At 54.7% G+C, this 115,343-nt stretch carries 101 protein-coding genes, 4 tRNA genes and 7 pseudogenes (1 of these 112 running past the window's edge); 52 read left to right on the top strand and 60 right to left on the bottom strand.

All coding sequences use genetic code 11. From position 1 onward, the window contains the following. Nucleotides 1-278, bottom strand: the beginning of a protein-coding gene (locus tag CFI10_RS00545) for a restriction endonuclease subunit S (RefSeq protein ID WP_242530210.1). Its footprint begins 451 nt before the window's first position; only the first 278 of its 729 coding nucleotides appear in the window; its start codon is at nt 276-278; its stop codon lies beyond the left edge, outside the window. Between the two features lie 33 nt (nt 279-311). Here CFI10_RS00545 and CFI10_RS00540 point away from each other — a divergent pair, with 33 nt between their 5' ends. Further along, on the top strand, nt 312-530 hold the full coding sequence (locus CFI10_RS00540) for a hypothetical protein (RefSeq protein WP_206837884.1): 219 nt from the start codon (nt 312-314) through the stop codon (nt 528-530). A gap of 243 nt (nt 531-773) precedes the next feature. On the opposite strand, the gene CFI10_RS00535 is transcribed toward CFI10_RS00540, so the two are convergent. The 5 genes from CFI10_RS00535 to CFI10_RS00515 all read right to left on the bottom strand — a co-directional run bounded on the left by CFI10_RS00535 (nt 774) and on the right by CFI10_RS00515 (nt 5,041). After that, entirely contained in the window at nt 774-2,078 is a 1,305-nt protein-coding gene (locus CFI10_RS00535) for an IS1380 family transposase (protein ID WP_206834329.1), read from the bottom strand. Nucleotides 2,079-2,177: 99 nt separating this feature from the next. Continuing rightward, the gene (locus CFI10_RS00530) at nt 2,178-2,612 is read right to left on the bottom strand and encodes a restriction endonuclease subunit S domain-containing protein (RefSeq protein ID WP_206837880.1); all 435 of its coding nucleotides are present in this window, start codon (nt 2,610-2,612) and stop codon (nt 2,178-2,180) included. Further along, nucleotides 2,609-2,908 (bottom strand): hypothetical protein, encoded by a 300-nt coding sequence (locus CFI10_RS00525; protein ID WP_206837877.1) that lies wholly within the window; start codon nt 2,906-2,908, stop codon nt 2,609-2,611. Before CFI10_RS00525 ends, CFI10_RS00530 begins: the two co-directional genes overlap by 4 nt. Continuing rightward, entirely contained in the window at nt 2,905-3,489 is a 585-nt protein-coding gene (locus CFI10_RS00520; protein ID WP_206837874.1) for a Fic family protein, read from the bottom strand. Before CFI10_RS00520 ends, CFI10_RS00525 begins: the two co-directional genes overlap by 4 nt. 247 nt (nt 3,490-3,736) lie before the next feature. Further along, entirely contained in the window at nt 3,737-5,041 is a 1,305-nt protein-coding gene (locus CFI10_RS00515; RefSeq protein WP_206834329.1) for an IS1380 family transposase, read from the bottom strand. 88 nt (nt 5,042-5,129) lie between these two features. Between CFI10_RS00515 and CFI10_RS00510 the strand changes: the two are divergent. Further along, nucleotides 5,130-5,381: pseudogene (locus tag CFI10_RS00510) on the top strand (integrase core domain-containing protein); the annotation flags it as partial. Between the two features lie 426 nt (nt 5,382-5,807). Here CFI10_RS00510 and CFI10_RS00505 read toward each other — a convergent pair. Continuing rightward, nucleotides 5,808-6,473, bottom strand: a complete 666-nt coding sequence (locus CFI10_RS00505) for a GntR family transcriptional regulator (RefSeq protein WP_206837871.1) — start codon at nt 6,471-6,473, stop codon at nt 5,808-5,810. A 229-nt stretch (nt 6,474-6,702) separates the two neighbouring features. Between CFI10_RS00505 and CFI10_RS00500 the strand changes: the two genes are divergently transcribed. Continuing rightward, nucleotides 6,703-7,778 (top strand): IS3 family transposase gene (locus CFI10_RS00500; protein WP_206837856.1). Its coding sequence is split into 2 segments (ribosomal slippage): nt 6,703-6,955 and nt 6,955-7,778, totalling 1,077 coding nucleotides; the frame shifts between segments, so codons are not numbered across the junction. A gap of 152 nt (nt 7,779-7,930) precedes the next feature. Then, entirely contained in the window at nt 7,931-8,896 is a 966-nt protein-coding gene (locus tag CFI10_RS00495) for an AraC family transcriptional regulator (protein ID WP_206837853.1), read from the top strand. A 711-nt stretch (nt 8,897-9,607) separates the two neighbouring features. On the opposite strand, the gene CFI10_RS00490 is transcribed toward CFI10_RS00495, so the two are convergent. Next, on the bottom strand, nt 9,608-10,912 hold the full coding sequence (locus CFI10_RS00490) for an IS1380 family transposase (protein ID WP_206834329.1): 1,305 nt from the start codon (nt 10,910-10,912) through the stop codon (nt 9,608-9,610). A gap of 199 nt (nt 10,913-11,111) precedes the next feature. Between CFI10_RS00490 and tnpA (CFI10_RS00485) the strand changes: the two genes are divergently transcribed. The 3 genes from tnpA (CFI10_RS00485) to tnpC (CFI10_RS00475) all read left to right on the top strand — a co-directional run bounded on the left by tnpA (CFI10_RS00485) (nt 11,112) and on the right by tnpC (CFI10_RS00475) (nt 13,306). Next, nucleotides 11,112-11,405 (top strand): IS66 family insertion sequence element accessory protein TnpA, encoded by a 294-nt coding sequence (tnpA, locus tag CFI10_RS00485; RefSeq protein WP_206837851.1) that lies wholly within the window; start codon nt 11,112-11,114, stop codon nt 11,403-11,405. Beyond that, on the top strand, nt 11,405-11,755 hold the full coding sequence (tnpB, locus tag CFI10_RS00480) for an IS66 family insertion sequence element accessory protein TnpB (protein WP_206837848.1): 351 nt from the start codon (nt 11,405-11,407) through the stop codon (nt 11,753-11,755). The genes tnpA (CFI10_RS00485) and tnpB (CFI10_RS00480) overlap by 1 nt, the downstream gene beginning before the upstream one ends. 75 nt (nt 11,756-11,830) lie before the next feature. Continuing rightward, a complete protein-coding gene (tnpC, locus tag CFI10_RS00475) occupies nt 11,831-13,306 on the top strand; it encodes an IS66 family transposase (RefSeq protein WP_242530209.1) in 1,476 nt (491 codons plus the stop codon). Here the strand turns inward: tnpC (CFI10_RS00475) and CFI10_RS00470 are convergent. Beyond that, the gene (locus tag CFI10_RS00470; protein ID WP_206841794.1) at nt 13,268-13,555 is read right to left on the bottom strand and encodes a reverse transcriptase N-terminal domain-containing protein; all 288 of its coding nucleotides are present in this window, start codon (nt 13,553-13,555) and stop codon (nt 13,268-13,270) included. The genes tnpC (CFI10_RS00475) and CFI10_RS00470 overlap by 39 nt on opposite strands. 704 nt (nt 13,556-14,259) lie before the next feature. Next, nucleotides 14,260-14,688 (bottom strand): annotated as a pseudogene (locus CFI10_RS00465) (IS5 family transposase); the annotation flags it as partial. Nucleotides 14,689-14,848: 160 nt separating this feature from the next. Here CFI10_RS00465 and CFI10_RS00460 point away from each other — a divergent pair. Further along, nucleotides 14,849-16,534: an IS1634 family transposase gene (locus CFI10_RS00460; RefSeq protein WP_206837824.1), complete on the top strand. Its 1,686-nt coding sequence runs from the start codon at nt 14,849-14,851 to the stop codon at nt 16,532-16,534. A gap of 221 nt (nt 16,535-16,755) precedes the next feature. Here CFI10_RS00460 and CFI10_RS19415 read toward each other — a convergent pair. Both CFI10_RS19415 and CFI10_RS00455 read right to left on the bottom strand, forming a co-directional pair. Next, nucleotides 16,756-17,004 (bottom strand): annotated as a pseudogene (locus CFI10_RS19415) (IS110 family transposase); the annotation flags it as partial. Nucleotides 17,005-17,245: 241 nt separating this feature from the next. Further along, nucleotides 17,246-17,437: a 2-hydroxymuconate tautomerase gene (locus CFI10_RS00455; RefSeq protein WP_206837845.1), complete on the bottom strand. Its 192-nt coding sequence runs from the start codon at nt 17,435-17,437 to the stop codon at nt 17,246-17,248. A 770-nt stretch (nt 17,438-18,207) separates the two neighbouring features. Here CFI10_RS00455 and tnpC (CFI10_RS00450) point away from each other — a divergent pair. Next, nucleotides 18,208-19,650: an IS66 family transposase gene (tnpC, locus tag CFI10_RS00450; protein WP_206834310.1), complete on the top strand. Its 1,443-nt coding sequence runs from the start codon at nt 18,208-18,210 to the stop codon at nt 19,648-19,650. A gap of 1 nt (nt 19,651) precedes the next feature. On the opposite strand, the gene dmpH is transcribed toward tnpC (CFI10_RS00450), so the two are convergent. From dmpH to CFI10_RS00420, 6 genes are all read right to left on the bottom strand, one after another. After that, nucleotides 19,652-20,476: a 2-oxo-3-hexenedioate decarboxylase gene (gene dmpH / locus CFI10_RS00445; RefSeq protein ID WP_206837841.1), complete on the bottom strand. Its 825-nt coding sequence runs from the start codon at nt 20,474-20,476 to the stop codon at nt 19,652-19,654. Then, nucleotides 20,476-21,504 (bottom strand): 4-hydroxy-2-oxovalerate aldolase, encoded by a 1,029-nt coding sequence (dmpG, locus tag CFI10_RS00440; protein WP_206837838.1) that lies wholly within the window; start codon nt 21,502-21,504, stop codon nt 20,476-20,478. Before dmpG ends, dmpH begins: the two co-directional genes overlap by 1 nt. A 16-nt stretch (nt 21,505-21,520) precedes the next feature. After that, nucleotides 21,521-22,432 carry an acetaldehyde dehydrogenase (acetylating) gene (locus CFI10_RS00435; RefSeq protein WP_206837835.1) on the bottom strand — a complete coding sequence of 304 codons (912 nt, stop codon included), beginning with the start codon at nt 22,430-22,432 and terminating at the stop codon, nt 21,521-21,523. 46 nt (nt 22,433-22,478) lie between these two features. After that, on the bottom strand, nt 22,479-23,264 hold the full coding sequence (gene dmpE, locus CFI10_RS00430; RefSeq protein WP_206837831.1) for a 2-oxopent-4-enoate hydratase: 786 nt from the start codon (nt 23,262-23,264) through the stop codon (nt 22,479-22,481). 81 nt (nt 23,265-23,345) lie between these two features. Next, entirely contained in the window at nt 23,346-23,909 is a 564-nt protein-coding gene (locus tag CFI10_RS00425) for an aldehyde dehydrogenase family protein (RefSeq protein WP_242530208.1), read from the bottom strand. Further along, complete coding sequence (locus CFI10_RS00420; RefSeq protein ID WP_206837828.1) at nt 23,882-24,172, bottom strand: hypothetical protein; 291 nt, start codon at nt 24,170-24,172, stop codon at nt 23,882-23,884. Before CFI10_RS00420 ends, CFI10_RS00425 begins: the two co-directional genes overlap by 28 nt. A 235-nt stretch (nt 24,173-24,407) precedes the next feature. Between CFI10_RS00420 and CFI10_RS19305 the strand changes: the two genes are divergently transcribed. From CFI10_RS19305 to CFI10_RS19410, 3 genes and pseudogenes are all read left to right on the top strand, one after another. Beyond that, nucleotides 24,408-24,851, top strand: a complete 444-nt coding sequence (locus CFI10_RS19305) for a transposase (protein ID WP_277987735.1) — start codon at nt 24,408-24,410, stop codon at nt 24,849-24,851. Further along, nucleotides 24,838-25,718, top strand: a pseudogene (locus tag CFI10_RS00415) (IS1380 family transposase). The gene CFI10_RS19305 and the pseudogene CFI10_RS00415 overlap by 14 nt, the downstream one beginning before the upstream one ends. A 392-nt stretch (nt 25,719-26,110) precedes the next feature. Then, entirely contained in the window at nt 26,111-26,380 is a 270-nt protein-coding gene (locus tag CFI10_RS19410; RefSeq protein WP_425270421.1) for a DDE-type integrase/transposase/recombinase, read from the top strand. A 689-nt stretch (nt 26,381-27,069) separates the two neighbouring features. On the opposite strand, the gene CFI10_RS00405 is transcribed toward CFI10_RS19410, so the two are convergent. Together CFI10_RS00405 and CFI10_RS00400 are read right to left on the bottom strand one after the other, a co-directional pair. Beyond that, a complete protein-coding gene (locus CFI10_RS00405) occupies nt 27,070-28,755 on the bottom strand; it encodes an IS1634 family transposase (RefSeq protein WP_206837824.1) in 1,686 nt (561 codons plus the stop codon). Between the two features lie 462 nt (nt 28,756-29,217). Beyond that, a complete protein-coding gene (locus CFI10_RS00400) occupies nt 29,218-30,219 on the bottom strand; it encodes an AraC family transcriptional regulator (RefSeq protein WP_206837820.1) in 1,002 nt (333 codons plus the stop codon). A 291-nt stretch (nt 30,220-30,510) separates the two neighbouring features. Between CFI10_RS00400 and CFI10_RS00395 the strand changes: the two genes are divergently transcribed. The 5 genes from CFI10_RS00395 to CFI10_RS00375 all read left to right on the top strand — a co-directional run bounded on the left by CFI10_RS00395 (nt 30,511) and on the right by CFI10_RS00375 (nt 36,457). After that, entirely contained in the window at nt 30,511-31,815 is a 1,305-nt protein-coding gene (locus CFI10_RS00395; RefSeq protein ID WP_206834329.1) for an IS1380 family transposase, read from the top strand. A 196-nt stretch (nt 31,816-32,011) separates the two neighbouring features. Next, the gene (locus CFI10_RS00390; RefSeq protein WP_206837816.1) at nt 32,012-33,178 is read left to right on the top strand and encodes a hypothetical protein; all 1,167 of its coding nucleotides are present in this window, start codon (nt 32,012-32,014) and stop codon (nt 33,176-33,178) included. Further along, nucleotides 33,178-34,017: a hypothetical protein gene (locus CFI10_RS00385; protein ID WP_206837813.1), complete on the top strand. Its 840-nt coding sequence runs from the start codon at nt 33,178-33,180 to the stop codon at nt 34,015-34,017. Before CFI10_RS00390 ends, CFI10_RS00385 begins: the two co-directional genes overlap by 1 nt. 430 nt (nt 34,018-34,447) lie before the next feature. Further along, a complete protein-coding gene (ltrA, locus tag CFI10_RS00380; RefSeq protein WP_242530065.1) occupies nt 34,448-35,854 on the top strand; it encodes a group II intron reverse transcriptase/maturase in 1,407 nt (468 codons plus the stop codon). Nucleotides 35,855-36,175: 321 nt separating this feature from the next. Next, nucleotides 36,176-36,457 carry a hypothetical protein gene (locus CFI10_RS00375; protein ID WP_206837810.1) on the top strand — a complete coding sequence of 94 codons (282 nt, stop codon included), beginning with the start codon at nt 36,176-36,178 and terminating at the stop codon, nt 36,455-36,457. 285 nt (nt 36,458-36,742) lie between these two features. On the opposite strand, the gene CFI10_RS00370 is transcribed toward CFI10_RS00375, so the two are convergent. The 4 genes from CFI10_RS00370 to CFI10_RS00355 all read right to left on the bottom strand — a co-directional run bounded on the left by CFI10_RS00370 (nt 36,743) and on the right by CFI10_RS00355 (nt 40,043). Then, complete coding sequence (locus tag CFI10_RS00370) at nt 36,743-37,432, bottom strand: NYN domain-containing protein (protein ID WP_206837807.1); 690 nt, start codon at nt 37,430-37,432, stop codon at nt 36,743-36,745. A gap of 64 nt (nt 37,433-37,496) precedes the next feature. Continuing rightward, nucleotides 37,497-38,648 carry an IS4 family transposase gene (locus CFI10_RS00365; protein ID WP_206837804.1) on the bottom strand — a complete coding sequence of 384 codons (1,152 nt, stop codon included), beginning with the start codon at nt 38,646-38,648 and terminating at the stop codon, nt 37,497-37,499. A 228-nt stretch (nt 38,649-38,876) separates the two neighbouring features. After that, a complete protein-coding gene (locus CFI10_RS00360) occupies nt 38,877-39,314 on the bottom strand; it encodes an HNH endonuclease family protein (RefSeq protein WP_206837801.1) in 438 nt (145 codons plus the stop codon). 354 nt (nt 39,315-39,668) lie between these two features. Then, on the bottom strand, nt 39,669-40,043 hold the full coding sequence (locus CFI10_RS00355) for a hypothetical protein (RefSeq protein WP_206837796.1): 375 nt from the start codon (nt 40,041-40,043) through the stop codon (nt 39,669-39,671). Between the two features lie 197 nt (nt 40,044-40,240). On the opposite strand from CFI10_RS00355, the gene tnpA (CFI10_RS00350) reads away from it, so the two are divergent. The 5 genes and pseudogenes from tnpA (CFI10_RS00350) to tnpC (CFI10_RS00330) form a co-directional block, all read left to right on the top strand. Further along, nucleotides 40,241-40,558: an IS66 family insertion sequence element accessory protein TnpA gene (gene tnpA / locus CFI10_RS00350; RefSeq protein ID WP_206834810.1), complete on the top strand. Its 318-nt coding sequence runs from the start codon at nt 40,241-40,243 to the stop codon at nt 40,556-40,558. A 32-nt stretch (nt 40,559-40,590) separates the two neighbouring features. Beyond that, nucleotides 40,591-40,926, top strand: coding sequence for an IS66 family insertion sequence element accessory protein TnpB (tnpB, locus tag CFI10_RS00345; RefSeq protein WP_206834807.1), 336 nt, complete (start codon nt 40,591-40,593; stop codon nt 40,924-40,926). A gap of 46 nt (nt 40,927-40,972) precedes the next feature. Further along, nucleotides 40,973-41,941, top strand: a pseudogene (gene tnpC / locus CFI10_RS00340) (IS66 family transposase); the annotation flags it as partial. Between the two features lie 37 nt (nt 41,942-41,978). Then, nucleotides 41,979-43,013 (top strand): IS630 family transposase, encoded by a 1,035-nt coding sequence (locus CFI10_RS00335; protein ID WP_206837791.1) that lies wholly within the window; start codon nt 41,979-41,981, stop codon nt 43,011-43,013. A gap of 25 nt (nt 43,014-43,038) precedes the next feature. Further along, a pseudogene (tnpC, locus tag CFI10_RS00330) lies at nt 43,039-43,695 on the top strand (IS66 family transposase); the annotation flags it as partial. Nucleotides 43,696-43,711: 16 nt separating this feature from the next. Here tnpC (CFI10_RS00330) and CFI10_RS00325 read toward each other — a convergent pair. The 10 genes and pseudogenes from CFI10_RS00325 to CFI10_RS00280 form a co-directional block, all read right to left on the bottom strand. After that, entirely contained in the window at nt 43,712-43,891 is a 180-nt protein-coding gene (locus CFI10_RS00325) for a hypothetical protein (RefSeq protein ID WP_206837787.1), read from the bottom strand. A gap of 20 nt (nt 43,892-43,911) precedes the next feature. After that, nucleotides 43,912-44,271, bottom strand: a complete 360-nt coding sequence (locus tag CFI10_RS00320) for a P-loop NTPase family protein (protein WP_206837785.1) — start codon at nt 44,269-44,271, stop codon at nt 43,912-43,914. 44 nt (nt 44,272-44,315) lie between these two features. Continuing rightward, entirely contained in the window at nt 44,316-44,561 is a 246-nt protein-coding gene (locus CFI10_RS00315; RefSeq protein WP_206837780.1) for a nucleotide-binding protein, read from the bottom strand. Then, complete coding sequence (locus CFI10_RS00310; RefSeq protein ID WP_206837777.1) at nt 44,473-45,726, bottom strand: ATP-binding protein; 1,254 nt, start codon at nt 45,724-45,726, stop codon at nt 44,473-44,475. The genes CFI10_RS00315 and CFI10_RS00310 overlap by 89 nt, the downstream gene beginning before the upstream one ends. Before the next feature lie 158 nt (nt 45,727-45,884). After that, the gene (locus CFI10_RS00305; RefSeq protein WP_425270456.1) at nt 45,885-46,271 is read right to left on the bottom strand and encodes a type II toxin-antitoxin system HipA family toxin; all 387 of its coding nucleotides are present in this window, start codon (nt 46,269-46,271) and stop codon (nt 45,885-45,887) included. Nucleotides 46,272-46,324: 53 nt separating this feature from the next. Further along, a pseudogene (locus CFI10_RS00300) lies at nt 46,325-49,294 on the bottom strand (Tn3 family transposase). Between the two features lie 2 nt (nt 49,295-49,296). Next, nucleotides 49,297-49,641 carry a recombinase family protein gene (locus tag CFI10_RS00295; RefSeq protein WP_425270455.1) on the bottom strand — a complete coding sequence of 115 codons (345 nt, stop codon included), beginning with the start codon at nt 49,639-49,641 and terminating at the stop codon, nt 49,297-49,299. 235 nt (nt 49,642-49,876) lie between these two features. Continuing rightward, nucleotides 49,877-51,232, bottom strand: a complete 1,356-nt coding sequence (locus CFI10_RS00290) for an IS1182 family transposase (protein ID WP_206835339.1) — start codon at nt 51,230-51,232, stop codon at nt 49,877-49,879. A 326-nt stretch (nt 51,233-51,558) separates the two neighbouring features. Further along, nucleotides 51,559-52,863 carry an IS1380 family transposase gene (locus CFI10_RS00285; RefSeq protein WP_206837226.1) on the bottom strand — a complete coding sequence of 435 codons (1,305 nt, stop codon included), beginning with the start codon at nt 52,861-52,863 and terminating at the stop codon, nt 51,559-51,561. A gap of 64 nt (nt 52,864-52,927) precedes the next feature. After that, on the bottom strand, nt 52,928-53,179 hold the full coding sequence (locus tag CFI10_RS00280) for a hypothetical protein (protein WP_206837774.1): 252 nt from the start codon (nt 53,177-53,179) through the stop codon (nt 52,928-52,930). A 350-nt stretch (nt 53,180-53,529) separates the two neighbouring features. On the opposite strand from CFI10_RS00280, the gene radC reads away from it, so the two are divergent. After that, nucleotides 53,530-54,069 carry a RadC family protein gene (radC, locus tag CFI10_RS00275; protein WP_206837771.1) on the top strand — a complete coding sequence of 180 codons (540 nt, stop codon included), beginning with the start codon at nt 53,530-53,532 and terminating at the stop codon, nt 54,067-54,069. A 688-nt stretch (nt 54,070-54,757) separates the two neighbouring features. Here radC and CFI10_RS00270 read toward each other — a convergent pair. Next, nucleotides 54,758-55,069 carry a terminase small subunit gene (locus CFI10_RS00270; RefSeq protein ID WP_206837768.1) on the bottom strand — a complete coding sequence of 104 codons (312 nt, stop codon included), beginning with the start codon at nt 55,067-55,069 and terminating at the stop codon, nt 54,758-54,760. 169 nt (nt 55,070-55,238) lie between these two features. Then, nucleotides 55,239-55,315: transfer RNA gene (locus CFI10_RS00265), tRNA-Arg, on the bottom strand. Between the two features lie 288 nt (nt 55,316-55,603). Here CFI10_RS00265 and CFI10_RS00260 point away from each other — a divergent pair. From CFI10_RS00260 to CFI10_RS00240, 5 genes are all read left to right on the top strand, one after another. After that, entirely contained in the window at nt 55,604-56,041 is a 438-nt protein-coding gene (locus CFI10_RS00260) for a c-type cytochrome (RefSeq protein ID WP_242530064.1), read from the top strand. Between the two features lie 101 nt (nt 56,042-56,142). Beyond that, nucleotides 56,143-56,994: a DNA ligase gene (locus CFI10_RS00255; protein WP_206837765.1), complete on the top strand. Its 852-nt coding sequence runs from the start codon at nt 56,143-56,145 to the stop codon at nt 56,992-56,994. 95 nt (nt 56,995-57,089) lie between these two features. After that, complete coding sequence (locus CFI10_RS00250) at nt 57,090-57,986, top strand: phosphate/phosphite/phosphonate ABC transporter substrate-binding protein (RefSeq protein WP_091827484.1); 897 nt, start codon at nt 57,090-57,092, stop codon at nt 57,984-57,986. Continuing rightward, entirely contained in the window at nt 57,983-60,115 is a 2,133-nt protein-coding gene (locus tag CFI10_RS00245) for a putative bifunctional diguanylate cyclase/phosphodiesterase (protein ID WP_206837762.1), read from the top strand. The genes CFI10_RS00250 and CFI10_RS00245 overlap by 4 nt, the downstream gene beginning before the upstream one ends. Further along, the gene (locus tag CFI10_RS00240; protein WP_206837759.1) at nt 60,094-61,005 is read left to right on the top strand and encodes a hypothetical protein; all 912 of its coding nucleotides are present in this window, start codon (nt 60,094-60,096) and stop codon (nt 61,003-61,005) included. Before CFI10_RS00245 ends, CFI10_RS00240 begins: the two co-directional genes overlap by 22 nt. Before the next feature lie 17 nt (nt 61,006-61,022). Here CFI10_RS00240 and hisF read toward each other — a convergent pair whose 3' ends face one another. The 4 genes from hisF to hisB are packed head-to-tail and all read right to left on the bottom strand — an operon-like array spanning nt 61,023 to nt 63,845. Further along, nucleotides 61,023-61,796: an imidazole glycerol phosphate synthase subunit HisF gene (hisF, locus tag CFI10_RS00235; protein ID WP_206837756.1), complete on the bottom strand. Its 774-nt coding sequence runs from the start codon at nt 61,794-61,796 to the stop codon at nt 61,023-61,025. 11 nt (nt 61,797-61,807) lie between these two features. Further along, nucleotides 61,808-62,548: a 1-(5-phosphoribosyl)-5-[(5-phosphoribosylamino)methylideneamino]imidazole-4-carboxamide isomerase gene (gene hisA, locus CFI10_RS00230; protein ID WP_206837753.1), complete on the bottom strand. Its 741-nt coding sequence runs from the start codon at nt 62,546-62,548 to the stop codon at nt 61,808-61,810. A 52-nt stretch (nt 62,549-62,600) separates the two neighbouring features. After that, nucleotides 62,601-63,248, bottom strand: coding sequence for an imidazole glycerol phosphate synthase subunit HisH (gene hisH / locus CFI10_RS00225; protein ID WP_206837750.1), 648 nt, complete (start codon nt 63,246-63,248; stop codon nt 62,601-62,603). Nucleotides 63,249-63,251: 3 nt separating this feature from the next. Next, nucleotides 63,252-63,845: an imidazoleglycerol-phosphate dehydratase HisB gene (gene hisB, locus CFI10_RS00220; protein ID WP_091827547.1), complete on the bottom strand. Its 594-nt coding sequence runs from the start codon at nt 63,843-63,845 to the stop codon at nt 63,252-63,254. 150 nt (nt 63,846-63,995) lie between these two features. Between hisB and CFI10_RS00215 the strand changes: the two genes are divergently transcribed. The 4 genes from CFI10_RS00215 (at nt 63,996) to CFI10_RS00200 (ending at nt 67,626) form a co-directional block, all read left to right on the top strand. Further along, nucleotides 63,996-66,167: an AsmA family protein gene (locus tag CFI10_RS00215; RefSeq protein WP_206837747.1), complete on the top strand. Its 2,172-nt coding sequence runs from the start codon at nt 63,996-63,998 to the stop codon at nt 66,165-66,167. After that, nucleotides 66,164-67,207: an A/G-specific adenine glycosylase gene (gene mutY / locus CFI10_RS00210; protein WP_206837744.1), complete on the top strand. Its 1,044-nt coding sequence runs from the start codon at nt 66,164-66,166 to the stop codon at nt 67,205-67,207. The genes CFI10_RS00215 and mutY overlap by 4 nt, the downstream gene beginning before the upstream one ends. A 15-nt stretch (nt 67,208-67,222) precedes the next feature. After that, entirely contained in the window at nt 67,223-67,495 is a 273-nt protein-coding gene (locus CFI10_RS00205; RefSeq protein WP_206837742.1) for an oxidative damage protection protein, read from the top strand. A 55-nt stretch (nt 67,496-67,550) separates the two neighbouring features. Then, nucleotides 67,551-67,626: transfer RNA gene (locus tag CFI10_RS00200), tRNA-Phe, on the top strand. Between the two features lie 58 nt (nt 67,627-67,684). Here CFI10_RS00200 and CFI10_RS00195 read toward each other — a convergent pair. Beyond that, nucleotides 67,685-70,042: an EAL domain-containing protein gene (locus CFI10_RS00195; protein ID WP_206837739.1), complete on the bottom strand. Its 2,358-nt coding sequence runs from the start codon at nt 70,040-70,042 to the stop codon at nt 67,685-67,687. 202 nt (nt 70,043-70,244) lie between these two features. On the opposite strand from CFI10_RS00195, the gene CFI10_RS00190 reads away from it, so the two are divergent. The 7 genes from CFI10_RS00190 (at nt 70,245) to CFI10_RS19300 (ending at nt 76,942) form a co-directional block, all read left to right on the top strand. Continuing rightward, a complete protein-coding gene (locus CFI10_RS00190; RefSeq protein WP_206837736.1) occupies nt 70,245-70,868 on the top strand; it encodes a cation efflux transmembrane domain-containing protein in 624 nt (207 codons plus the stop codon). 460 nt (nt 70,869-71,328) lie between these two features. After that, the gene (locus CFI10_RS00185) at nt 71,329-72,777 is read left to right on the top strand and encodes a COG3014 family protein (RefSeq protein WP_206837733.1); all 1,449 of its coding nucleotides are present in this window, start codon (nt 71,329-71,331) and stop codon (nt 72,775-72,777) included. 18 nt (nt 72,778-72,795) lie between these two features. Continuing rightward, nucleotides 72,796-73,212, top strand: coding sequence for a DUF1425 domain-containing protein (locus CFI10_RS00180; protein WP_206837731.1), 417 nt, complete (start codon nt 72,796-72,798; stop codon nt 73,210-73,212). Next, nucleotides 73,209-73,832: a penicillin-binding protein activator LpoB gene (lpoB, locus tag CFI10_RS00175; RefSeq protein WP_206837729.1), complete on the top strand. Its 624-nt coding sequence runs from the start codon at nt 73,209-73,211 to the stop codon at nt 73,830-73,832. The genes CFI10_RS00180 and lpoB overlap by 4 nt, the downstream gene beginning before the upstream one ends. Before the next feature lie 21 nt (nt 73,833-73,853). Further along, complete coding sequence (locus tag CFI10_RS00170; protein WP_206837727.1) at nt 73,854-75,287, top strand: DUF6844 domain-containing protein; 1,434 nt, start codon at nt 73,854-73,856, stop codon at nt 75,285-75,287. Between the two features lie 11 nt (nt 75,288-75,298). Then, the gene (locus CFI10_RS00165; RefSeq protein ID WP_206837724.1) at nt 75,299-76,492 is read left to right on the top strand and encodes a hypothetical protein; all 1,194 of its coding nucleotides are present in this window, start codon (nt 75,299-75,301) and stop codon (nt 76,490-76,492) included. A gap of 318 nt (nt 76,493-76,810) precedes the next feature. Then, on the top strand, nt 76,811-76,942 hold the full coding sequence (locus tag CFI10_RS19300; RefSeq protein ID WP_277987734.1) for a hypothetical protein: 132 nt from the start codon (nt 76,811-76,813) through the stop codon (nt 76,940-76,942). Between the two features lie 106 nt (nt 76,943-77,048). Here the strand turns inward: CFI10_RS19300 and CFI10_RS00160 are convergent. The 3 genes from CFI10_RS00160 to znuA all read right to left on the bottom strand — a co-directional run bounded on the left by CFI10_RS00160 (nt 77,049) and on the right by znuA (nt 78,342). After that, a tRNA-Leu gene (locus CFI10_RS00160) sits at nt 77,049-77,135 on the bottom strand. A 76-nt stretch (nt 77,136-77,211) separates the two neighbouring features. Next, a tRNA-Leu gene (locus CFI10_RS00155) sits at nt 77,212-77,298 on the bottom strand. Nucleotides 77,299-77,358: 60 nt separating this feature from the next. Further along, nucleotides 77,359-78,342 (bottom strand): zinc ABC transporter substrate-binding protein ZnuA, encoded by a 984-nt coding sequence (gene znuA / locus CFI10_RS00150; protein ID WP_206837722.1) that lies wholly within the window; start codon nt 78,340-78,342, stop codon nt 77,359-77,361. 68 nt (nt 78,343-78,410) lie between these two features. Here znuA and CFI10_RS00145 point away from each other — a divergent pair, with 68 nt between their 5' ends. The 5 genes from CFI10_RS00145 to CFI10_RS00125 are packed head-to-tail and all read left to right on the top strand — an operon-like array spanning nt 78,411 to nt 82,980. Further along, a complete protein-coding gene (locus CFI10_RS00145) occupies nt 78,411-78,908 on the top strand; it encodes a Fur family transcriptional regulator (protein WP_206837718.1) in 498 nt (165 codons plus the stop codon). After that, entirely contained in the window at nt 78,901-79,689 is a 789-nt protein-coding gene (znuC, locus tag CFI10_RS00140) for a zinc ABC transporter ATP-binding protein ZnuC (RefSeq protein ID WP_206837714.1), read from the top strand. The genes CFI10_RS00145 and znuC overlap by 8 nt, the downstream gene beginning before the upstream one ends. After that, the gene (gene znuB, locus CFI10_RS00135; protein ID WP_206837711.1) at nt 79,682-80,479 is read left to right on the top strand and encodes a zinc ABC transporter permease subunit ZnuB; all 798 of its coding nucleotides are present in this window, start codon (nt 79,682-79,684) and stop codon (nt 80,477-80,479) included. The genes znuC and znuB overlap by 8 nt, the downstream gene beginning before the upstream one ends. Continuing rightward, a complete protein-coding gene (locus CFI10_RS00130) occupies nt 80,476-81,813 on the top strand; it encodes an MATE family efflux transporter (RefSeq protein WP_206837708.1) in 1,338 nt (445 codons plus the stop codon). The genes znuB and CFI10_RS00130 overlap by 4 nt, the downstream gene beginning before the upstream one ends. Before the next feature lie 60 nt (nt 81,814-81,873). Next, the gene (locus CFI10_RS00125) at nt 81,874-82,980 is read left to right on the top strand and encodes a PQQ-dependent sugar dehydrogenase (protein WP_206837704.1); all 1,107 of its coding nucleotides are present in this window, start codon (nt 81,874-81,876) and stop codon (nt 82,978-82,980) included. A gap of 15 nt (nt 82,981-82,995) precedes the next feature. Here the strand turns inward: CFI10_RS00125 and CFI10_RS00120 are convergent, their stop codons facing one another. From CFI10_RS00120 to prlC, 3 genes are read right to left on the bottom strand one after another with little or no spacing between them, the layout of a single operon-like run. After that, a complete protein-coding gene (locus CFI10_RS00120) occupies nt 82,996-83,634 on the bottom strand; it encodes a DNA-3-methyladenine glycosylase I (protein ID WP_242530063.1) in 639 nt (212 codons plus the stop codon). Continuing rightward, on the bottom strand, nt 83,606-83,881 hold the full coding sequence (locus tag CFI10_RS00115) for a YheV family putative zinc ribbon protein (protein ID WP_206837701.1): 276 nt from the start codon (nt 83,879-83,881) through the stop codon (nt 83,606-83,608). The genes CFI10_RS00120 and CFI10_RS00115 overlap by 29 nt, the downstream gene beginning before the upstream one ends. A gap of 11 nt (nt 83,882-83,892) precedes the next feature. Continuing rightward, complete coding sequence (gene prlC / locus CFI10_RS00110; protein ID WP_206837698.1) at nt 83,893-85,923, bottom strand: oligopeptidase A; 2,031 nt, start codon at nt 85,921-85,923, stop codon at nt 83,893-83,895. 116 nt (nt 85,924-86,039) lie between these two features. Here prlC and CFI10_RS00105 point away from each other — a divergent pair, with 116 nt between their 5' ends. Further along, complete coding sequence (locus CFI10_RS00105) at nt 86,040-86,579, top strand: gamma carbonic anhydrase family protein (RefSeq protein WP_206837696.1); 540 nt, start codon at nt 86,040-86,042, stop codon at nt 86,577-86,579. 6 nt (nt 86,580-86,585) lie between these two features. Here CFI10_RS00105 and CFI10_RS00100 read toward each other — a convergent pair whose 3' ends face one another. The 7 genes from CFI10_RS00100 to CFI10_RS00070 form a co-directional block, all read right to left on the bottom strand. Beyond that, entirely contained in the window at nt 86,586-88,958 is a 2,373-nt protein-coding gene (locus CFI10_RS00100; protein WP_206837693.1) for a Lon protease family protein, read from the bottom strand. Between the two features lie 89 nt (nt 88,959-89,047). Continuing rightward, nucleotides 89,048-89,878, bottom strand: a complete 831-nt coding sequence (gene aroE / locus CFI10_RS00095) for a shikimate dehydrogenase (RefSeq protein WP_206837691.1) — start codon at nt 89,876-89,878, stop codon at nt 89,048-89,050. Between the two features lies 1 nt (nt 89,879). Beyond that, nucleotides 89,880-90,794, bottom strand: coding sequence for an oxygen-dependent coproporphyrinogen oxidase (gene hemF / locus CFI10_RS00090; protein WP_206837688.1), 915 nt, complete (start codon nt 90,792-90,794; stop codon nt 89,880-89,882). Between the two features lie 188 nt (nt 90,795-90,982). Next, the gene (gene purK / locus CFI10_RS00085) at nt 90,983-92,047 is read right to left on the bottom strand and encodes a 5-(carboxyamino)imidazole ribonucleotide synthase (protein ID WP_206837686.1); all 1,065 of its coding nucleotides are present in this window, start codon (nt 92,045-92,047) and stop codon (nt 90,983-90,985) included. A gap of 3 nt (nt 92,048-92,050) precedes the next feature. Continuing rightward, a complete protein-coding gene (gene purE / locus CFI10_RS00080; protein WP_206837683.1) occupies nt 92,051-92,539 on the bottom strand; it encodes a 5-(carboxyamino)imidazole ribonucleotide mutase in 489 nt (162 codons plus the stop codon). A gap of 138 nt (nt 92,540-92,677) precedes the next feature. Beyond that, nucleotides 92,678-93,790: a DNA-processing protein DprA gene (gene dprA, locus CFI10_RS00075; RefSeq protein ID WP_206837682.1), complete on the bottom strand. Its 1,113-nt coding sequence runs from the start codon at nt 93,788-93,790 to the stop codon at nt 92,678-92,680. Between the two features lie 12 nt (nt 93,791-93,802). Continuing rightward, a complete protein-coding gene (locus CFI10_RS00070; RefSeq protein WP_091827510.1) occupies nt 93,803-94,843 on the bottom strand; it encodes a LysM peptidoglycan-binding domain-containing protein in 1,041 nt (346 codons plus the stop codon). Nucleotides 94,844-95,005: 162 nt separating this feature from the next. On the opposite strand from CFI10_RS00070, the gene def reads away from it, so the two are divergent. The 5 genes from def (at nt 95,006) to CFI10_RS00045 (ending at nt 100,692) form a co-directional block, all read left to right on the top strand. Then, entirely contained in the window at nt 95,006-95,521 is a 516-nt protein-coding gene (gene def / locus CFI10_RS00065) for a peptide deformylase (RefSeq protein WP_091827511.1), read from the top strand. Nucleotides 95,522-95,583: 62 nt separating this feature from the next. Further along, entirely contained in the window at nt 95,584-96,537 is a 954-nt protein-coding gene (gene fmt / locus CFI10_RS00060) for a methionyl-tRNA formyltransferase (protein WP_206837680.1), read from the top strand. After that, on the top strand, nt 96,530-97,858 hold the full coding sequence (gene rsmB / locus CFI10_RS00055; RefSeq protein WP_206837678.1) for a 16S rRNA (cytosine(967)-C(5))-methyltransferase RsmB: 1,329 nt from the start codon (nt 96,530-96,532) through the stop codon (nt 97,856-97,858). The genes fmt and rsmB overlap by 8 nt, the downstream gene beginning before the upstream one ends. Beyond that, nucleotides 97,855-99,234, top strand: coding sequence for a Trk system potassium transporter TrkA (trkA, locus tag CFI10_RS00050; RefSeq protein WP_206837675.1), 1,380 nt, complete (start codon nt 97,855-97,857; stop codon nt 99,232-99,234). The genes rsmB and trkA overlap by 4 nt, the downstream gene beginning before the upstream one ends. Before the next feature lie 9 nt (nt 99,235-99,243). Beyond that, the gene (locus CFI10_RS00045) at nt 99,244-100,692 is read left to right on the top strand and encodes a TrkH family potassium uptake protein (protein ID WP_206837673.1); all 1,449 of its coding nucleotides are present in this window, start codon (nt 99,244-99,246) and stop codon (nt 100,690-100,692) included. On the opposite strand, the gene CFI10_RS00040 is transcribed toward CFI10_RS00045, so the two are convergent. Then, the gene (locus CFI10_RS00040; RefSeq protein WP_242530062.1) at nt 100,693-101,610 is read right to left on the bottom strand and encodes a lysophospholipid acyltransferase family protein; all 918 of its coding nucleotides are present in this window, start codon (nt 101,608-101,610) and stop codon (nt 100,693-100,695) included. It lies immediately after the preceding gene. A gap of 155 nt (nt 101,611-101,765) precedes the next feature. Between CFI10_RS00040 and glyQ the strand changes: the two genes are divergently transcribed. Both glyQ and glyS read left to right on the top strand, forming a co-directional pair. Beyond that, complete coding sequence (gene glyQ / locus CFI10_RS00035) at nt 101,766-102,731, top strand: glycine--tRNA ligase subunit alpha (protein ID WP_091827515.1); 966 nt, start codon at nt 101,766-101,768, stop codon at nt 102,729-102,731. Further along, nucleotides 102,731-104,779 (top strand): glycine--tRNA ligase subunit beta, encoded by a 2,049-nt coding sequence (glyS, locus tag CFI10_RS00030; protein WP_206837671.1) that lies wholly within the window; start codon nt 102,731-102,733, stop codon nt 104,777-104,779. The genes glyQ and glyS overlap by 1 nt, the downstream gene beginning before the upstream one ends. 1,796 nt (nt 104,780-106,575) lie before the next feature. Here glyS and ltrA (CFI10_RS00025) read toward each other — a convergent pair. From ltrA (CFI10_RS00025) to dnaA, 5 genes are all read right to left on the bottom strand, one after another. Next, entirely contained in the window at nt 106,576-107,856 is a 1,281-nt protein-coding gene (gene ltrA, locus CFI10_RS00025; protein WP_206837668.1) for a group II intron reverse transcriptase/maturase, read from the bottom strand. 790 nt (nt 107,857-108,646) lie between these two features. Continuing rightward, complete coding sequence (gyrB, locus tag CFI10_RS00020) at nt 108,647-111,067, bottom strand: DNA topoisomerase (ATP-hydrolyzing) subunit B (protein ID WP_206837667.1); 2,421 nt, start codon at nt 111,065-111,067, stop codon at nt 108,647-108,649. Further along, nucleotides 111,064-112,173: a DNA replication/repair protein RecF gene (recF, locus tag CFI10_RS00015; RefSeq protein ID WP_206837665.1), complete on the bottom strand. Its 1,110-nt coding sequence runs from the start codon at nt 112,171-112,173 to the stop codon at nt 111,064-111,066. The genes gyrB and recF overlap by 4 nt, the downstream gene beginning before the upstream one ends. A gap of 41 nt (nt 112,174-112,214) precedes the next feature. Next, nucleotides 112,215-113,318, bottom strand: a complete 1,104-nt coding sequence (dnaN, locus tag CFI10_RS00010; protein WP_091827520.1) for a DNA polymerase III subunit beta — start codon at nt 113,316-113,318, stop codon at nt 112,215-112,217. A gap of 29 nt (nt 113,319-113,347) precedes the next feature. Beyond that, entirely contained in the window at nt 113,348-114,952 is a 1,605-nt protein-coding gene (dnaA, locus tag CFI10_RS00005; RefSeq protein WP_206837663.1) for a chromosomal replication initiator protein DnaA, read from the bottom strand. Nucleotides 114,953-115,343: the final 391 nt, after the last annotated feature.

Genomic DNA, 115,343 nt, shown 5'->3' with positions numbered 1-115,343 from the left:
TCACGGGTAAAGACAACTGCTTGAGCAGGCAATAGACGGGCCGATGAGTTAGCTATACCAAGCTCATTAACCTTGTAAGCAGTGTCATCGATGTAGTCCACCACTTTCAGCGTCTTAGAGTCATTCAGTGAAACCCAGGGAATGTCACAATCAGTCCAGTACTCAGCCTTTTTCTTGTCTGGAGTATGTCCACTTTCGATCTTCGCGTAGTTCTTGATTCTGGATACTTTCCAATGCTCCGGCACCTGCCCCAGCCACTCTACGCCGGAGTCTTTCATCGGCACATTGGGATCAAGGCCCTTGGTGACGGCATGGGAGATCACCGCCTGCCGTTTTTCTCTCAGCAACTCGATCAATCGCTGCTGCTTTTCGATCAGCCGGTCGATACGGGCGGTTTCGTGGTCGAGGAAGGCGGCGATATTCTTTCGCTCCTCAATCGGTGGAAAGATGGCCGGGAACTCCTTGAGCTGTCCTTCGTTAACAGAGGGGACAGGACCAGGGTTGCTAATCTGACCGAAGTCCAGTTCTGATAACCACCTGAATCAGTGACTTCACCCGCTGTTGCAGCACCCAGCACTGAAGACGACCTCGCTCTTTAACACAGCTCGATCTTATCTAACGTGTACCGGGTTAATCTACGCCACTGCAGCATCGATCATGCTTCTCACCGCAGTATTTCGTCTCGATTCTGTCTGCAGGCCAAGGCATACCCTGCCATGCATGGCGCTCGGGCGTGTGGCTATTTTGAATGGCTGTAAATCCGACAGTCCGGATCAGGCCAGCCCGTAGACGCGACTGAATGCCCCGAAACCGGGACAATGTCGTCCGAAGCGCAGGTGGAGACGACGACCGCTGCTGACTAAGCGACAGGCCATATACATCAGTTCCTGAATCACGGTTTTCAGCCGCCGACGCTTGGCCGGATGACGCACCGGTGCATCCGGCCCCAATAGCGCGTTCTGTCCCATCCAACGCAGTATGTTGTAGCCCAGTACGGCAAAGGCTATGACCAGGTCGTTGGTATCGAACTTCCCTGACGGCAAACGTTCGAGATCCAGATCAGTCTTGAACTCACTGTGGAACTGTTCGCTGGTGGCGTGATCCTGGTAGAGCGCAATGACCTTGGCGTTATCTGCTGCGTCCGATGTGAGTGAAGTCGTCCAGCCCTCCAGGCTGACCTCCGGCTCCAAAAACAGCTGTCCTGAACTGTCACTCTGGCGCACCGTCACCTTGACGATCAGGCGGTCGTCCGTGCCATCCAGCGGTTCGCTTACCAGCGTTTCCATTTTGCCCGGTCGGGTATGGCACCAAAGTGCGCCGGCCGCATGAGCCTTGTCGACCCAGGCCAGTCCATCTTGTGAGCGGGGGTTCCACTTAATCAGGTAGTCTGCCCCGTGCGCACGGAAGTACCCCCGGTTCTCGGCGGCATCATGGGCGCTGTCAAGACGTACCAGTAGCGGTGCATCGGTCAGCTCTCGGACTCGAGGCAGCACCCGGTCGAGGGTGTGAATAAACTCTTTATTGGCATGTTGGTTACCCGGTCGCAGCTCACAGCCCAGACACCAGCCCTCCGTGCCCAGGTAGGCCGCGATGGGGGCATAACCGTCATGCCCCTTGTAGGTATAGGCCACGCCCTCTTTTTTACTGTTGCTGTTGTCCATGGGAAACACGTCCATATCCAGTGGCACGTGCCCGGTGGTGAGTGTGCCGATAGGCACCGAAGCGTTACACAGAAACTCGACGCTGGCCTCATCCAATAACGGGATCAGTGCGCGGGCATCTTCATCAAAGCGCTGACGCAGCCGGGCCGATGAAGGTGATTGCTTGATGCCCATGGCCGCTTTGAAGAAGGGATCATGGCGTGCGTGCTCGACCGCTTCGAAGTCGCTCTTGCCAAGGCAAATCAACCCCAGGTAGGTACGGATGAGGTCGATGTTGGCGATGCCATGGCGCTTGACGATGGAGCGCGAGGTCTTAGCCAGAGAGGTCATCCTGTTCACGCTGTGCCCAACCAGCGCCAGACCACCGTGGGGTGTGATAATCTCGGTTTTTGACTGTTCAAGCTTGAAGGTACGCATAGTCAGATATCACTGCCTGGGTGAATCGAGAATGGCGTCCATATTACCGCCGCAGGCCGCGTGGTTACAGTGTTGTAGAGGTGTGAGTGGGGTTGTAAGTCACGGAATCAGGAACCAGTAATACCAATACTCGTAGTCGCCGTCATAAGACGAATACACCATGGTGTTGTTATCGGTGATAGAAGGATGGGTAAGTATTCTACGTTTGTTGCCGAGTAGCGCAGCACCAACCTTCGGAAACATAATCCCCCCCGGTTTGCCTATTCTCGCTCCAAGCTTGATGGCAACATCCTGGCTGACATAGTTTTCGGCTTTATCCAGAAACTTTTCGTTGCCTGGCAAATTTGTGTCACTGACCTTATAGAAAGGATATGTTCCGCCTGACTGACCTTGATACTCATGCGGGAAGCCACAGCCTGCAGTGAAGTAACCAAAAGAGCCAAGTCTGCCCACTTTCCAGTGCGATGGTAATTGACCCAACCACTCCACCCCCGAATCCTTATACTCCGGATACGCCTGATATTTACCGCTCATGCCTGATCTCCTTTCAGTGCGTTCAGGGGATAAAAATTCTGACCTGATGGGTGCTTGCTTCGGCTGGAAGTGACCTGATGAGCTTTGGGCAGATGTGACAGCAGGGCTGCAGAAATGAAAAACCCGCACGATTTGAGCGTACCAACCGAGGAGGGCATAGGCTTGGCGGGTGTATTAACCGGGAAAGAGTAACCCGCCGGTTTGAGGGTGCTGCAGGCAGCATAGCCTTGGCGGGTGTTGTTGTAGAACATTGTGGCCTGCAAGGCGCGGAAAGTAAACGCTCGAGTAGCCATCATGAGTCTACCTCTGCCAGCAGTCGTCGGCCCTTATCGCTTATGAAGTAGGCCTGATGTGGATGATTTTTAACGCTTGGATAGCGTCGTTCGATCCATCCCTCGTTCAGCATTGGCATAAGATAGTGACTCATCAAATACTTTTTATTCCGGCCTCCCAGCAGTGCTGCCAATTGTTCAGCTGTATAGGCTTGATGGCCGCACAAGCAGAGTACTAACTTACGAACCTGTTCGCTGGGAGGGCGCTGACCGAGCTGCGGCAATATTTGAGCCAATTGATCAGGTAAGCCGGCAAAGAGGTTGTCAGGTTGAGCCTCGAGGTTGTCAGGTTCGCAGGTTGGTGTTGTATGACATGTCGGAAATACCGGTCCTGGAAGGTAATAAGTGGCCGAACCTTTCCCACCTTGAGCCAGCAAGCCAAGCTGTCGGAGTTTGGCCAGTTGCTGGCTGGCTGCAAGTGGGTCGATCACGTTGATATCCCGGAAAGCGGCGTTATCAATGGCGCCTTGCTCACGTACGAACAACAGTGCCATTTTTTGCCCATCCGTCAGTTCAAGTGTCTTGAACTGTTCCAGCCATTGCAAATCACCATCTCCTGAATCAGTGACTTCACCCGCTGTTGCAGCACCCAGCACTGAAGACGACCTCGCTCTTTAACACAGCTCGATCTTATCTAACGTGTACCGGGTTAATCTACGCCACTGCAGCATCGATCATGCTTCTCACCGCAGTATTTCGTCTCGATTCTGTCTGCAGGCCAAGGCATACCCTGCCATGCATGGCGCTCGGGCGTGTGGCTATTTTGAATGGCTGTAAATCCGACAGTCCGGATCAGGCCAGCCCGTAGACGCGACTGAATGCCCCGAAACCGGGACAATGTCGTCCGAAGCGCAGGTGGAGACGACGACCGCTGCTGACTAAGCGACAGGCCATATACATCAGTTCCTGAATCACGGTTTTCAGCCGCCGACGCTTGGCCGGATGACGCACCGGTGCATCCGGCCCCAATAGCGCGTTCTGTCCCATCCAACGCAGTATGTTGTAGCCCAGTACGGCAAAGGCTATGACCAGGTCGTTGGTATCGAACTTCCCTGACGGCAAACGTTCGAGATCCAGATCAGTCTTGAACTCACTGTGGAACTGTTCGCTGGTGGCGTGATCCTGGTAGAGCGCAATGACCTTGGCGTTATCTGCTGCGTCCGATGTGAGTGAAGTCGTCCAGCCCTCCAGGCTGACCTCCGGCTCCAAAAACAGCTGTCCTGAACTGTCACTCTGGCGCACCGTCACCTTGACGATCAGGCGGTCGTCCGTGCCATCCAGCGGTTCGCTTACCAGCGTTTCCATTTTGCCCGGTCGGGTATGGCACCAAAGTGCGCCGGCCGCATGAGCCTTGTCGACCCAGGCCAGTCCATCTTGTGAGCGGGGGTTCCACTTAATCAGGTAGTCTGCCCCGTGCGCACGGAAGTACCCCCGGTTCTCGGCGGCATCATGGGCGCTGTCAAGACGTACCAGTAGCGGTGCATCGGTCAGCTCTCGGACTCGAGGCAGCACCCGGTCGAGGGTGTGAATAAACTCTTTATTGGCATGTTGGTTACCCGGTCGCAGCTCACAGCCCAGACACCAGCCCTCCGTGCCCAGGTAGGCCGCGATGGGGGCATAACCGTCATGCCCCTTGTAGGTATAGGCCACGCCCTCTTTTTTACTGTTGCTGTTGTCCATGGGAAACACGTCCATATCCAGTGGCACGTGCCCGGTGGTGAGTGTGCCGATAGGCACCGAAGCGTTACACAGAAACTCGACGCTGGCCTCATCCAATAACGGGATCAGTGCGCGGGCATCTTCATCAAAGCGCTGACGCAGCCGGGCCGATGAAGGTGATTGCTTGATGCCCATGGCCGCTTTGAAGAAGGGATCATGGCGTGCGTGCTCGACCGCTTCGAAGTCGCTCTTGCCAAGGCAAATCAACCCCAGGTAGGTACGGATGAGGTCGATGTTGGCGATGCCATGGCGCTTGACGATGGAGCGCGAGGTCTTAGCCAGAGAGGTCATCCTGTTCACGCTGTGCCCAACCAGCGCCAGACCACCGTGGGGTGTGATAATCTCGGTTTTTGACTGTTCAAGCTTGAAGGTACGCATAGTCAGATATCACTGCCTGGGTGAATCGAGAATGGCGTCCATATTACCGCCGCAGGCCGCGTGGTTACAGTGTTGTAGAGGTGTGAGTGGGGTTGTAAGTCACGGAATCAGGAGGGTAAAACCACAGTACACCAGTAAGCCGTACCGAAAATTGCTGACGGATTACGGTATACGAGCGTCGATGGGGGATGTCGGTGCTTGCTGGGATAATGCTGTTGTAGAGCGCTTCTTCGGTAGTTTAAAGCATGACTGGATACTCAAGGTTCACCAGCCAACACGTGAGGACATGATAAAGTATACTCGGGCCTACATTAAGCATTACAACCTGGATCGGCTGCATTAATCAAACAAAGATCTGTCGCCAGCTCAGTACGAGAATTTAGCAAGTTAATGTGTCCGGTTTTGTTGACCAGAACAATTACAATCAAGTTGTGAACAACCTCTCTGAATTACACAACTAGACACCAATAACCATAACGCTTTCAGCCGTTTTTGTTTAGTTTTTCATGAAAAATGCGGGCTAGGGAATCTGTACACTAAAACTTGCTTACTAATTTCATTCAAACTGAGAAAATGGGAAAATCGCATCTCGAGTAAGTAAAATTGAGTCATACGAGGCTAAATCTGAGAAATTACGGTATTCACAGCGTAATATTCAAGGACCTCTGGAGTCAGAGTATGTTCATGTAAAATTCAGTCTAGCAGCGTATAAACTACAAAATAGCGCCAACAATCGACCAGCTTTTCGTAGACGCTCTACTGCTTGTTAAGTAGAGAAATAATTGTCTGGAAGTGAGAGTAGTAGCTCTGAGGTGCGTTGAATATGTTTAGATATAGCTGCCTCACTTGCATCTGGATCTCCTGACAATATAGCATTAATTATTTCCTTATGATCTAAGGATGATGCACTCCAAATATTATCATTATAACTTTGGAAGAAAACTGATTGAAATATTGGCAGTTGAAGTTGATCAATGGTTTTCTTAAGTAAATTATTACCTGAAATAGCCATAATCAGTTGATGAAAAGACTGATTTTCTTTGATGTGCTCTGAAAAGTTTAGTGATTTACTGTTATCATTGTTTAGCTGTGTAGAAACCTCTATCGCAGTATGGCGTAGAGGTGAAGTAGAAATATTAAGTGCAGCACGCCGGGCTGCCAAAATCTCTAAGTTTTCACGAACTTCAAAAATTTCAATTAAATCTTGTCTAGTTGGTCGTCTAACGAATGCCCCTTGATAAGGTTTTATTGTTAGTAGACCTTCTGATGCTAGTCTACTAAATGCTTCGCGTAGAGGATTTCTACTGGTGTTAAATTGCTGAGCCAGGTCTGACTCAACGAGACGTTGACCAGGAGCGAATCTCCCTGAAATTATACCATTTGCTATCTCTAAAGCCACTCTTTCCACGACGGTAATTTTCTTATCTGTCATATCGTAAATTCAATTAATATTGTCCTGTTGTTTGGATAAATATTCATTTAATGACCAACTTTAACAATATGAATTTTTCTATCGATAAAAAATAGTTGCAAGTTGACTACTAAAGCATAACATTATCTTCTTTAATGATACTACATTGTAGAACGATAGGTAATCCCCCCGAAAAATAACGGTGCTCAAAAGTAGAATTTTCTCGTAATCTATACGCAGGAGGTTCTGCATGAAAACGTCACGTTATACCGATAGCCAAATCATGGCGATTCTTAAGCAAGCTGAAGCGGGAACGCCCGTACCGGAGCTTTGCCGTGAGCATGGTATGAGCTCAGCCTCATTTTATAAATGGCGCGCGAAGTACGGCGGTATGGATGCGTCTCTGATGACCCGATTGAAAGAGCTTGAAGATGAAAATCGACGGCTGAAGAAAATGTATGCTGAAGAGCGTCTCAAGGCTGAGATTGTTCAGGAGGCTTTACAAAAAAAGTGGTAAAGCCGTCTCAGCGCAAGGAGATGGCGCAACAGATTATTGCGGCAAAGGGAGTCAGTATCAGGCTGGCATGCTTAGCGCTCGGCATCAGCGAAACGTGTTATCGCTATCAGCCTAAGTTAGCCTCTGAGAATAGTGAAATCGCAGACTGGCTCATTCAGTTGACTGAGAAAGATACTGACTGGGGGTTTGGTATGTGCTTTGACTATCTTCGCAACGTTAAAGGCTTTCGTTGGAACCATAAGCGGATTTACCGCATCTACTGTGAGCTGGCGTTGAATCTGAGGATACGGCCTCGCAGACGGCTTAAAAGACACAAACCTGAGTCGTTAAAGCAGCCGCTGCGAGCCAATCAGGTATGGTCAATCGACTTTATGCACGACCAGTTGTCTGACGGTAGGAAATACCGTTTATTTAATGTGATAGATGATTTCAGGCGTGAAGGCTTAGCGATTGACGCAGGCTTTTCACTACCCTCGATACGCGTCATACGGTCGCTTAACCAGTTGATTGAATGGCGTGGTAAGCCGTTGGTCATCCGTTACGATAATGGCCCAGAGTTTATCAGTCATGAATTTACCGATTGGGCACGGAAGAACGGAATACGCATTGAATACATTCAACCAGGCAATCCTCAACAGAATGCCTATATTGAGCGGCACAATCGCACGATAAGGTATAGCTGGGTGAGCAAGCACCTATTCGAAACACTGGATGAAGTACAAGACTATGCAACAAGCTGGTTATGGTTTTACAATCATGAACGACCACATAAAGCCAATGGTGGTAAACCACCGTTGATGGTCGCTTAACTTCTACTTTTAGCACCTGCTAAAAAGGGGAGGATTACCATTCAGAGAATTCAGAACAGAAGTAGTAAAGACTAACTTTTTTAAGCTAGACTAACAGAGAGAAGCTGAATCATAATAGCAACTATAAACCTAGGCAGAGCCACCCAATGCTTATGAAGAATAACTTTGAAACCGATAATTTCCACGACGCTCTATCAAAAATGACCTACATATGCGGCCCTCATATCTTGACCGCCAGAACCACACAAGACATTAAATTCAAGAACAACCTCCAAACACTTAAAGCCACCTCAACAACGATTGGTCACATCGAGTACGGGACCGATGTAACCATTGAAATCGATGACTTGGCTGATAGCTTCAGCATTAGCTTACCGACTGTAGGTATGCAGCATTTAGAAAGCCCTGAAAATAACGCTACTTCTGATCAAACTACTGGCATCATCATCTCCCCTACGCAACCATTAAAATTACATATAGATGGAAATTGCAATAAAATTCTTGTCCGAATATCGCGTCAAGCAATGGAAGAAACTCTAGCTCAACTTCTACACCAAAAAAACCTAGAACCACTTGTGTTTAACCACTTGATAAGCGCATCTAACGGACCAACTGGAGATTGGTGGAGAATGGTCCAGTACCTTTGCACTGAACTAAGCAATCCAAATCAAATGCTTTACAACTCCCCAGCCTTCAGTTACCACATCGAAAAGACCTTAATCAAAGGAATTCTTTTATCTCAAAATAGTAACTATTCAGATAGGCTATCCATTGCCACTGATGCAGGCTTACCATCATATTTAATCAGAGCAAAGCAATTCATCGAAAAAAATGCTGACGAGGATATTCAGATTAATGATATAGAAAACGCTGCCGGCATATCGAGAAATAGGCTTTACTCCGGATTTAAGCAGTTTCTTGGTGAACCTCCTACAACATATCTAAAGAGAATCCGACTTGAAGGCGCTCGAAGGGAGATTCTACAAGACAACGCTAACTCCAATATAACAACAGTGGCTCTTAACTGGAAATTCAATCATTTGGGGCGTTTTTCATCTGATTACAAAAAACAATTTTCCGAAACCCCTTCCGAAACATTAAGTAGAATCAGAAGCTAAGGAATATGCGATTAAGTAGCTTTTTACTCTCAACAATCCCCATATAGCTATATTCGCCTATAAAACTATAATTCAAACCATTTAATAACGCTTAGATACCCTTTTACGCACTTAGGCAGGTCTGTCCTACGTGACCACCTCTGACGATAATGGCAGCGTCAAGCGTTGTCTAGCTTAGGGTAATACTGTTGGCTACCTAGACTCCCTACATAAGGAACTCGTGTTTCCATCCGTGTAAAAAATACTTTTCTTTGCGAACTTAATAGCACTTCTGTCGGTACTAACCATCGACAAATCTAAGCTGATTTTCCATTCAGTGATCCCAGCCGGCTCTAAGCCTGGCATTGCTCCATACTGAGGAACTTATGCGCATCCCACTACAACTACTAATGCCCGTATTGTAGTGTGGATTCATAGGGTCAACGCAACACGCTATCTTTAATTAAAAGATGGAGTGTAGAAACATGGCTACAACCTGAATCAGTGACTTCACCCGCTGTTGCAGCACCCAGCACTGAAGACGACCTCGCTCTTTAACACAGCTCGATCTTATCTAACGTGTACCGGGTTAATCTACGCCACTGCAGCATCGATCATGCTTCTCACCGCAGTATTTCGTCTCGATTCTGTCTGCAGGCCAAGGCATACCCTGCCATGCATGGCGCTCGGGCGTGTGGCTATTTTGAATGGCTGTAAATCCGACAGTCCGGATCAGGCCAGCCCGTAGACGCGACTGAATGCCCCGAAACCGGGACAATGTCGTCCGAAGCGCAGGTGGAGACGACGACCGCTGCTGACTAAGCGACAGGCCATATACATCAGTTCCTGAATCACGGTTTTCAGCCGCCGACGCTTGGCCGGATGACGCACCGGTGCATCCGGCCCCAATAGCGCGTTCTGTCCCATCCAACGCAGTATGTTGTAGCCCAGTACGGCAAAGGCTATGACCAGGTCGTTGGTATCGAACTTCCCTGACGGCAAACGTTCGAGATCCAGATCAGTCTTGAACTCACTGTGGAACTGTTCGCTGGTGGCGTGATCCTGGTAGAGCGCAATGACCTTGGCGTTATCTGCTGCGTCCGATGTGAGTGAAGTCGTCCAGCCCTCCAGGCTGACCTCCGGCTCCAAAAACAGCTGTCCTGAACTGTCACTCTGGCGCACCGTCACCTTGACGATCAGGCGGTCGTCCGTGCCATCCAGCGGTTCGCTTACCAGCGTTTCCATTTTGCCCGGTCGGGTATGGCACCAAAGTGCGCCGGCCGCATGAGCCTTGTCGACCCAGGCCAGTCCATCTTGTGAGCGGGGGTTCCACTTAATCAGGTAGTCTGCCCCGTGCGCACGGAAGTACCCCCGGTTCTCGGCGGCATCATGGGCGCTGTCAAGACGTACCAGTAGCGGTGCATCGGTCAGCTCTCGGACTCGAGGCAGCACCCGGTCGAGGGTGTGAATAAACTCTTTATTGGCATGTTGGTTACCCGGTCGCAGCTCACAGCCCAGACACCAGCCCTCCGTGCCCAGGTAGGCCGCGATGGGGGCATAACCGTCATGCCCCTTGTAGGTATAGGCCACGCCCTCTTTTTTACTGTTGCTGTTGTCCATGGGAAACACGTCCATATCCAGTGGCACGTGCCCGGTGGTGAGTGTGCCGATAGGCACCGAAGCGTTACACAGAAACTCGACGCTGGCCTCATCCAATAACGGGATCAGTGCGCGGGCATCTTCATCAAAGCGCTGACGCAGCCGGGCCGATGAAGGTGATTGCTTGATGCCCATGGCCGCTTTGAAGAAGGGATCATGGCGTGCGTGCTCGACCGCTTCGAAGTCGCTCTTGCCAAGGCAAATCAACCCCAGGTAGGTACGGATGAGGTCGATGTTGGCGATGCCATGGCGCTTGACGATGGAGCGCGAGGTCTTAGCCAGAGAGGTCATCCTGTTCACGCTGTGCCCAACCAGCGCCAGACCACCGTGGGGTGTGATAATCTCGGTTTTTGACTGTTCAAGCTTGAAGGTACGCATAGTCAGATATCACTGCCTGGGTGAATCGAGAATGGCGTCCATATTACCGCCGCAGGCCGCGTGGTTACAGTGTTGTAGAGGTGTGAGTGGGGTTGTAAGTCACGGAATCAGGTACAAGGTAAGCGGTCGATAAACCCCATCTAATAATATTCCACCTTACCCGCTAACCTGCACCCTCACAATACTTGAGGGCAATTCCATGACGACTGAACAAAAACGCACCTTTTGGCAAAAGCACATCGATGGCTGGCAGCAGAGCGGACTTTCTCAGCCAGAGTACTGCAAACAGCATGATCTGAAACTCGCCAATTTCGGCTACTGGCGCACCCGCCTGAGCAAACCCAAGCCGAGCAATAAATTCATCCCGGTCGATCTGGGGCCAAACGTCCAGGCCAGGGTGTCATTACCCAACGGCGTCCGCCTGGAAGTACCTATTCATACCCTGGCTGATGTGCTGCCGTTGCTGAATCGAGTAGCACGGGAGGGCCTCTGATGCTTCGCCCCTCTGACAGCATACAGGTCTACCTGTACGCTGAGCCCGTGGATATGCGTAAATCCATCGATGGCTTATCCGTACTGGTTGAGCAGGAAATGACGCTGTCTCCCAGCATGGAAGCCCTGTTTGTGTTCTGCAATCGCGGTCGCGATAAAATTAAGCTGCTGTGCTGGGAGCGCAACGGCTTTATTGTCTGGTACAAGCGACTGGAGAAACAGCGTTTCCGCTGGCCCAAGTCTGATGACACGCTCAGCCTTACCGGTCAGGAGCTGAACTGGTTATTGGATGGCTTCGATATTTTTAACAATCGCCCCCATCAATCCCTATATTTTGACTCGGTCAGCTGACCGTTCAGTGTTAAAATCCGCGCTATGAGCGCGGCAAACAAACAGCTTCCAAACGACCCGTAGGCCCTCAAACGGATCATTGAGCAGCAGGCGAATCGTATCGCCGCGCTTGAAGAATCCCTGCGCCTGCAAAAACTCAAGAAGTTTGGTGCCAGCAGCGAAAAGTCCCCCGACCAGCACGAGATGTTTAATGAAGCTGAACTGTCTATGGTGGTTGAGGCGTACCTTGCTGAAGATGAGGCGGAGCAAGCACAAGCGGAATTGAAAACATCTAAGGCCAAGCCCGGTCGCAAGCCGCTGCCAGCGGACCTGCCTCGCGTGCGCATCGAGCATGATCTGTCCGAGCCTGAAAAACAGTGCCCCTGCGGCCATGAACGCATCGAGATCGGTGAAACCGCCAGCGAACAGCTGGACATCATTCCGGCGCAGATCCGGGTGCTGGTCAATGTTCGCAAGAAATACGCCTGTCCCGCCTGTGAAGAGGGCGTTCAAACCGCGCCCCTGCCGCCCCAGCCGATTCCCAAAAGCAACGCCAGCCCCGGATTATTGGCTCATATTGCGACCGCCAAATACCAGGATGCATTGCCATTGTATCGCCAGGAGGGGGTACTGAATCGTTCCGGTATCGAGATACCCCGCAACACCCTGGCCAGCTGGATGATCAAGGCGGGTGAACTGATCCAGCCGCTGCTTAACTTGCTGGAAGATAAAATGCTGGCCTATCCGGTACTGCACTGTGACGAAACCAGCGTGCAAGTCCTGAAAGAGCCTGATAAAGCAGCCGCCAGCAAATCCTACATGTGGGTGCGGGTCGGCGGGCCACCTACGCAACCGGTACGACTCTTTCACTATGCGGACAGCCGTAGGGGTGAGATCGCCTGTCAGTTACTGGCGGGCTATGAAGGTTACCTGCAAACCGACGATTACGCCGGCTACAACGCCGCGGGTGCGGACGAGTTTATCACGCAGCTGGGGTGCTGGGCGCACGCGCGTCGCAAGTTTATCGAAGCACAGAAAGCGACTGCCGGCAAAAATAAAAAAGTAGGCAAAGCCGACATGGCTGTCAGCTTGATTGGCAAACTGTACGCCATCGAGAAAAAGATCAAAGCCGAAAGCGCAGAAATAAGGTATCAAAGCCGGCAACAGGAGGCCGTACCGCAGCTTCAGAAGATCCGAATCTGGTTGGATAATACCTTGCACAGCACGTTACCCAAGGGATTACTCGGCAAAGCGCTGGCATATCTGGATAAAAACTGGGATAAGCTCACCGTTTACACAGAAGACGGTCGCCTGGCCATTGATAATAATCCGGCAGAAAATGCGATCCGCCCCTTCGTGGTCGGCCGTAAAAACTGGCTCTTCAGCGCCACGGTTCCGGGAGCTAAATCCAGCGCTAACCTCTACAGCCTGATCGAAACGGCGAAAGCCAATCAGCTGGAGCCTTACCAATACCTACGCCATATCTTTGAGCAACTGCCTAAAGCGAAAAACATCGATCACATCGAGGCACTGCTACCCTGGAATGTGATATTGCAAGACGCTGTTAACTGACCGCTTACGTTGATAGCCGCGATGCTTCAACGTTAGCGATCCCTTTGATTTGGCGGCGGGAGTCGACCATATCTTGCCATCGATCCCCGGTGTTCTTTTGCCTCGATTTTCTGTCACCCGTTTTACAGCAAGCATTTTGCTGTAAAACGAGCGAGTCAGTAGGCGTTGCAAAGCTTTAACTTTGCCCCATCTGCCTTCCTGTGTTGCCTTAGCGATACGTACTTGGAGTCGCCTCGCGTTCTTCTCGATATGACGCCAGTTTGCCCGGAGCTATACCCGTTCTGCGTGCGAAAGTGCACCAGCGCAAGAAACCGGCGTTTTCGCGCTGATTTCCGATACTGTCATCTGCTTTCCTCCGTTAAACGATTTTTCAAGTTATCTCGCCATGAAAGGCCTCGTAGAAGTCTGCTCGCTTTCGCGCCGGATGATGTTTCAATCCGTATTCTCTCGATTACAGAGCGACCTTCGCTTTTTCCACATTCCCTTACCCGCAGCACCAACAGCGTTCCTTACGGTTCACCTGCCGTTTATGGCAACACTACGGGCTTATCCTGTTCCACATGAATTTCAGAGCGGGGCGGGCCTCTCCATTTCGCCGGCGGCACAGTGTTCACGAAGGGTTATCGGAAAGTGCCCATACCTGACCGCACACCTTTTGGTTCAAGCCTATCAGCATCTTTGGCTTGTCTGGCATGACGACGTTTATAAGAGATTCACATCTGTTGGCCGTGGCCACTCGTCCCTAGCTCCTTCCCGCCTCGATACTGGCAGATTATGTCTTTCCTCACGGATCGACATACCGACTAAGTCGGCGGATACATTGTCCCCGAAGCTTCGCACGATGCTGTTACCGGCTTCGCACGTCCGGGTAGGGAACGGTTGGTGAAACAACCGGTTTCGTCAGGTGGACGTACCCTGCGAAACAGAAATGCATGCGACTTTCAGGTCGCACGTCCAAAGTACCACTGATTACCTATCTTAGTTTGATGCATTTCTGGATCTCGTGTGCCCAATTTATTCTTAATCGAACAGGGCGCATCGATGATTGTGGCATCAATTGCGCTACCTTCTTTGAGCAATATCCTCGCATCTTCCAGCCAGCCATTGACTGTTTCAAATATCTGACGCCCTAGCTCATAGCGTTCTAATAAATGGCGAAAGTTCATAATGGTTGTATGGTCTGGAATGGCGTGATCTAAGGAGAGCTGGGCAAAGCGACGCATTGGTGTCGTTTCATAAAGTGCCTCTTCAGCCGCTAAATCACTGAGGCTGTACCATTGTTGAAGACAATGAATACGGAGCATTGAGCTTAAAGGGTAAGGTGGGCGACCATTACCCCGCTTCGGATAATAAGGCTCGATAAGCACCTCAAGGGTTGCCCACCCGAGTTCGACAGTTATCCACTGAAAATTGTCTTTTTTACACACCGCAGCCCAGTATTCATGCGGGTTTCCGCTTTTTAGACGCCTAAAACCTTGTAGTGGCATTCCTGTGGATATCTTTTCTGTTTTAAAGGTCATAAAGAGATGATAAAGTCATGGCATGTACGTCAAAGTCACCAAGTCCGGCCCTCGCAAGTATGTGCAGCTCGTTGAAGCCTATCGAGACGAGAACGGCCGCCCAAAACAACGCACGATTGCGACCCTCGGCCGTCTCGACAAGCTCGGTGATGAGCTGGAGTCCGTGGTCGAAGGTCTGTGCCGGATTACCGGGCGATCGCTACCGGATAAGCCCGCCGTCAGCTTTGAGTCATCTCGTGCCTTGGGTGATGTCTGGGCACTGACTCAGCTCTGGAATGCGCTCGGCTTTGAACAGCTGCGCAAGGCCTTCCGCGGTACGCGTCACAGCATCCAGATCGAAGCCTTGATCCGCATTATGGTCATGAATCGCCTGACCTCGCCGGACTCCAAACTGGGCGTGCTGCGCTGGCTGGAGACTGTCTGTGTTCCCGGTGTTGGCAGTATCAAAAAAGTCGACCATCAGCACCTGCTGCGGGCAATGGATGCGCTCAATACCCAACGCGATGCCGTCAATGACAAAGTCACTGAACTGCTGCGCCCGCTGATCGATCAGGAACTGTCAGTCGTCTTCTACGACATGACCACCATCCGTGCCGAAGGCTTGACCGAGCAGGACGAAGAACTCAGGCAGTACGGGCGTTCCAAGGACGGCGGCATCCGTCGTCAAGTCATGCTGGGCATGGTTCAGACGGCCGAAGGACTGCCGCTGTATCACGAGGTGTTTGAAGGCAACACCGCAGAAGTTAAAACGCTTCAGCCCACCCTGAAAACGATCATTGAGCGCTTCCCGGTTAAGCGCATTGTCGTGGTTGCGGACCGTGGGTTACTGTCGGTCGACAACCTGGATGAGCTGAAGCAGATGACACTGCCGAACGGTCAACCGGTTGAGTTTATTCTGGCGGTTCCCGGGCGTCGTTATAGTGACTTCGAACCGATCCTGGAGCCCTTGCAGCGCACGGTTTTTGACTCCGCCGACGCGGAAGTGATCACAGAGACACACTGGCAGGAGCAGCGCCTGATCGTAGCCCACGATCCCGTACGTGCCGCCGATGAAACCGTGGCCCGTGATGCCAGAATCAACGCGATTGAAGAGGAAGCACAGCGCCTGGCCGAGAAGCTTATCCGGCAGGATGAAGGCAAGACCACACGCGGTCGCAAGCTGTCTGATGGTGGTGCAACAGCCCGTTTATACAAAGAGGTCAGCGAATCCTCGTTGGCCAAAATCGTGCGTATTGACCTGAAAAGTGAACTGTTTAGCTACGATATTGACGAAAAAGCCCTGAAGCGTGCACGCCTGATGGATGGCAAACTGCTGCTGGTCACCAACGTCCAGGACTTGTCGCCAACAGAGGTGGTCAAACACTACAAATCACTGGCAGACATCGAGCGAGGCTTCAAGGCGCTGAAATCGGATATCGAAATCGGCCCGGTATACCACCGGCTGCCTGAGCGGATCAGAGCCCATGCCATGATCTGCTTTATCGCTTTGGTTCTGCACCGCGTGATGCGGATGCGCTTAAAGGCAGCAGGCTCCGAGCATTCGCCCATGCGGGCACTGGAGCAGTTACGGCGTATCCAATATCACCAGGCAACCCTCGGTGGCAGCACCGTGACAGGCGTGTCCAGTATGAGCCGTGAGCAGCTGGATATCTTCAAGGCTCTTAGTATCGAAAAACCCAGCGTTGGCACCGATAACCTGATCGTGTAGTGGAGCATTTTGCAGTGCCGCCTATACGAATCAATAGCTTATAACGCCAAGTGTCGAACTCGGGTGCCCAGGGAACTAAGACTTCCATTCGGGCAAGGAATTTCTCTTTACGTGTTTTATGGTTGCTTTTTCTCTTCTCGAAGTCCGAAAATCCCAGCTGAAGTTCCATATCTATGCCTTATCGATAATCATGCCTCAATGCTTTCACAGCAGGGGCTTATTCGTACCTTCCCTAGGGCATCATTGGCATCAGTCTTCTTTTTTTGACGTATTGCCGAGACTAATTTTGCAGAAATAAGCTTAGCATCATGCACATACTGTTGTGCGGTCTGTTTCCAATAATTAGTGGTTGAGCATGCCTCAAAGACAACGGTCATGGATTTTGACTTGGCTAATCATTCTTTAAACTGATCGGGTGTCATCTCTTTATTTGAGAGCACAGCATTGAGTTTAACAACACAAACTTGAATGACTTTTTTGCCAAATCAATGTCATCAAAGCTAATGCTCATATCACGGACTCCAGTTGCTTGCGTGAGTACTGTCAGCGTACCTCAGGTCCTGTTCAGGGGGCGAGGGGAGCACAGTTATCTGGAGCCAACTTGCCAGTACCGTCAAATACCTAGAAGCCTTGACTATAGCCATGCAACCCATCTCCTATTATTTATTAATATAGTGATAAAACAGAATATTCTTGAATAGAATAAAAATATTATCGACCCAGCTTTTTCGCAGATGAGCCTGCAATTCCCCAATTTTGCTTAGGGACTTCGTGGATTAGCACACGAATATTCTGCTCAGGCGAATCCAGTGATCGGCTGATAGCTGCAGTAACTTCTGCCACCAGAGTCTCTTTCTGTTCGTTACTACGGCCTTCCATGATGTTGATCTGTGCGATCGGCATAACAGTTTTCTCCACAGGAAACCTGAAATAGGTCCCTTAATCTATTTAAACAACTAGTACTTCAACACCGGACTGGAAACTACAACTGTACGAATTATCTCCATTTTATAGCGAAAGAGATGTTTCTGAACAAGAGAATAAAATCAGAACTCCAGCCCGATCCCCTGTACAGCACAAGCTCTCATTCAATCATTGATTCATATTTAGGCAGTATTCCTTGCGTACCTTAGACTGTCTTCAGTCACGATAATGTCGGTGTTTTCCATAGTCTTAGGCCTGTATATATTCATGATTCTTTACGGTACCCAGCTGCAACACATTAGTATTCAGATGGCGGGAAAAGATAAAACTGTCTCAAAATAACATGTCCCAGACTTTTAACTGGTGTTAGTAATCCAGCTTGTCCCGACCGTAGATGCCAAGCGCATCCGGAACCTCTTCTCCGGAATGGGTAACCTGTTGTTCACATAAAACTGTTTAATCACACTATTTACTCAAGTGTTAGACGAATTGTAACTATTCAGCTCAAGTTCCTGCAAAAAGTTCTTGACAGGTTTTTTGTCAAAATATCTCCCAGTCCAGTGACAGTCGGTATTTCGCTTTAAAGCCTGCCTCAAGGTGCCGTACCGCCACTCTGTGGCGTCTGGCGGAGCTCTATGTCTCGGAGCGTGGGAGCAATGTAAAAGTTGCTCAGATCCGCACACAAAGCGAAAAATTTGACCTGAAAAAGTCGTGCGATAATAGGCCATCAATCGACGATACTCAGGCTCATGAAGATCAGCAATATGGATGTCGACGCCATCTTGGCGAACGTCAGACAACAGCTCCAGGACGACAAGACACTCTCGCCATCTCTGCGCGCAGCCATTGAGATGATGATGGTGCTGATCCAGATGATGACCGGCCGGCTCAACACGAACAGTACCAACAGCAGTACGCCGCCCTCCCAGGATCCGAACCGGCCCAAGAAGAGCCGCAGTAAAGGTGAGCGTAAACCGGGCGGACAGCCTGGCCGTATTGGCAAGACGCTGCAACGGGTCGAGGAGCCGGATGCGATCAAGACCGTGAAGGTCGACCGGCGCACCCTGCCTAAGGGCAGCGCATTCCGCGTGGTCGGCTATGAAAAGCGTCAGGTCTTCGATCTGGATATCAGCCGCTTCGTGACCGAGTACCAGGCCGAGATCCTGGAGAACGAACAGGGGCAACGCGTCACAGCGCCATTCCCGGCCGGTGTTGATCGTCCGGTGCAGTATGGTCCCCGCTTGAAAGCGCATGCGGTGTATCTGTCGCAGTACCAGCTGCTGCCCTACGAACGTGTCCGCGAATACTTTGAGGATCAGGTTGGTATCCCGCTCAGCGCAGGGTCGCTGTTCAACTTCAACCAAGACGCTTTCGACAAAGCTGAGGGCTTCGAGCACTGGGTTAAGGACCGTCTGGCCGAGTCGGTGCTGATTCACGCCGATGAAACCAGCATCAACATCGGTGGCCAACGCCGCTGGCTGCATTGCGCCTCGAATGATGACCTGACCTGGCTGGCGCCCCATGCTCACCGGGGTCACGAGGCGATGGAGGCCATCGGTATCCTGCCGCGCTTCCACGGCGTGCTTTGTCATGACCACTGGAAACCGTACTACCGCTATCAGTGCCGGCATGCGCTCTGTAATGCCCACCATCTGCGCGAGCTTCAGCGCGCCTGGGAGCAGGACAAACAGACCTGGGCGCAGCGCATGCAAACCCTGTTGTGCACCATGGAGGATGCCGTTAAGAGTGCGGGCGGCAGCCTGCCGCCTGAAAAGGCAGAAGGGTGGCGAAAGGCCTACCGGCAATGCCTCAAAAAAGCGGAAGACGAGTGTCCGCCACCGGATGAAAACCAACGGCAGGGCAAGCGTGGTCGGCTCAAACGCTCTCGGGCGCGCAACCTGCTGGAGCGGTTGCGCGACTATGAGGCAGATGTTTTGCGCTTTCTGGACGATCCGGCGGTCCCCTTTACGAACAACCAAGGCGAGCGTGATATCCGTATGCTCAAGGTGCAGCAGAAGATCTCTGGCTGCTTCCGCTCGATGGATGGGGCACAGATCTTCTGTCGTGTGCGCAGCTATCTGTCGACGGCGCGCAAGCAAAACCTGAGTGGTTCCGAGGCGTTGACACTGTTGTTCGAAGGACGTTTGCCGACCTTCATGGCAGCGCCAAGCGATAATCCGAAAACTTTTTAAATCAAGCCAACTGAATAGTTACGACGAATTTACCGCTGATAGAGCCCAGGTCCTGATAGCGAACACAGAAGGAATCACCTTTATTAACCTGTACCGCAGCGGTAATTGCGCCAATCATAATGAAGGAGCCTGCTGGCAGTTCTTCACCACGCTCACCCAGCATATTCGCCAGCATCGCAACCGATGCCGCAGGATGCCCAAGCACCGCAGCACCCGCGCCCACTTCAACGACTTCGCCATTGATCTCCATGACGACGCCCAAGGTTTTCAGATCCAGATCTGCCACGTCGGCCATCCGGCCACCCGTAATAAAGCGTGAGGAAGATGAGTTATCTGCAATAACGGATTTCAAATCAAATTTAAAATCTTTATAGCGAGAATCGATCACTTCAACTGCCGGCATCACAAAATCGGTTGCACGAAGTACATCACCAATATGAATGCCTGGCCCTTTCAGTGGCGCTTTAGTCACAAATGCCAGTTCAGCCTCAATCTTAGGGTGGATTAACTCATCATGCTTAACTTCACCACCTTCAGGAACTGAAAAGTAATCCGCTAGAAAACCGTAGCAAGGATGTTCAACACCCATTTGAGACATTTTCGCCCAAGAGGTCAGGCCCATCTTCATGCCAACAATTTTATTGCCACGTTCCTCTTTACGACGACGAATCTCCCACTGGATATCGAAGGCATCTCTATAGGTCATCTCCGGGAAGTCATTGGTAATCTTAGTGACTTCATAGGCTTCAAGTTCAGCCGTTTCCAGATGAATCGCCAGCTCTTCGATCTGTGACTTTGTTAACTTATTCTCTTTCGATTCAGCCATTAGATTAACCCCTTCTCTCTGGCCATTGTCAGCGCCAGGTCTTCTATCATATCTTCCTGTCCACCTACGGTTCCGCGACGGCCCAGCTCTACCAGAAGGTCTCGCGCCTGAATCCCATACTTCGCTTCTGCCCGTTTCGCAAACAGCAGGAACGACGAGTACACGCCGGCATAACCCAGTGTCAGAGCATCACGATCGACACGAATAGGTTGATCCATCATCGGCACGACTAAATCTTCCGCAACATCCATAATCTTGTACAGATCGATACCGTGGTCCGCTTCCAGCCGTACCAATGTGGCGACTAACACTTCTAATGGCGTGTTACCGGCTCCAGCACCCAGACCCGCAACCGATCCATCTATGCGAATCGCACCGGCTTCGATCGCTGCCAATGAGTTGGCTACCGCCATCCCCATATTGTGATGACCGTGGAAACCAATCTCAGTGCTAGGGTTCAGCTCTGCCCGCAGCAGACCTATCTTCTCTGTCACTTCATCCGGTAACATATAGCCCGCCGAGTCAGTACAGTAGATGCAGTTCGCCCCGTAGGACTCCATCAGCCTTGCCTGTTCTACAATCTTTTCCGGGGTAGCCATATGCGCCATCATCAGGAAGCCAACAGTATCCATCTCAAGCTTGGCTGCCAGGCCGATATGCTGTTCTGTTACATCCGCTTCGGTACAGTGGGCAGCGACACGGATAGTACTCACACCCAAGTCTTTCGCCATGCGTAGATGATCAACCGTTCCGATCCCCGGCAACAGTAATGCAGAGACCTTAGCGTTTTTCATCTTCGGAATAACTGCGCTGAGATACTCTTCATCACTGTGCGCTGGAAAACCATAGTTTACCGAGGTGCCACCTAAGCCATCACCGTGGGTGACTTCGATCAGCGGCATTCCGGCTTCATCCAAACCACGAGCAACAGCAACCATCTGCTGCGCTGAGATTTGATGACGTTTCGCATGCATGCCATCCCGCAAGCTCATATCGTGAAGTATTACTTTCTTGTCTTTAAGATTCATTGTCTTATTTCTCCACTTAGCCGCGTGCTGGCAGGGTAATGTTGCCGTTACTGGTTTCTTCAGCAAACATCTCGGCGGTGCGCAGACCCGCTGCGGTCATAATATCCAGGTTGCCAGAGTACTTAGGCAGGTAATCACCCAGACCTTCTACTTCCATAAACATGGATACTCGGTTGCCATCAAACACAGGCCCATTAACCAGGCGGTAACCCGGTACATATTTCTGTACCTCTTTCACCATGGCGTGAACCGACTCAGTAATAGCCGCTTGATCTGGCTCGCCTTCGGTAAGGCAATGAACCGTGTCACGCATCAGCAATGGTGGCTCAGCCGGGTTGATGATGATGATCGCTTTACCCTTTTTCGCACCGCCCACTTTTTCGACTGCGCTCGCAGTGGTCCGGGTGAACTCATCGATGTTCTTACGGGTACCAGGGCCGGCTGATTTAGAGGAAACCGTCGCGATAATTTCGCCATACTCTACGGGCTGAACCTGAGAGACAGCAGCCACCATCGGGATCGTCGCCTGGCCACCACAGGTCACCATATTGACGTTCATCTCTAACTCTTTTGCATGCTGCACCAGGTTTACCGGCGGCACACAGAAAGGGCCAATCGCCGCAGGCGTCAGATCGATCATGATCACACCCAGTTCGTTCAACTTGCGGCTGTTCTCCGCATGAACATAAGCAGAGGTGGCATCAAAGGCCACGCGGATGTCGTCCTCCAACACATGGGGCAGCAATCCATCAACGCCATCGGCGGTGGTTTTTATCCCCATCTCACGCGCCCGTGTCAGACCATCGGATTCCGGATCAATACCCACCATCCAAACCGGCTCAATCCACTCGGAACGTTTCATTTTCATCAGCAAATCGGTACCAATATTACCCGGTCCGATAATCACTGCTTTTAATTTCTTACTCATAAATTTCACCCTAAGCCCCTAATAAGAAGCCGATAGTTGCAAGCTGTTATACAAAGCGAACGGAAGCAGAACCGATACCACCGATACTGACGCTCATAAAGTCCCCAGCCTGAACCGGCTCAAGAGGAACTAAAGACCCGGACAAAATAACTTCACCGGCTTTAAGCGGGATACCGAATTCACCCAAGGTGTTCGCTAACCAGGCAACACAGTTAACCGGGCTACCCAATGCAGCAGCGCCTGCGCCGGTAGAAATAATAGAACCATTCTTTTCAACGACCATGCCGCAGGTCGCCAGATCCACTTTACGAGGATCTACTGCCTTATCACCCAAAATAAACAGACCGCAGGAAGCGTTATCAGCAACCGTGTCCTCAATTTTTATATTCCAGTTTTCGATACGAGAATCGACCACCTCAAAACAAGGGATCACACAATCTGTCGCAGCCAAAACATCGGCATTGGTTATTCCTGGACCCAACAAATCCTTCTTCAGAATGAAGGCTATTTCACCTTCCGCTTTAGGTTGCATCAGCTGGGTACTGATCGGCATCTCCTGGCCTTCTGAATAGGCCATAGAATCGGTAAGGAAACCAAAATCCGGTTGATGAACATTGAGCATGTTCTGAACCGCTTTTGAGGTAACACCGATCTTTTTACCGATAATTTTTTCACCTGCCGCAACACGACGTTCGATCATACGCAATGAGATGTTATAGGCATCCTCAATGTTAATGTCGTCAAAACGTTCGGTGAATGGACGTAGAGTATGGCGCTGAATCATCGCCTCATACAGCTCATCACCACAGAGGATAATCTGTTCTTTATTCATAATATTTTCTCTATTCAGTCAGAATTTCTCAGCCGCTCTCTGCAATAGAAGCCGCTGAAAAGAGCATTTAATTCGACAAGATCAAAGTTTGATGCAGACATTCTTTAGTTCGGTATAAAACTCCAGACCATGAACACCACCTTCACGACCAATACCCGATTCTTTAGCACCACCAAAGGCGGAACGCAGGTCACGTAGGAACCAGCTGTTGACCCAGGCAATACCGACTTCCATCGCTTCTGCAACGCGAGAAGCCCGGGCAGAATTTTCAGTCCAGATCGCGGCTGCCAATCCATATTTAGTATCGTTGGCCAGCTCGATCACCTCTTCTTCAGTATCGAACGGGCGAATATGACAACAAGGCCCGAATATCTCTTCTCTTATAACCCGTGCATCATCTGACAAACCGGTCCAGATAGTGGGCTCAACCCAGGCACCGGCATTCAATTCAGTCCCCATATCCGGCACACCATCACCAGTAACGATAGTTGCACCTTCTTCAACCGCCAGGCGGTAGTATGAAAGGACTTTTTCTTTGTGTTCTTGGCTTACCAGAGGCCCGAAATCCACCGTTGAATCTTCAGGGACTCCTAGCTTTAATTTTTCAACTTCTGCTTTCAGGCGTTGCACAAACGCTTCAAAAATAGGCCGTTCAACATAAACACGCTCAGTGCCCAGGCAAACCTGACCACTGCTTGCATAGTAAAAAAATCATTATTGTTAGCAATTTGGCTTTCATGGCATGCGAATATCCATGTATTTTCAAATATTAGTTCCATCTCAAGATCAAAAACATCTCGATCAGTATATGCTTCTCGTGCTATTCGATAGACCTTATCATCAGGCCTCACATCAACCCAACCTTCTACTTTTTCACGCCAGTTATTAAGCGAGTCTTTATTATTCATGTTCTTTTCTCCGCTAATGAGCAATATTGTAATAATGTATAATTCAATCCTATTTCCCTATATAACCAAAGAAAATTAATACGATCTATCCAGATTTATAGACCCTTTATCCTATTTTTAATAAAAAGATAAACACCTAGCCCGTATTTTTCATGAAAAACTAAACAAAAACGGCTGAAAGCGTTATGGTTATTGGTGTCTAGTCAATCCTTATAAACAATCAGCCGTTTACAAAGTGTTACCACATACTTTTCAGTTTTCACCCCTTTTTCGTCGTACCGTCGACGCTCAGTTCTCCGGTGGTCATATCACCAGTGATGCGGGTTTATGGATCCTGCGGGAAGTCGATCGCAAACACCAACTATCCGCTTCCCTCGCTAAACGCTTATCGGATAACCGTCAGTCAAGCAAGGTTCAGCACAGTTTAAAAGCGATGTTACAGCAGCGCCTTTTCGCTATGGCCGCTGGCTATGAAGACCTCAATGATCATCAACAACTGCGGGCTGACTTCACCGTGGAAACCGCCGTGGAGCGATTTAAACCCCTGGCCAGTACCGCAACTCTGTATCGATTCGAAGCGGCGATGGATCGGACGCTATTATCGCGTCACATCGCCTTCTCTGGGGCAGTTTATTGCGGCTCATCGCCGGGCTCCCAAGCGTATCGTGCTGGACTTTGATGCCACGGATATTCCTTTGCACGGAGATCAACCCGAGAAGTTTTTTCACGGTTACTATGATCACTATTGCTACCTGCCGCTATACGTTTTCAGTGGTCGGTTTCCGTTGCTGGCTTACCTCCGCCAGAGCAGAATCGACGGTGCTAAACATACGGGGTCCATTCTCAAATTGTTGGTCACATTTATTCGCCACCACTGGCCTGATGTGCAGATTGTTTTTCGGGGCGATAGTGGTTTCTGCCGCCAGTTAGTCCTGAATTGGTGCGAGCGTAATCGAGTTGATTACCTGGTCGGCATTGCTCGAAACAGTAATTTAGAGGCCCTGCTTGAGCCGCTCTGGAAACATGTAGAGCGGCATCATACGAAGCGTCGAAAAGAGGGCCAGACCGGGTCAACCAAAGGGTTTTGGCGTTATCGCTACCAAGCGGGTAGTTGGAAGAAAGCCCGCAGTGTGATCGACAAAGCAGAAGTGACGGATAAAGGGCGTAATCCACGCTTTGTCGTCACCTCACTGGCAGGCCATGATGCCCAGCTGTATTGCGAAGAGTACTGTGCGCGAGGTGATATGGAGAACCGGATCAAGGATCAGCACTGGACCTGTTTGCTAAACGTACCTCCAGCAAACATGGGCGGAGTAACCAATGGCGGTTAATGCTCTCTATGTTAGCGTTTGTACTGTTTGAAAAGTTGCGGGAAGTGCTGAGTTCCAAATACCGCAAACTGAGTGTGCACACCCTCCGCTTAAAGTTAATTAAGATCGCGGCAGTGGTGACGTACAACACTCGGCGAATCCGCTTTTTGATGAACGAAAACTGTCCGGATCAGAAAGAGTTTATACGGATAGCCCAGGCATTGTCACCGGGGTAGATAAAGCGAGCGCCCCCGGCTCAAACCAATGGGGGAAAGGGGGAGTTGTGTCTTGAACATGGGAAATCGAGCCCTAAAAGGCTAAATCTGAGAAATTACGGCACTCGCCGGATAATACCGAAGGGCATCCGCTGTCAGAATATGTTCATGAAAAATGCGGGCTAGGGAACCTGTGATTAAGTCCCCAGCATGAGAAAATGTTCTGCATAGTGTCAGCCAGGTACTGACAAGTTAACTTGAGCTACGAGATAATCTAGAGATGAATTCATCCCTGTCAAAGTACAAACGTCACCTTTTCCCGTCAGAAATCATCCCGCATGCGGTTTGGTTATATTATCGCTTTAACCTCAGCTATCGAGATGTAGAAGATTTGTTGGCTAAACGAGGAATCATTGTCAGCTACGAAGCGATTTCTGAAACGTCTGATTGTATCTAATCAAGGTAGACCGCGGAAGATTGCTATCGATAAGTTGGGTAGTTATCGCGTAGCTCACCGGGAGTTGATGCCTGATGTTATCCACGATACATCTCAGTATGCGAACAATAAGGCAGAGCTTTCTCATCAGCCTACCAGGGCAAGAGAGCGTGGTGTGCGGCGGTTTAAATCAATAGATCAGGCGCAGAGATTTTTAAGTGTTCATGCTGTGGTTTATAACCATTAAATCTTGGTAGGGAGATGGTTTCAGCATTGAACTATCGGAATTTCAGGGAAGGTGCGTTTAATGAATGGAGAGAAGCTACTGCTTTAAGGCTTCTCGCTTGATTCTGGTTTGGGTGATGAAGTTAACTTGTCAGTACCAGTTGGAAGCGTTGTGAGTTTCTACTGCTGCGTTAGGCATGCTAATCATCGGTAACGTGCTTTTTTTATGTTTCTCAAATAACTAGAATATGGATAGGTAAATTTCGAGGGAGCTCTCTGTAAGCACATCTACAAGAGGAGGTATTTTTTCGATCTATTTCTTTATGGGAGGATTACCTGAGTGGCTCGAGAAAAGAATTATGACAGGATAAATCGTAGGTAATGCGTACTAGATATGCGGCTGGGTTCGATCCCGTAAAATATCATGAACCACCGAGTGAGCCCTAGCTTTGTTCCCAGAGAATCACAAGCATCAGGCTTATGCTGTGACGGCGTAAATTATCCGTTGCGATGTGATACCAATGTGTGTAACCATTGGGTTGTAGTTAGCGGTAACTAATTGAATTTTAAGTTGGTTCGCAAACTGGGGGAGCCCCCGCTAGGCTCCACCAATTCCTTCCTCCCCGATAGAGGAAACCATCAGGCCACCCGAGTTCGACACTTGGCGTTATAAGCTATTGATTCGTATAGGCGGCACTGCAAAATGCTCCACTACACGATCAGGTTATCGGTGCCAACGCTGGGTTTTTCGATACTAAGAGCCTTGAAGATATCCAGCTGCTCACGGCTCATACTGGACACGCCTGTCACGGTGCTGCCACCGAGGGTTGCCTGGTGATATTGGATACGCCGTAACTGCTCCAGTGCCCGCATGGGCGAATGCTCGGAGCCTGCTGCCTTTAAGCGCATCCGCATCACGCGGTGCAGAACCAAAGCGATAAAGCAGATCATGGCATGGGCTCTGATCCGCTCAGGCAGCCGGTGGTATACCGGGCCGATTTCGATATCCGATTTCAGCGCCTTGAAGCCTCGCTCGATGTCTGCCAGTGATTTGTAGTGTTTGACCACCTCTGTTGGCGACAAGTCCTGGACGTTGGTGACCAGCAGCAGTTTGCCATCCATCAGGCGTGCACGCTTCAGGGCTTTTTCGTCAATATCGTAGCTAAACAGTTCACTTTTCAGGTCAATACGCACGATTTTGGCCAACGAGGATTCGCTGACCTCTTTGTATAAACGGGCTGTTGCACCACCATCAGACAGCTTGCGACCGCGTGTGGTCTTGCCTTCATCCTGCCGGATAAGCTTCTCGGCCAGGCGCTGTGCTTCCTCTTCAATCGCGTTGATTCTGGCATCACGGGCCACGGTTTCATCGGCGGCACGTACGGGATCGTGGGCTACGATCAGGCGCTGCTCCTGCCAGTGTGTCTCTGTGATCACTTCCGCGTCGGCGGAGTCAAAAACCGTGCGCTGCAAGGGCTCCAGGATCGGTTCGAAGTCACTATAACGACGCCCGGGAACCGCCAGAATAAACTCAACCGGTTGACCGTTCGGCAGTGTCATCTGCTTCAGCTCATCCAGGTTGTCGACCGACAGTAACCCACGGTCCGCAACCACGACAATGCGCTTAACCGGGAAGCGCTCAATGATCGTTTTCAGGGTGGGCTGAAGCGTTTTAACTTCTGCGGTGTTGCCTTCAAACACCTCGTGATACAGCGGCAGTCCTTCGGCCGTCTGAACCATGCCCAGCATGACTTGACGACGGATGCCGCCGTCCTTGGAACGCCCGTACTGCCTGAGTTCTTCGTCCTGCTCGGTCAAGCCTTCGGCACGGATGGTGGTCATGTCGTAGAAGACGACTGACAGTTCCTGATCGATCAGCGGGCGCAGCAGTTCAGTGACTTTGTCATTGACGGCATCGCGTTGGGTATTGAGCGCATCCATTGCCCGCAGCAGGTGCTGATGGTCGACTTTTTTGATACTGCCAACACCGGGAACACAGACAGTCTCCAGCCAGCGCAGCACGCCCAGTTTGGAGTCCGGCGAGGTCAGGCGATTCATGACCATAATGCGGATCAAGGCTTCGATCTGGATGCTGTGACGCGTACCGCGGAAGGCCTTGCGCAGCTGTTCAAAGCCGAGCGCATTCCAGAGCTGAGTCAGTGCCCAGACATCACCCAAGGCACGAGATGACTCAAAGCTGACGGCGGGCTTATCCGGTAGCGATCGCCCGGTAATCCGGCACAGACCTTCGACCACGGACTCCAGCTCATCACCGAGCTTGTCGAGACGGCCGAGGGTCGCAATCGTGCGTTGTTTTGGGCGGCCGTTCTCGTCTCGATAGGCTTCAACGAGCTGCACATACTTGCGAGGGCCGGACTTGGTGACTTTGACGTACATGCCATGACTTTATCATCTCTTTATGACCTTTAAAACAGAAAAGATATCCACAGGAATGCCACTACAAGGTTTTAGGCGTCTAAAAAGCGGAAACCCGCATGAATACTGGGCTGCGGTGTGTAAAAAAGACAATTTTCAGTGGATAACTGTCGAACTCGGGAGGCCAGCTCGTAGCTGGTTTTTTTGTGCCTGAAATTTATGCTTTGTATCACCTGAATCCGGGGTGGGTTAGGGGGCATTAATGGGGGCATTTTCCTGAAAATCAGCAATGCTCCTTTAAAATGCCCCCGCTATTGATGGCAGCAAGAGAGCTTCAGAAGGCTTGTGAATCTGCTTGACGAAGCTGGCGTTTTTGACCGGACTCTCTGTCAGCAAAAGTTAACTGATGATCCATCGTTGAGCTCGTGCAAGGGGACGGAAGACGTGCTTACTTTCAGATACTGATTCGCAACTATCTAAGCGTTAAGGCGTGGCTCTGTTTTGAGTGACCGAGGGGGTTTCGCCAAACAGCTTTTTATATTCGGATGAGAAACGGCCGAGGTGAGTGAATCCCCAATTCATTGCCAGGGTGGAGATGCTTTCGTGTCTGCCAAGGTTGAAAATATCGTTTCGTACCCCCTCCAGTCTTACCCGTTTAAGGTAGGCGGTTGGTGGTTCACCTAAGTAGTTTTTGAAATCCTCATAGAGCTTGTTTCTCGAAACACCAGCAACCCACTCTATATCATCAATATGGACATCGTTTTTTGCGTTGCTGCGAATATAATCGATGGTTTTGATGATGTAGGCGGGTAGTTTTCGTTTGAACGCATCCCGGATTTCATCGGAATAATTATGCGGTTGTGACGTCAGAATTCCTTTGATTAATGCCTGTTCGATATCGCGAATAAACGGTGCGCAGTTATAGAGGCTATCCGGCTTGGATAACTCCTCTTCAATCATTCGTACCGTGCGCCACCAGGCGCTGGAAGCGCCCAGGTTTGCATCCATTTTTGGCTCAAAAATCAGTGGGCGGGTGACCGGTTTTCCAAGCAGGCTTTGGAGCGTTTGTTCCATCTCCTGACGTGAAACCCGAACCAGTGTCTTGCGGCAGTTACCACTGATCGAGAGTTCACAAGGCTTGGTTGGCGAAATAATAACGCCACTGGTGATATTGGACTGGATGCTCTGTTCAGGGGTGGAAAGCTCCTGAAAACCACTCAGCGGAAGGCTGATACTGTAGCTGTTTTCAAGATCCTCGATGTTAACGGTAACATCGGTGCCATATTCTATATAGCCGATGGCGGTTGTGGTGGAAGATAAGATGTTACCCACATGTCGGAAATGCATTCTGCGGGAATTGTAAACCTGCAGATCGTGAGGTCCGCATATATTGGACATCCATGATACCGCACCCACAGTATCCTGAATATCAGCTGATAATTTCTTAGATGCATCGCCTTTAAAGAGGCTCGTATGTTCCAGCATAGTAAAAACCAAATGGTCTCAGCCCCGACTCGATTATTGTTTGAATTGTTTGTTCTGGTAATTTTTTGATGTCGAACGGTGGAGGGCTAGTTAAAACTAGCATGCGCCCCCGAGGAGGGTCAATATTTTCGGTTTGGCTGCATGAGAGCCTTCATCCTGGCTGTCAAGGATGAATATTACCTGATTCCGTGACTTACAACCCCACTCACACCTCTACAACACTGTAACCACGCGGCCTGCGGCGGTAATATGGACGCCATTCTCGATTCACCCAGGCAGTGATATCTGACTATGCGTACCTTCAAGCTTGAACAGTCAAAAACCGAGATTATCACACCCCACGGTGGTCTGGCGCTGGTTGGGCACAGCGTGAACAGGATGACCTCTCTGGCTAAGACCTCGCGCTCCATCGTCAAGCGCCATGGCATCGCCAACATCGACCTCATCCGTACCTACCTGGGGTTGATTTGCCTTGGCAAGAGCGACTTCGAAGCGGTCGAGCACGCACGCCATGATCCCTTCTTCAAAGCGGCCATGGGCATCAAGCAATCACCTTCATCGGCCCGGCTGCGTCAGCGCTTTGATGAAGATGCCCGCGCACTGATCCCGTTATTGGATGAGGCCAGCGTCGAGTTTCTGTGTAACGCTTCGGTGCCTATCGGCACACTCACCACCGGGCACGTGCCACTGGATATGGACGTGTTTCCCATGGACAACAGCAACAGTAAAAAAGAGGGCGTGGCCTATACCTACAAGGGGCATGACGGTTATGCCCCCATCGCGGCCTACCTGGGCACGGAGGGCTGGTGTCTGGGCTGTGAGCTGCGACCGGGTAACCAACATGCCAATAAAGAGTTTATTCACACCCTCGACCGGGTGCTGCCTCGAGTCCGAGAGCTGACCGATGCACCGCTACTGGTACGTCTTGACAGCGCCCATGATGCCGCCGAGAACCGGGGGTACTTCCGTGCGCACGGGGCAGACTACCTGATTAAGTGGAACCCCCGCTCACAAGATGGACTGGCCTGGGTCGACAAGGCTCATGCGGCCGGCGCACTTTGGTGCCATACCCGACCGGGCAAAATGGAAACGCTGGTAAGCGAACCGCTGGATGGCACGGACGACCGCCTGATCGTCAAGGTGACGGTGCGCCAGAGTGACAGTTCAGGACAGCTGTTTTTGGAGCCGGAGGTCAGCCTGGAGGGCTGGACGACTTCACTCACATCGGACGCAGCAGATAACGCCAAGGTCATTGCGCTCTACCAGGATCACGCCACCAGCGAACAGTTCCACAGTGAGTTCAAGACTGATCTGGATCTCGAACGTTTGCCGTCAGGGAAGTTCGATACCAACGACCTGGTCATAGCCTTTGCCGTACTGGGCTACAACATACTGCGTTGGATGGGACAGAACGCGCTATTGGGGCCGGATGCACCGGTGCGTCATCCGGCCAAGCGTCGGCGGCTGAAAACCGTGATTCAGGAACTGATGTATATGGCCTGTCGCTTAGTCAGCAGCGGTCGTCGTCTCCACCTGCGCTTCGGACGACATTGTCCCGGTTTCGGGGCATTCAGTCGCGTCTACGGGCTGGCCTGATCCGGACTGTCGGATTTACAGCCATTCAAAATAGCCACACGCCCGAGCGCCATGCATGGCAGGGTATGCCTTGGCCTGCAGACAGAATCGAGACGAAATACTGCGGTGAGAAGCATGATCGATGCTGCAGTGGCGTAGATTAACCCGGTACACGTTAGATAAGATCGAGCTGTGTTAAAGAGCGAGGTCGTCTTCAGTGCTGGGTGCTGCAACAGCGGGTGAAGTCACTGATTCAGGAAAGTATTATCAATGGCCTATCTGGGTGGTGGTCTCAGTTCCAGTGGGCGTTTTGCTGTCATATGTCGGTGCTGCACTCCTGTTACCCAGGCTCGAACTTCGAAGGGACCAGATTGGCGATAATACTTACTACCTCGGATTCCTATTCACGCTGATTAGCCTTACGGTTACCCTGATTCAATACAGTGACAACGCCGAAGATGACTTCATCGTGTCCAATTTTGGTGTCGCACTTGCTGCAACGGTGGTCGGGATCTTTCTTCGAAGTCTACTGTCTCAAATGCGCAAAGACGTTGTCGGTGTTGAGAAAGAGATGCACGCCACACTGCGAGACGCTTCGATGCGGCTACGCAGTCAAATGGCGGTTGCCAGCGAGAACTTTGGTTCTCTTCATCGTCAGATGGCGCAGGTGACAGAGGAGTCGGCCGTTTCCATCGCGCAAGCACACGATGCCCTCGCTAAGGGGTTGAATGATGTCGTAGCGGAACGAGTTAGAGCACTGGATGAGGTTGTAAAAGCGAGTTCCGCATCGGTCAATAAACGAACCGAGCACATCTGCGAAGAGCTGGAGCGAACGACGCAAGAATTGGTGAATACAGTCAAGGCTGAACAGAGTGCGCTGGTTAATGCGGCGTCTGCTGCCAAACGATCCATTTCTAAGTTTGAGAATATAACGGTGGATACTAGCGCATTATCGGGCATTGAAGACGCTATCGTGCAGTTCAGCGGATCCGTTAATCAGAAGCTCAATGAAGTGGCCAAGGCATCATCAAGTGATGTCGAATATTTGGCTAAGGCGAGCCTCAGTGTCGCCCAGACTGCCGAAACAATCGAGGAATCACTTGCTGATCGGCTCGAGCTGGCAGCCCAGCAGACAAGTGCAATGGAAGCTTTGGCTAAAAGGCTGGAAGCTTTAGAAGGTGGACTGATCCGACGGACTGAAGACATACAGATGCTCGAGGCTCAAGCTCAAACGATCGAACGTCTTACAGATCGACTTCAGCACATAGAGAATAAGCTCGACGGTAGGGTAGAGGCTGTAACCCCAGTTATTGCAGAGGGTTCAACGGAGGGTTCGTCCGATATCGCTTTCGGTATGACCGCTATTCGGGATGACAATCGTTAATGGCCGTTCAGGACTCAGATCTTAATGGTGTAATCAATACACAGTCCGAACAGTACCGGCGTGGGCAGATTCTCGGATTCACCATGGCCGAGATTATGCTCGTGCTGTTGTTTCTGTTATTGCTTTTGCTTGGATCGAAAATTAAAGCTCTGAGTGAAGAGCTCAAAGCGGCATTTGCGCCTGATACGACTGAACACCAAGCTGCGAGTAGGCTCAACGAAGAGATCCAGGATCTAAAGGACAAGGGTATCGTTGACGAGTCAAAAGACATTCTATGGCTAACAGAGCGTCTTTTGCTCTCTGCCGATGCGATTCTGTCAAGCGGTAGTAAGAATCAGAATGATCAAATCGATCATTTACTTGAAGAGAATAGAAAGCTCGAACTCCGGAATGTTGCTCTGGAAGAGAAGGTTTCCGGCCTTGAAAAAACGATTGAATACCTGACAGATGCGTCTAAACCCACTGAAATTCCAGGGTTTGATCCAAGTGACATAGGCGAGTTATTCAGCACAGTCAGAAGCAGTGGTCTGAAGCCGGGAGAGGCGAAACAGTGTCTAGCTGACTGTGGCGGTGGTCCGAAAGCGTGCTGGGGGGATAGCATCAGGAACCCGGACTATATCTACAATGTTGGTCTTTACGACAACCAACTATACGTGACGCCTAACCCAGATAATGTGGCAAGAAATCAGAACGACTGGGACTCATTACCGAATGAGCTTCGGATTACCGAGCCGGTGATGCTGACTCGAGCTCAGTTCCAGTCGAGATTCTCGAAATTGTTAGCGCACGGTCGTAGGAACGATTGTGTCTATCATGTGTGCGCCAGGCATGGCGCGTAGCGCCTTGACGGGCGCTGTTCCGATGCGCGTGGTGGCGGTCGGATGACTTGGAGGTGCAAGTCCTCTGTGGGCCCGGCAAGGGGAACCACTAGCCGAACGGCAAGGGTGTCCACCGCGAGATGGAATCTGAAGGAAGCCGAAGGCAAAGCACTGACCTGACGAATAGAAATCGCATACGAGGCGGCAGCTGTGGGTGAGGAGTCGCATATCTCCAAAGCCCGGTACTTGCACGGAGCAGCGGTCGTATATGCGGCAGGTATAAGTGTGAAGGTCACGTGTCTTACCCTGGGAGGTCTGCTGTCCTGCCTCTGGCTACGGCTGTCGTGAGGCGGCTGGATGGGACTGCAGAATTCAGCAGACGCCATAGTAGGTGGCTTACCGGTCACTGAAGGGCTGAACATGATAGACGAATCGGGAGCCCTGCCCCTTGATGACCCTGAACAACACTGAACAGATGGCTGAGACGCCATCACTTGCCGAGGAGGTGACCGGGCAGAACCCGGTTGCGGTCCCGTGCGAGGTGTTGCCGGTTACAGCGGGCGCAGGATCACTGCCGAGCGAGGCTGACATGGACCTGATGTCAGCGGTACTGGCCCGTGGCAACATGCTGCTGGCCTACGATCGGGTTCGTCGCAATAAAGGCGCGCCCGGGGTGGATGGGATGACAGTCGAGGCGCTCAAGCCTTACCTGAAAACCCATTGGCCCGAGATCAAACAGCAACTGTTGGAGGGGCGGTATACACCCCAGCCGGTGCGCAAGGTTGAAATCCCCAAACCCGGGGGAGGCACCCGTATGCTGGGTATTCCCTGTGTTCTGGATCGCCTGATCCAACAGGCATTGCATCAAGTACTCAGTCCACGCTTTGAACCCACGTTCTCTGATCACAGTTACGGCTTCCGACCGGGACGCAGTGCCGCTCAGGCGGTCCTGCAGGCCCGATCCTACATGGAAGAGGGACGACGCTGGGTGGTCGATATCGATCTGGAAGCGTTCTTTGACCGGGTCAACCACGACATCCTGATGTCGCGGTTGGCGCGCAGGATCATGGATGCACGTGTCTTGAAACTGATCCGTACCTATTTACAGGCCGGGATCATGGAAGGAGGCGTGGTAACGGCGCGGCGGGAAGGCACGCCACAAGGCGGCCCCCTCTCGCCGTTGCTGTCCAATATCCTGTTGACGGATCTGGATCGAGAACTGGAACGGCGGGGCCACCGGTTCTGCCGGTACGCGGATGACTGCAACATCTACGTGAAAAGCCGAAAGGCGGGAGAACGTGTTCTTGCCTCATTGACCGACTATCTTGAGCAGCGGCTCAAACTTCGCGTCAATCGGGACAAAAGCGCGGTCGATCGTCCCTGGAACAGGAGTTTCCTGGGCTACAGCGTGGATAAGCGCAAGCGGAACATCCGTCTTAAAGTGGCAGACAAGTCGTTGAAACGGCTTAGAACCACGATCAAGGGGGTGCTTCGCAGAGGTCGAGGACAGAGGATCTATCGGACAGTCGAGATACTGACCCCGAAACTGCGGGGCTGGATCAACTACTTCCGCTATAGCGATGTGAAAGGGAGCTTCGAGGCGCTGGACGGTTGGATCCGTCGGCATCTGCGCAAAATCCTCTGGCGTCAATGGAAGCGGCCGTCCACCCGTGCCAGGATGCTGGTGCGACTGGGGCTGTCTGAAGACAGGTCTTGGCGCAGTGCCATCAATGGGCGTGGCCCTTGGTGGAACTCGTGCGCCTCGCATTTGAATCAGGCGCTGCCGAAGAAGGTGTTTGATCGAATCGGACTGGTATCGTTGATGGATCAGTATCGTCGGCTTAAATGCGTATCATGAACCGCCGTATGCGGAACCGCACGTACGGTGGTGTGAGAGGACGGAGGTCGCAAGACCTCCTCCTACTCGATGCGTTTGATCGATGTTCAGACATCTAGTAAAGAAATCTATAAGTCACAACGGCAACTGGTAGAGAACAGTGTATATATTTCACACCGATCTAATTGGAGCTCTGAGTACGGTGCTCTGCCCAAAGTGCCGAATCGTTAGAGTGTACGATAATTTTTGGCTATTACGGTAAATGAACGCGACCGCCGCCCTGGTGGTGAACCTCCAGTCGGCAGGGCATGATGCCCAAAATATCCTTTTTGGGTGCCCAGAATGAGCCGCGAGACCAAAACCGTTAAGCTGGACCAGCTCCAGGCCCTCATTGAGGCCGGTGCCATCCTGGATGCTTTTATCATCGAGGACCAGGATGGCCGCTTTCACGTGCTCTGCCGCTCAGTCAAAGGCGTTGACCACCGGATCGAGACCAAGCGGGGTGAGCTCAGGTCTTTCAAGACCCTCGACACCGCCGCTCGGCTGCTGCGCGACCTGGGGATCTCCAAAATGCGGCTGCATATGTGTGAATTCGCGCCTGGCAATATCCCGTTACTGCGCTGACGCAAGCGTAGGCCATATGGCACTGGGTGAACCGGTGGCAGAGGTATTCTCTTTGTCAGGTATTCGGTCGCCTAAAAGCGCACTTTGTCAGGTATTTGGGCGCCTATGATGGGCTTTTTTGTCTCTATTGCGCCCGAAAGCCTGACAAAACGCCTGATGATGGGCGCGCTCACCCCTGCTTTTGCCACAGATCGAACCTCAAAAGATACGTTATGGTCGTGAGAGGCGGTCTTATGACCAAAAGCCGCCCATAAACCTGACATTGAAGATGTAGACTCGGTCTCACTACCAGTAGTCAGGCTTGATTGCCGGTTTCTTTTTGGTCGGCACGCGATCAGGGAGCTGATGAGCCTCTAACTCTGCCACTGTGACCCTGCGCCTCATCCAGTGCGCATGATTCTGCAAAGAGCCGGGTGCTACGCGCTGAATACCTTCTCGGTGAGGCAGGATTACGCCCAGCCTCAAGTCAGGAAAGTCTTCTCGAAGTGCTTGAAGTGCAGGCCCCATATCGGTGTCGGCTGATACCAATATGAGCTGTTGAATACGCTGATTTTGGGGCTGAGAGGCTTGTTTGACGGCCATGCGATACATGCTCAGGGCAATATTCACGTCCGTTTCTTTTTCTTCAAGCTTCCAAATGGCCACCTGGTCCTGTCGAGACGGCGGAGTGTTTGGGCAGACATATCGGGGGGCTTTGGCTGGATCTAACTGATGCCGGCCGGTGATAACCTCGACACCCTGAGCCTTCAGCACGCGGATGTAGGTATCCTGCGCTTGCTTAGACAATAGCCCGCGAGTTGCCAGCTTTGGTTGTACCGGAGCTGTGAAATAATGAAACGTCGCCGGTACGCACTCAGGGTTCTCAACTTGAGCAATGTGCGATAGCAGGGCAGGCAGGTCTAGCCACTTGTACTGCGTGTTGGCCAGTAGCCCGTAAAAGAGGTTATATCCGTCAATAAAAAACGCGGTGCGCACAGTACATCAGTCCCTGGATGCGAAAAAACCGGCTCGTAGGCCACTGCTGTCCCATAGTTTTTGATCATAAAGGGATCCTCATTTGAGGGTCCCTTTTTTCTGGCTTTAGTGGAGGAGGATTAAGCAGCGCCCAAAGGGGTATGCGCTCGAACAAGCTCACCTGAAGTGTTCGCATAATGCGTTGTACGCTCCAGCCTTGCCGAGCGCTGTAGCGAGCAAACGAGAGCAGTAGATAGCAGATCATGGCGATCCAAATCTGCGTCAGCACAGCATTCTTACTGTTACCTAAAAATGCCTTTATCTTCAGATTCTGCTTGAGTGCTTTGAAGAAGAGTTCCACCTGCCAACGATCCTTATAGATCGCCGCAATCGTCGTCGCGGCCAGCTTGAAGTTGTTGGTGATAAAGCGGAAGTGTTTACCGCTTTCCGGGCAGTTATACCCTACCAATCGAAGCGTGGGTGCGCCCTGTTTTTGCGCGTGCTGACTGCTCAACTCAATCACTTGATCGTACTCAACCGACGTCTCGGCACGTACTGGATTCGATTTCTGCACCTGATAAACAGCTTTGGGCCTCAGTCGCGTAACAAAGCTAACCTTTTGTTTTGTCAGCTCTCCATACCAGCGGTAATCAACATAGCCCTTATCAAAAGCCACGATACTGCCTGCCGGAAAGGTGAACTGGCGCCCCTGAATCAAATCGCCTTCCCGTCCATCACTGAGCGCAACGAACTCGGGAATTAAACTGGCGTTGTTCAGGCCAGTATGCAGCTTTACACCAGCTTTTGACTGATGGATTTTTGCCCAGGGGAAAATATTCAATGACAGATCGATGGTGCTGGCATCGAGTGAATAAAGTGGATTTTTGAAGCGAAATTTATGCGCATTTGAACGCACAGAACAGCGCTGCAAAAGCTTATAAAAGATGGCCTCATAGAGCTCGGCAGGCTGCTGCTCATTGAGGCGGGCGAGGGTTGAGCGAGCAATCGGCTTGGCTCCGAGGTGGTAGAGTTTATGCCGCTGACTGGCGAGGCTAGACTCGATGTCGCGAAGACTTTGTCGGCCAGAAATCTGGGACATCGCAATGCCAATGAACTGATCCCAGCGTGAAGCTGAACGGAGCTTTTGCCCCACATGATGCTCACGAGCCGTTCGCTCAAAATCGTGTCTGGACAAAGGCTGGAGCAACTGATGAAACGCGGTGTTATGATGAGACAAAGCCTGAATCCTTTGTGAGTAGAGTGTTTGGTCGCACTCTCATTTTACTCACTTGGATTCAGGCTTTCTCATTTTCTGCCATTTATGGGACAGCAGTGGCTCGTAGGCCGGTTTTCTCACCCTAACAGCCAGCGAACTGAATTGCTGCGTACAGGGTTAAGTAGTACTTAACATATTCGCCTCTATGCGCCCCCCTGTCAATCGTGAGGTGCAAACAGTTTTTGGTATCTACCCGCAGACCCTGCTGCGGGTTTGCGTCAGCCGGCGCTCTTCCGCTGGTGACAGCTTCAACTTGTAGGTTTTCATGACGCGAGTGAACCGCAGCACGTACTGGCATTGGTTTGCCGGCGGTAGCCACTGATCGGGGCCTTTTGCGCCCTTCTGCCGGTTCAGACTGGCCTCAACACTGAGGAGGTTTGCCGGGTCATTCGCAAAGCGTTCACGCTGCGTGGGCGACCAGCGGTTAGCACCTCGATCCCAGGCCCACTTAAGGGGTAACACATGATCGATATCGATCCTGCTGGGGTCATGGATGACGGCGCCGGTGAAGGGCGAAATCCAGCGACCTGCTACAACCCGGCACTCACGTCCTGTCTTGAAGCGCACCTGTCCGGTTGACTGAGCGATCAGTGCTTCATGCCTGGAGTTCTGGCAGTCGCCATCCACGTCGGCCCATCCTCTCCCGAACTGTTCGCGGCTGTAGCCACTGCTGGTCGTCGGTGTGTTGCTGGATGATGAACTGGAGTTGCTGCTGTAGCTCTATGGCAAACGGCCCCCGGCTCGAAGACAGGCATCCAGGGAGCTGAATGGTTTGAAGCGTTTTGTTCGTTCATAATAAGAGCTGTTCTGGTCGTGACAGATGCCGGACGAGGATTGTTTGACTGTGGTGGCGTGGCTTGTGGCAGCAAAGGCAGCTGTAACAGCCAGGAGTGCAAAGCGCTTGAGCATGAATCTTCCTTGAAGTGATATCCCTATGATCACATGAGGCAATGATCATAGTTTCATTTGTGTTTTTGAAGTTCAAATAGGGTCATCGAAGTCATCTCTGATATGAATTTTTCCAGATAAGCGACCAGGTTTGCGGTTAGTTTTGGTGCTGTACCAGCGTAAAAACCGACGCCAGTCGTGTCCGTACACCCAAGGTTCACCATCAATCAGCGGCATCGTTTGGCCGGCCATCCAGTCCCAGAGTGTTTCTCTCAGTTCTGTCGGCAGTTGGTCGATGTCCGCTGCTCGAACCAGACCAACGCTGTTGATTGTGATTTTCGACAGAGCTGTCTGGTATGAACTATTTTGATCCTCATCATTATTCAGCCAGGCACTGTCTTCAGCATCCCGCTCTAAAGGGTTCGGTGTTTTGCCCAGTAGGTCGTCGAGTGATTTTTCATCTGACATCGGGCTGGCCTCATTTGTTTATTTGATCAAATGATCATTTAATTAAATCTTCAATTCCCTGGATCACCAGGTCTCGTATTGAGCTATCGCGATCCAGTGCTGCCTGTTTAAGCGTATCCGCCCATAAATCAGCCCCTTTTTTCCAGCCACTAACCGCCGCACACTGATTCCATCGTCACCTACGCGAGGAATCCAGCATGAACTCAGCCGAGCGCACTTACCACTGGCAACAGCACATTGAACACTGGCGTGATACTGGGCTATCCGGCGCTGCCTTCTGCAAACAGCAATCGCTGTCCTATCACCAGTTTGTCTATTGGCGCCGCAAGCTCGAAGGTACAGATGATGCGACCGATACCGAGCGCTCACCAACACCCGGCTTTGCTCGCGTCACCCAGGTGGCCGCTTCACCGCTATCGGATGATCTGACCCTGAGGCTTCCGGGTGGCATGGCCATTACAGGCCTGCATGCCGGTAATGTTGACCTGCTCGGTGCAATCCTGAGGCAGCTCTGATGAAGCCACGGTATCTGCGTCCCTCTCGGTCCATGCCCGAGATCTATCTGTACCGTGAGCCCATTGATTTTCGCAAGCAAGCCAATGGCCTGGCGGTGCTGATTGAGCAGGAGTTAGGGCGTAGCCCCTTCACTGGTGCCCTGTATGCGTTCACCAACCGGCAGCGTAACAAGATCAAGTGCCTGATGTGGGAAGACAACGGTTTTATCCTCTATTACAAGGCGCTGGCCGAAGAGAAATTCAAGTGGCCCAGCCCGGCTGATGAGCTGATGCCGCTGACCGGCGAGCAGATCAACTGGTTGCTCGATGGTTATGACATCAGTCTGCTGCAAGGCCATAAAACCGTACATTATGAGGCCGTTGGATAGCGGGTTTTGGGTGCTTCAACTGGCTGTTTTTGATATAATTTTGCCCATGAAAACACAGCCCGAAACCACCTCAAAGATGCCTGAACTCAGCGGTTTATCGACCGCTGACTTGCTGTCGATGGTGGCTGGTCTACAGCAGCAACTCCAACATCAAGAGCAGCATATCCAGAAGCGCGAGCAATACATCCTGCTGCTGGAAGAGATGCTGCGCTTGCAGCGCATCCAGCGGTTCGCGGCCAGCAGTGAAAAAACGGTCCACCAGATCCACCTCTTCGATGAGTCCGAGCTGGAAGCCGAGATCGATCAGCTGCGGGATCAGCTCCCGGATGATATTGAAGTTGCTGAAGACGATACTCCTGCTGCCGCGTCTACACCCAAACGCCGTCAGCGTGGCTTCTCTGATAATCTGCTGCGTGAGCGCATCGAGCTGTGCCTCAGCGATGAGGAAAAAGCTGGGGCAGTGAAAACCTTCTTCACCAAGGTCAAGGAAGAGCTGGAATACATCCCGGCTCAGCTCAAAGTGCTGGAATACTGGCAGGAAAAAGCGGTGTTCGAGCAGGACGGTGATGAGCGTATCCTGGCCGCGGCTCGCCCGACACACCCGCTGGGCAAATGCATCGCTACTCCGGCCCTGCTGGCTTACCTGATCACCTCCAAATATGCCGATGGCTTGCCGCTCTACCGTCAGGAGCAGATGTTCAAGCGTCTGGGCCATGAGCTGAGTCGCACCAGCATGGCCCACTGGATCATCCGTCTGGATGAGGTGTTCAAACCGCTGATCAACCTGATGCGGGAAGCGCAGAACAGTGCGGCCTACCTGCAGGCCGACGAAACCCGCATCCAGGTACTCAAAGAGGATGGCAAAGCTGCCCAATCCGATAAATGGATGTGGGTGACCCGAGGCGGACCGCCGGGCCAACCGTCCGTCCTGTTCGCCTATGATCCCTCCCGAAGTGGAGCGGTGCCCGTGCGCCTGCTCGATGACTTCAAGGGTGTGCTGCAGGCGGATGGTTATTAACCCGGCGGTAGTTTATATCTGATATAATACCTGCATGAATACAGACGCACGCAAGCTCAGCCCAGAGCAACAGGAACTTCTCAGGCAGAAGGCGATTCGACTCCGCGAGAAGGGTAAAACCTTCCGGCAGATCGGGCTGCTTCTCGACGTTCATCCCGACTCTGTTGGCCGCTGGTATAAGCGCTATCAAGCGGGTGGTGCCGAGGCTATCGCTGTTCAAAAGCGCGGCCCCAAAAACAAGCCTCGACGGTTGACCGAACAGCAGGAACAACGTGTCATCGAGGCGATTCGTGACCAGATGCCCGACCAGCACAAGCTTGGCTTTGCGCTTTGGACACGGCGCGCGATTACTCAGTTGATCAAGCAGTTCTGGGGCATTGATATCCCGGTGCGCACGATGGGCGATTACCTCAAGCGCTGGGGCTTCACGCCTCAGAAGCCATTGAAGAAAGCGTGGGAGCAGAACCCGTCCCGCGTTGACGCTTGGCTGAAGGAGGAATACCCGCAGATTCAGGCCCGTGCCAAAGCAGAGAATGCCCAGATTTTCTGGGGTGACGAGACGGGTATCAAAAACAATACCCAACACGGTCGGAGCTATGCACCAAAGGGACAAACACCGGTGCAGCCTCTGCCGGCCAAGCGTGTATCGCTCAACATGATCTCGGCGATCACCAACCAGGGCACTGTACGATTCATGCTCTATGAGTCGACCATGACCGCCAAGGTCCTGAAGAAATTTCTGCGCGCGCTGATCGAATCGACGCCCGGCAAGGTCTTTCTGATCCTGGATAACTTGCGGGTACACCATGCCAAGGTCGTCAAACGCTGGTTGGAGCGCAAGACAGTCAAACGCTATCTGGAAGTATTCTTCCTGCCAGCCTACTCCCCGGAGTTGAATCCGGATGAATACCTCAACTGTGACCTGAAAGGCATGGTGCATAGTGGGCCTGCTACTCGCTCTGTCGACGATCTGAAGAAGCGCACGCGATCATGCATGCTGACGCTTCAACGCCGTCCTGAACGAGTGAAAAAATACTTTGATGCAGAGCATATCGCCTATGCTGCATAGTCGACATAAATTTCCGCCGGGTTAATACTCCGGTTATGAACCGATCTGTTCAGCCAATAAGCTGACCCGCATTGGCTGCTGGGATCACGCCCGCCGCAAGTTCATCGAAGCGACCAAAGCGGCCAAGCCGGCGGGTAAAGGCAAACAGGCCAAGCTGTCCAAAGCGGATGTGGCACTCAGTCACATCAACAAACTGTATGCCATCGAACGTCAGATCAAGGACCTGAGCATTGCCGAACGCTATCAGATCCGTCAGGCATCGAGCCTGCCTCGACTGGAAGCGTTCAAGGCCTGGCTGGACGCCAACGTGGGTCGCGTGATGAAAGGCGGGTTAACTCGCAAAGCTATGGAATACACCCTGAACCAGTGGCCCACCCTGATCGGCTACTGTGAGCGGGGTGACCTGCACATCAGCAACGTGCTGGCCGAGAATGCCATCCGTCCGTTCGCCGTGGGTCGCAAGGCCTGGTTGTTCGCGGATACCCCGCAGGGCGCTCACGCCAGCGCCACCTGCTACTCCCTGATCGAAACGGCCAAAGCCAACGACCTGGAACCCTCGGCGTACATCCGGCATGTGCTGGAGCGTATCGCCAACGCCGACACACTGGAAAAGCTGGAGCGACTGCTGCCCTGGAATGTTGAACTGGAGCGGACTTCAAAAAAAGTGGCGCAGTACAGTTAAGGGCAAGTGGGTCGTTTTAACGGCGTGTACGTTTAAGCTTTTTGTGCAGTTCCTCGGGGATGTTTACGTTGAGGCGCTTCTGCTTAATCTCTGTGGTTGTTGCTACATCAGCTGCATCGATGTGGCTTTTGGCTTGTTCGGCAGCTTTGGCTTTCTTTGCTAAGCGTTCTGCTGATACTGATGTTAAATTGCTCATTGCTTCATTACCTCAAATGATCAATTGATCATTCTTCGTAGTTCTACCAAGGCTTCTCGGATGGCTTCGATTTCGACTATCGCTTTCTCATCGCTTGCCTCAAATACGGATAGCCCAGCTTCTTCTGCGTCGTCGTAAACGTTACGAGAAAAGATCACGGGGTCCAGTGCAGGTAGCCCAAACTGGTCGGCGACTGCTTTTGAGTCCAAGATCCGCTGCACCTGGCTAGGTAGGCTGGGAGCCTGAGAGACGACTACCCGTGCGATCAGGTCAGGATTAACCAGCCGGCTTTTTTCCACCAAATCCGAAACGTAATCGAGGGTTTTAAGGTCTCGGCGTTTCGGGCGTGTTGGGACCAATGCAATGTCTGCGATGACCAAGGCGCTTCGCAGCTCCTTAGTATCACGACCGCCACAGTCGATGATTAGAGTCCTGCCGGTGGATGCCAGAGCGAGTGCTGTTTTGAAATGTCGCCAGTCATGGCTTGGCAGTCGATCGGTTCAACCTTGCCGTTCTCATGCCGTTGCTCAGCCCAGTCAGCGGATGTCTGCTGCGGGTCGGCATCAATCAGCATTACCTGCTCACCGGCGCGTTGCAGGGCTACTGCGAGGTTTTGTGCCAGGCAGCTTTTGCCGGAGCCGCCTTTCTGTCCACCAATCGTGATAATCATGCTTCATTCCTTCCTTGTTTGCTTTGTGTATCCCAGATGCTTTATCTGTGCTTTGCACGAACTTTTCGAATGCAGGATCGGCAAACTGCCACACGCCATGTTCCGCACTGTAAATGGCATTCACGGTATTACTTTTGAGACGATTGAGTGCATTCTGGATCATCGAATTCTTGGTAGGATCGAACTCCGGGTACAGCTGAAGTAGCTGCGCCTTACATTGCTCACTGTAAAAGCCTTTGTGTTTGCCACGTGAAATCATGATGAGTAACGCCCTGTCCATGGGGTGAAGCGTCTGCCAGACCTCACTAAACAACTGGTTTTCTTCTTCGATTAGGCTATCCGCGAAGCGTGACACGCCTTCATCGATATCATGCACTTCCTCCAAAGCCATTCGTCTGAGTAGATCGGTAAAACGCCCCGGCGCCCGGGCCATTGATTCGAACACATCATTGGCCCTGACTGCATTGAGTTGGACACCTCCAGTGACACGCTGGAATACCGCCAACTCGAACCTGACGAAGTGCTCATCCAGATCGGGAAAGTCCAGCGTTGAGCTGGCGTTATAAAACGGGGCTTTGGTTCGCTTAAATAGTTGGGCCAGGCCCTCCTGGCTGGAGCCTGTGAAGATACCTTTGATCTTTTCATCGGAACGCGCCGTCATAAAGCTGCGCAAAGCCGCGGTAAAGTCGCCGAAAGCCGGATCGGTCGCCAGATGCTGAACCTCATCAAGCAACAGTAAAATCGGTTTACGTGTTGCCTCCAGCTCTTCGAAGGCAGCTTCTGCAATTTTTTTTTCGGCCTGTTTCTTCTGTGGTGAAAGCTCCATCGACAGATCGTTACCGAACAGATTCAAGCTGGCTTTCAGAGTAGATTGACTGAGCAGATTGGTAAACCAGCTTTCCTGTTCGCGGCGTGCCGCCATGACAGCCGTTGCAAACGCCATCGCGGGTGATGCCTTGTCGCGCCAGAAATCGACATATACGACCAGGATGCCCTGTTCTTTCGCAAGCGGTGCAACATCACGTTGAACAAACTCGGTTTTCCCACGCTTACGCGGCGCAAAGATAGTGAAGCGCTCGGCCAGCCCTACCTGGAAGCCTTTCAGGATTTTGTTGGCCAGTTCGGTACGAGGGTAGTGCCAATTGGCATGAATAGGATCGGCCATTAAAAATCTCAGCGGGTGCCATTAGTATAACTTAGTATCTTATTTAACAATTATTATATCTGATACTAAGTAAGAATAAAGGGCATAATGCTGATCCGCCGTCCACCGACCCGAACAGGCTGATGCCTTCGAGGCCGTATGAATACTCCGACGACTCATTAACCGATTGGTATTGTGCGCAGGTGCCGCTCGATGGCCGCGATCATGGATTGCGTCAGCGGCAAGTGTGCTTTTTCTTTCGCCCATACCTCATGGAAGCCTGCAACGGTTTCCTTGGCGGTATCCAACACCCACTTTTCCGGCAGCATCGCTTTAGCAGCCAAGTGGGACAGCTCATCCAGCGTGAAGTCACTGAACTTTTTACTGCGGCTGACCTTTAGCGCCGCACTATCGTCAGGGAGATAGGGAATGGTCGAAACAAAGTCATACGCAGGGGCAATCGAGACTGTGCGGGTGTCTTTGTAGATCACGGACCAATTTTTCAAATGCATATCCGCATTGCCTATCAGCGTATTGAAGACCAACCGGCGGGTAAATTCGGCAATGTCCTCGTCTTGACCTTCTAGGGGTCAGCTCACGAAACGGAAAAAATCGTACGCTAAGACCTCTGCAGTGTTCGTAACGATCGGTACTTTCCTTGTTCGACCTGTTTGTCCTGCTGCCAGATATAGTCGCCGGTCAGGTTGATGTGCTCCCAGCCCAAGGGAGAAAGATGCCGCAGAAGCGTCTCGTCGATATCCCGGCCGTCTTCGCGCAGTGCTTGAACCGCCCGCTCCATATAAACCGTATTCCAAAGGATAATAGCGCTGACGACGAGATTGAGTCCGCTTGCACGGTAGCGTTGATTCTCGTAACTGCGATCGCGGAGTTCACCGAGCCGGTTCAGGAAGACGGCACGAGCCAGCGTGTTCTTAGCCTCGCCCTTATTCAAACCAACCTGCACGCGGCGACGCAGTTCGACGTTTTGCATCCAGTCGAGTGCGAATAATGTTCGCTCAATGCGGCCCAGCTCGCGCAATGCGATCGCGAGGCCATTCTGACGCGGATAGCTCCCGAGCTTGCGCAGCATCAGTGATGCGGTGACAGTGCCCTGCTTAATCGATGCCGCCAAACGAAGGATTTCGTCCCAATGCGTCCGAATGTGTTTTACGTTGATGCGACCGCCGATTAGGCCTGCGAGTGTCGGATACTGTTTTGTGTCACCATTTATGTACAGACGACGGTCGGCTAAATCACGAATACGCGGGGCGAAGCGGTACCCAAGCAAGTGCATCAAGGCGAACACATGATCGGTAAAGCCAGCCGTGTCCGTATAGTGCTCCTATATCCGAAGGTCGGACTCGTGGTACAGCAAACCATCCAGAACATGAGTGGCATCGCGAACAGTGGCGTTAATGACCTTGGAATGAAACGGCGCGTACTGGTCCGAGATATGCGTGTAGAACTGTACGCCCGGCTCCTGACCGTATTTCAAATTTACATGGCCAGCAAATTGACCGCGACCGCCGGCTTTGAAGTTCTGGCCATCCGATGATGACGTGGTGCCATCACCCCAGTATGCGGCGAACGATTGGCGAGAATGAGCGTTGACCAGGCTCCCCAATCCCGCTGAATACGTTTCATCGCGTATGTGCCACGCCTGGAGCCACGTCAGCTTAGCGTAGGTGGTGCCAGGGCAGGACTCAGCCATCTTGGATAGCCCCAGGTTGATCGCATCAGCCAGGATCGTCGTGAGTAGTAGCTGTCGATCCCCAGCGGTTGCGCCGCTTTTGAGGTGAGTGAAGTGTTGCGTGAAGCCCGTCCAGTTATCGACTTCCAACAACAGTTCGGTGATCTTCAAGTGCGGCAACCGACTATAGGCCTGTTGCATCAGCGCTTCCGCCGCATCAGGCACGGCGTTGTCCAATGGCGTGATTCTTAGGCGGCCCGAGGGTGAGATACCTGCATCGGGTAACTGGTCGGCGAAGGCCAGGCGTTCTACGGTGATCAACTCCTGGTCCAGCGTTGCCAATCGCGATTCCAAGTAGTTATCGCAATTCGTTTCAACCGCCAATCCGAGCTTTCGATCTTCACGCTGACCCTCGAACCGTGTCGGCGGCAACAGGTAATCCTCGAAATCCTTAAACTGCCGCGAATCCTGGACCCAGATGTCCCCGGAACGTAGCGCATTTTTGAGCTCGGATAGCACGCACAGTTCATAGAAGCGTCGGTCAATTCCGTCCGGTGTGTACACCAGACTTTCCCAGCGCTTGCGGATAAAGCCAGTCGGGGCGTCATCCGGCACTTTACGAGACTGGTGCTGATTCATGTTCTTTAGCAGCTCGATCCCGGCGTGTAACTCGCGCGCCGCCGGTGCGGCCTTCATATCCAGTGCATCCAGAAGCGTCGGCGTGTAACGCCGCAGCGAGTTGAAGCCACTACCAATTAAAGCGAGGTAATCGAAGTCTTCTGACTGGGCCAGCTTTTCCGCTTCGGTGATGCTTGCACTGAATACCTCCCATGGCATGATCGCCTCAATGGCGGCATACGGATCGCTTCCGGTCTGTTTGGCATCGAGCAGTGCGCGCCCAACACGCGAGTACAGACGTACCTTATTATTAATTTCCTTGCCGGAGCGCTGGAAGCGCTCAGCATGTGTACGCTTGGCCTTGCTGAACAGCGAGCCCATAAAGCGATCATGTAGGTCAATGATCTCGTCAATCAGCGTGGCTCGTGTATCGAGTATGATTGCCACTAGTGTGGCGTAGCGACGGCTCGATTCAAGGTCCCGCAAGTGCTGGGCGGTCATTTGCCCGCCTTCACGGGCGAGCTTCAGCAGACGGTTCTGGTGGATGGTATGTTCAAGCCCAACCGGGAGGTTGAGCTCGCGCACGGTCTGTAATCGTTGGAGGTGGAACAGAATATGTTTGGGCCTCGGTGGTCCGGGAGACTGGCGCAGCCAGACGAGTGCACTACTCGACATATCCTTGCGAATCGCCAGCAACTGCTCGAAGGCGCGGCGATGCTGATTGGTCAATAGCGCGGTTAACGTTTCATACACGAGTCGGGTGCCTCGCGTGAGCGCTTCGCTGCACATGCGTTCGATGACATCCAGCGGCGGCAAAATGATGCGTTGTTGTCTAAGCAACTTGACCAGCGCTTCAGCCAGAACGATGCCGCGATCCGTTTGTTGGGCCAGGTCGACAATGGAGTCAATAAACCGCCGGTAGTCATCGCCGCTGAGCGAAGACAGGTTCAACCAGGCCTGCAATTCGACCAGATGCTCCCGTCGCGTTTCAGGCCTCTTGGCGTAGCGCGGCCAAATCTCAGGCCCAATGCTCAACTGCTGGCCGATGAGCGTTAATAAGGAGGCTGGTGGCTCGGCATTGGTGGGTAGCGCGATACCGGGATAGCGCAGATAACATAACTGGACCGCGAAACCGAATCGGTTGTGCGGGCCACGCCGCTGCCGAATCGCCGACAAGTCCGATTCGGAGAAAGTGTAGTGTTGGATGAGCGTGTCGTCCGTCTCTGGAAACGAGAGCAAGCTATCCCGCTCAGCGGCGGTCAATAGGCGACGGCGGGGCATAGTCAGTCAACCGTTTTCAGGTATTGGTACAGCGTCTCGCGGCTGATGCCGAATTCACGGGCCAGCGCCGCCTTTTGTTCACTGTTTGCAACGCGCTGCCGGAGTTCGACGATCTTTTCGGGAGAGAGGGCTTTCTTGCGACCGCGATACGCTCCACGCTTTCGAGCCAGTGCGATGCCTTCGCGCTGCCGCTCGCGTATCAATGCACGCTCGAACTCGGCAAATGCGCCCATGACGGAAAGCATGAGGTTGGCCATCGGCGACGCTTCGCCGGTGAAAGTCAGGCTTTCTTTGATGAATTCGATGCGGACACCCCGTTGGGTCAACGTGTGGACCAGGCGACGCAGGTCGTCAATAATGTGGGTTCGCCTCGGTGTTTGCGGGCCGCTACATCTATTCGCATTTCAGGAATTTTGTCTATGGGGGCCTAGCAGTCTGTCGGATTAACGGGGCTCGTCGGCGTGCCAGAGCTCTTTATCGCTTTCAATGATCGCCAGACAGCCATCACATGACGTGTGCAGCCGCTTTACTGTTGCTTAACCCCATGCGGCCGTCAGAGGCACGTATTTCAAGCATTGGCTGTCAGCTCACCACTAAGCGATGCATACGTTTGATATTCCATGCCAGGGTGGCCAAACGCCACTCACCACTAACCTTGTCCAACCCTCGGAGTGAGAACTGCCTGAACCCCATGACGTGCTTGATGATGCCGAACACGGGTTCCACCGTATGCTTGCGCAGCGCATAACGGGCCCGTCCCGCCTGTGTTTTCAGGCGATAGGCCATCTGCTCAACAGGGTCATCACTGTCGGGGGCTACCGGCTCGGCTGCAAAGCGCTCGAAGAGCGGCAAGTGGTGAACGTCTCGTTTCATGGCAATAAGAGGCTCAATACCCTGCTGGCCGCACACCTTAACATTCTCCGCACTGAAGTAACCGGTATCCGCCAGCAGATGGGCCACCTTGCCCAATGAGGCGGGTAAGGCGGTCAATGCGTTCAGCAGTGGCATGACTTGTTGTTTGTCATTCGTCGCTTGCGTAACGTGGACAGAGGTTACCAGCATGCTCTCAGTATCCACCGCTGCCTGGGCGTTATAGCACTGATCAAAGCCCTTACCCGTGACCGGCATGATGCGGGACTGTGGATCCGTGAGATTCACCTGATCCTGATCGCGTGGGCCACCCATCGGGGGTTTGGGATCACGCCCACGTGGCTTTTTGCCTGCCTTTCGCTGTGCATCGCGTTTGGCTGCTTTATCCTGGTAAGTGGTTTGTTCTGCGGCATCCCGTTCTTGCGCACGGGCTTCGATTTTGACCTTCGCCTCTGCAATGGCCGCCAGGCGGGCTTCACGCCGAGCAATCTCGGCCGGAATGTCCATGCCATCACTCGTGACATCGTTGTCTGCCGCCTCGGCCCGTTGGATCAGGGCGTTTACCTCCGTCTTGAGCTGAGCCTCCAGCTTCTTGGCATGTCCATAGGACAGCGCCTTGTGCTTGCTGGCATTGGCTTTAACCTTGGTTCCATCAAGGGCGATAGTGCCGAACTTGAGCAGCTTCATCTCGCGCGCCAGCAACAGTACCTGAACAAACAGTTGCTCCAGCTCAGATAGAAAGCGACGGCGGAACGTGGCCAGCGTATCGTGGTCGGGATGGGTGTTCGCGGCCAGGTAGCGGAAGGCAATCGAGTCGTAGGTGGCGCGTTCGATCTTGCGGCTGGAGATCACGCCAGTGGCGTAGCCGTAGACCAGCAGGCTCAGCAATACCGCAGGATGATGCGCCTTATGGCCTCGACCAGCGTACTGTTGTGTCAGCGCAGACAAGTCCAGCTGTTCGACCACATCGACGACAAAGCGCGCCAGGTGCTCGTCAGGCAACCACTCATCAACTGAAGGTGGCAGCAGATAGTCGGTCTGGCGGTCTACTGGAATAAAGCGGCTCATGATGATGTTCCGGTCGTAGCTCAATGACAGGTGGATTATCTCACAGGGCTATCGAAAACCCGACAGACTGCTAGGGAGCTACTATACTACCTGAATCAGTGACTTCACCCGCTGTTGCAGCACCCAGCACTGAAGACGACCTCGCTCTTTAACACAGCTCGATCTTATCTAACGTGTACCGGGTTAATCTACGCCACTGCAGCATCGATCATGCTTCTCACCGCAGTATTTCGTCTCGATTCTGTCTGCAGGCCAAGGCATACCCTGCCATGCATGGCGCTCGGGCGTGTGGCTATTTTGAATGGCTGTAAATCCGACAGTCCGGATCAGGCCAGCCCGTAGACGCGACTGAATGCCCCGAAACCGGGACAATGTCGTCCGAAGCGCAGGTGGAGACGACGACCGCTGCTGACTAAGCGACAGGCCATATACATCAGTTCCTGAATCACGGTTTTCAGCCGCCGACGCTTGGCCGGATGACGCACCGGTGCATCCGGCCCCAATAGCGCGTTCTGTCCCATCCAACGCAGTATGTTGTAGCCCAGTACGGCAAAGGCTATGACCAGGTCGTTGGTATCGAACTTCCCTGACGGCAAACGTTCGAGATCCAGATCAGTCTTGAACTCACTGTGGAACTGTTCGCTGGTGGCGTGATCCTGGTAGAGCGCAATGACCTTGGCGTTATCTGCTGCGTCCGATGTGAGTGAAGTCGTCCAGCCCTCCAGGCTGACCTCCGGCTCCAAAAACAGCTGTCTTGAACTGTCACTCTGGCGCACCGTCACCTTGACGATCAGGCGGTCGTCCGTGCCATCCAGCGGTTCGCTTACCAGCGTTTCCATTTTGCCCGGTCGGGTATGGCACCAAAGTGCGCCGGCCGCATGAGCCTTGTCGACCCAGGCCAGTCCATCTTGTGAGCGGGGGTTCCACTTAATCAGGTAGTCTGCCCCGTGCGCACGGAAGTACCCCCGGTTCTCGGCGGCATCATGGGCGCTGTCAAGACGTACCAGTAGCGGTGCATCGGTCAGCTCTCGGACTCGAGGCAGCACCCGGTCGAGGGTGTGAATAAACTCTTTATTGGCATGTTGGTTACCCGGTCGCAGCTCACAGCCCAGACACCAGCCCTCCGTGCCCAGGTAGGCCGCGATGGGGGCATAACCGTCATGCCCCTTGTAGGTATAGGCCACGCCCTCTTTTTTACTGTTGCTGTTGTCCATGGGAAACACGTCCATATCCAGTGGCACGTGCCCGGTGGTGAGTGTGCCGATAGGCACCGAAGCGTTACACAGAAACTCGACGCTGGCCTCATCCAATAACGGGATCAGTGCGCGGGCATCTTCATCAAAGCGCTGACGCAGCCGGGCCGATGAAGGTGATTGCTTGATGCCCATGGCCGCTTTGAAGAAGGGATCATGGCGTGCGTGCTCGACCGCTTCGAAGTCGCTCTTGCCAAGGCAAATCAACCCCAGGTAGGTACGGATGAGGTCGATGTTGGCGATGCCATGGCGCTTGACGATGGAGCGCGAGGTCTTAGCCAGAGAGGTCATCCTGTTCACGCTGTGCCCAACCAGCGCCAGACCACCGTGGGGTGTGATAATCTCGGTTTTTGACTGTTCAAGCTTGAAGGTACGCATAGTCAGATATCACTGCCTGGGTGAATCGAGAATGGCGTCCATATTACCGCCGCAGGCCGCGTGGTTACAGTGTTGTAGAGGTGTGAGTGGGGTTGTAAGTCACGGAATCAGGTTCTTCAATTACCCCAACAGCATTAATCCAATATGATGTAGTCATTCTACCGCCGTTATACCCTATGCAAAACTCCATGGGCTTATTGTAATTCTCATATATCTTATGATCTAAATCACTACAAAATGGCCCATCATCTGCTGCATAGATAAAACCAGAAAGAAATAAGTTAACTATTATTAAATTGATAATCTTATCAAGCATGAAAAACCTATTTTTTTAGATGCGATGCATATTTATAAAATGTTTTTTAAAACAACAACTTTGGAAATTCCCCAAAATTGAAAAATACAGGGATCTAATATTTTTTATCAAGTGCTGTATCAGGTTCCCTAAAATCCCACCCTCCCTCTTCGGATCACTTTCCGAAAAGTAAAACTGAAAACCACGCTCTGGAACCTTGTTGGGTACCCCCACCCCCTTATTCATCCATGGCGCATTGCGCGCTAAACGAAAACCTTGCGACATCCTCGCTGCAAGGAAATTGAAACAGGCGCTGGAATGGCTGCAACCACGCCAGCACCCTGACCCTAACCGTCTAATAGGAGACGATCATGGCTAACACCGATACTAGCACCACCACTGGTTTTGCCAACCCCCTGAACGGCTTTATTCGTGAACATGACGGTACATTCAGGACCAACAACACACTGACGGCTGATCAGATTATCCAAGCCGGGCGTCAGCTTGTTATCGAGCAGTTCAGGGACAAAGAACATAGCGCCCTCACATCTCCAAATGCTGTTCGTGAATACCTCGGCGCACGGCTTGAAGGCATGGAGCAAGAGGTGTTCATGGTGCTGTTCCTAGACAACCGTCACAGGATCATCACTGATGAAGTCCTGTTCTACGGAACCATTAACGCCGCATCAGTTTACCCTCGAGAGGTCGTCAAACGGGCGCTGGTCCACAACGCCGCTGCACTGATCGTGGCTCACAACCACCCGTCCGGAGATTCAAGCCCGAGTCGAGCCGATATTCAGATCACCCAACGGCTGAAAGATGCCCTGGCTTTGGTCGATGTCAGGCTACTCGATCACATCATCATCGGCTGCGGTAGCAGCCACTCGCTAGCAGAAAGCGGCGATTTATGAGCTCCTCCCCGAAACGTCACTCCACACAACCTACCACCACTCGAGGTAAACCCCATGGCTAAGGTCATTCAGGGCTGGCAGCTTATTGGCCAGCGAAATGGAAAACCGCTCTATCGCTACATTAAAGGTGACCACTGGTATTCAGGCCCAGCGCGTTCGCTGAAAAGCACAGTCCCCCCCCATAACACAGAGACATGAATACAACGCCCTACCAACGCTAACCATGGAACAGGCAATGAATCTAAAGCCTGGTGACGCCTGCCCCAAATGCAGAGGCAGCGGCATCTACCGCTGGCACGATTCAAGTCGACGCCGGGTCGGAAGTTCAACGTGCTACTGGTGCAATGACGCGCGCACTGGTGGCAACAGACGGGGGAAAGGCTGGATTGACCAGCGAGACCTGGTCTACATTTTCGGCGCAGCTGCCGAAGGACGCTTGAACCTGACGATCAGCGCCTAACGCTGCCAAAACACTTCATTAGCCCCTGACCGAATCAAGGCGTCTTGGGGGTAGTCTGTTTTAGCGTCTTCCGGCGGCGCGTCTGCCGCCGCAAAAACAGGCGTCAGCGGTGCGGCGCGGCGCGTCATGTCACATGGCTTATAACATGGGTGATCAGGCAGGGTAGAATGAGCATCAGCGGGACACGGGACCCTAAAGTCCCGTGTGAGCCACTGACATCCTTACTGGCTAGAGCAGGCCGAACAGCTTGCACAGTAGCTCAGTTGCACGCAGCTTCACACTGGCAGTGCTATCAGGGCTATGGATAATTCCCTTAAGCTCTACGAAGAGCTCATCCCTTACAGCCCATTGCTCCTGCCGAAAGCGCTCCTGCTGGCGCCGGATGCCTTCCTCAATCGCCGGATGCTGTAGATAACGGCAAGCCGTGACCTTGGCTCCAGGCCCATCAGAACCGCCTGCTCGCACATAGGCAGCCGCTGCACTGCGGGGATCAGCAGAGTATGTATCAATGAAACGCTCTTGAAGTGCGGTAAGTGCCATGTCAAAGCATAATATTAGATATTTTTAATATTATAGCCTATTTAATTCATCATGAATAAAACTTATGGCAACCACAACGAGAAAGGTACCAGAGCAGGTACCATATACCGCTTGCGCGCAGCAGGATTATGGCACAAACGAAATAACGCATTGAAATATTGGTAAAAAATGGCGCGCCTGGAGGGATTCGAACCCCCGACCAACAGGATCGGAACCTGCTACTCTATCCAGCTGAGCTACAGGCGCGTAATAGAAGTGTTTGCGGGCCATATAGTACGGATCAGAACCGTGTTTGCCAAGTGAATTCTAACGCCTCTGCAGCCCGCCGGGTGATCCTTGCGACTAAAAGGCAGGTATAAAGTGGCGCGGGAATGCTTCAACTCAATTTCCGTATGGGCTTTTTTGCCGGTATAATCCCGGGTCAGATTTTTGTGTGCGCAGTCATGTCTGCATCAGGTCCTGCCGCTACGGCATCTTCGACCATCAGCCAGGCATCGCTGCCCCGCCAACTTACCAAGTGATGAGGTCGTGACTGTGAATAAATTTGCTGCAAAAGCTGCATCTGCACTCTGCGCGTTTGGTCTGGGCATGGCCCTGACTGTATCGGTTCAGGCTGCTACTCCTGCTGAAGAACAAATCATCGAGCGCATCAAGCCTGTCGGTTCAGTTTGCGTTGAAGGCGACGAGAACTGTGGCGGTGCTGCAGCTGTTGCCGCCGCGGGCAGTTCTGCCGGTGGCCGTTCTGGTGAGGATGTATACAAGGCCAGCTGTGCAGCCTGTCACGGCACCGGTGTACTGGGTGCGCCCAAGTTTGGCACCAATGAGCTGCAGCTGCGCCTTGACGAGAAGGGCATGGAAACCCTGCTGACGCATGCTCTTAATGGCTTCAATGCCATGCCACCGCGCGGCACCTGCTCTAGCTGTTCCGACGAAGAGATTCAGGCCAGCATCGACTACATGCTGGAAAACTGATACCTCTCGAGTACTTGTTTTGCACAGGGGCTGCTTCGGCGGCCCTTGTTGTTTCTGGTCGGCACGGATAGCCGACCCAATCTGACTCAAGGATGACACTCATGTTCAAACCCGCCTCTGCCTTGTTGCTGCTTGGGCTTCCTTTCGCTCTGCAGGCAGCCCAGGCTTCTTCGCACACTCCCATGCTTGCCACCTCAATTGGTCCTGACGTAGTGCAACCTGAAAGCTTGCATGACTGGCTGGTCAGTGAAAAATATGATGGTGTGCGTGCCTACTGGGATGGTCGTCAGCTCTACAGCCGCAGTGGCTATCCGATCAACCCGCCCGCCACAATTACGCAGAACTGGCCCAACACGCCACTGGAAGGCGAGTTATGGATTGGCTATGGCCGTTACAGCGAGGTCGCGGCCCTGATCAATCGCCACCAGACAACCGCTGATGACTGGGAGAATGTGCGCTTCATGCTGTTTGATCTTCCGCACTGGCCCGGCAATTTCCGCCAGCGCTTAACCCGGCTTGAGGCCCTGATTTCGACAACTGAAGCCGACAACCTCGTGACAATTCGCCAGCACAGCGGGTTGGATCAGCCGGCTCTGGAACGATTGCTGGATGTGACAGTCAGCCGCGGTGGTGAAGGGCTGATGCTGCACCGGGCCAGTGCCTTGTATCAATTCAGCCGCAGCACTGATCTGCGCAAGCTGAAACGGCACCAGGATGCCGAAGCCGTTGTAGTGGCTCACCTGCCGGGCAAGGGCAAATACACAGGCATGCTGGGTGCCTTGCTGGTCGAGCTGGAGGATGGCCGTCGTTTTCGCCTCGGTACCGGCTTCAGTGATACCGAACGGGCCGAGCCGCCTCCCATTGGCAGTCAGGTCACCTTTCGTTATGACGGGTTGACCACGCATGGGCTGCCACGGTTTGCTCGTTTTCTGCGAATACGTCGATCGGAATGACATCGCTCAAGCTCAGGGTATGCCTGGATATGGTTTTCATTCACGGGGTAACGTAGGATCAGTGTCTGTAAGCCCGACCTCTGAATGCGATAGCCATGACTCTTTCCAACCTGACCACCTTCCCCTTACGGCTGGGCAGCACTCTGCTTTTGCTGTTGCTCAGTCTGCCGCTGACTGCACAAACACTGGTGCTGGCCCAGATCAGCGATCGGCCCAAGAAGGATTTTCGCCAGCTGCGACCGATGGTGCAGTTCATGGCAAAAGCACTTGAGGCAGAGGGCTTCAGCCGTGGTGAAGTGCGCCTGTTTCCCGACTATGAACAGTTGAGTGCCGCCATCAGAGCCGGCGAGGTTCACTGGGTGACTGAAACACCGCTGACCGCTGCCCGCCTGGTGCAGGCAGATCTGGCGACGCCACTGCTGCGTAAATGGAAACGGGGCCAGCGTTCCTACCAGAGCCTGATCTATGTGCGTGCTGACAGTGATATCAACACACTGCAACAACTGAAAGGCAAAACAATCGCATTGGAGCACCGGGACTCTTTCAGCAGCTACCTGCTGCCCCTGATGGCGTTACAGGCGGAAGGACTCAAGCCCGTCGAGCTGGACAAGCCCGGCCAGCCCACTCCTGCCGATCAGGTCGGTTACCTGTTCAGCCGCAATGAGAAGAACAACATTCTTTGGGTAGATAAGGGGGTCACGACAGCAGGCAGCGTGAACGATGGTGACTGGACAACAGCCGGCCGCCTGCCTGCCGGTTTGACCGAAAAGATGCGAATTATCCACCGCTCGGAACATTATCCACGCGCATATGAACTGGTAACGTCTGCGCTGGCCCCTGCTGCTGCCGAAGCATTGGCACAACAGCTGCTGACACTTGATGACGCGCACCGCTCACTACTGCAGCGCTATGAGCAGACCCGTCGCTTTGAACCTGCCAGCCAACAGGACCTGGATCTGCTGCAACAGCTCTCTACCGGAATAGCACCATGAAGCCACTGCGTTCACTGGCTGATCGACTGACGCTCAGTTTTGCACTCGTTGCCTGTGTGCTCGTTACGATTTTGATGCTGACCCTGCTGTCGGCATTCGGGCGTTTTAATCAGTTCACAACAGAAAGCGGCCAGCGTCATCTGTCCGAGGTGCTTAAAACTCAGCTGGAACAGGATGCTGCTCTTCTGACCGATACGCTCAGCGCTCAGCTGGATATCCCGTTGTATCATCTGGACCTGACCGAAATCGGCAAACAGCTGCGGCAGGTACAGGCCCAGCCGGGGCTTGATTACGTACTGCTGTTCGACCATGAGCTGAAACTGGTACACGACGGCTCCGAAGCAGTGGCCGATTACGGTCGTCCACTGGAAAGCATCGACCAGGTGCCGGGCGATGCTGAACAAGCCTGGGTGGACAGCACCCTGCACCTGTTCAAGCCGATACAGGTCTCCAACCAGACCATCGGCCAGCTGGCACTGGCGGTGGACTTTACCCGCGCGCTTGAGAATCTGACCGCTCACAGCAATGCAATCTCGTCAGAGGCTGCGCAGAAGCAGCGGCAGCTGGCTGGCCAGCTGGTGATGGGGTCTGTAATCCTGTTGCTGCTTGCGCTGCTGTTTACCTGGCTGTTCTGTCGCCGTCTGTTCCGCCCACTGCGTCAGTTGGCGGATAAAAGCCTGCGCTACGGCGAAGGTGATAAAAGCATCAGCTTCAGGCTGGAACAAACAGATGAACTGGGGCAGTTGGGCAATGCATTGGAGCAGATGCGGCGCAGCCTGGAACAAAGCCATCATCAAACTACCCAGCTGGCCTATCTGGACAACCTGACACAACTGCCCAACCGCCACTGGTTCCAGCAATCACTGGAACGGCTGCTGCAGTATTCGGAGCGCAACGGGCAACGGCTGGGTGTTGTCTTTATCGATCTGGATCACTTCAAGGAAGTGAACGATACCGCCGGTCACGACATGGGCGACCTGCTGCTGTTCGAAGCCGCAGCGCGGTTACGCAACTTGTTGCTGGAGCTGGATGTCTGCGATCCGGAAACCGGTGAAGTACTACTGGCACGCCTTGGTGGCGACGAATTCGTAACGCTTTATCCCGCACCCGAGCGCAGCGACCAGGTTGCCGAGCTGGCTGGCAAGGTCGCCGCGACCCTGGACCAGCCATTCCTGATCGATGGACGCTACTTCAACATCTCGAGCAGTATCGGCATTACTCTGTATCCCGATGACGGCGCCAGCAGCAGTGAAATTCTGAAAAATGCCGATATCGCCATGTACGCGGCCAAGCAGAGCGGACGCAACCAGTACGCCTTCTTCTCGCCACAGATGAACCAGGAACTGTACGAGCGGCTGGAAATACTGCAGGGCGTTCGCACGGCACTGGCAGAGTCCCAGTTTCATCTTGAGTACCAGCCGGTGATTGATCTGCGCAACGGCCGTATCCGGGCCGCTGAAGCCCTGCTGCGCTGGAATCACCCCGAACAGGGGCTGATTTCACCGGCACGTTTTATCCCGTTGATTGAAGACTCGGATCTGATGGAGCCGGTTACCCGTTGGGTCGCTCACCAAGCCATCCATGATCTGCTTGTGCTGCAGGCGCTTTACCCGGGCTTTGCCATCTCGATCAACATCTCCGGTGCCGCACTGCATCAGGCCAGTACCCGAACATTCCTGACTGAGCTGATCCAGGCGCGGGGCGTACCGCCGCACTGCCTGAGCATTGAGCTGACCGAAACCAGCATGATCCGTCATCTGGATGACTGCCGCGATACTCTCACGCAGTGGAAAGATGCCGGCATCAACATCTGGATCGATGATTTCGGTACCGGCTACTCCTCTTTGAGCTACCTGCATCAACTGCCGATTGATGGCCTCAAGATTGATCGCAGCTTTATACGTGAGCTGAGGCCCGAATCTGATCACTCGCTGGTGGAGTCGATCGTGACTCTGGCGCGCAGCATGAAGCTGAAGACCGTTGCCGAGGGGATCGAAACAGACTCCCAACTGGCGTGCATCACTGCATTGGGCAGCCACTATGGTCAGGGCTTTGGCCTCTATCGCCCCATGCGCTACTCATCTCTGAAACCACTGCTGGAACAACAATGCACCGAAACCTCCTCCTGAGCGGCCTGCTACTTGGCGGCCCGGCACTGGCCATGGACATTGAGCTGAAAACCGATCTGGAATACAGCCGCAGCCCCGAAACCCGTGATATCCAGTACAAGAAAAGCGGTGCCTTTGATGAACTGGACGTAAAGCGCAAAACCCGCTGGGAAAGCAAAACCCTGCTCACACTGGGATTTTGGCAAGGTGAGCGCTGGACGTGGCAGGGTCGAATGGGGATGAACTACCGCCGCACACAGGACATAAGCCTGGAGTTTCGTGAAGATGGTTCACTCAAAAACGACAAGAGCCGAACCGAGTGGCGTACCACTCCCGTTATCGGCGCCGGTTTTCGTTACGACATCGGCCGTGCCTTGGGTGGTTATCACTGGACGCTGGATGGCTATCACGACCGCTTTATCGATGTGGCCTATAAAGCCACCAGCGTCGCACCGGATGCCACACCGCGCAGTGGTCGCGGTACAGGGTATGAGTCGAAGTTACGTTTGAACGCTGAGTATATGACACCGGTCAGCAGCCTGTTTCTGCAGCCCCGGCTGGAGGTAAAGCATCAGTATTTCAGCCAGTGGCATGACAGTGCCCGTGAGCGTGACGAAGCAGCAGAACAGGAGCTGCAGTACGAAGCCAGCCTCTGGCTGAACTGGATCCCGCCGCTGGATGGCTGGGAACTGACTCTGGGCCCTACCTGGCAGCTGGAAGACAAGGCGGAACGAGATCGGGACAGCCAGCAATGGAGCTGGGAAGACGAAGAGCGCTGGCTGGGACAGATCCGACTGGAATACGAATCCCCCATGCCCGGTTTTGAATTCGAGTTCAAGATCGAGCGCCACCTGAACGGGCCTGATCGACGCGAAATGAAATATCAGGCCGAGCTCAGCTACGAGTTCTGAGCCCGGCTGCAGCCGGTTTACAGCCGCACTTCGATCCCGTGTTGGCGCATGTATTCCTTCGCCTGCGGGATGGTGTACTCGTTGAAGTGGAAGATCGAGGCCGCCAGCACCGCATCGGCCTTGCCCAGCGTGCAGCCTTCCACCAGATGGTCCAGGTTGCCCACACCACCCGACGCGATCACCGGCACATGCACGGCCTCGCTGATTGCACGGGTCACGCCCAGATCATAGCCGCTTTTGACGCCGTCCTGATCCATGGAGGTGAGCAGGATTTCGCCGGCCCCGTAGTCGACCATTTTCTTCGCCCATTCCACGGCATCAATACCGGTCGGCTTGCGACCGCCGTGGGTGAAGATCTCCCAACGGTCGGGTTCACCCGGCTGACTCACTTTTTTGGCATCAATCGCCACAACGATACATTGGCTGCCGAATCTTTCCGCGGCTTCGCGCACGAAGTCGGGATTGGTCACCGCCGCGCTGTTGATCGACACCTTGTCGGCACCGGCATTGAGCATGGTGCGGATATCCTCGCAGGTGCGAATGCCGCCGCCTACGGTCAGCGGAATGAACACCTGAGACGCCATCTTCTCCACGGTATGTACCATGGTGTCGCGGCCCTCATGGGTGGCGGTGATATCGAGAAAAGTGATCTCATCCGCGCCCTGCTCATCGTAACGTTTGGCCACTTCCACCGGGTCACCGGCATCACGAATATCGAGGAACTTGACCCCTTTTACCACGCGGCCATTTTCCACGTCGAGGCAGGGGATGATGCGTTTTGCCAGAGCCATCTTGTGTCCTCTTACTTGGCAGTCAGCTGATCGCTCAGCGTCTGAGCCTCAGCCACGTCCAGCGTGCCTTCATAGATGGCACGGCCGGTAATAGCGCCCAGAATACCCTGATCAGCCACTGCTGCCAGTGCCTTGATATCGTCGATGTTGGTCACACCACCGGAGGCGATCACCGGAATACCGGCTTCACGCGCCAGCTCCACGGTGGCGTCCACGTTCACGCCCTGCATCATGCCATCACGGCTGATATCGGTGTAGACAATGGCACTGACACCGTCGTTCTTGAAGCGCTTGGCCAGATCCACCGCCTTCACGTCGGTGACTTCAGCCCAGCCGTCGATCGCCACATAGCCGTCCTGTGCATCCAGACCAACGATGATGTGACCCGGGAAACGCTTGCACATCTCGGTGACGAACTCCGGCTCTTTTACCGCCTTGGTACCGATGATGACATACTGCACACCGGCATCCAGATAGGCCTGAATGATCTCGGCGGAACGAATTCCGCCACCGATCTGGATCGGCAGGTCCGGGTAGGCCTCTGCGATCTTCTTCACGATCTCGCCATTGACCGGCTCACCGGCGAAGGCGCCGTTCAGGTCAACCAGGTGCAGACGACGGCAGCCGGCTTCGACCCATTTGGCCGCCATTTCGACCGGGTTGTCGGAAAATACGGTGGAGTCGTCCATGCGCCCCTGACGCAAACGAACGCAGGCACCATCTTTAAGGTCAATCGCGGGAATAATCAGCATATCGGCTCAGATCCAGAATAATCAGTCAAAAGTTGTCAGGCGAATGTATGGCTCAGGGGCGGCCGTCCCAGTTGAGAAAGTTCTGCAGCAGCTGCAGCCCCACCTTCTGGCTTTTCTCGGGATGGAACTGCACCGCAAACACGTTGTCGCGAGCGATCGCCACATCAAAGTCGACGCCGTAGTTACAGGTAGCGGCAACCAGCTCGCGCTGTCTCGCCTTTACGTAGTAGCTGTGTACAAAGTAGAAACGGCTGCCATCTTCTATGCTGGCCCAGAGTGGATGGTCCTGAGTCTGGTAGACCTGGTTCCAGCCCATGTGCGGTACTTTCAGGCGCTCGCCATCGGCGTCCCTGAGGTCATTGCCGAAGAAGTTGACGCGGCCCTCGAACTCGCCGAGGCAGTCGACACCGTTGTTCTCTTCGGAAAACTCCATCAGCGCCTGATAGCCGACACAGATACCCAAAAACGGCTTGCCCGACGCGATCGCTTCACGCACCTCGGCATCCACACCCAGGCGACGGATCTCAGCCATACAGTCACGAATGGCGCCCACTCCGGGCAACAGAACACGATCGGCACTGCGTACCTGTTCCGGGTCGGCGGTCACCCGCACCTCAACGCCCGGCTGAACATGCTCCAGCGCCTTGGCCACAGAGTGCAGGTTGCCCATGCCATAGTCGATTACTGCGATACTGCTCATGACTTACAGGCACCCCTTAGTGGAGGGCATGATCCCTTCGCCGCGCGGGTCAAACTCCAGCGCCATGCGCAGGGCACGGCCAAACGCCTTGAAAACGGTTTCGGCCTGATGGTGAGTGTTCTTGCCACGCAGGTTGTCGATGTGCAGCGTTACCTGGGCATGGTTGACGAAGCCGTGGAAGAATTCACTGAACAGATCCACGTCGAACCCGCCCACACGGCCCCGGGTGAAGTCCACATGCATTTCAAGGCCGGGACGGCCGGAGAAGTCGATCACCACGCGCGACAGCGCTTCATCCAGGGGCACATAGGCATGGCCGTAACGACGGATGCCTTTCTTGTCGCCCACAGCCTGCTTGAATGCCTGGCCAAGGGTAATGCCGATATCTTCCACGGTGTGATGGTCGTCGATATGCAGGTCGCCGATTGCGCTGATTTCAAGGTCAATCAGGCCATGCCGGGCGATCTGATCCAGCATGTGATCCAGAAAAGGCACACCGGTATCCACATCCAGCTGCCCGGTGCCATCAAGGTTGATTGCAACACTGATCTGGGTCTCCAGCGTGTTGCGGGTTACCTGGGCTTTGCGCTCGGCCATCTTTCTCTCCGCCATGGGTTTTACCAAAACGATCATTATACATTCAACCGTCGCTTAACGGCAGGTTCATTGGCAACTGACAGAATCTGCCGCACAGTTCCGCTATACTCAGACACATTCTAAACCCCAGGGAAAACACAGGGCCAATTTATGAAAGCGATCAAGTTGATAGCCGCAATCATCCTGTTGATCATCGTGCTGCTGGCAGCCGCCGCGGTTGCGATAGTCACACTGGTCGATCCCAACGATTACAAACCCCAGATTCGTGATGCAGCGTTGAAGCAGGCCGGCATCGAACTGGATATTGCCGGTGATATTGGCTGGTCCTTCTATTATCCCTGGCTGGCACTTGAGCTGAACAATGTTGGCGTGGGCTATCCTGAAAAACCGTCACTGGGCCAGCTTGCCCGGGCTGAAATTTCAGTCAGTATTCCGGCACTGCTGGGTGGCCAGCTGCAGATGAATCGTATTCTGGTTGATGGCCTGCAGCTGGAGCTGGTACAGACCGCTGAAGGCAACAACTGGACAGGTGCAGTGGCTACAGAGAGCAGTGCCACCTCGCCATCACAGGAGGCGACCGAGTCTTCGGCAACCGCTGACCCCGGCAAGACCCTTGAGATCGATATCGAGGCGATTGAGCTGAGCAACGCTGCACTGACCTTTACCGATCAGACCAATGACAGCCGCATCGAGCTGAGTGACCTTAACCTGACCACTGGCCGCGTCAGTCTGGACCAGGCATTTCCGCTTGAGCTGAGCTTTGCCCTGCGCCAGTTTGCCGCCGACCAGCTGCAACTGAGTACTCAGGCCAAACTGGATGCTGACATTACGCTGGACCTGGCCCAGAACCGCTACCGTCTGGACAACCTTAACTCCACCCTGAAGCTGATCGAGGGTGCGGCTGTTCCCGCTGCACTCGAGTTTGCGCTTGCTGCCAGCATCGATGCCCATATCAACGAGCAGCAGGTGGACATCACCGGCCTCAGCCTCAAGGCGGACCCGCTGACCCTTAACGGTGACATCAAACTGCGCAACTTCAGCCAGCCCGAACTCAGCGGCTCTTTGCAGAGCAACAGCTTCAACCCGAAGCAGCTGCTGACTCAACTCGGTCAGAGTGCACCGGAAACGGCGGACAGCAACGCCCTGACCAGCGCCTCCTTCAAGGCAACCCTTGGCGGTCAGGCCGGTACAGTACAGCTCAAACCGCTGACTCTGCAGCTGGATGATACCCGCCTGGACGGTGAAGCCAGCTTTGTACTCGATTCTCAGGTGATCGCACTCAAGCTCAAGGGCAACACTCTTGATGCAGATCGCTATCTGCCACCGTCAACCGGCTCAGCCGCCAAAGGGTCGGACGGTACCAGCACCGGTGCTGGTACCGGCAGCAGCTCAACGGCTCGCAGCGCTGGCTGGCCCAAAGACGAGATCATTCCGCTGGAGCCGCTGCGCGCATTAAACCTCAGTGCTGACCTGGATCTGGACAGCCTCAAGGTCAACGACATCAACCTGAGCAAGCTAGGCTTGAGCCTGAGCGCTGACAGTGGCCTGATTCGTCTGACCCGCTTCAGCTCCGGCGTATTTGAAGGCCAGGTCAATGCGACCGCTCGCATCGATGCTCGCAAGGCACCGCTGCAACTGAGTGTCAGTAAACAAATCAGCGGGGTGCAGATCGGCTCGGTGCTGCAGACTCTGGCCAATACCGATGTGATGGCCGGCAAGTTCAATGCCAAGGCCGATCTGAGCATGAGCGGCCAGTCGATCCACGCCTGGGTCAACTCGCTCAACGGCACAGCCAACATGGGTATGGCCGAAGGTCTGATCAAGGGTATCGATGCTGCCCAGTCCATGTGTCAGGGCATCAACAACGTCTCGGCACTCTGGATCAATGCCGAGCAGGTCGACAAAACCACCCCCTTTGCCGATCTGGGTGCCAGCTTCAACATCCGCAACGGTGTGGTCAGCAATCAGGATCTCAAGGCACAGCTGGATGCGATGGCGCTGGCAGGGCGCGGCAGTATCAACCTGCCACAGCAAACACTGGACTATCGAGTTGGCCTGACCATTGAAGACAACCTGTTCAACCAGAGCTGCTCCGTCAATGATCGTCTCGAAGGCGTTGAAGTACCGGTCAACTGCAAAGGCGGTTTCTACGATGAGCCTGCCAAGCTGTGCCGTCTGGATACCAGCTTCATCTCTGACATCATCAAGGCTGAAGCGCGCCGTAAGGTGGAAGAAAAAGTTGGCACTCAGGTGGAAGACAAGCTGAAGGAAAAACTGGGCGAAGAAGGCTCCAATGTACTCAAGGGACTGTTTGGCCGATGACACCTGATCAGTTCCACACGGCCGTGCTGGAGTGGTTTGACCGGCACGGCCGTCATGACCTGCCCTGGCAGGCCGAGAAAACTGCCTACTTCACCTGGATCTCCGAGATCATGCTGCAGCAGACCCAGGTGAAGACAGTGATCCCCTATTTCCAGCGCTTTGTGGAGCGCTTCCCGACCGTGCATGATCTGGCGGATGCCGAGCAGGACGAAGTGCTTCACCTCTGGACGGGGCTTGGCTACTACGCACGTGCACGCAATTTGCACAAGACCGCCCGCATCGTCAGCCGCGAGCAGGGTGGAGCATTCCCGCGCAGCGTCGAAGAGATGGAACAACTGCCCGGCATAGGCCGCTCAACGGCGGGTGCCATTGTTTCGATCTCGACCGGACAGCGAGCCGCCATACTCGATGGCAACGTCAAGCGGGTACTGGCACGTTTTTACGCAGTGGAAGGCTGGCCCGGCACGCCCTCGGTGATGAAAGAGCTGTGGGAGTATGCCGAGCACAATACCCCTTATGAACGAGTGGGTGACTACACTCAGGCAATGATGGACCTGGGCGCAACGCTTTGCACCCGCAGCAAGCCAAGCTGCCTGCTGTGTCCGCTGCAGCAGGGCTGTGAGGCCCGGGCACTGAATCTGACCGACCGCCTGCCATCACCGCGACCGAAGAAAGTGCTGCCGGTAAAACAGACGCTGATGCTGTTGATCCGCAATGAAGAGGGCGAGATCCTGCTGCAGCAGCGGCCGCCCAGCGGCATCTGGGGTGGTCTCTGGAGCCTGCCTGAGGTGGCCGACCTGCGCGATGTGCAGGCTGCGTTGGGACTTGAGCTTGATACAGCCGCAACCGAAGTGTTCGAGCCGATGCGCCATACCTTCAGCCACTACCATCTGGACATCACCCCAGCCCGAGTTGCGCTGAAAGACCCCACAAACTCTGTCATGGAAGGCGCGCCAGCACTCTGGTATAACGTGGACCAACCTGCAAATATCGGACTGGCCGCCCCGGTCAAGCGCCTGCTTGAACGCTACGCCAGCTGAAATCGGAGACAGCACATGACACGCACGGTTTTCTGCCGCAAGTACAAACAGGAACTGGAAGGTCTGGAGCGCGCGCCCTACCCGGGTGAGCTGGGACAGCAGATCTACGACAACGTATCGAAAAAGGCCTGGCAGGAGTGGACCGATCATCAGACCATGCTGATCAACGAGAAGCACTTGAGCCTTATGGACCCGGAAAGCCGCAAGTATCTGCAGCAGGAGATGGAAAAGTTCCTCTCCGGCGAAGACTACGACAAGGCTGATGGCTACGTGCCGCCGGAAAAATAATTCCACCTGCGGGGCTTGACCACCTTCGGGCTTTCCGGTTTAATACGCCCCCGTTGCCCAGATAGCTCAGTCGGTAGAGCAGGGGATTGAAAATCCCCGTGTCGGCGGTTCGATTCCGTCTCTGGGCACCAAGATTCAACAAAAAAGCCTCGCGAAAGCGGGGCTTTTTTGTATCTGCCTGCTACACCTTCAGCGCCTGCCCGTCACCGGAGACCGCAGCTGTTGCACGGACGTACTGCGCCCGCAATAGGTCTGCTGCACCAACTCCTTGGGTACATTCACCATCAGTTCAGACGCGGGCATACCGATCAGGGCGCCCTGCGAAAAGCTGATTCCGAGCCGCAGCACTTCCATCTGAATTTCGGGCGAGTGTACAAACTCCGCCACGGTCTCGATCTTCATGCTGCGGGCAAGGCCAACGATCCCGCGGGTAACCCGACGCGCATTGGTATCACTGTCCAGATTGCGGATCAGGCTGGCATCGATCTTGATCAGGTCCACCTGCAGCTGCAGCAGATGCTCGAAGTTGGAATAGCCGGTACCGAAGTCATCGATGGCAATGCGACAGCCGCGCTGCTTGGCCTGATCGACAAACTCTTTCACCTGATCGTAATTGTCGATACTGTCCGACTCCAGAATCTCGAATATCACCCGCGGACCCACACCCGTTTCGTCCAGCTTTTCAAGAATGAAGCCAGTCAACTCGATATCCTGCAGGTCACCGTAAGCCAGGTTGATCGAGAATTGCAGCGGCGAGTCCTGAAAACGGGCAAAACAGCGCTCCACCATGATACGGGTGATATGACGGTCAAGCCGCAGCTTTCCGGCCACCCCCAGAAAGTGGCCGGGGCTGGCCGGGTTGCCCTCGGCATCCAGCATGCGCACCAGACACTCATACTTGTCGATGCGACCGGTGGTGTTGTTCAGTATCGGCTGATACCAGGCCACCAGCCGCTCGCTGTCCAGCGCCTCGCGCAACTTGCCGGCCCAGATCTGGTTGTGCTCAAACTGCTGCTCCAGCGGCTGCGAGCCGTCATAGACACGATAGTGCAGCCCCTGCTGCCGTGCCTCTCGCAGTGCTTCTTTTGCGTGAATGAACAGACTGTGTTGACGCGGTGCGTCGTACCAGGGCACGGCGGCACTCAGGGTTGCACTGAGGTTGATCTGATGGTTCTGCCAAAATACCGGAGCCTGACGCAGACAGCGCAGCAACGCTTCCAGTTCAGCTTCAATCAGCTCCGGCTTGCGCCTCGGTGCCTGAATCGCAAATTCGTCACCGCTGAGGCGGTAGAGCCGGGTTCCGTGCCACTCCATACTGCTGATATAGCCCTCAAGCCGCAGTGCAACTTCCTTGAGAATGTAGTCACCACAGGCATCTCCAAACAGGCCATTGATCTCCCGAAACCGGTCCAGATTGATCAGTATCAGTGTCACGCCACTCTCGTGCTGCAGCTCCTGCAACAGGCGGGCGCGGTTGGGCAGCCCGGTCAATTCGTCGGTGTAGGAGGCTTTCAGCTCACACAAAGGGGCGGTGACCTTGAACAGAATGGGAGTCGACAGCAGCAGAATCGCCAGACCACCCAGCAGCAGGATACGGTTACTGTTTTCCTGCAGAGGCAACAGCACCGCGTTTACTTCATCTCTTGGAACCGCCGCAGTCAGGCGCAGGCCGGCACGCGTGGTGGCGTAATACAGTTCAAGCGGCTCTCCCGCTATCCGATAGGAGTCATGCTGCATGGAGGCCCGCACCGTTTCGAACATCAGGTGCTGCTCGATCTGGTCCAGTATCGCACCCGACCGGGCCTCGTCCTGCGGCTGTGCCTGACGCCGATCCTGCCCCGAGCTGAGCCAGATTCGCGCACCCGAGCTGAAATCGGCCCTGTTGAGCAGGGCCAGCAGACTTTGCGGCTGCCAGTCAGTGCTCAAAACGCCGATGACACGAGAGCCCTCCAACAGTGGACGAATCAGGCTTATGACAGGCTCGCCGCTGAGTGGGTGAGTGTAAATCGGTGTCCACCAGAAACGGTTCGGGCTCACACTCTCTGTCAGCAGGGACTCCCAGAACTCCTGCCGCACGTCCAGCCCCGCCTGCGCTGAAACGGCCTGGACACCATCCGCTGCACGATAGACCTGAGCACCGCTGAGTGCGCGATGGTCGCCCACTCCATACCATAATCCGACCCCTTCCAGCTCAGGACGCTCCAGCAGGCGCTGCATAAGCTCGGCTTCCTGGCGGTGGCTGGAGCTGTTTTTCAGGCTTTGTCCAAGCCTCGCCAATTCCTGTGCAGCTTGTTCTATCTGCTGCAGGCGGCTGTTGACCCGGTCAAGACTGTTGGTAAAGGCCGTTTCGATCTGGCGCTGATGCAGCTCGGCCAGGGTACGCTGAGAATATTCCAGATTAAGGCGGGACATCACCCAAAGCCCGGCAATGAACAGCCCGATCAGCAACAACAGTCCCCAGATAATCGACTGCTTGAGCGGGGCTGTTGCGCGTGGCCGTCTGGCAAGAAGGCGGGCTTTGGCCCGGTTACTGCTGCCGAAAGTCATCTCGGGTCTCCCATCCCTGTGGCCAGCAGACGAACTGCCGCTGTCCCTGTGGCAAAATGCTGGTCACCATTGTGCAACATGCCAGCGTCATTGGCACCTTGCATGGATCAATGAACCCGTGGAAATATGTGTTCAAAGGGCAACGCAATGACACTGCAAGCCACTATTCTTTACCTTACAGACAACCGATGCGGATGATGCCATGAGCTGCCAATGCGAACAGAATGCCGCTTTTGATGGTGCAACCTCGGCCTATCGACGAGCACTCTGGTGGGTCGTTCTGATCAATGCCGGCATGTTTTTGATTGAAGTCAGTGGGGGCTGGCTGTCCGGTTCCAAGGCACTGCAGGCTGACGCGCTCGATTTCCTTGGCGATACCTTTACCTACCTGATCAGCCTGCTGGTAATCGGCAAGGCCCTGAGCCTGCGCAGCAAGGCCGCCCTGTTCAAGGGGCTGACGTTGGGCCTGATGGGGCTCTGGGTGCTGGGGTCGACCCTCTATCGCGCCTTCTTCATGCTGACACCGGAACCGGTATTGATGGGCAGCATTGCCATACTGGCCTTCTGCGCCAATCTGCTCTCAGTCGTGATTCTGATGAAGTACCGTGACGGCGATGCCAACGTTCGCTCGGTCTGGCTGTGCAGCCGCAATGATGCCATCGGCAACCTGTTCGTGCTGGCAGCCGCGCTCGGCGTCTGGGGCACCGCCAGTGGCTGGCCCGACCTGCTGGTCGCACTAATCATGGCGAGCCTGTTCCTGCACTCGTCATTCCTGATTATTCGTCAAGCCCTGCGTGAACTGCGAACAGGTTATACACATGACTGAAATGCATGGCCGAGCCTGTGCACAGAAGATCACTGCAGCGCTGTCTTCTGAAGGGCCTGTGGACCAACCATCTTGATTGTTATCCCCAGTATCGCTGCACAGAGCTGTGAACAACCTCGGTAAGGTTTTATGACAACCTGCCACAGCCGCCGCCATATAAGGGTTGTGAAAAACTGGTTGTTTACTGTCCAGTTTGCCGAACAACCTGTGCCATACACATTTTACCCACAGGCCGACCGATTTCAGGGCTCATGAGGATTAAGTGGACGCCTTCAGGAAAAGCTGTGTACAACTGTATTTTTGTGGATAAGCATGCTCTGGATCTATATCAATACTCTGTTACCAGACACCAACAAAAGGGTTCAATCCACCTGGTTTAACTGCTAAATTCCCCAACAAATTTGCCGGCGCAAAGTGTCCGGCCACAGGATTTCGGTTTCAGGGAACAAGGAGTACACAAATGGGAAACCACCCTCACCGGCTCAAGGGGCTGGCGCTGGCATGCGCCTTGCTCACGCTTGGCGGTTGTCAAACGCTCTCCAGCAAACAAAGCCTCGACAGTTACAACCAGCAGTTTGCCAACGGTCAGTACCGCGAAGCGGCTGACTTTGCACTCAAATCCGGCGGCATCAATGAACAGGGCGAAAGCAAGAACCTGCTCTGGTCTTTGCAGGCCGGTACCGCTCTCAGTGCCAGTGGCGAGTTTGAGTTCAGCACACGGGTGTTCGACCACGCCGAAAATCTGATGAAAGATGAGGACACCGAAAGCCTCGGTCGCAAGGGGCTGGAAAAGGTTGCCGCCAACCTGGTCAACAACAACCTCAACCGTTACAGCCCAACTGTCTATGACGGTGTCATGGTCAACACCTACAAGGCACTGAATAACATCTTTCTGCAGGACATGCAGAATGCACGCATCGAGTTCAACCGCGCTGCCGACCGACAGCGACGCGCCGAAGAAACCTTCAAATCCCGCATAGCCGAGCAGAAGGAGAAAATGGCAGAGGCCGAAGAGCAGGCAAATACCAACGATGGCCAACCTGCACCGGTAGACTTCGATAAAAGCCGCAAGGCGTCTGAAAACACCATCTACGAAAACTTCCCCGAGTTGAAGGAGTGGCAGGCATACCCCGATTTCGTCAATCCCTACACTGACTATCTGCACGGGCTCTATTTCATGCTGGCCAGCGCTGACCGCGAAGATTACGGCAAGGCACGCCAGTCACTCCGCCGCGTGGCGGGTATGAGCTCTGCCAACTCAGCCGTCAAGACCGACCTGATGGTGATCGACAACCTGCGCCGAGGCAAATGGAGCAAGGGGCGACTGAATCCTGCGGTGTGGGTCATCTTCGAGAACGGTGAAGGACCGATGATCGATGAAACCCTGATCCCTCTGCCGCTGTTCCTGCTCAACGATCAGGTTGAGTACTCTCAGATCGCCCTGCCCAGGCTACAGACACGCAGTCAGGCGTATCCCTATCTTGAAGTCTATGCCGGTGGCAAATCTCAGGGCAAAACCGAGCATCTGGCCAGCATGGATCGCGTCATCCAGACCGAATTCAAACGTGAATTCCCGCTCAAGGTGACCGAGGCGATCGCCAGTACGCTGACCAAAGCCTTCATTCAGTACCAGGCACGCAAGGAAGGCGGGCTGGCCGGCAGCCTGCTGGCCGGAGTCTATCAGGCCGCAACAACCCGAGCCGACACGCGCAGCTGGACCAGTCTTCCCAAGGAAGTTCAGGTTGTCCGCCTGCGCAAACCAGCTGACGGCAAGCTGCAGCTGAAGGCACCGGGACTTGCAGCCCCCGTCGAAGTTGAACTGCCGGATAGTCAGTTTACGCTGATCTACGTAAGAGCCACGACGCCGGGCAGCACGCCCACCTACCAGATCGCAGGATTTGATGCCTGACAAGGCAAGGATGCACCGATGAAAAAAACACTGACCGGCCTGCTGCTTACAGCAGGCCTGCTGGCTGGCTGCCAGACCCAGCCCCAGCAACCCGTTGACTGGCCCCAACTGACCATTGGCCCCAAGGCACGCAGCTACCTTCAGATTGAAGCCGTTCCGGAAGGCATCGCCTCCGGTAACCTGCTGCGCGCCGGAGTACGGCTGTATAACCGAAGCCAATCCGAGCAAACCCTGCGCTACCGATTCAGCTGGACCGATGCCAACGGCTTCGAGCTGCCCGGCATGGCCTCGCGCTGGGAGCAACGTGTTTTGCGCCCGGGTGAACCTGTTGCCCTTGATCGAGTAGCACCCGGCCCGGCCGCAACCTCTTATCGCATCTACCTGTTTGATATCAATACTGGCACCGCCACTCATACACAAGGAATTGAACAATGAGCCATCCGAAACGCAATGCGCTGATCAAGGCACTGGGCCTGACGCTGGTACTGGGCGTCGCCGCCGGCTGTACACCGCAGACGCAGCTGCTGCCATCCGGCAGTGCCAACGAACCGATCACCATGGGACTCAGTGGCAGTGACTTTGAACAGGCCGCCTCTGACGCCGTCCAGTCCATGCTCAGTTCCGGCTCGGTTGATCGCAATGATGGCAAAAAGCACATCATGGTGGTATCCACCGTTCTCAACGACACCATGCAGCGCATCGATACCGATCAGCTGGTGAAGAAGATCCGTGTTGACCTGCTGCGCAGCGGCAAGGTGCTGACCACCACCGCCATCGGCCTCAACGGTGCCGAAGACAAGATGACCCAGGCCTATTCCGAGCTGAGCCAGTCACGCAAGATCGACCGCAGCACTCTGGTGCAGCAGCGACTGACCGCCCCCAACATGAGTCTCTCCGGCAAGATCATCCAGCGCAATAACCGCGTTGATCGTAACAAGCAGCTGGTCGAATATTACTTCCAGCTGACCCTGACCGATCTGGCCAACGGCCTGGCGGTATGGGAAGGCGAAACCCCGATCCGCAAGCTTGGCAGCGCAAAGGGCACTTCCTGGTAACCTACGTAAGGGAATACGAAGATGAAAAAGCTATTCATACAGACCGGGCTGGCACTGGCCATCACAACCGCCATGACACCGATGGTGCTCGCACAGGAAACACCGGCCACCATCACAGCTGAAACCCCTACTACTCTGAGTGATCAGGATGCCGACGCTGTTGCGGTTCAAATCGCCAACAGTGCCGCGCCTGAAGTGCTGGACCCGGGCCTGAAGCTTGAGCAGCTGATCGAGGACTTCGAATACTCCGATGCCGGTCAGGCGTTTCGCAGCCGCCCCGGCATGTTCTACACCACCGCCACTGCCTGGGTGATGGGAACACCGGAAAGCCGTGACTGGGGCAACGCCCGTGTGATGGCTTACAAGGAAGCTCTGCTGAAGGCTCAGGCCAAATACATTGAGTCACTGGGTGTCAGCATCATGGCCGAGAGCATGACCAAGCTCTACAAGGACCCGACCCAGATGCCGCAGTTCTCGCCGGAAGAGCTGCGTGCACCCAACAAGCTGCTGGAAATGCTCGACAAGGCCGTCGCCGTCACCGGCGGCAAGCTGGACAACGAGCTGCGCGAGCTGGGTATTGATCCTGAAGAATTCAGTGCCGCTCCCCGTGAGAAAAGGGCCGTTCTGTTTGAGCGTTCAGTCAGTGAACGGACTGTCACACGTGCGCGCCAGAGCCTGACCGGCGTGATTCCAGTGAAGAGCTGGGAAGCCTATGATGAAAACGGCAATCATGCCGTTGCGGTCGCCATTGTTGCCTCCGAGCGCTTCCGTCAGTTTGTATATGACGTTACCCACAGCAAGGGGGATCTGGCGCCGGACCCATCCAAGGCGCTTTCGATGCCGCTGATCGACATGCTGCGCAAGGATCGTGGCGCGCTGGTGAACGACTTCGGCATCCGTCGCATGTATGACGAGCACGGCTATCCGGTGCTGGTTTCCTTTGGCCAATCCAGTAACCCTTACCGTGGCTCGGAAGCTCAACGCCGTGCAGATGAGCGGGAACTGTCCTATGCCGCCGCGCGCTCCGATGCATACGCCAACTTTGCCTACCTGTTCAACTCCACCGGCTCATCAGAGCAAAGCACCGGGCGCAGCATGAAGCGCCAAACACTGGGGCTGGTGCGGGCGGAGGGCCGTGACGTGACCGAGTCCGAGCAGGAGACCATGGAGTTCGTACAGACCATGGACCAGGAAATCAGCGCCCGCGGCAGCGTTTCCAATCTGCCGGGAACCCGAGAGCTGTTCCGCTGGACTGCCAGCCACCCGATGCACGGTCATGAAATCAACGGCGTCGTGTATCTCTGGCACCCGCTGGCAGAGCAGAATGCGCGCCAGCTGCGTGATTTCAAACCCACACGCAACAACCAGTCAGGTCAGGCCAAGGCCGATGAGCGTCCCACCAACCAGGCCGGTACCAGCCAGAGCCGCAACCTGATGTCGGCTGACGACTTCTGAAGGAGGGGGCCATGCGTAATCTGATCAGAGCACTGATCACCTGTACCCTGTTGGGGTTCGCTACACTGGCGAGTGCGGCAGAGCAGGTGGTCGACGCTACCGGCTACGGCGCCAGCCGCAATCTGGCCATCGCCGATGCATTGGTACAGGGGCTGCGACAGGCGACCGGTGTCAGTATCGAAAGCCGCGAGGTGATGCAGTCACTGGCCGGGCGCGTCAGCACCAGTGATGCCAACGGTGATCAGTCCACCACCTCGTTTGAGGTTGCCCGTCGTGGCGACCTCAGCCTGCAGACCAAAGGGCTGGTTTCTCGTTACGACATTATGGACCTGCAGCAGGAGCCGGACGGCAGTTTCCGTGCCGATGTCAGCGTCCACATTCTGAAGTACGAGAAGCCCGGCCTGCCGGCCGACAGTCGCCGCACCCTGGCGGTGATGCCGTTCCACAGTGACAAGCGCAGCTTCTCACTGCTGGGCGACAACACACCGGTTGCACGCGTGGAGGCCGAACTGCGTAACCGGATTCTGGACCAGTTTACCCAGTCTCGCCGCATGAACGTGCTGGACCGCGAGTTCGGCGCCGAATTCCAGGAAGAGAAGGCGCTCTGGCTCAGTGACGATGCAGCGCTGGCCGAAAAAGCCAAGACCGGTAACGTGCTGGGTGCCGACTACATCGTGGTGGGCAATATCCGCAACGTGCAGAGTACCCGCCACAGCAAGACACTGCAGCTGACGGGTGAGACGATTGTCAGTTACAGCGGCAGCGCCCAGCTGGATTACAAGATCATTCTGGCAGCCACACGCCAGGTGAAGTGGTCCGATTCGATCAACCTGAAGTTCAGCGATGCGGATATCCGCGCCATGCTGAACAAGTATGGTTCTTCTCAGGCGGGCATCACGGCCCAGCTGGCTGACGAGCTGACCCAGAAAGCGCTGGAGAACATCTATCCGATGCGCATTGTTGCCGTTCAGGGCAAAACGGTCGTACTCAACCAGGGGGGCAAAACGCTGAAGAAAGGGGACAGGCTGGATGTCTATTTCCTGGGCGAAGAGATGTTTGACCCCTACACCCGGGAGTCTCTGGGCCAGCTGGAGGAAAAAATTGCAGTGGTTGAAGTCGTGCGTGTAAACCCCAAGACCACCTACACCAAGGTGATCGACGGTGATGCCGAACTGATTGAGCCGGAGTTCATCGTCCGGCGCTGATCAAACTCTCAAGCAAAAAATGAACTGACAAGGTGGCCGAGTCCACCTTTTTTATGCGAGGAACATACGCCATGGCGCCGACCCGGAGATACGCAGCAGCACGCTGAAAAACAGTCAATACTGGCATCGAGATGCCATAAATGACATACAGCCACCTGTATTGCCCTGATCAGCCAACACCCGATATGTCGCTAACATGCTGAAAGTCATGCACTATCATGGATGATGTTCGGGTTGGCACCGGGTTTGCAGTACCCATGACAGATACAGGGTGAACAATACACTCTGTGCTGAACCGATCTGAATGAGGTATCTGCCATGAGTTATGCACATGAAGAGGAAGGCGTAGAAGTAATCGGAGTGGTGCCGTCAATCGCCATGGTACTGGCGGGGTTGGTCGTGGCTATTTTGCCGGCGCTGGTGCAGTTGTATCTGCTGGTCACTGGCTGAACAGATATTGCGACGAGTCAAGTAGAGAGCCCTGATGACATCTGATGTTGTCGGGGTTTCTGCTTATCTGTGGTTTCATCCCTGATGATCAGGAACCTGATCGGGATGGTGCAGATGGGGAGACTCGAACTCCCACGCCCGTGAAGGCACTAGCACCTGAAGCTAGCGTGTCTACCAATTCCACCACATCTGCATTGGGTGTGACGTTTTAATGTGCGTTACCACTCAAATTATCGCTTTCGAAGTGCCTGACATCCTGAGATGAAAGGTGGTGCAGATGGGGAGACTCGAACTCCCACGCCCGTGAAGGCACTAGCACCTGAAGCTAGCGTGTCTACCAATTCCACCACATCTGCTTCGAAAGTGGGGCGCATTATATAGCGCCCCATTGGGCTTGTGAAGCCCGTCTGCGATTTTTAATCCGCTTTTTTTGCCAGGCAACTGCGAAAGCTGTCACTCATGCTCTGCAGATAATCCAGATAACCATCCGCGCTGACGTCAATCGAACGCGCCAGCGGGTCAAGCTCACCTTTGGAAACCGGCAAGCCGCTGATAATTGCGTCCACCACCGCGCTGGTAAACTGGGGTTCGCTGAATACACAGACCGCGCTGGCCGCTTCAAGCTGCTGCCTGATCTGGGCCAGGTGGCGTGCGCCGGGCTTGCGGGCAGGATCAACCGTGAAGTAACCCAGCTGTTTCAGTCCATAGTGTTCAACAAAGCCTGAATACGCATCGTGGAATACAAAGAACCCCGCATCACGATAGGGAGCCAGCTCTTCGGCAATGGCGCGCTCCTTTTGCTGCAGTGCACTGGCAAAGGCTTCATAGTTCTGCTGCAATTGTACCGAGTGCTGAGGCAGTGCCTGTTGCAGTGCCGGCAGTAACTGCTGTGCAATCTCCAGTCCATTCATCGGATCCAGCCAGATGTGTGGATCATTGCCGGCACCATGATCGTGGTGCTCCTCGGCATGCTCATCTGCCGCATGGCTTTCGTGTTCCTGTTCGTGCTCATCATGATGGCCGTCATGGCCGTGATCATGATCGGAGGGCTCAGCCTCCTGATGCAGGTGCGCCTCAAGATCGGGACGCAGTGTTACAATCTCTGCATCGGTGCGCGCCAGTGGTCGCACCATGAACTGCTCCAGTCCGGGGCCAACCCAGATCACGACTTTCGCATCCGTCAGTTTACGCATGTCTGAGGGCTTGAGGGCGTAATGGTGGGGTGAACCCTCTGCCGGCAGCAACACCTCCGGGCTGGTTACACCTTCGGTCAGAGCGGCGGTGATCAACTGCAGTGGCTTGATACTGGTGACAACCTCGGATGCTTGAGCCACGGGCGCCAGTGCCAGGGCAGAAAGCAGAGTCAGTGTCCGCAGGGGGCGGGCAGAATTGTGCAGCATGGTGTAAAGTCTCTTCAGGATGCTTTATAGGTTATAATATAACACATTGAATCGGATGTACCCACGTCATGACGACTGACTCGCTCGCCTTCGCGGCCGATCACAATCACCAGCACTGCATCGATCAGGCACTTACACTCGCTCGGCAGATTTGCCGCGAGCGTCGCCAGCGTCTGACTCCGATCCGTGAACTGGTATTGAAGCTGATCTGGCAGAGCCACCAGCCACTGGGGGCGTACGAGCTGCTGCCGGCACTGGCCGAGGCAGGCTTCAACTCGGCCCCGCCCACGGTATATCGGGCGCTGGAGTTTCTGCAGCAGCAGGGGCTGGTCCATCGGATTGCATCACTGAACGCCTTTGTTGGCTGCCCTCACCCGGAACATCCACATCAGGGCAGCTTCCTCATCTGTCGGCGCTGCCGCTCGACCTCCGAGCTGGACTCAGCCTCGATTCATGCTGCACTTGAACAAAGTGCAGCTGCGCTTGGGTTCCAGGTCGAGCAGGAAACCGTCGAAGTCACCGGTCTTTGTCCCAATTGCCAGCGGCAGGAGCATTCACATGGCTGAACACGGACCAGACCTGGTCAAGCTTGATCAGGTCAGCGTACAGTTCAATCGCCAACCGGCACTGCAGAATATCAGCCTGCATCTGCATGATAACTGCATCACAACACTGATCGGCCCCAACGGGGCGGGCAAGACCACGCTGGTACGAGTCATCCTGGGCCTGATCAAACCTTCAAGTGGCAATGTTTGGCAAAAACCACAGCTCAAGATCGGCTATATGCCACAGAAACTGCATATCGACCGTACCTTGCCTCTGTCGGTCGAGCGTTTCCTCAATATCCCGAGACCGGTTGATCAGGCTCTGATGCTCAAGGCGCTGGAAGATGTCGGCGCAGCCTATCTGCTTAAACATTCCATTCACAATCTTTCCGGAGGCGAGACCCAGCGAGTACTGCTGGCACGCGCGCTGCTGCGTGACCCCGAGTTGCTGGTGTTGGATGAGCCGGTACAGGGGGTGGATCTGAATGGTCAGCTGGAACTGTACAAACTGATTGCCGATATTCGCAAACAACGCAAGTGCGGTGTACTGATGATCTCCCATGATCTGCATCTGGTAATGGCATCCACTGACCATGTGGTCTGCCTCAATCATCATATCTGTTGCTCCGGCAACCCCGAGTACGTCAGCAACGACCCGTCATTTTTGGAGCTGTTTGGTCCGGCACAGGCCAGTGCGCTGGCACTCTACAACCATCACCATGGCCACAGGCATGATGCCCACGGTGATATCATCGTCGACCACCCACAACCTGATAAATGTAGCGAGCATAACTGTGGCTGATTTTCTTATCCTGGCGCTGGCTGGCGGCATCGGCATTGCGGCACTGGCGGGCCCGCTGGGTGCCTTTGTGGTATGGCGTCGCATGGCCTATTTTGGCGATACACTGGCGCACTCGGCCCTGATGGGTATCGCGCTGGGATTCCTGTTTGATATCAACCTGAATCTGGCAGTGGTCGCCTGCTGTGTGCTGCTGGCGGTACTGCTGGTATCACTGCAGCGCCAGCATCTGGTGGCCACCGATACCCTGCTGGGCATCATGGCCCACAGTGCCCTGTCACTGGGTCTGGTCGCGGTTGCCCTGCTGGATAACGTGCGCATCGATCTGATGGAGTATCTGTTCGGTGACCTGCTGGCGATCGCACCGGCTGATCTCGGCTGGATTTACGGCGGTGGTGCTGTCGTATTGCTGCTGCTGTGGCGGTTGTGGAATCCGCTTTTGGCGATCACGATCAATGAAGAACTGGCACAGGTGGAGGGCGTTCCGGTGGCACGGGTGCGCTTGGGCCTGATGCTGCTGATTGCAGTGGTGATCGCGGTTGCCATGAAACTGGTGGGCATCCTGTTGATCACTTCACTGTTGATCATTCCGGCGGCAGCGGCTCGGCGCCTGGCCAATACTCCTGAACAGATGGCGCTGTTCGCATCACTGCTGGGCATGTTGGCGGTGGTCGGAGGAATCAGTGCTTCCTGGTTCTGGGATACGCCCGCCGGGCCATCGGTGGTGGTCACGGCGCTGGTCGAGTTTCTGATTCTGTATTCACTGCCGATGCGCTCGCTGCAGGGCAGATGAGCATCGCGCAACGCTGGCCGGACCGCGCCACCCACCAGCGGGTCTGGTCACTGGCCTGGCCCATGATGCTGTCCAATATCACGGTGCCGCTGCTGGGACTGGTGGATACCGCCGTGATCGGCCATTTGCCCGAACCCCACCATCTGGGTGCAGTGGCACTTGGCGGCATCATCTTCTCCATCCTTTACTGGGCATTCGGATTTTTGCGCATGGGCACCACCGGCATGGTGGCGCAGGCCCATGGCCGCGAGGATGGCGACCGGCTGCGCACGCTGCTGGGCCAGTCGCTGGTACTGGGCGCATGCCTCGGGCTGCTGATCCTGCTGCTGCGCACACCGCTGACCACACTGGCGCTGCAGCTGATGGGGCCCGAACCGGATGTATTGACCGAAGCCACCCGCTATACCGAAATTCGGGCCTTTGGCGCACCTGCGGTGCTGTGCAACTTCGCTCTGCTGGGCTGGTTTGTGGGCATGCAGAATACCCGCATCGCCCTGATTCTGCTGACCAGCACCAACCTGCTCAATATGCTGCTGGACCTGCTGTTCGTGTTCGGGCTGGGCATGAAAGCGGACGGGGTTGCCCTCGCCACGGTGCTGGCCGAGTATTTCAGCCTGCTGCTGGGGTTATGGTTCTGTCGCCGTCTGCTGCTTAAAACCGCGGGGCAGTGGCTCTGGCCTCAGCTACGACGTCTGCGCGACTACAAGGCCCTGATTCAGGTAAACCGCTATCTGTTTGTGCGCACGGTCACCCTGCTGCTGACCTTTGCCTTCTTTACTGCCCAGGGCGCCCAGCAGGGTACGGCGGTACTCTCCGCCAATGCCGTACTGCTGAACTTTCTGCTGCTGATCTCCAATGCCCTGGACGGCTTCGCCCATGCCACAGAAGCGCTGATCGGGCGTGCCGTAGGCAGGCATGACCGAAGTGAATTCAGACAAATACTCAGCTGTACCGCCTTCTGGTCGCTGGTCAGTGCGATTATGCTGACGCTGGTATTCTGGCTCGGCGGCAACACGATCATTTACTTGCTGACCGACATCACTGAGGTACGCGAAATCGCCACCCGCTACCTGCCCTGGGTGATCATACTGCCGCTGATCGGTTGCTGGAGCTTTCTGCTGGATGGTCTTTTTATCGGTACCACTCAGGTCAAGGCGATGCAGAACACCATGCTGTTCTCGGTGTTTTGCGTATTTGCCCCCATCTGGTGGATAGCCCAGCCCATGGGCAATCACGGCCTCTGGCTGGCCTTCATCTCCCTGTTTGCGGCCCGTGGCATCAGTGGTGGCTGGGTGTTTCTGCACATGCATCAACGTAACGTTTGGTTCAGCTGAGCTGGAAAAATCGCTGCTCGGCAACCAGACTTATCCCGAACACAGGCAGGGGAGAACAGAATGCGTATTACACTGACCACCACACTGTTGGCACTGAGCCTGCCGCTGGCTGCCGCGCCACTGGAGCAACTCAAACTACCTGAAGGCTACCGGATCGAGATCGCCGCCGAGGTGCCCAACGCCCGGCAGCTGGCACTAAGCCCCGATGGCACGCTGTTTGTCAGCACACGGCGCGATGGACGGGTGTTTGCATTACAGGATCTTGACGGTGATCAGCGTTACGAAACCCGCCATACTCTGCTTGAACGCCGGCGTCTGCCCAACGGCATCAGCTTTGTAGATGGCGATCTGTATGTGGCCGAACTGACTCAGCTGATCCGGCTTGTCGATGTGGAGTCACGACTGGATCAGCCGCCCAAGCCCGAGGTGCTGCTGGACGACCTGCCCGACATTACGCATCACGGCTGGAAATACCTGAAGCAGGGGCCGGACGCTGCCTTCTATTTCACGCTGGGCGCCCCCTGCAATGTCTGCTTGGAGTCCGACCCGCGCTTTGCCAGCATCATGCGCTTTGACCCTGCTACGGGTGAGGCCGCACCCTGGGCACGGGGTGTACGCAACACGGTAGGGTTTGACTGGCACCCCGAGGATGGCAGCCTCTGGTTTACCGACAACGGACGCGACCATATGGGCGACAACCTGCCCGATGACGAGCTGAACCGAGCCGACCGCGCCGGGCTGCACTTTGGCTTCCCCTTTGTACATGCCGATGGCGTCGCTGACCCCGATTTCAGCAAGGGTGCCGATGCCATCAAAGCAGAGCCTCCGGTGGCGCTGCTTGGCCCCCATGTGGCAGCACTGGGCATGAGCTTCTACCACAACAAGGACGGGGCGTTCGACAACGCGTTCCCCGACACCCCCAATACCACCGCCTTTATTGCCCTGCACGGTTCCTGGAATCGCTCCAGCAAGATCGGCTATGAGGTGATTCGGGTGGATACCGAGGGGGAAGAGGTGACGCAGATTCAGACGTTTGTCAGTGGCTGGCTGCAGGGTGAGCAGGACTGGGGGCGTCCGGTGGATGTGCTGGTACGGCCACAGGGCGATCTGCTGATCTCCGATGACAAGGCCGGGCTGGTGTATCGGGTCTGGTATCAGGCTGACTGAGATCAGCTGACCAATTCAATCCTTAATCCGCAAGGTGCGCGCCAGCTCACGGCAGACCTGATGGCGAGGGCAGTGAAGTAAGTGATCATTCACAATACCCACTGCCTGCATGTAGGCATAGGCGATGGTAGGGCCGAAAAAACGGATGCCTTCACGCTTGAGATCTTTCGCCAGCTGCACCGACAGGGCGGTCTGAGCCGGAATCTGCTCCAGCTGCTCAAAACCGGACTGGATCGGCTGACCATCAACATAACGCCACAGAAAGCGGGCAAAGCTGCCGTGGTGCGCCTGCAGTCGCAGAAACACCCTGGCATTGCTGATCGAGGCTTCGATTTTGGCCCGGTTACGGATAATGCCAGCGTCAGCCAGCATCGCCGCCATTTCGGTCTCACCGAAACGGGCAACCCGTTCGGGATCAAAGCCACAATAGTGACGCCGGTAACCTTCACGCTTCTCCAGCACCGTGCGCCAGCTCAGACCTGCCTGAGCCGACTCCAGCACCAGAAATTCGAACAGCACCCGATCGTCCGTCTGCGGCACACCCCATTCATGGTCATGATAGGCATGTTCCAGCGGGCTCTGCATCGCCCAGCCACAGGACTGGTGCGATGCAGTATCGGGCCTGTCAGTGATCACGGCGCAGGCCGCCCGCATCAAGGATGCGGATCGGCTGAGGAGAGTCATCCGCCTTGGAGGCCGGTGCCCGATCCGAGCGTTCCCCGCTGACACGGGTTTCGATCTGTTCCGGATCCGGGCGACCGTCCAGTCGCAGGGAGTCCGAGAAGCCGCACTTCACACACTCGCGGTACTCACGCTCTTCATCACGGTACATTCTGACCGTATCCATCTCGCCACAGCGCGGACAGACCGCGCCAGCAATAAACCGCTTGCCTACACTCATTTTTCAACCTCTCAGCGAATACCGGAGTGGCGCAGCAGGGCATCCACACTGGGTTCCCGACCACGGAAGGCCACAAACAGATCCATCGGATCAACCGAACCACCCTGTTCCAGAATTTCCTGACGGAAGGCCACACCGGCTTCCGCACTGAAGATGCCTTCCTCCTCGAAACGGGAGAAGGCATCGGCCGACAGCACCTCGGCCCACTTGTAACTGTAGTAGCCTGCGGCATAGCCACCGGCAAATATGTGACTGAAACTGTGCTGGAAGCGGTTTTCCGCCGGCGGACGGATCACCGATACCTGATCCCGTACCCGGTTCAACAGCGCCTGAATATCGGTCTTGCCCGGCTGGTACTCATGGTGCAGGCGGAAATCAAACAGCGAGAACTCCAGCTGGCGCAGCATCATCATCGCAGACTGGAAGTGCTTGGCGGCCAGCATCTTGTCCAGCAGTGACTGCGGCAGCGGTTCTCCGGTTTCATGATGACCGGAGATCAGCGCCAGCGCTTCCGGCTCCCAGCACCAGTTTTCCATGAACTGACTCGGCAGCTCGACCGCATCCCAGGCGACACCGTTGATGCCGCTGATATCCGCCTCTTCCATCTGCGTCAGCATATGGTGCAGGCCATGGCCGAACTCATGGAACAGGGTCGTCACTTCATCATGGGTCAGCAGCGCCGGCTGGCCCGGCAGGGGCGGGGTGAAGTTGCATACCAGATAGGCCACCGGCAGCTGCAGCCGACTGTCACTCAGGCGGCGACGTACGCGGCAGTCATCCATCCAGGCACCGCCGCGCTTGCTGCTGCGGGCAAAGGGGTCCAGATAGCAGTAGGCAAAGGGTTCGCCGTTGCGTTTGAGTGCAAACAGGCGCACATCCTCATGCCAGCTGTCGAAACTCGACTGTTCTTCCACCTCAAGCTCAAACAGGCGACCGGCAATGGTGAACATGCCATCCAGCACTTTCGGTAGCGGGAAATAGGGACGCAGCTCCTGCTGGGAGATGTCATAGCGCGCCTGCTTCAGCTTCTCGCCATAGTAGGTCACATCCCAGGCCATCAGCTCCTCAATGCCATCACGCTCTTTGGCAAAGGCTTGCAGTTCGGCCAGTTCCCGCTCGGCAATCGGACGGGTTTCCGTCGCCAGATCTTCGAGGAAGCTCACCACCTGCTGTGGCGACTGCGCCATTTTGGTCGCCAGCGAGTAATCGGCATAGGTATCAAAGCCCAACAGTTGTGCCAGCTCGTGACGCAGATCCAGAATCTCCTGCATCACCGCCGAATTGTCCCATTCACCGGCCTTTGGCCCCTGGTCGGATGCGCGGGTGCTGTAGGCACGGTACAGCTCTTCGCGCAGACGGCGGCTGTCCGCAAAGGCCATCACGGCGTAGTAGGCGGGGAAGTCCAGCGTGATCACCCAACCCTCAAGCTCTTTCGCCTTCGCAGCCTCTTTGGCGGCGGCAACGGCGTGATCCGGCAGCCCGGCCAGCTCCGCTTCATCATCGACCTGCTTCCACCAGCCTTGGGTAGCGTCGAGCACGTTCTCGGAGAACCGGGTGGTCAGCTCGGACAGACGCTGCTGCAGCTCTGCATAACGCTTCTGCCGGGCTTCCGGCAGGGCGATGCCGGACAGGCGGAAGTCCCGCAAAGCGTTGTCGATCACCTTTCTGCGTGACTGGCTCAGCTGCGGATAGGCCTCACTCTGCGCCAGCGACTCGAATGCCTTGAACAGGCCCTGATGCTGGCCCAGCTCGGTCCAGTATTCGGACAGTTTCGGCAGGCAACCATTATAGGCTTCACGCCAGGCATCGGAATTCATCACGCCGTTCAGGTGCGATACCGGTGACCAGGCCTGTGCCAACTCATCGTTGAGTTGCTCCAGCTCAGCCACCAGCGACCAGTCATTGCGCTCCGGGTCGGCAGTCAACGCCGCGATGCGTTCGCGATTGCGCGTCAGTAGTTCATCGACAGCGGGCACGGCATGCTCGGGCTGGATACGGCTGAACGGGGGCAGCAGGTGGGTCTCAAGCAGCGGGTTGGACATCGGTGTCTCCATCGGTTGCGGCCTTTCAGCGGTTGTACGTCTGCAGGCGTTCAAAAGTGCACTTTGCTATACAATGGGGGCCACAGAGCCTTATTTCAATCGATTCAGGAGCGGTTATGAATATACGCCCTTATCAGGGGATGACACCAAAACTGGGCGAGCGGGTGTTTGTCGATCCCAGCGCGGTTGTACTGGGTGACGTGGAGATCGGTGACGACAGCTCGGTCTGGCCGCTGGTGGTGATTCGCGGTGACATGCACCGCATCCGTATCGGTCGCTGCAGCAGCATTCAGGATGGTTCGGTACTGCATATCACACACGCAGGCCCGTACAACCCTGACGGCTTCCCGCTGATTATCGGTGATCATGTCACCGTCGGTCATCAGGCGATGCTGCACGGCTGCACCATCGGCAACCGTGTTCTGGTGGGTATGGGCGCGATGATCATGGATGGTGCCGTGGTGGAAGATGAAGTAATCGTGGGTGCCGGCAGTCTGGTGCCACCGGGAAAGACGTTGAAAAGCGGCTACCTCTACGTGGGCCGTCCGGCCAAGCCCCAGCGCGAGTTGACGGAACAGGAGCGCGCGTTCTTCACCTATACCGCCGAGAACTACTCACGCCTGAAAGACAAGCACCGCGCGGAGGACTGGGCCTGACACTTGTCAGGCCTTGGCCTTGGCTATCTCCCGCAGCCGCTTGACCACCTGCGCATTGATGCTGCGCTGGGTGAAGTGGCCGTCTTCCTTACGCACACCGGCGGTGCGACCCATCAGGATCTCCAGGCACTCATCCACGCTGGCCACGGCGTAGATGTGGAACATGCCATCTTCCACCGCCTTGACCACCTCGGCCTTGAGCATCAGGTGACGCACATTGGCCTTGGGAATGACACAGCCCTGCCACCCGGTGAGCCCACGGGTTTTGCAGAGGTGGAAGAAGCCCTCGATCTTCTCGTTCACCCCACCAATCGCCTGTACCTCGCCATACTGGTTGATGGAGCCGGTAACCGCATATTGCTGGCGAATCGGGATATGAGTCAGGGCAGAGATCAGGGTGCAGATCTCTGCCAGTGAGGCGCTGTCGCCGTCCACATAACCGTAGGACTGCTCCATCGCCAGGCTTGCCGAAACCGCCAGCGGAAAATCACTGGCGTAGGTGTGTCCCAGAAAACCCGAAAGTATCAGAACACCTTTGGAATGGATCGGCTGGCCCAGTGTTACCTCACGTTCAATATCGATAATACCCTTGCTTCCGGGATGCACCGTGGCGGTAATGCGCGCCGGGCTGCCGAAAGAGACGTCGCCCACCTGCAGCACCGTCAGGCCGTTCGACTTGCCGATCGCCTCGCCCTCGGTATCGATCAGCACCGTTTCATTGAGAATACTTTCCAGAATTTTCTCTGACAGCCTGCCGGTGCGGCGCTCCTTGGCCTCCAGCGCCAGCTCAACATGTTCGGCATTGATCAAGGCATCATTCTGTTCGCGACGGCGAAAATCCGACTCGCAGAGCAGGTCAACCAACTCCCCCACATGGGCCGACAACAACTCCTGATCTCCCGCCAAACGAGAGCTGTGTTCAACAAGGCGTGCCACTGCGCGCCGAGTCAGGGGCGCAAGGCTTTCTTCCTGCGCCAGCGTTTTCATCAGCCGCGCATACTGACGGATGGAGTGGGGGGTGCGGTGCACATCCTCGTCAAAGTCCACCACCACGCGGAACATCTTCTCGAAGTCGTGATCCAGTTCCTGCAGCAAATAGTAGGTTTCACGTTCACCTACCAGTACCACCTTCACCTTGAGTGACGCTGGCTGCGGACTCAGCGTGATCGCGCTGATGCCGGTATATTCGCTGATCGGGTTTTCGATGCGGATCTCATGAGACTTGAGGGCACGCTTAAGCGCACTGTAAACGAATGGCTGTTCCAACAGCTTCTCCGCCTCCAGCACCAGATAGCCGCCATTGGCACGATGCAATGCCCCCGAGCGGATAAGGGTATAGTTGGTGACCATAGAGCCCATTTCGCTGACGTATTCCACTCGACCAAACAGGTTTTCGTAGCTGGGATGCGCCTCAAACACTACTGGTGCACCCTTGGTTTTGTGGTTATCGACCAGCAGGTTCAGGCCATAGTTCTGTTCCAGATACTCCCGACGCATGGCATCGGTCTTGGCTTCAAGCGGGCTGTCATCGCCCACCAGATCACCCGAGTTACGGATCAGATCACGCTCTATGTGGTTAAGGTAATCCACAATGCTGTTGATATTGGCGTACTTGTCTCGCAGCGGCTGAACAAGCGGCTGCACGGCCTGTCGTGCAGTTTCTCGGTCCAGCACTTTCATCTGTTCGGCCGCGGTACGGCGCCAGACCGGCAGACCGGTCAGGCTGTCATTCAGCATCTCTTCCAGTTCTGAGATATGAGCCTGGATCGCATCCCGCTCTTCTTCAGGCAACTGCGAGAACACCGCTTCATCCATCGCCTGCCCATTGCTGACCGGAGTAAAGCCTACCGTTGCGCCATCCCGATAGACAGCAATGCTGTATTCGCGCCCCTTGCGTTCCACCTGATTGAGGGCGTCGTCGTAATGGCGATTGAACTCGCGCTCAATCTGGCTTTTCATACGCTGGTAAGCGGGGTTTTCAAATGCAGCCGGCAGCTCGGTCAGCACAGTATCCAGCAGCTGACGAATGTCGCGTTTGAGCTGGGAAGCCCGTCCGGCGGGCAGTTCAAGCACGACAGGGTAGCGGTTGTCATTCAGGTTGTTGATGTAACACCAGTCGCTGGGCTTGCTCTGCTTTTTGGCCGAGCTTTTCAGGCTGTCCATGGCAAAGGAGAAACGTCCCGTATGCGGATTGCCCATTACGAACAGGTTATACCCCGGCCGCTGCATGCCGATGCCAAAGGCCATGGCTTCGATGGCACGGTCCTGTCCGAAAAAGCCGGTGAAGGGCTCCAGTGACTCAGTGGTTTTGAAAGGAAGGAGTTCGGGATCGCAGTTGCGATAGAGCGCCTCGGGCGCCAGGGGCAGATGCTTGTCCATGCGCGCACTCCGCAGACAGAGAATGTTTCTCTGTTATACCGCCTCACAATTGATTGATGCAAGGCGGTTGCGGGAAAAGGCTTTGAAATTCAGTGGGCTGCCAGAGACTCGCGCAGCGCCTGAATGACAGGAGTCGTATCGGGACGCACACCGCGCCAGATCAGGAAGGCTTCAGCGGCCTGCTCGACCAACATCCCCAGACCGTCCATGACCCGGCCCGCGCCCTGTGCCTGTGCCCAACGGCAGAACGGAGTGGGTTCGGCGCCATACATCATGTCATAGCAGGCTGTGTGAGCACTTACTGTCGCCCTGGGAACCGGTGGCAGCTCTCCCTGCAGGCTCGCAGAGGTGCCGTTGATGATCAAGTCAAAGGCGGTTGCCGGAATCGCATCAAAACCACAGGCTGTCACTCCGGCAGCCGGATCGAACAGCTGCGCCAGCACCTCGGCTCTGGCAGGGGTTCGGTTGGCGATCAGGATAGAGCTCACACCCGCGGCCAGCAGCGGCTGCAATACGCCACGAACGGCGCCACCGGCACCGAGAATCAGCACCCGAGCACCCTCCAGGTCGACTTCATTATTGTCGGCCAGATCACGCACCAGACCGATGCCATCGGTGTTGTCACCGGCAAGGCGGCCATCTTCGAGGCGATGCAGAGTATTGACCGCGCCCGCCAGCTCGGCGCGCTCACTGCGCCACTGTGCCAGTGCCCAGGCCCGCTCCTTGAACGGCACCGTAATATTCAGCCCCTTGCCATCCCCCTGCAGAAAATTCGTGACAGCCGCTTCAAACGCATCCTCATTAATATGCTCGGCGCTGTAGCTCAGATCCTGTGCCGTTTGATGCGCGAAACGAGCATGAATCTGAGGTGATTTGCTGTGGGCTATCGGATTGCCAAACACGGCGTAGCGGTCGGTCATGTTATACATCCAGCCAGTTGCGCGGTTTCAGGTAACGTTCATAGAGCACGGCTTCCTCGGTGTCCGGCTCAGGCTGCCAGTTGTAGTCCCAGCGCACCTCCGGCGGCAACGACATCAGGATAGACTCGGTGCGCCCCCCAGACTGTAACCCGAAGAGAGTTCCACGGTCATATACGAGGTTGAACTCCACATAGCGGCCACGTCGGTGCAACTGAAAATCACGCTGCCGCTCGCCATATGGCATATCCTTGCGTTTTTCGATGATCGGCACGATCGCCGGTACATAGGCATCGCCGATGGCTCGCATCAAGCCAAAACTGCCGTCAAAGCCCAGCTCATTAAGGTCATCAAAAAACAGACCGCCGATACCACGTGGCTCCTGACGGTGCTTAAGGTAAAAATAGTCATCACACCACTGCTTGAAACGCGGATAGATATCGTCACCGAAAGGAGCACAGGCGTCGTGCGCGACCTGATGCCAGTGTCGACAGTCATCGTCGTTGCCGTAATAGGGAGTCAGATCGAAGCCACCGCCAAACCACCAGACCGGCGCTTCTCCTTCCTTCTCGGCAATAAAAAAGCGCACGTTGGCATGGGAAGTGGGTACATAGGGGTTGTGAGGATGGATGACCAGTGACACACCCATCGCCTCGAAGCTGCGACCGGCCAACTCTGGACGGTGAGCCGTTGCTGAGCCCGGCAACGCCTTGCCATAAACGTGAGAAAAATTGACCCCGCCTTTTTCAATCACGCCGCCCTGACTGATTACTCGACTGCGACCACCGCCGCCTTCGGCACGTTCCCAGCTGTCCTCAACGAATCGCGCCTTGCCATCAGCCTGCTCCAAAGCAGCACAGATACGCTCCTGCAGATCGAGCAGATAACGTTTTACTTCTTGGGTATCAGGGACGGACATATATAATCTCCATTCTCAAGAAAGTAAGTATTTACTTTCGCTATAGAGCTTTAAATTTAGAGCACTCATCGTAGTCAAAAGACTTAGCAGGCAAAAAAAAGGGCGCGCACCTTATAAAACAACAACCGCAGGCGTAGTCAACACTTACTTCGCCTGCAGGCCTTTATGAAACAGCCTGGATGAATAGCTCAACTTGCCAGCTGAGCCAGCGCCCATTCGGCAACCACGCTGTCTTCTTCATCCAGCTGAGCACCCAGCGCCTGCAGGCTTTCAGCAAGAGTAGGCACATCAGGCCGACAGATGTTCACGTGACCTACCTTACGCCCCGGACGGATCTCTTTGCCGTACCAGTGTACATGCGCACCCTGTACGCTCAGCCATTCGCGCTTCCAGTTGCGACCCAGCAGGTTGTACATAACCGAGACACCGCTGACTTCGGGGGTGATCAGCGGCAATCCTGCCAGCGCGCGCAGGTGCAGCTCAAACTGGCTGATGCTGGCACCTTCCTGAGTCCAGTGACCGGAGTTGTGCACTCTGGGTGCCAACTCGTTGACCAGCAACTTGCCGTCCACCACAAAGCACTCCATCGCCATAACACCGATGTAGCCTTCGTCATCCATGATGCGCCCCAGCCAGGCTTCGGCATCACGCTGTTGTTCGGCGGGTATGGGCAGGCCGGCAATGCTGGCACGCAAAATGCCGTCCTGGTGCCAGTTGCAGGTAAGGGGGTAGAACACTTTTTCACCTGCGGCATTGCGGGCACCGACCAGTGAAACCTCATGGCTGAACGGAATCATCGCCTCGGCAATGCACTCACCTGCCCACTCGGCTTCGGGTTGATCGCCTTTCTGCCAGCGCCACTGACCACGGCCGTCATAGCCACCACGGCGGCGTTTGACGATAACGCGTTCGCCAACCGACTCCAGCTGTGCCTGCAGATCATCGCCTTCGAGGGACAGCCAGGGGGAGGTCGGTACCTGCAGACGATCGAGCAGCGACTTCTGCCGCTGACGGTCGACCACCATGTGCAGAGCAACCTTATTACGAAAGTTGGGGTGCTGTTTAAGCTGCAAACCGCTGACGCTGTCAGACCAGTGTTCAATCTCAACCGTAATCACATCATCCGCACGCAGTTCCAGCTGCACGTCAGCGTTGGGATCAACCGGCATCACTTCCAGTTGCATGGGTGCACCGGCCTGCTGCAACATCTGGCCCAACTGGCCATTACCGGCTACGACGATTCGTGGCAGCATCACTCAACCTCGCGGATCGGGATTATCAAGTACGGTTTGCGTCTGAGCCTGACGCCAGTCTGCCAGGCGCTGTCCAAGCGCGGAATCTCGAGTCGCCAGAATCTGGGCAGCCAGAAGACCGGCATTGAAGGCACCGGCGCCACCGATGGCCAGAGTACCGACCGGAACGCCACGCGGCATCTGCACAATCGACAGCAGGCTGTCCTGACCACTGAGCGCCTTGCTCTGAACCGGAACACCCAGCACCGGCACGAGCGTCTTGGCAGCAATCATCCCGGGCAGGTGTGCAGCGCCACCCGCACCGGCAATGATCACCTCAATACCATTGGCAGCCGCGTTTTCGGCAAAGTGGAACATTTTGTCAGGGGTGCGATGGGCTGACACCACTTCTGTGTGATACTCGACACCCAGGGTGTCGAGAATTGTTGCCGCCTCTTCCATGGTGGGCCAGTCTGAACGTGATCCCATCACGATCGCCACTTTTGCGCTCATCGGTTATCTACTCCCGTCATCACTCTGACAGCACCGGCCGCCTGGCGGCTCCGGTACAATCCGGTCGGGTTTTCCGGCCGGACCGGAAAACGGAAAGGCGGAATTATAGCAAGCACTGAGGCAAAATTCCCCACTGGATCAGCGGATACGACACACCCGCGAGGCGGTCAGTTCTATCAGACCTTCCAGTTGCAGCTGCATCAGCAGCGCCTGCAGGCGAGGCAGGGGCAAATCAGACTGGCCGGCCAGCGTATCCAGCCAGATCGGTTCCCAAGGAATTTTTTGCAACAGCTGCTGCAACTCAGGTGCCAATGGCGCGCTTTGCGAAGAAGCCTGATGACGAGTCGGCTCTTGTACCAACAGCCCCAGAATACTGCCCACCTGTTCAACCACGTGGTCAATCGTTTCAACCAGCGTGGCTCCCTCCCGAATCAGCGCGTGGCAGCCACGGCTCAGCGGGTTGTGGATAGAGCCCGGGATGGCAAACACTTCGCGCCCCTGTTCCAGGGCTTGTCGCGCGGTGATCAGGGAACCGCTGCGCAACGCAGCCTCCACCACCAGCGTACCGATTGACAGGCCACTGATAATTCGATTTCGACGTGGGAAGTGCCCCGGCAGCGGTGCTGTTCCTGGCGGGTATTCCGATACCAGCACACCGCCGCTGGCCAGAATCTGCTCTGACAGCCGTTGATGGCGCCGCGGATAGATGCGATCGACCCCGGTCCCGAGTACGGCAACGGTGGCACTATCAACATCCAAACATGCCTGATGTGCCGCCGCATCAATCCCCAGTGCAAGGCCGCTACAGGCGATGACACCGGACTGCGCAAGTGCGGAGGCAAAATCATATGCCAGTTGTACGCCACTTCGACTGGCATGCCGACTGCCGACAATGCCCAACTGCGGCACATTCAGTGCTGCCACTTCCCCCTTGATCCACAGTACCAGCGGTGGGTCTGGAATAGCCGCCAACAACTCGGGGTAATCGGCGTGGCTGAACCCCAACACCTTAATGCCCAGTGTATCAGCCTGCTGCAAGAGCTGATCCGCCTCAGTGAATCGGGCGCCTTGATATTGGAACTGGTGTATCGCCTCGAGCGTATCGCGGCGTAACCGAATGGTGGAGGGCAGGGCGATTTCGGCTCTGAGCAGCCGTGTGATGCAGACACCTTCCTGGCGGAGTCGCGCCAGCGTTGCCGGGCCAATACCCGGCAGTTGGCTGGCAGCGATCCACTCCCTTGGATCGCTCATAACTACTGTTCCTTAACGTCCCGGGGCGCGCAACTCGTCGCCGACAGAGATCACATTGGTCGCCTTGAGTACCAGACCGTAGCTGACACGCTCGAACGCCTTGAACACCATCAGCTCACCGGCACGCTCCGCCGGCAGCGCAACAACCTCTTCCGTCACCGGATCCTTAACCAGCTCGCCTTTTTTGTAAACCGCGAATACATGGCCAGGCTCAACACCATCCGCTGCACCGAAGCTCAGTGCCACGGCGTCAAATTGACCAACCTTAGCGACACCACCCAGTACATCAATGATAACAGCGTCGGTCAGATCAGGGCCCGGCTGAGGGTGGAAGATTGACTGAATTCGCTCTTCTCCACTGGGCAGCAGGCGATCCAGTTTACGCACCTCTTCACGGCTGTTACGAAGATCCAGTGTCAGGATGTCCTCATCTCGAGATGTAATCTGCGCATCTGCCACCTTGTACAGCTCGAAACCCAAGAACTCACCGGTTACAGGATGATGGTATTCACGCGCCGGACGATAAAGGCTCTGGATCTGGATATTTTCATCTACAGGTATGCCACGGGCGTACACGCGATCACCAGCCCCGGCGATAATGCTCTCGTTGCGACCACCGATAACATAGGGAGCTGTTTCAACCACATCCTGCTCTGTCACAATATTGTCGTTCAGGAAGCTTGCGATATCGCGCAGCGGAATTGCCGGAATCGGCTGATCCAGAGGCTGGACCCTAACCTGCGGGCTCAGTTTGCGAACACCGCGCCTGACGCCCAGTCGCGGCTGGCCATCAACCCATGTCAGGTAAACCACATCGCCAGGATAGATCAGATGAGGGTTGTCAATCTGCGGGTTAACATCCCACACCTCGGGCCAGCGCCAGGGGCTCTGCAGAAACCGGCCTGAAATATGCCAAAGGGTGTCTCCCTTGACTACAACGTATTCTGTCGGGTGCCCATCCTGGAGCTGTATCCGGTCGGCACGTTCCGCTGCGGTCGCGACACCCGCCCATAACAGGCAGGCCCCAACCAAGCCATAAAGCAATCCTCTCATTCTTCCGCTCCCTTGTAGTTTCTGGCCCGGGCAACCCACCACACAAGCGTGCTTGAAGGCCGCAAAGCAATGCATCAGGCAAGTTATTCAGTATAATGATGGCAGATCAAACTTTTTGCCACTAAACAGCCGGATTTTAACCTCCGACAAAGCAGATTACCTATGGCCAAGCTCAATATTCTTGAATTTCCTGATCCGCGTCTACGCACTATCGCGGAATCCGTCGAACAAGTGGATGATACGATCCGTCAACTGGTCGATGATATGTTTGAAACCATGTATGACGCCCCGGGTATCGGTCTTGCCGCCACTCAGGTAAATGTACACAAGCGTGTCGTCACCATCGATATCTCTGAAGATGGCAGTGAGCCTCTGGTGCTGATCAACCCGGAGTTCACCGTATTGCAGGATGAATTGGAGCAGATGCAGGAAGGCTGCCTCTCTGTACCCGGCTTCTACGAGGATGTTGAGCGTCCCAATCGCATCCTGCTTAAAGCGCTGGACCGTGACGGCAACCCTTATGAGCTGGAGGCGGAAGGGCTGCTGGCCGTGTGTATCCAGCACGAGCTGGATCATCTCAACGGCAAGTTGTTCGTAGATTACCTGACTGCGCTCAAACGCAATCGCATTCGCGGCAAGCTGGAGAAAAAGCACCGGCTTGAAGCCCATCAGGCCTGATCCGGCCACGTGTTCTTAAACAGGTTTGCACACGCAAGCCTGTTTTTGTATGGAGCCCAACCATGAGTGATACACCGCTGCGCATCATCTTTGCCGGCACCCCCGATTTCGCCGCCAGCTGTCTGGATGCCCTGCTCAAGACCAAACACAACATTGTGGCAGTTTATACTCAGCCGGACCGCCCGGCAGGGCGTGGCCGCAAGCTGCGTCCCGGCCCGGTCAAGGCACTGGCTCAACAGCATGACCTGCCGGTATTTCAACCTCTGTCACTCAAGGACCTGGCTGAGCAACAGGCACTGCGCGAACTGAACGCAGACCTGATGGTGGTAGTGGCATACGGCTTACTGCTGCCACAGGCAGTTCTGGATGCACCACGTCTGGGCTGCATCAACGTACACGCATCTCTGCTGCCGCGCTGGCGCGGGGCCGCTCCGATTCATCGCGCCCTTCTGGCTGGTGACAACACAACCGGGATTACCATCATGCAGATGGACGCCGGCCTTGATACCGGTGACATGCTGAGCAAGGTTGAATGCCCGATTCTGGCTGACGATACCAGCGGGAGCCTGCATGATCGTCTGGCCGACCTTGGGGCGAGAGCACTGGTGGAGTGTCTCACACCTCTTGCAGCCGGCACACTTGTTCCGGAAGTGCAGGATGGCAGCCAGGCCTGCTATGCACACAAGCTGGAAAAGCAGGAAGCACAGATCGACTGGTCGCAACCTGCAGAGCTTATCGTACGCTGTGTACGTGGTTTCAACCCATGGCCGGTGGCGTATACCCGCCTTGGCGATGACAACCTTCGAGTGTGGGCCGCTACCGCGGACCTCCACGAACCTGAAGCAGCCGTACCCGGCACCATTGTCGAATCCTCTGCCGACACCGTACGCGTGGCCACCGGCAAAGGCAGTGTATTACTGACCGAACTGCAGCTGCCCGGTGGCAAACCACAACCGATCAAAACGCTCATGAACGCCCATCAGGCACGCTTTGCTACTGGAGTTAAACTTGGCTGATTCCATCAACGTCCGAGCGCTGGCCGCCAAGGTACTGGCCCCCTTACTGCGTCAGCATGGTTCCCTCAGCAGCCATCTGCCCGATGCCCTGCAGCACTGCCCAGAACAGGACCGAGCCCTGTTACAGCAACTCTGCTTCGGCACCATGCGAGAACTGTTCCGGCTTGAGGTAATTGCCGACAGCCTGTTGAAAAAACCCTTTCAGGACCGTGACTATGAGCTGCAGGCCCTGCTGTTAATCGGGCTATGGCAGTTGCGCCACAGCCGCATTCCAGCTCATGCCGCGCTAAACGAGACCGTCGATGCCACATCAGCACTCAACCATGACTGGGCCCGCAAGCTGATCAACGCGGTACTGCGTCGCTACCAGCGTGAAGCTGGACAGCTTGAAGCAGGGTTTGCAGACAATCCACAGTTCCACTGGAACCACCCGCAATGGATGATCAGCAAACTGGAGCACAACTGGCCCGAACACTGGCAGGGAATTCTTGCTGCCAATGACCAGCAGGCCCCCATGACCCTCAGGGTTAATAAGCGCCAACTTACACTGGAGAGCGCGCAAAGCAAGCTGCAGGGCGCAGAGATACCCGCTCAACAGGGCCATTTCAGTGATACCGCACTGGTGCTTGAGCACGCCGTAGATGTACGCCGTATTCCCGGTTTCGATCAGGGCTGGTTCAGCGTACAGGATGAAGCCGCTCAGTTGTCGGCCGGGCTTCTGGACGCAAGAGCAGGGCAGCGCGTATTGGATGCATGCGCCGCACCTGGTGGCAAACTGTGCCACCTTCTTGAGGCCACACCCGGCCTGCAGGATGTTGTCGCCGTCGAACTGGAACCCGCACGAGCACAACGCATTACCGATAACCTTATGCGCCTTGGACTGGAGCTTGAATGCCGACTGCTGACCGCTGACGCGACCAGTCAGGACTGGTGGGACCGACAACCCTTTGACCGCATTCTGATCGATGCACCCTGCAGTGGCACCGGTGTAATTCGCCGTCACCCCGATATTAAGCTGTTGCGCCGTGGCGAAGACATTAACGCACTGGCACAGGTACAACTCAGCATCCTCAGCAACCTCTGGCCGATGCTGGCACCGGGCGGACGCCTGGTGTACGCCACTTGCTCGGTATTCAGCCAGGAGAATGAGCGCATCATTGAGCGCTTCATCAAACAGCACCCTGATGCATGCCATGTGCCGATTAATGCCAGCTGGGGCATATCAAGGCCTTACGGCCGCCAGCTGTTTCCTCAACCTGGAAGCCATGATGGCTTCTATTATGCTGTTCTGACCAAAACGGAGGAGCGCATAGCCTCATGAAGATCATCATTCTGGGTGCCGGCCAGGTGGGCGGATCTCTGGCTGAACACCTTGCCAACGAAGCCAATGACATCACCGTTATTGATACGGATACAGCTCGTCTGCGTGAACTCCAGGATCGGCTTGATATTCGCACAGTAGAGGGCAAGGCTTCCTATCCATCCGTACTGGATCAGGCCGGCGCACAGGATGCCGACATGTTGATTGCGGTCACCAACAGTGACGAGGTCAATATGATCGCCTGTCAGATCGCTCGCGGACTGTTCAACATCCCGACCAAAATTGCGCGCGTGCGTGAGCACGATTACCTGCAGAAAGATCACGCCATCTTCAGCAGCGACAAGGGGATTCCGGTTGATGTTCTGATCAGCCCAGAAGAGCTGGTGACCCAACACATCAAGCGTATGATCCAGTACCCCGGTGCACTTCAGGTATTGGACTTTGCGGGCGGGCAGGCCCAGCTGGTAGCGGTCAAGGCCTACTATGGCGGCCCACTGGTAGGGCGTGAAATATCCTTCCTGCGTTCGCACATGCCTAATATCGATACACGTGTTGCCGCTATTTTTCGTCAGGACCACCCCATGATCCCCAAGGGGGACACCGTCATTGAAGCCGATGACGAGGTGTTCTTCATCGCGGCACGGCGCGATATCCGTGCAGTGATGAGCGAGCTACGCCGCCTGGACCGCTCCTACAAACGCATCATCATTGCCGGTGGCGGCAATATCGGCGCTCGCCTGGCAAGCTCTATTGAAAATGACTACCAGGTCAAGTTGATCGAACGCAACCTGTCACGCTGCAATCTGTTGGCACGCGACCTCAACAACACCATTGTGCTGCACGGCAGTGCCTCCGATCGTGATCTTCTGATTGAGGAAAACATCGAAGACACGGATGTGTTCTGCGCCCTGACCAACGACGATGAAGCCAACATCATGGCCTCCATGCTGGCCAAACGCCTGGGGGCACGCACTGTGATGACCCTGATTAACAATCCTGCCTATGTCGATCTGGTGCAGGGCGGCGTTATCGATATCGCCATATCACCGCAGCAAACCACCATTGGCGCACTTCTTACACATGTCCGCCGTGGTGATGTAGCAGCCGTGCATTCGCTGCGTCGCGGCGCCGCTGAAGCACTGGAAGCGGTTGCTCATGGTGACCGCAAGAGCTCCAAAGTGGTTGGGCGTGCAATTGAGGAGATCGATTTGCCACCGGGTACCACGATCGGTGCCATCATCCGTGGCAATGAAGTCTTGATCGCCCACGACGATCTGATCATCGAGAACGATGATCATGTCATTCTGTTTTTGGTCGATAAACGGCGTATTGCGGAAGTCGAGCGCCTGTTCCAGGTAGGCCTGGCTTTCTTCTGAGGCGACAGTATGCATTTTCATGTCATTTTACGGATCCTCGGCATACTGCTGATGATCTTCAGCATCACCCAGCTGCCACCTCTGGGGGTGTCGCTGTTCTATGAGGATTCCACACACTGGGCGTTCATCTCCGCCTTTGCCATTACGCTGGCGACCGGCTTTATCATCTGGGTACCGGTTTACACCGCCAAGCAGGAGCTCAGTATCCGTGATGGTTTTCTTGTTACCGTACTGTTCTGGACGGTGCTGGGGGTGTTCGGTTCGTTGCCACTGATGCTGGCCGAGTCACCGGGACTGACAGCGGTTGATGCCGTTTTCGAATCGATTTCAGGCCTGACGACTACAGGTGCCACCGTCATGACAGGGCTGGATAAATTACCGCACTCCATTCTCTATTATCGCCAGCAGCTTCAATGGCTGGGAGGCATGGGGATTATCGTGCTGGCAGTTGCCATTCTCCCCATGCTGGGTATCGGGGGCATGCAGCTCTACCGCGCCGAGGCTCCGGGGCCGGTCAAGGACAACAAACTGACACCACGCATCACGGAAACCGCAAAGGCACTCTGGTATATCTACCTGTCCCTGACCATCGCCTGCGCAGCGGCATATTGGCTTGCTGGCATGACGCCGTTCGATGCCATCGGCCACAGCTTTTCTACGGTCGCCATCGGTGGCTTTTCCACACATGATGCCAGCATTGGCCATTTCGACAGCGCCATCATCGAGTCCATCGGCATCTTTTTCATGGTGGTAGCCGGCATCAACTTTGGCCTGCACTTTTTTGCCTGGCGGCACCATACACTGACGCACTATCTGAAAGATCCTGAAGTACAGTTTTACCTGTCACTGCTCGGTCTTGTGATCCTGCTGACACTGTTTGTGCTGGTAATGACTCACACCTATCCTGCGATAGAAGCCCTGCGCAAAGCCGCATTCATGGTGGTTTCCATTGCCACGACCACCGGTTACACCACGGCAGATTTTGCTCACTGGCCTGCCATGTTGCCTTTCATGCTGTTCGTGCTTGCTTTCGTCGGGGGCTGTGCCAGCTCAACTGCCGGTGGCATGAAGGCGATTCGTGTACTGTTGATACTGAAGCAGGGCTACCGTGAGATTCTGCGCCTGATTCATCCCAACGCTGTCATTCCAGTCAAGCTCGGACAGAGACCCATTCCGGATCGGATTCTACAGGCAGTGTGGGGGTTCTTTTCAGTCTATCTGATCGTATTCGTGGTCATGCTGATCGCACTGCTGGCAACCGGGCTGGACCAGATCACCGCCTGGTCAGCCGTGGGTGCAACCCTCAATAACCTGGGCCCCGGGCTGGGCGACGTATCCGCTCATTTCGGAGGACTCAACCCCACCGCAAAATGGATCCTGTGTCTGGCGATGCTGCTGGGCCGTCTTGAAGTATTCACCATGCTGGTACTGTTCACGCCTGCCTTCTGGCGCCGGTGATCAGTCGTAAAAGCGTGGCATACCTTCAGGCTGATGACTGAAGCGGCGGTACTCCCATTGATATTGGGCGGGCAGGGCGCGAACACAGGCTTCCACCGAGCGGTTCATGGCCGTGGCAGCCTGTATCAAATCCTTGCTGTTGATCTCATGTTCAGCCCGTCGAAAATGCAGATCAAACCCCTCAGCCTGCGGCAGACGCTCGGCATAGCCACAAATTACGACCGCACCGGTCTGAGCAGCCAACTGCGGCAGCAGCTTCATAGTCAGAGCCTGATTGCCAAAAAAAGGCACATGAATTCCGCCGCTGGCCTCCGGCTCCTGATCCGGCAGAATACCCACCATCTCACCACGTCGCAGTGCCTTCATCACCATTCGCACACCCCGAGTATCGGCCGGGGCCATCCGGGTACCCAGCCGCGCCCGCATGCGCTTGATCAGGTCATCCATCAGCTGAAGCCGCGGCGGCTTATACATGGCAGTAAAGGGATAGTGGGCTGACAGCCACAGATTAAGCACCTCCCAGTTGCCCAGGTGAGGGGCTATCAGGATGACACCTTTGCCCTGTGCAACCGCCTCACTGACGATCTCTTTGTTATGAATTTGACGTATTTTTTTCAGCGTGCGCTTGGCCGGCCACAGCCAGGCCATCCCCATTTCACATAGTGAACAGCCCGTTTGCTCCAGGCTTTCATGCACCAGTTGGTCCTGTGCATCTGGGTCCAGCTCAGGAAAGCAGCGGCTGATATTGCGCCGAGTCTGGAACGTCATCTTGGCCTTTTCGCCCTTGCGCCACTGCCGATTCCCGAGCCATCGCCCCAGCCCCTGAGAGGCTTTTAATGGCAGCAGGGACAGCAACCCAAGCACCAGAACCGCCAGTATCGCCTTGACCTGTTTCAATTCGCTCTCCGTCACATTCATATACTGAGTCGATGATTATAAATCACCGGCATGGTTGATGGCGAAAATGCACGCAGATGATGTGACTGAGTCACTTATTCAGTAGCCGTGCAACAGGTCATAAAACCTGCAGATCATGTATAATTCGGCTCTTATTTCGACCACATCCAACAACAATGGTGATTTCCGTGACTGACAAGGTGACTCCAGACGTTAGCACATTCCAGGGACTGATCCTGGCCCTGCAACAATACTGGGCCGAACAGGGCTGTGTCATCGTGCAGCCACTGGACCTGGAGGTGGGCGCCGGTACTTTCCACCCCTGTACGTTCCTGCGCGCCATCGGCCCCGAGACCTGGCGCTCTGCCTATGTACAGCCAAGCCGCCGTCCAACTGATGGCCGTTATGGTGAAAACCCCAACCGCCTGCAACACTACTACCAGTTCCAGACTGTGCTCAAACCCTCTCCCGACAACATTCAGGAACTGTATCTCGGTTCACTTGAGCGGCTGGGGATCGATCTGTCGATCCATGATGTGCGCTTTGTCGAAGACAACTGGGAATCACCAACACTTGGTGCGTGGGGCCTGGGCTGGGAAGTATGGCTCAATGGTATGGAAGTAACACAGTTCACGTACTTCCAGCAGGCCGGCGGCCTTGAATGCTATCCGGTCACCGGTGAAATCACCTACGGGCTTGAGCGCATTGCCATGTACCTGCAGGACGTAGACAGCATCTATGACCTGGTCTGGGCACGCTACCCGGATGGCAGCACCGTCAGCTATGGTGATGTATTCCACCAGAACGAAGTGGAGATGTCAGCTTACAACTTTGAACATGCTGATGTACCGGCGCTGTTCCGCAACTTTGACCACTACGAATCCGAATGCCAGAAATTGCTGGCTGCCGACCTGCCGCTGCCAGCCTATGAGATGGTGCTGAAGGCCTCACATACATTCAACCTGCTCGATGCTCGTCACGCCATCTCCGTTACCGAGCGCCAGCGTTATATTCTGCGTGTCCGTACGCTGGCCCGTGATGTCGCCAGTGCCTATTTCGAGAAGCGCCGCGCACTTGGTTTCCCGCTGGCCCCTGAAGCGATCCGGGCAGAAGTCCTGTCTGCCTGCGAGGAGGATAAATAATGACTCAGCATGATTTCCTGGTTGAACTAGGCACCGAAGAGCTGCCACCCAAGGCGCTGAAAACTCTTTCAGATGCGTTCCTCAACGGCATCACTTCAGGCCTTGATGCAGCCGGCATCGCCTATACGACCGCAACACCTTTTGCGTCACCACGCCGCCTGGCCGTTCTGATCAGCAACATCCAGCCACAGCAGCCCGACCGCAGCATTGAAAAGCGCGGCCCGGCCACTCAGGCACCCGAGAAGGCCGTACAAGGTTTTGCAGGCTCCTGCGGCGTCAGCATCGACCAACTCGAAGTGATGGAGACACCCAAAGGCAGCTATTACGTCTATCGCGGCGTCGAGAAGGGTCAGAGCACCGCTGCTCTGCTACCTGAGATCATCAGTGAATCCCTGCACAAGCTGCCCATCCCCAAACGCATGCGCTGGGGCTCATCGCGCACCGAATTTGTTCGCCCGGTAAAATGGCTGGTCATGCTGTTGGGTGATGAAGTCGTTGACGCAGAGGTGCTTGGCCTCAAGGCCGGACGCAAGACCCGAGGCCACCGCTTCCACTATAACCATGAGATCGAGATCATGGTGCCGGCCGACTACCAGCAGACGCTGCTGGATACCGGTAAGGTCATTGCTGACTTCGCTGCCCGCCGTGAAATAATCCGCGAACAGGTTATTCGCGAAGGCGAGCGCATCGGCGGTACAGCCCAGATTGATGAGGATCTTCTGGATGAAGTGACAGCGCTGAACGAGTGGCCCGTCGCCTTGACCGGTCGTTTTGAAGAGCGCTTCCTTGACGTTCCAGCCGAAGCCCTGATCTCCTCCATGAAGGAAAATCAGAAGTACTTCCACGCGCTGGATGCCGAAGGCAAACTGATGCCTTACTTCATCACACTGGCCAACATCGAATCCAAAGACCCGCAGCAGGTTATAGAGGGTAACGAGAAAGTTATTCGCCCGCGCCTTGCAGATGCCGCTTTCTTCTTTGATACCGACAAGAAGCAGCCGCTTGAGGCCCGCATCGAGAAGCTCAAGAGTGTTGTTTTCCAGCAGCAACTCGGCACCATTTATGAGAAAACTCAACGCATCGAAGGACTCGCAGCCGCCATTGCCAATCTGATTGGTGGCGACAGCCAGTATGCTCAGCGCGCTGCCTCTTTGAGCAAGTGCGACCTGATGACAGACATGGTGTTTGAATTCACTGAACTGCAGGGCCTGATGGGCTATCACTATGCACTGCATGATGGCGAAGCCGAAGAGGTCGCTCAGGCACTGGACGAGCAGTACATGCCCCGTTTCGCCGGTGACAGCCTGCCTTCGACTCGCACAGGCATTGCACTCGCCATCGCTGACCGCCTGGACACGCTGACCGGTTTGTTTGGCATTAACCAGCCGCCTACCGGCTCAAAGGATCCTTTCGCCCTGCGGCGTGCCGCCCTCGGTGTTCTGCGTATCATTGTTGAGCATAAACTCGATATAGATCTGCACGAACTGCTCAGCATCGCTGTTGCTCAGCACCAAGATCTGCCCGCTGCTGAAGGCCTAGCGGATCGGGTGCTTGATTTCATGCTCGATCGCTTCCGTGCCTGGTACGATGACCGCGGCATCAGTGCTGAAACGTTCCTTTCAGTACATGCACTTCGTCCCACCAGCCCACTGGACTTTGATCGCCGCATTGATGCCGTTAACCACTTCCGCAACCTGCCGGAAGCGGCAACACTGGCCTCTGCCAACAAGCGAGTCAGCAATATCCTGACAAAGCAGGGCGGTGACATCTCTACTGACACAAACCCTTCACTGCTGCATGAACAAGCTGAACGTGAGCTTTGTGAGCAGCTTGATGCGATTGAGCGCGAAATCACACCACTGTTTGAACGTGGTGAATACCGAAACGCACTTGAGCGCCTGGCTCAGCTGCGCCAGAGTGTCGATAACTTCTTTGATCAGGTAATGGTGATGGCGGATGATGAAGCGCTCAAACTTAATCGCCTTGCCTTGCTGGCTCGTCTGCGCCGACTATTCCTTGGCGTGGCTGACATATCACTGCTTGGATAAACTTTAGGCATAATCAAGAAACCCCGCATCGCGGGGTTTTTTTTGCTTCGCACTTAATGTTTCACGTGGAACATGTAAGCGCCGAAACTAAACTGCCCCGATTAGAGTTTATGCAGCTGCCTGGCAAAACATGTACAAATGGTTCGCTTCTCTATAAAACCTGCCAAATCTTTCTTTGCGCTGTCACACAGACGACCGGATATTACCCGCACTCCACTTAACGTTTGCGCTTGCTGAGCTGCAACATTATTTCAAATACCTGGTACCAGAACATAGACAGTCGCCAGCCAGTTGTAGGTTGTATCCTAAAGCTATGCATTTATTTTACTTGACGGAATTAAGTTAAGATCCTTTTGATGTGCCATTATTGCTGCAGAAACAACTACAGAAGCTCCCAGATCTGCACAACAATGATCCAGTAGCCAGTAAATACTTTTGGTAGTAGTATCAATGATTTTCATCGGTGTTATTAAAGCTTTCACAGGCTGTCCTGCCGGTCAGTGACTAATCTCTGCACAGGTTCGACATTGACAACATGCTTCTGATGCTGAGAGCTGAATGGGGTGCCCACGTGATCCCTACGTATCACTTGCAGCGTGTCAGCTGGCAATACCGATAAGTCCGCCAACCATCATCGTCTAACCGGTCCAGGTAAAGTCGACCATGCGCTGCCTGCATTGATGCGTCAAACCTGAACTTTCGGTGCATGGAAGATGACCCGTAACTCTGGCACAGCCCGAACAATCGCTCGTACTGACGGTTAAAGCGCGCGGTACAGAAGTGGCATTACCTACCTCCTCAGCATGGGGGACCACTTCGCTGCAGTGGGTAGCGATGTGATATCCGACCCGACTGCGTCTCGTATTTGATCATAATGAACCTCTGAGCAAGGATGAGTTGCAGCAGGAAGCGGCATTCCGTCTTGGAAGCGTCTGAGTCTAGTGCTTTTAAAGCATGGAAACAGACCGAAAGCTGCCTTAGATTTGAGTGAGTCTGGACGAAGAATAATTTTGATCAGTGATCTTCCGGCAATCGTGAACACGTTGGAGCACTTTAGCAACCGGTAGGTCGATACCGTTATGGGAAGGCGTGGTAGCGGTGCGTTGGGAACTCTGACGTAAGTGCAACAGCCGCCTTTGCCTGTGGGCCGCAGGATTGACGAACAGGGGCTACAAATGTTCGCGGTACGATCATCGATATGCACATACTCTAGCCGATCATGCGCATACAATCACGCGGACAACAGCGGCGAGTTCGTCGAACACAATACCATTACCCCAAAATAGTGTTCAAAGAATACCCTCAGGCTGCATAGAAGGGTGTCGCATTTCAGAGTTAGATTAGCGCGCTATGAAACAGTTGAGGCTTTGGAACTCCATCACCACTCTGCAATTTTAGTCCTATAGATAGTGACCAGATCACATAGCAAGAGCCAATCTCCGTAACAAACCACGGTTAAGATGCGAAACCAATGTTTCACGTGAAACATAAACAATGCCCCACATTTCGTGAGATCACATGATGTTTTATCCCAGCTCGAATACGAAGGGCATTGATGATGAACATTATGATGTTGGCGTAGCAGCTAGGCTGAATATCTAGACGTTCACCGTAGATTTCAAACTTAATCTATCCGATAAGGATCGCAAAGCTAGAGTAACAGCAACTGAATCGGGGCACACTGATTAACGGAAGCTCAGCGTTTTTTGGTTTTTATGTCACATCGAGTAGGGTGAGGCGTCGCCGCCTCATCCCTCTCACAGAACCGTACGTACGGGCCTCGTATACGGCTCATGTCAGTAATTGACCCCGAGCATGGGGACAGAGATGCCGGTTCTCACTTGGGTCAAGTCCATTAACCCTAGTTCTTGATGCAGATAAGCGTTGGGGATCGACTGGTGGGCCAGTGGAGACGCCGCATTGTGCCAGCTATTCATCTTGATCGACTTGAACGGCGGACGATAGCCCAACTGTTTCAGTCGACGATGCAGCCGGCTCGGTTTCTTCCACTGTTTGAGCTGAAGGCAGCGTAAACGTCGCCTCAGCCAGCCCATTACCTGTTTCAGTATGCGCGCACAGTGGGCGACCCGGAAGTAGTTGGCGAAGCCCCGCAGCACGGGATTCAACTCACGGATTGTGTCCGCAAGTCCTGTGCCACGGTTTCGCTTTGTCAGCGCTTTCAACTTCTCTTTCAGTTTCAGCACCTTCTTGTCCTGAATGCGGGTGTAATCTGTATGGATTACGACACCCAGGAACTTGATCCCATCATCGCTGTGTGCAATATGGGTCTTGGTGGCATTCACTGTCAGCTTCAATGCCTCTTCCAGATACCCTTGAGCCACTTTCAGCGCGTTCTCCGCTCCAGCCTTTGAGCAGCACAGGATCAGGATGTCGTCCGCATAGCGGACGATCCGATGGCCCCGCGCCTTCATGAACTGGTCGAACGCCTCCAGATAGACGTTCGCAATCAGGGGACTGATTACGCCGCCTTGTGGGCTGCCCAGATCCGTCTTTTCAAACTGGTGGCCCACCATTACCCCGCTCTCAAGGAACTGACGCAATAGTGACAATACACTGCCGTCCGTAATCCGTCGGCGGAACTGGCGGATGATCAGATCGTGATTTAGCGTGTCGAAGCATTTCGACAGGTCCATATCCACGACCCACTCACGTCGATAGCGACGAATAAACAGCGTCGCCTTGCCTATCGCGTGATGGCCACTGCGTCCCGGACGATACCCGTAGCTTGACGGATGAAAGTCCGGATCAAAGATCGGTTCAATCAGGCTGCGCACCGCTTGTTGCACGACTCGGTCTCGAACCGTTGGAATACCCAGCTGACGCTCTCCACCATCGTCCTTGGCGATGGTAACGCGTCTGACAGGCTGCGCTCGATAGCGCTTTTCCTTCAGTTCAGATAACAGGCATGACAGCTCCACCTCCAGTTTCGCTTCGAACGCAGCCAGGCTCTGCCCATCGACTCCGGCCGCACCTCGGTTGCGTTTGACGTGTTTGAAGGCTTGATACAGACGCCGCATCGACAGCAGCTGTCCGTAAAGACTGTAGTATTTCCTCATACCTGCTCAGCTCTGTGATGACGACTCCGATGGTTGGTTTGGCTGCTGGTCTGTTTCGAGCGATCTGTCCGGGTACTAGCACATAGGCAATCTGCCGCCACAGTCTCGTTCTACTCCCGTGTTCGGTGAAAGCCAAAGCAGCCACATTCCTGCAGCGCCTCGACTCACGTCCCCACCCCGTCAGGCAGCTTGTGAACACAGCGTCCACCGTCCTTGCGTTGTCCGTCATACTCATTAATGACTTCCGCCCTTCGCATCCGAGCTAAGGCTTTTGGCCTTGCCCGGCCCACTGGACCTCCGCCAGTGGTCGTTCCGGTTTTATCCTCCACACTGTTGCCAGGCTTCTCAGGCCGGAACTTCATCACTACTACGGCTTCATCTGCCACCTCACACCCGCTGTGGCCTTGGCTTTTACCTTGAGCCTCAACGTCCGGTCGGACCGGATAGGGTGTCAGGCTTCCCCGGTTACTGCACCGGCTCCCTGTTAACGATTCCACCCTCAAGCACAGCACAGGTCTGACCGAGTATCGGGCTTCGCGCTATTTTGCACGCTTACCCACCTGCACTGCCGAAGCAGGTTCACTTGCGTTGTGTACCGTTAACGTCCTATGGCTTCCTTCAGACCCTGCCGTTGGCCAGCAACGCCCTTGCCAGTCGGATTGTCTTCCCCTCAGTCAGGGTGACGCCACCTTCTTTCAGGTGGCCGGGTTTGCCGGCTTCGCCGGGCAAACAAAAAAAGCAGCCAATGGCTGCTTTTGAAGCGTTTCATAATAAAAACGAAATCGAAGAATCAAACGTCCAGATTGGATACATTCAACGCATTGGATTCGATGAAGTTGCGGCGCGGTTCTACTTCATCACCCATCAGAGTAGTAAACAACTGATCGGCAGCAATGGCGTCATCAATGGTCACCTGCAGCATGCGGCGTGCATTCGGGTCCATCGTGGTTTCCCAGAGCTGATCCGGGTTCATCTCGCCAAGACCTTTATACCGCTGAACAGAGTTGCCTCTGCGCGACTGCTCCAGCAGCCACTGGATACCGGCCCCCAGTTCATTGAGCGGGAAGCGACGTTCGCCACGCTGAAGGTAGGCGCCATCCTCGAACAGCGACTGCAGTTCATGACCGAGTGATACGATGGACTGGTAGTCACGAGAACGGAAAAACTCCGAATCAAGCGTATAGTCGGAATCAACCCCGTGCTGAATGATCTTGATGACCGGAAGGTAGAGGCTGTGCTCACGATCCAGCTTCAGAGTGCACTCATAGCGTTCACCACCATCTACGTAAGTAGACAGGGCTTCACAGAGCTGCTCCGACCATTGTTGTACCTGCTCGGATGACGACAACTGCTCAAGTGTCAGAGTCGGCAAGTACAGCAGTCGCTTCAATACTTCATACGGATAGACGCGACTCAACCGCTCGCACATGCGCTCGACCTGACGATAACGGGTAATCATCGACTCCAAAGCCTGACCGGAAATGGCGGGAGAACCTTCACCCGGGAACAGGCTGGTACCGTCAAGAGCACCCTGGAGCAGGTAGTTATCAAGCGCTTCGTCATCCTTGAGGTATTGCTCTTGCTTGCCTTTCTTGATTTTGTAGAGCGGCGGCTGGGCAATATAAATATGACCGCGCTCAATCAATTCGGGCATCTGGCGGAAGAAGAAGGTGAGCAGCAGGGTACGGATATGCGAGCCATCCACGTCCGCATCCGTCATGATAATGATGCTGTGATAACGCAGCTTGTCGGCATTGAACTCTTCACGTCCGATACCACAGCCCAGTGCCGTAATCAGCGTGCCAACCTCGGCAGAGGTGAGCATCTTGTCAAAACGCGCCTTCTCGACGTTAAGGATCTTGCCCTTGAGCGGCAGGATTGCCTGCGTGCGGCGATCACGCCCCTGCTTGGCAGAGCCTCCTGCGGAATCACCCTCCACCAGGTACAGTTCAGAAAGGGCCGGGTCCTTTTCCTGACAGTCAGCCAGCTTGCCTGGCAAGCCCGCCACATCCAGCGCACCTTTACGGCGAGTCATTTCACGCGCCTTGCGGGCCGCTTCACGCGCACGCGCAGCATCGATCATCTTCTGAACAACAGCCTTGGCATCCTGCGGGTTTTCCAGCAGATAGGCATTCAGTTCAGAAGCCATCAACTGTTCAACCGCCGTTTTCACTTCGGAAGAAACCAGTTTGTCCTTGGTCTGTGACGAGAACTTGGGATCGGGAACCTTGACCGAAATAATCGCCACCAGACCTTCACGGCTGTCATCACCACTGGTGCTGACCTTGCCATTCTTGTTCAGCTGCTCAGACTCAATGTAGCTGTTGAGGCAGCGGGTCAGTGCCGCACGGAAGCCCGACAGGTGGGTACCGCCATCACGCTGCGGGATGTTATTGGCAAAGCAGTGCAGGCCTTCCTGGAAGCCGTCGTTCCATTGCATCGCCACTTCAACACCTACGCCATTTTCATGCATGGTGTTGAAATGAAAGATTTTATTGATCGGTGATTTGTTCTGGTTGAGAAACTCAACAAATGCCGCAAGGCCACCTTCATATTCAAACACTTCTTCACGGCCGCTGCGCTCATCCTTCAGGCGAATACGAACGCCTGAGTTAAGGAAGGACAATTCACGCAGGCGCTTGGCCAGGATGTCATACTGGAAGCTGATGTTGGTGAACGTCTCTTCAGACGGCTTGAAGCGTACAATCGTGCCGGTCAGGTCTGTTTCACCCACCACATGCAAGGGCACTTCGGGTACACCGTGATGATAGATCTGCTCGTGTACCTGCCCCGCACGCCGAATGGTCAGCTTAAGCTCCGAAGAAAGCGCATTCACAACAGATACGCCCACACCGTGAAGACCACCTGATACCTTGTAGGTGTTGTCGTCGAACTTGCCACCGGCGTGCAGCACCGTCATGATCACCTCAGCCGCCGATACACCTTCTTCCTTGTGAATATCAGTAGGGATGCCACGGCCGTTGTCAGACACGGTAACGCTCTCATCCGGGTGGATGATTACGGCAATCTCGGAGCAGTGACCGGCAAGCGCCTCGTCAATGCCATTGTCGACCAGCTCGAATACCATGTGATGAAGGCCGCTGCCATCATCGGTATCGCCTATGTACATGCCCGGTCGCTTTCTGACCGCATCAAGCCCCTTCAGGACCTTGATACTGGACGAGTCATAATTCTGGTTTTCACCACTCATGTTTGATCTCCTGGCGCACCCCTGTGCGTTAACGTACCGGATTCCACCCTGAACAGTGCAACATCAGTCTCAGGCTGCCAGACCCGACTCAACAGGTCCGGATCCACACAGGTGATAAAGCACTGATTGGCACTCGCCTCTAAAAATTCGCAGAACTGCCGGCAGTGACGCTCATCGAGCTCGGCCGGCAGGTCATCGATCAAGTAAATACAGGCACGGTTGTTGAGGCGATGAAACAACGCACCTTGGGCCAGCCTAAACGCACTGACCACCAGTTTTTTCTGTCCGCGTGACAGCCGATCAGCTGCATTCAGACTGCCTGTCTTGAAGCGCAGGTCAGCACGCTGCGGCCCCAACGAGGTAAAGCCCTGACGCAGATCGCGCTCAAGATTTTCAGTCAGAAGGGCTTCGAGGCCCCGCTTGCGATCCCAGCCGGGACTAAACAGCAGGCGTACCTCGACACCCTGTAACAGTGCGCTCAGGGCCTGCTCAAACCCGGGCCTGAGCTGCTCAATATAGAGCTGCCGAAGAACCGTCATCTGCTCTGCATAGTGAACGAATTCAGCATCCCAGGTTTGCCTCACGCGAGGATCGATTTTACCACACTTCAGCAGTGAATTTCGCTGCTTGAGGATACGCCTGAAACCACGCCACAAGCGGATAAAGGCAGGATCGAAATGAAAGGTACCCCAATCAAGAAACTGTCGCCGAATACCCGGACTGCCATCAAGCAAATCGAAGGTATCACTGTTGATCACTTGTATCGGCAGAAGCTCGGCAAGAGCCGCGGCATCAAGGCTTTCACCGGCATAACGCACACGCACGTCGGCATCCAGGCTGCGCTCGACACCCAGGGGCTTCACCTGTCCGGTACCCAACGAATCGGTTTGGGCAAACACAAGCGCACGCGTCTCTCCCTCCTGCACCAGATGACGAAATTGGTTGCCGCGAAAGGAACGGGTCAGGCCAAGAAAGTGAATCGCTTCAAGCACACTGGTTTTGCCACTGCCATTATCACCATACAGAATATTGATTCGGCTGAGCCGATCTGCAGTAACATTGGTCAGGTTACGGATGTGCTGGATACGGAGCTGTTTGAGGGGCATCGGGAGATACAGACAGGGGGCCGAAAGGCCCCCGAAAACGGTTACATGCGCATCGGCATGACGACGTAGAGCGCATTGGGTTCGTCGTAGCCGCGAATCAGCGCGCTGCTGTTGGAGTCCAGCAGAGTGAAACGCACAACATCGGAGTTAAGGATCGACAGTACATCAAGCAAGTAGTTGACGTTGAAGCCGATCTCAAGCTGACCACCCTGATAGTCGACGGCAACGGTTTCTTCCGCTTCTTCCTGTTCAGGGTTATTGGCCATGACCTGCAGGTAACCATCAGTCAAAGTCAGGCGAACGCCACGATACTTTTCATTCGACAGAATGGCGATGCGACTAAAAACCTGACGCAACTCCTGGCGGTCTCCCAGCAGTTCCTTGTCGCCATTACGAGGAATGACACGCTGATAATCCGGAAACTTGCCGTCAACCAGTTTGGAGGTAAAGGTAAAATCACCGACATTGGCGCGGATATGGTTGGCCCCGATCACCAGGCGAACACTCTCATCTCCGCCTTGAAGCAGGCGTGCCAGTTCCAAAATACCCTTGCGCGGCACAATGATCTGCTGCTGAGAGCTGCTGTCGGTCTCAACCGGACATACCGAGGTGGCCAGCCGGTGGCCATCAGTGGCGACACTGCGCAGCTCGCCCTCCTTGACCTCAAGCAGCATGCCATTGAGGTAGTAACGCACATCCTGCTGCGCCATGGAAAAACCGGTCTGATCGATCAGGCGGCGCAACGAGGACTGTGGCAGCTTAAGCTCAAACGTCTCGGGGCTGTCTTCAACGTTGGGGAATTCCTGCGCCGGCAGCGTCGACAAGCTGAATCGGCTCCGCCCAGACTTGATCATCATCTTCTGGCCGCTGAGCTCGAACTCGATACGTGCGTCATCAGACAGCGATTTACAGATATCCATCAGCTTGCGTGCCGGCACGGTAACGGAACCGGCTTCTGCAGGCTCATCCAGCTGCACACGGCCCACCAGCTCGACCTCTAGGTCGGTGCCGGTCAGTGAAAGCTGATCGCCTTCGGCCACCAACAGAATATTGGACAATACCGGCAGCGTCTGACGGCGTTCCACAACTCCCGCCACCAGCTGCAGTGGTTTAATGAGCGCTTCTCTGGATATAACAAGTCTCATGATTCTGGCTACCCTGTCAGGATCCTGTACTACGCCGTCAGATGACGCAGCAGATTTTTGTAGTCTTCGGCAATATCGGTATCGGTTTCACGCAACTCTTTGATTTTACGACATGCATGCAACACCGTCGTGTGGTCGCGACCACCGAAGGCGTTACCGATTTCGGGCAAACTATGGTTGGTCAGTTCTTTCGCCAAACTCATCGCCATCTGGCGTGGCCGCGCCACCGAGCGGCTGCGACGCTTGGAGAGCAAATCAGCCACCTTGATCTTGTAGTAGTCGGCCACAACCCGCTGAATATTATCAATACTAACCTGTTTGTCCTGTAACGCCAGCAGGTCTTTGAGTGATTCCTTGATAAAGGGAGTATTGATGGTGCTGCCCGTGAAGTGAGCATTTGCTATCACTCGTTTCAAAGCACCTTCGAGCTCACGCACATTGGAGCGAATTTTCTGCGCCAGAAAGAAAGCAGCATCGTCAGGCAAATTGACCCGCGCTTCCTGCGCCTTCTTCATCAGGATGGCCACACGGGTCTCAAGTTCCGGTGGTTCGATTGCAACGGTCAGTCCCCAGCCGAAGCGTGACTTGAGCCGTTCTTCAACGCCGTGAATTTCCTTCGGATAGCGGTCACTGGTCAGAATCATCTGCTGACCACCCTCAAGCAGGGCATTGAAGGTATGGAAGAACTCTTCCTGGGAACGCTCTTTGCCGGCAAAGAACTGAATATCATCGATCAGCAGGGCATCAACGGACCGGTAGTACCGCTTGAAGTCATTGATTGCGTTCAGCTGCAGTGCCTTGACCATGTCAGCAACAAAGCGCTCGGAGTGAAGATAGACAATACGCGCATTCGGGTTGCGCTTGAGCATTTCGGTCCCGACCGCATGCATCAAGTGGGTTTTACCCAAACCAACGCCACCATATATAAACAGCGGGTTGTAGGAACCACCCGGATTGTCTGCAACCTGTTGTGCAGCCGCCAGGGCCAACTGGTTGGACTTACCCTGCACAAACGACTCGAAGGTGAACATCGGATTAAGGTTGGACTGATGGCGCACGCTGCCTTCAACTTCAACGCGACGCCCACCCATTGAGTTCATGACAAGGCCCGAATCGACCGGTTCCTGCTGATCGAAAAAGCCCATCTGGGGAGTGGGCTCATCGCTCCATTCGTCAGCGCCTGCCTGATCGTCGGCCATAACAGCCGGAGATGTCGTCTGCACGGGCGCTGCGGCAGGCGCAGCAACCGCAACGGGCTGGTGCTGTGACGCAACTGGAGCAGCGGGAGGAGAGGGCGCACGCTGAATAGTCTGAGCAGCTTGCGCAGACTGACGACGGTTTCGGGTCGGGGCGGTACGATGCCGGGGTGTAGCCGCCATCGCTGCACTCTGCCCGGAGACGTCCAGACGCACCTCGGTGCTCATGTCACCGGTGACTTCCGAAACCGCCTGCTGAATGCGGGCCAGAAACTTGTCCGCAACCCAGTCACGCACGAAACGGTTCGGCGCCAGCAGCAAAAGCTCCTGCGAAGCATCATCCTGAGCCCGCAAGGGCCTGATCCAGGTGTTGAATTGTTGGGCAGGGAACTCCTGCTGGAGACTTCTCAGGCACTGTTCCCAAAGCTCTACCGACATCCGTTTACTCCCAACCGCTCAGGCCTTAGAGTCCCGGGGGATCACAAAAATTCGAAGAGAAACATTCTAGCGCCTAAGGCAGTGGTTATCCACAGTTATACTCGATTTTGTGTAAAAAATGCCGACCATGCGCCAAATCGGTATTTACCCCCACGCCAGCACTAAAACTGGACGCGGCGTGAACAAAAAAAGGGTTAAAAACAGCTTTGCCATGTGGTTATGAACAAAACATCCTATTGTTTTTATAGAAAATAAAGCACTTATATACAGAATTACACAATTTCATCACCAACAGGATACAGTTGCCATGGCCCACGTCTGTTCCAGACAGCCGTTTAGCAGGCTGTTGATTTTCTACCCCACAAAATGGGGCCTTGGTAGACTATCCGCA

Origin of the sequence: Marinobacterium iners (genome assembly GCF_017310015.1) — a bacterium.
Taxonomy (GTDB): Bacteria; Pseudomonadota; Gammaproteobacteria; order Pseudomonadales; family Balneatricaceae; genus Marinobacterium; species Marinobacterium iners.
Note: the sequence above shows the minus strand (reverse complement) of the source record. Positions and strands in the feature narration are given on the sequence as shown.

Bases quoted from the DNA above. Each gene is read 5' to 3' on its own strand.
- CFI10_RS00490 (WP_206834329.1), bottom strand. From the start codon at position 10,912: ATGCGTACCTTCAAGCTTGAACAGTCAAAAACCGAGATTATCACACCC.
- znuA (WP_206837722.1), bottom strand. From the start codon at position 78,342: ATGCTGCACAATTCTGCCCGCCCCCTGCGGACACTGACTCTGCTTTCT.
- tnpA (WP_206834810.1), top strand. From the start codon at position 40,241: ATGAACTCAGCCGAGCGCACTTACCACTGGCAACAGCACATTGAACAC.
- CFI10_RS00190 (WP_206837736.1), top strand. From the start codon at position 70,245: ATGAGCTGCCAATGCGAACAGAATGCCGCTTTTGATGGTGCAACCTCG.
- CFI10_RS00040 (WP_242530062.1), bottom strand. From the start codon at position 101,610: ATGAATGTGACGGAGAGCGAATTGAAACAGGTCAAGGCGATACTGGCG.
- znuC (WP_206837714.1), top strand. From the start codon at position 78,901: ATGGCTGAACACGGACCAGACCTGGTCAAGCTTGATCAGGTCAGCGTA.
- CFI10_RS00280 (WP_206837774.1), bottom strand. From the start codon at position 53,179: ATGCTTGATAAGATTATCAATTTAATAATAGTTAACTTATTTCTTTCT.
- gyrB (WP_206837667.1), bottom strand. From the start codon at position 111,067: ATGAGTGGTGAAAACCAGAATTATGACTCGTCCAGTATCAAGGTCCTG.
- dmpG (WP_206837838.1), bottom strand. From the start codon at position 21,504: ATGAATCTTAAAGACAAGAAAGTAATACTTCACGATATGAGCTTGCGG.
- hisB (WP_091827547.1), bottom strand. From the start codon at position 63,845: ATGGCCGAGCGCAAAGCCCAGGTAACCCGCAACACGCTGGAGACCCAG.
- CFI10_RS00145 (WP_206837718.1), top strand. From the start codon at position 78,411: ATGACGACTGACTCGCTCGCCTTCGCGGCCGATCACAATCACCAGCAC.
- CFI10_RS00250 (WP_091827484.1), top strand. From the start codon at position 57,090: ATGACTCTTTCCAACCTGACCACCTTCCCCTTACGGCTGGGCAGCACT.
- lpoB (WP_206837729.1), top strand. From the start codon at position 73,209: ATGAGCCATCCGAAACGCAATGCGCTGATCAAGGCACTGGGCCTGACG.
- CFI10_RS00515 (WP_206834329.1), bottom strand. From the start codon at position 5,041: ATGCGTACCTTCAAGCTTGAACAGTCAAAAACCGAGATTATCACACCC.
- CFI10_RS00530 (WP_206837880.1), bottom strand. From the start codon at position 2,612: ATGAGCGGTAAATATCAGGCGTATCCGGAGTATAAGGATTCGGGGGTG.
- ltrA (WP_206837668.1), bottom strand. From the start codon at position 107,856: ATGAGGAAATACTACAGTCTTTACGGACAGCTGCTGTCGATGCGGCGT.
- CFI10_RS00165 (WP_206837724.1), top strand. From the start codon at position 75,299: ATGCGTAATCTGATCAGAGCACTGATCACCTGTACCCTGTTGGGGTTC.
- hisH (WP_206837750.1), bottom strand. From the start codon at position 63,248: ATGAGCAGTATCGCAGTAATCGACTATGGCATGGGCAACCTGCACTCT.
- CFI10_RS19300 (WP_277987734.1), top strand. From the start codon at position 76,811: ATGAGTTATGCACATGAAGAGGAAGGCGTAGAAGTAATCGGAGTGGTG.
- CFI10_RS00395 (WP_206834329.1), top strand. From the start codon at position 30,511: ATGCGTACCTTCAAGCTTGAACAGTCAAAAACCGAGATTATCACACCC.
- CFI10_RS00185 (WP_206837733.1), top strand. From the start codon at position 71,329: ATGGGAAACCACCCTCACCGGCTCAAGGGGCTGGCGCTGGCATGCGCC.
- CFI10_RS00130 (WP_206837708.1), top strand. From the start codon at position 80,476: ATGAGCATCGCGCAACGCTGGCCGGACCGCGCCACCCACCAGCGGGTC.
- dmpH (WP_206837841.1), bottom strand. From the start codon at position 20,476: ATGGCTGAATCGAAAGAGAATAAGTTAACAAAGTCACAGATCGAAGAG.
- CFI10_RS00375 (WP_206837810.1), top strand. From the start codon at position 36,176: ATGAGCCGCGAGACCAAAACCGTTAAGCTGGACCAGCTCCAGGCCCTC.
- CFI10_RS00125 (WP_206837704.1), top strand. From the start codon at position 81,874: ATGCGTATTACACTGACCACCACACTGTTGGCACTGAGCCTGCCGCTG.
- CFI10_RS00315 (WP_206837780.1), bottom strand. From the start codon at position 44,561: ATGATTATCACGATTGGTGGACAGAAAGGCGGCTCCGGCAAAAGCTGC.
- purE (WP_206837683.1), bottom strand. From the start codon at position 92,539: ATGAGCGCAAAAGTGGCGATCGTGATGGGATCACGTTCAGACTGGCCC.
- tnpB (WP_206834807.1), top strand. From the start codon at position 40,591: ATGCCCGAGATCTATCTGTACCGTGAGCCCATTGATTTTCGCAAGCAA.
- glyS (WP_206837671.1), top strand. From the start codon at position 102,731: ATGACTCAGCATGATTTCCTGGTTGAACTAGGCACCGAAGAGCTGCCA.
- CFI10_RS00435 (WP_206837835.1), bottom strand. From the start codon at position 22,432: ATGAGTAAGAAATTAAAAGCAGTGATTATCGGACCGGGTAATATTGGT.
- mutY (WP_206837744.1), top strand. From the start codon at position 66,164: ATGACACCTGATCAGTTCCACACGGCCGTGCTGGAGTGGTTTGACCGG.
- CFI10_RS00195 (WP_206837739.1), bottom strand. From the start codon at position 70,042: ATGACTTTCGGCAGCAGTAACCGGGCCAAAGCCCGCCTTCTTGCCAGA.
- radC (WP_206837771.1), top strand. From the start codon at position 53,530: ATGGCTAACACCGATACTAGCACCACCACTGGTTTTGCCAACCCCCTG.
- CFI10_RS00325 (WP_206837787.1), bottom strand. From the start codon at position 43,891: ATGAGCAATTTAACATCAGTATCAGCAGAACGCTTAGCAAAGAAAGCC.
- fmt (WP_206837680.1), top strand. From the start codon at position 95,584: ATGAGTGATACACCGCTGCGCATCATCTTTGCCGGCACCCCCGATTTC.
- CFI10_RS00455 (WP_206837845.1), bottom strand. From the start codon at position 17,437: ATGCCGATCGCACAGATCAACATCATGGAAGGCCGTAGTAACGAACAG.
- CFI10_RS00255 (WP_206837765.1), top strand. From the start codon at position 56,143: ATGTTCAAACCCGCCTCTGCCTTGTTGCTGCTTGGGCTTCCTTTCGCT.
- CFI10_RS00290 (WP_206835339.1), bottom strand. From the start codon at position 51,232: ATGAGCCGCTTTATTCCAGTAGACCGCCAGACCGACTATCTGCTGCCA.
- CFI10_RS00205 (WP_206837742.1), top strand. From the start codon at position 67,223: ATGACACGCACGGTTTTCTGCCGCAAGTACAAACAGGAACTGGAAGGT.
- prlC (WP_206837698.1), bottom strand. From the start codon at position 85,923: ATGTCCAACCCGCTGCTTGAGACCCACCTGCTGCCCCCGTTCAGCCGT.
- CFI10_RS00115 (WP_206837701.1), bottom strand. From the start codon at position 83,881: ATGAGTGTAGGCAAGCGGTTTATTGCTGGCGCGGTCTGTCCGCGCTGT.
- dmpE (WP_206837831.1), bottom strand. From the start codon at position 23,264: ATGAATAAAGAACAGATTATCCTCTGTGGTGATGAGCTGTATGAGGCG.
- CFI10_RS00405 (WP_206837824.1), bottom strand. From the start codon at position 28,755: ATGTACGTCAAAGTCACCAAGTCCGGCCCTCGCAAGTATGTGCAGCTC.
- tnpA (WP_206837851.1), top strand. From the start codon at position 11,112: ATGACGACTGAACAAAAACGCACCTTTTGGCAAAAGCACATCGATGGC.
- CFI10_RS00245 (WP_206837762.1), top strand. From the start codon at position 57,983: ATGAAGCCACTGCGTTCACTGGCTGATCGACTGACGCTCAGTTTTGCA.
- CFI10_RS00460 (WP_206837824.1), top strand. From the start codon at position 14,849: ATGTACGTCAAAGTCACCAAGTCCGGCCCTCGCAAGTATGTGCAGCTC.
- purK (WP_206837686.1), bottom strand. From the start codon at position 92,047: ATGCTGCCACGAATCGTCGTAGCCGGTAATGGCCAGTTGGGCCAGATG.
- CFI10_RS00120 (WP_242530063.1), bottom strand. From the start codon at position 83,634: ATGCGGGCGGCCTGCGCCGTGATCACTGACAGGCCCGATACTGCATCG.
- CFI10_RS00385 (WP_206837813.1), top strand. From the start codon at position 33,178: ATGGCCGTTCAGGACTCAGATCTTAATGGTGTAATCAATACACAGTCC.
- CFI10_RS00100 (WP_206837693.1), bottom strand. From the start codon at position 88,958: ATGGACAAGCATCTGCCCCTGGCGCCCGAGGCGCTCTATCGCAACTGC.
- glyQ (WP_091827515.1), top strand. From the start codon at position 101,766: ATGGTGATTTCCGTGACTGACAAGGTGACTCCAGACGTTAGCACATTC.
- CFI10_RS00070 (WP_091827510.1), bottom strand. From the start codon at position 94,843: ATGAGAGGATTGCTTTATGGCTTGGTTGGGGCCTGCCTGTTATGGGCG.
- ltrA (WP_242530065.1), top strand. From the start codon at position 34,448: ATGACCCTGAACAACACTGAACAGATGGCTGAGACGCCATCACTTGCC.
- CFI10_RS00215 (WP_206837747.1), top strand. From the start codon at position 63,996: ATGAAAGCGATCAAGTTGATAGCCGCAATCATCCTGTTGATCATCGTG.
- dnaN (WP_091827520.1), bottom strand. From the start codon at position 113,318: ATGAGACTTGTTATATCCAGAGAAGCGCTCATTAAACCACTGCAGCTG.
- CFI10_RS00495 (WP_206837853.1), top strand. From the start codon at position 7,931: ATGAAGAATAACTTTGAAACCGATAATTTCCACGACGCTCTATCAAAA.
- hisF (WP_206837756.1), bottom strand. From the start codon at position 61,796: ATGGCTCTGGCAAAACGCATCATCCCCTGCCTCGACGTGGAAAATGGC.
- CFI10_RS00310 (WP_206837777.1), bottom strand. From the start codon at position 45,726: ATGGCCGATCCTATTCATGCCAATTGGCACTACCCTCGTACCGAACTG.
- CFI10_RS00535 (WP_206834329.1), bottom strand. From the start codon at position 2,078: ATGCGTACCTTCAAGCTTGAACAGTCAAAAACCGAGATTATCACACCC.
- dnaA (WP_206837663.1), bottom strand. From the start codon at position 114,952: ATGTCGGTAGAGCTTTGGGAACAGTGCCTGAGAAGTCTCCAGCAGGAG.
- aroE (WP_206837691.1), bottom strand. From the start codon at position 89,878: ATGACCGACCGCTACGCCGTGTTTGGCAATCCGATAGCCCACAGCAAA.
- recF (WP_206837665.1), bottom strand. From the start codon at position 112,173: ATGCCCCTCAAACAGCTCCGTATCCAGCACATCCGTAACCTGACCAAT.
- trkA (WP_206837675.1), top strand. From the start codon at position 97,855: ATGAAGATCATCATTCTGGGTGCCGGCCAGGTGGGCGGATCTCTGGCT.
- tnpC (WP_206834310.1), top strand. From the start codon at position 18,208: ATGAAGATCAGCAATATGGATGTCGACGCCATCTTGGCGAACGTCAGA.
- CFI10_RS00355 (WP_206837796.1), bottom strand. From the start codon at position 40,043: ATGTCAGATGAAAAATCACTCGACGACCTACTGGGCAAAACACCGAAC.
- CFI10_RS00400 (WP_206837820.1), bottom strand. From the start codon at position 30,219: ATGCTGGAACATACGAGCCTCTTTAAAGGCGATGCATCTAAGAAATTA.
- dprA (WP_206837682.1), bottom strand. From the start codon at position 93,790: ATGAGCGATCCAAGGGAGTGGATCGCTGCCAGCCAACTGCCGGGTATT.
- CFI10_RS00105 (WP_206837696.1), top strand. From the start codon at position 86,040: ATGAATATACGCCCTTATCAGGGGATGACACCAAAACTGGGCGAGCGG.
- CFI10_RS00285 (WP_206837226.1), bottom strand. From the start codon at position 52,863: ATGCGTACCTTCAAGCTTGAACAGTCAAAAACCGAGATTATCACACCC.
- CFI10_RS00045 (WP_206837673.1), top strand. From the start codon at position 99,244: ATGCATTTTCATGTCATTTTACGGATCCTCGGCATACTGCTGATGATC.
- CFI10_RS00170 (WP_206837727.1), top strand. From the start codon at position 73,854: ATGAAAAAGCTATTCATACAGACCGGGCTGGCACTGGCCATCACAACC.
- hisA (WP_206837753.1), bottom strand. From the start codon at position 62,548: ATGCTGATTATTCCCGCGATTGACCTTAAAGATGGTGCCTGCGTTCGT.
- def (WP_091827511.1), top strand. From the start codon at position 95,006: ATGGCCAAGCTCAATATTCTTGAATTTCCTGATCCGCGTCTACGCACT.
- CFI10_RS00540 (WP_206837884.1), top strand. From the start codon at position 312: ATGGGAGATCACCGCCTGCCGTTTTTCTCTCAGCAACTCGATCAATCG.
- CFI10_RS00525 (WP_206837877.1), bottom strand. From the start codon at position 2,908: ATGATGGCTACTCGAGCGTTTACTTTCCGCGCCTTGCAGGCCACAATG.
- tnpB (WP_206837848.1), top strand. From the start codon at position 11,405: ATGCTTCGCCCCTCTGACAGCATACAGGTCTACCTGTACGCTGAGCCC.
- CFI10_RS00335 (WP_206837791.1), top strand. From the start codon at position 41,979: ATGAATACAGACGCACGCAAGCTCAGCCCAGAGCAACAGGAACTTCTC.
- CFI10_RS00240 (WP_206837759.1), top strand. From the start codon at position 60,094: ATGCACCGAAACCTCCTCCTGAGCGGCCTGCTACTTGGCGGCCCGGCA.
- CFI10_RS00420 (WP_206837828.1), bottom strand. From the start codon at position 24,172: ATGAATAATAAAGACTCGCTTAATAACTGGCGTGAAAAAGTAGAAGGT.
- hemF (WP_206837688.1), bottom strand. From the start codon at position 90,794: ATGTCCGTCCCTGATACCCAAGAAGTAAAACGTTATCTGCTCGATCTG.
- CFI10_RS00505 (WP_206837871.1), bottom strand. From the start codon at position 6,473: ATGACAGATAAGAAAATTACCGTCGTGGAAAGAGTGGCTTTAGAGATA.
- CFI10_RS00270 (WP_206837768.1), bottom strand. From the start codon at position 55,069: ATGGCACTTACCGCACTTCAAGAGCGTTTCATTGATACATACTCTGCT.
- CFI10_RS00180 (WP_206837731.1), top strand. From the start codon at position 72,796: ATGAAAAAAACACTGACCGGCCTGCTGCTTACAGCAGGCCTGCTGGCT.